The sequence below is a fragment of the Nocardia sp. BMG111209 genome (assembly GCF_000381925.1).
Classification (GTDB): Bacteria; Actinomycetota; Actinomycetes; order Mycobacteriales; family Mycobacteriaceae; genus Nocardia.
Genome location: NZ_KB907308.1, coordinates 1,542,533 through 1,657,875, shown reverse-complemented (window position 1 = coordinate 1,657,875; position 115,343 = coordinate 1,542,533). Strand labels below are relative to the sequence as shown.

Genomic DNA, 115,343 nt, shown 5'->3' with positions numbered 1-115,343 from the left:
GCGCTGGACACGGGTAGGTCCTGGGCCCGCAGTCGTCCGGCGACCTTCGTCAGCCAGCGTGCGATCGGTCGATCCGTCTCGGTGAACAGGTGGTGATACCAGCCCGGCGAGGTGATGCCGGCCCCGTAGCCGGAGGCGTCGGCCAGCCGCGAATGCGACCAGGGCACCCAGGTCAGCGTGGCCTTCGTCTTCGGCAGTCCCTTCAGCAGCCGGGCATCCGCGACCGCCGGGCCGAGTTTCCCGGCCAGTGCCGGGGCGTGCCACGCTCCGCACACCACCGCCAGCCGCCGGGCCCCGCCCTTGAGCGCCTGCCGCATCACCTGACGCATGTACGCCTCACGCCGCAGGGTGTGCAGGTCGATCCGGGAACCGTTGTCGTGCACCGGCTCCCGCGCAGCGTCCGCCGCCTCGGACCGCTGATCGCCCGGATTCGGATCGAGGGGCGTGTCCGCCGGGGCGTGTGGTGGCAGTGGATCGGCCGGGATCGCGGTCGGGCCGAGCATGGCCTCGGGGACGGGTTCACGCAGGGCCGTCATCGCTTCGGTGAGGGCGTCGAAGATGTCCGCGTCCGCGGTGGATTCGATGACGGCGTCCCACCAGCGTTCCGGATCGTCGTAGCCGGCGGCGGCCGCCAGTTCGGCGAGCGGGTCCGTGCGGTCGCCGGGCCCGGCGTCGGCGGCGAGGACCATGGTGGCGGGCAGATCGCAGAAGCCCACGGCGACACCGTTGTCGACGGCGTAGCGCAGCGCCTGCCATTCGGGGGAGAAGACGGCGAACGGCCAGAAGGCGGCGTGGGCCGGGGTGTCGGGCGCATAGGCCAGCAGTGCGACCGGCGGTGCCATCCCGTCGGCGGCCACATAGCCGATGAGCGGGTCGGCGTCCGCCGGACCCTCGATGAGGATGGCGTCGGGCCGGAAGCGTTCCAGCGCCAAGCGCACGGAACGCGCCGAACCGGGGCCGTGGTGCCGGATGCCGAAAACCCTCGTCTCGGGTGGGTCCTCGGCCGGTGGGCAGGGGTCGGCGTCATTCATTCGTGTACCTCGCGGCAGGCGCGGTAGAAATCGGACCAGCCCTCGCGCTCGCGGACGACGGCCTCCAGATATTCGGTCCACACGACCGCGTCCGCGACCGGATCCTTGATCACCGCGCCCAGGACCGCGCCCGCCACATCGGCGGCCCGCAGCACGCCGTCGCCGAAATGCGCGGAGAGAGCGAGGCCGCTGGTGAGCACCGAGATCGCCTCCGCGGTCGACAGCGTGGCCGACGGCGATTTGAGTTTGGTGCGGCCGTCGGCGGTGATGCCGGAGCGCAGTTCCCGGAACACCCGCACCACGCGCCGGACCTCCTCGGCGGCCGCCGGTACCGCGGGCAGTTCCAGTGCGGCGCCGAGCTGTTCGACGCGCCGGGTCACGATCGCCACCTCCTCGTCCTCGGTGGCGGGCAGCGGCAGCACGACCGTGTTGAACCGCCGCCGCAGCGCCGACGACAGTTCGTTCACCCCGCGGTCGCGGTCGTTGGCGGTGGCGATCACGTTGAACCCCTTGGCCGCCTGCACCTCGGTGCCGAGTTCGGGTACCGGGAGGGTCTTCTCGGACAGCACCGTGATCAGCGCGTCCTGCACATCGGAGGGGATGCGGGTGAGCTCCTCGATCCGCGCGATGGAACCCAGGCGCATCGCCGTCATGACCGGCGACGGGACCAGCGCGCCGGTACTGGGCCCCTCGGCCAGCAGCCGCGCATAGTTCCAGCCGTAACGGATCGCCTCCTCGGCGGTGCCGGAGGTGCCCTGCACCAGCAGCGTCGAGGCGCCGCAGACGGCGGCCGAAAGATGTTCCGAGACCCAGGTTTTCGCCGTACCCGGCACACCGAGCAACAACAGGGCGCGGTCGGTGGCGAGGGTGGCCACCGCCACCTCCAGCAATCGGCGCGGGCCCACGTACTTGGGGCTGACGGTCGTGCCGTCGGACAGCACCCCGCCGAGGAGATAGGTCACCACCGCCCAGGGCGACAGCCGCCACGACGGCGGGCGGGGCCGGTCGTCGACCGCGGCCAGTGCGCGCAGTTCCTCGGCGAAGGCCTGTTCGGCGTGCGGGCGCAGCAGGTCGCCGGAAGTGGTTTCGGTCGTCGTCATCGCAGCTCCTCGAGCATGGTCTTGCGTAGGGTCAGGTCGCCGGCGAGGTGTTCGAAGGCGCGCTCCCACTGCGGATCTCCGCAGCGGCGAGCCGCGACCAGTACGGTGTCGGCCGTATCGGTCGGGAAATTCACCGCGGCCGCGTGGAACAGGCTGCGGTAGGAGACGGGGGACAGGCCGGGTGCGCCGGGCCGCGCCGTGGCCAGGTGGGCGCGATCCAGCAGCAGCCGGATCACATGGTCGGCGAGCGGCACCGGCCACGGTCGCGGCATCGCGGGAACCAGGAGTTCCAGTTCGGCCAGCCAGCTGCTGTCCAGTGCGCGCAGGCGTCGCAGCCGATCGTCGGCGGGCAGGAGCGCGAACAACTCCCGGCGCACCTCCACGGTGGGACCGAGCGTCGGCGCCTTGCCGAACAGGTCGAACAGGGCGGTGGCCCAGGCCGTGTCCTGCTGGGCCAGGGCCGCCTCGGCCAGTCCGGCGAACCAAGGCGCGAGCATGCCGTCGTCGAGTTCGACCTCACCCGCGGTGGCCGGGGTCACCGACAGTGACCGCCAATACCGCAACGGGGTCGCGGCGACGAGGCGGTGCAAGCGTTCGGCGCGGGCGTCGGGCAGGCCGCCGAGACGGTAGCCGGCGCCGCTCGGCCGGGCCGCGAGCCCGTCGCGCCGCGCGCCGGCATCCGGTTCCGGCGGTATGCGCACCGAGAGTTGCCCGTAGGATAACGGCAGCCACTGCGCCGCCCGTAACTCCATGCGCCGGCCGAAGGCCGAATCGGGCAGGCGGGCAAGCAGTTCCGCCGCCACGAGCCGCACCTCCGCGCGCGTATCGTCCAGGGCGGACTCGAGCAGTGGTTCGTCGGCGAGGGTGAGCCCGTCGGACAGTACGGCGAGCAACTCCGCACGCACCGGACCCGGTTCGCGCCGCCACGAATCGGCCAGCGTCTCCCGGGCACGTTCCGGATCGCGGGCGCGCAGCGTGCTCAGCCAGACGCGCCGCTCGGCGGCCCGGCCGTGCGACCAGACGTCGGCGCCCTCCGGTGTGGTCCGGACGAGGGTGCGCCAGGCCGGATTCTGCCGGGCCAGCCACGTGCCGCGGGTGCCCGCGAGCCGTAACAGCGTCTCCCGTAACTCCGTCCGGGTGCGTGCCTGGTCCAGAACCAGGCCGGCCAGTGCGTCCGGGGCCCGGAACGCCGGGCGCTCGGCCGCCTCGAACCATTCGGGCAGGAACGGGGAGTTGCTCGTGAGCAGTTCGGCCAGCCGGGCGGCGGCCGCCTGCGGTAGCACCAGGCGCTCGTCGTCGGTGGCCGGTTCGGGCGCGGGGACGGATTCCGGCAGGATCGCGCCCCGGGCGAAGAGATCGTGCACGACCGCGATGTCGAGCAGGACCGCGGCCGGATCGCCGGAGAAACGCGCTGCCGCCGCCGCGACAGGCGCCGGCAGTTCCGCCGTCCGGACCCCGCGGCGGGCGGTGCCCAGCAGTGCCGTCGACATCGGATCGGCCGAGGTGTCGCCCGGCGCCCCGGACACCGGATCGGCGGTGATGCCGACGATGTCGCCGGCGGTGAACACCGAGATCGGCACCAGCCCGTCGGCGGTCCACTCACCGATCACCGCCACCGGATGACCGCCGGACACCCCCAGCAGCGACCAGGGCGCCTCGGCGAACCGCGCGAGCCGCAGCGCGTGGCCGTCGGATTCGCGGACGTACCAGTCGTTTTCGGTCACCACCGGCACCACCTCCGGCAGCAGCACCGGCCATCCGCGCAGCCACGGATCGGCGCCGAGCGCGGCGGCGTGCTCGCGTAGCGCCGTGGCGATCCCGGCCGCACGGGCCGCCGGCACGGTGGTGAACGGCTCGGCGACCTCGTGCCGGGCGCCCCAGACGGCACGCAGGGGTGCGGCGGCCGGATGGAAGTGCAGGTCGGCGTCGAGCATCGTGCCGGGCAGCGGCATATCGGGCGGAAAGGCAGGACTGCCGAAGCTGTGGTCGACGATCGTCGCCCAGCGGCCGGATTCCCGGCCGCGCAACCAGACTCGCCGCGTGTACAGGCGATCCTCCTCGGATTGCCGTTGTCCCAGCACCATCCAGCGATCGCGCACCGGCGGCTGCGCCCGCACGGTCTCGGCGACGGCCGGATAGCCGACATGGGTGCGCACGCTCGCGGCGAGTGCGGGCGTCAGTTCGTCCAGCCGCCGGTGCGCGGTGGCCAGCAGATGCAGGCGGCCGAATTCGCGCAACAGCACCACCGGCCAGTCGGGCCGGACGACGACGATGTGCGGTAGTTGCCGCAGCGCCGCCGCGACCCCGGGCGCCTGCGCGTCGACCATCCGCGCGGCCATGGTCTCGAAGGCCCGGAACGAACGGTCGGACTGGGCCAGCCCGGTGCGGATCTGATCGCACAGCCACACGTCCAGATCCGCGAGCCCCGCGGCGACCCGGGCCCGGCGCTGTTCGACCGTGGCCTGCTTGGGTGTCCGATCCACGGCCGCAACGGGTTTCGCGGCGCGCGTGGCCCGCGCGGCCAGCCACTCGGCGGCGAAGTCGGCGGGCGCGCCGGCCTCGGGCACGATGCCGTCGGACCAGGCCAGCAGCAAGGCGAGGGCATGCTTGCAGGGGAATTTCCGGCTCGGGCAGGAGCAGCGGTAGGCCGGTCCGTCCAGATCCACGATCGTGCGATACGGCGTCGATCCGCTACCTCCGCACAGGCCCCACAGCGCCGCCCCGTGCCGACCGGTGCCGCTCCATCGGCCGCGGAGCTTGCGGGCGGCGGTGAGGGAGGCGGCGTCCGGCGCCAGGGCGGCGATCCGATCCGCGGTCCAGCTCATGGTGTCCACTCCGGTGGCAGTTGTGGTCATCGTCGCTCCCCCTCCGCTCGCTTGCCCGGATTTGTATCGGAAGCCACCGACAAGAATCCGGCACCGCCCGATCCGGTGACTCCGCAGGGTGCGCGCGATATCGATTGCTGATCAATTGCCATGGCGCGGTGCGGGTTTGGTGGCGTCAAGAACCCTTGCCGCATGAGAAGGCATCTGGCATTCTGTTCTGTTCGGTTCAACCCGGGCCACCCACTTCGGGTGCATTCGTTGGAACTGCCCCGGCCGGGACGACCGAGGGGTGGACATCGGGTCGGAACGGACGTTCTCGATGGCCATAGCGTCCCGCCGGGCCGGTTCTTCGGACGACGCGGAACCGGCGCCGATCGGGTACCGTTCCCGCACAGCCTCCTTCGGCGAACGAAGGAGTTCGCGGACGGCCGGTGGGGAAATCGGCTCGGAGGCGTGACGACATGCCGGGCGTGCTCACATGCGCGGCAGAGGGCATGCACGGCAGAGGGAGTGGCCAGGTGGGGGATGCCCCCGACGATCCCGGGCGGGCTGCGCCGCGCCTGTTCGATCTGGTTTCGCGCCGCTTGGCGGCGGACGCGTCGGTCACCGACGATGTCGCCGGTACGGTGCTCGACGCACTCGGCGTCTCGCCGGATCGAACGGGTTCGGTCCAGGAGTGCACGGGAATCTTTCTGCGCGCCATCCGGGTTCGCGGTTTCCGCGGAATCGGGCCGGAGGCGGTGCTGCGATTACCGCCCGGACCGGGACTCACACTTGTGGTGGGGCGCAACGGATCCGGTAAGTCCAGTTTCGCCGAGGCCGCCGAACTCGTACTGACCGGCCACAATCGGCGCTGGTCGGGCCGGTCGTCGGTGTGGCGGGAGGGCTGGCGGAATCTGCACGACGGGGACGAGTCCCGCATCGATCTGGAGCTGACCGCCTCGAGCCCGACCGGCATGTTCACCGTCACCCGGGCGTGGCCCGGCGGCGTCGATCTGGCCGAGGGCCGATGGACCGTGCAGCGCAACGGATCCGCGCCCGCCGAGTTCGCCGCCGGGGACTGGGCGCGGGCCCTCGAGCTGTACCGTCCGTTCCTGTCCTACAGCGAACTCGGCGCCCTGGTCGACGGCCGTCCCAGTGACCTGTTCGACGCGCTGCACCGGCTGCTCGGACTCGACGATCTGACCGCCGCGCAGGAACGGACCCGGACGCGGCGGCTGGAGCTGGAACGGGCCGCGCGGCAGTGCAAGGACCAGCGTCAGGTCCTGCTGGCGGACCTGGAGGCCGTGGCGGACGAGCGCGCCGTGCGGGTTGCCGGATTATTGCGCGACGCCCAGCCGGACCTGTCGGAGCTCGGCCGCGAGCTGGCCGGCGCCCGGCACGATCCGGCGGGTGCGGCCGCGCTGCAGGCGATCCTGCGGCTGCGGCTGCCCGAGGCGGCCGAGGTCGACGCGGCCGCCACTGTCCTGGACGACGGTCTCGCGGCGCTGGCCACGCACAGCACCGGCGATACCGAGGCCGAACTGCGCGTACTGGACCTCCTGCGACGCGCCCGGGTACATGCCCACGCCGGCGGTGAGGTCTCGTGCCCGCTGTGCGGACAGGGCACGCTCGATCAGCGGTGGCAGCACGAGGCCGACGCGCAGATCGCTCGCCTCACCGAGCGGGCGGCCGCGCTCACCGCCGCGCACGACGCATTGGACGCGGCTCTTCGCCGGGTGCGGGCCCTGGTCCAACCGGTTCCGGCCGAGCTGGACCCCTCGACGCTGGACGGCAGTGGGGTGGACACCGGCCCGGCCCGCTGGACCTGGTCGGTCTGGGCCGCCGCGGTCGGCGAGGCCTGCCCGGCGGATACGCCGTGCGCCGGCACCCCACGCGGCGACCGCCTGCGCGGTGCGCACGCCGACGCGGCGCGCTGCCTGGCCGCGCTGCAACGTTCGGCCCGCAAGGAACTCGACCGCCTGGACGCGGCCTGGACCCCGCTGGTGCCGCGGATCGCGGCCTGGGCGCAGGATGCGGCGGGCGCCGCGGCCGCGGAGCCGGAACTGCGGACGGTCAAGCGCGCGGAGGAGTGGCTGAAATCCGCCGCGGCGGGCCTGCGTGACGAGCGGATGGCGCCGCTGGCCGACCACGCCCGGCGGATCTGGCGCGGCCTGCGCCAGCAGAGCAACGTCGACCTCGGGGTGGTCCGGCTGCAGGGCACCGCGGGGGCGACCCGCAAGGTGCTGCTGGACGTCACCGTGGACGACACCGGCGCCAGCGCGCTCGGCGTGATGAGCCAGGGCGAACTGCACGCCCTGGGGCTGGCGCTGTTCCTGCCGCGGGCCACGGTGCCGGAGAGCCCGTTCGGTTTCGTGGTCATCGATGATCCCGTGCAGGCGATGGATCCGGCGAAGGTGGACGGCCTGGCCCAGGTGCTGGCCGCGGTCGCCCGCAGCGGCCGGCAGGTGGTGGTGTTCACCCACGACGAGCGGCTGGCCGAGGCGGTGCGCCGATTACGTTTGGGGGCAACGGTTCTCGACGTGCAGCGGCGCGAACGGTCGGTGGTCGAGGTGCGGGTGGGCCAGGATCCGGTGCGCCGATATCTCGACGACGCGAACGCGCTGCTGCGAACCCGCCAACTGCCGAAGGCGATCGCCACGGAACTGGTCGTCACCTGCTGCCGCTCGGCCGTCGAGGCGGCCGCGCTGGCCCGCGCGCGAGCGCAGCTGCTGGCCGACGGTGTCGACCATCGGGAGGTACAGCGCCGCGTCGACGCGGCCCGCACCACCCGGGAGAAGGTGTCGCTGGCGGTGTTCGGCGAACCGAATCTGGTCGACGATCTCAACGATCTGCTGGACCACGACGCGCCCTGGGCGAAATCGGTGCTCGGAGACGTCGCGGCCGGCGCGCACATCCGCATCGGCCGCAGCGGTAACGAATTGCTCTCCGGCACCAGGAAATTGATCGCATGGCTGAGCAGGTGACCCCGACCGTGCCGGAACGGCTCGCCGCTGCCGACGACCTGCTGCGCGGCGCGGTGACCGATGCCGGTGGGCTGTGGTCGCGGGCCACGGTGTGGATTCTGCGCATCACCCTGGAACAGGCCATCGACCAGTTGTGGCTGCGGGTGGCGCCGCCGCTCGCGCGCTGCAGTATGCGCGCGCAGCTGCTGGCCCTGGACGTCTACACCGGTGCGGAGGTCGCGGCCCGCATCTCGGCGCTGTGGGCGGTGTTGTCGCGGGCCGGCCATCACCACGACTACGAACTCGCGCCCACGGTCGACGAATTGCGTGGCTGGTACGAGGACACGGTCCGCCTGGTCGATCTGCTCGAGACCGTCCGATCCGCGGTCGGCTGACAGCCCTCCCGCAATCCGTGCGCAAATCGACTGTAATGTCCGATATTTCGGCTCTTCGACCTCGAAATATGATGTCAAGACTGCGAATTCGATGATGTCGGTCCTGTGCGGCCGGTACCGTCCGACATGCTGCGAAGTTGCGGCATCTGTGCGTCGAACTCGATCGGGCATCGCGCCTGGATGAAGGAGGGCATCGTGGATTTCCTCAGCACGCTCGACCTGCTCAACACCGGGTCCGCCATGGCGGCCAACGGCACCACCGCCATGGTGAATGTCATGACGCTCCTGCGGATGTTCAGCGGGGCCTGACCTTCCGGTGGTACCCGCGTGGCCGGGTGGCATCCGCATGGCGCCGCTGCCGCCCGGCTCCGGATAATCGAGCCATGACCCGCGCCGCGAACGGTTCGCCCCCGCTCGACACCGACCCCTGTCCGTGCCGCAGCGGCGACGGATTCGGTGCGTGCTGCGGGCCGCGCCTGTCCGGCGACACCCCCGCGCCCACGGCCGAGACCCTGATGCGGTCGCGGTACACCGCGTTCGCGGTCGGCGATACCGGTTACCTGCTGCGCTCGTGGCATCCGCGCACTCGTCCCCGCACGCTGGATCTGGATCCGGAGCAGCGCTGGCTGCTGCTGGAGGTGCTGCGCACCGAGCGCGGCGGTCCGTTCGACGACTCCGGCGTGGTGGAGTTCCGTGCGCACTTCCGGGCGGCCGGGACCAGGGGATCGCTGCACGAATCCAGCCGGTTCACCCGGGTCGGCGGACGCTGGGTGTACGTGGACGGCGACATCGCCGACGATCGGCGCTGATCCGGATCTCCGATCGGGAGAGCACGGACCCGCGGCCCGGCCGTAGGGTTCCGGTATGGCGCGAGTGGCGATCGAATACTGCACCCAGTGCCGCTGGCTGTTGCGGGCCGGCTGGATGGCGCAGGAACTGCTCAACACCTTCGGTACCGACCTGACCGAGGTCGCGCTGGTGCCCGGCAGCGGCGGTGTGTTCCGAATCACCGTGGACGACGAACAGATCTGGGAGCGCAAGTCCGACGGTGGCTTTCCGGATATCGCGGTTTTGAAGCAGCGAGTCCGGGACAGGGTCGCCCCGGATCGCGATCTGGGCCACATCGACCGGCCCTGATCGGCCGGAGCGCCGCTACGCTCACCCGCGGCGGGCCGATGTGCCGGTACGTTGCGGAGTCGGGAGAAAATGTGATTCGTGTCACATATAGGACCGGGGTCCGCACCTCGGCACGGGGTTCGTGATCGGCTCGAGCGACGGTTGTGACCGCCGATCGGGCCGGGGGACTTGATCACCGACGTACTCTCGATAGACAGAAGTTTTACGGCGGTCGACGGATCCGTGACCGGCGGTGGTGCTGCCGGTACGGATCTGACCGGGCGTCGCATCGGGTGAGGAGGTGCGCGGTGAGCACGCAGTTCTTCGAGGCGGCGCCGGAGGCGGACCGGGACGGTTCGGATCCGATCGTACGAACCACCGCGGGAGCGGTGCGGGGTTTGCGGGACGGTGCCGTCGACATCTGGCGCAGCATCCCCTACGCTGCCGCACCCACCGGTGAGCTGCGTTTCCGCCCGCCGCGACCACCACAACGGTGGGACGACGTGCGCGATTGCACGGAATTCGGTGCGATCGCCCCCCAGACCATGGGCAACACCGTCCCCATCGACCCCGCGCTGCACATGGGCGAGGACTGTCTCTGGGTGAACGTCTGGGCGCCCGCCGCCGACCGGCGGCAACAGCTGGGCCCTCGCCCGGTGATGGTGTGGCTGCACGGCGGCGCCTACTGCCTCGGTACCGCGGCGCAGGCCATCTACGACGGTCACAAACTGGTCGAGACCGGCGACGTGATCGTGGTCGGCGTGAACTACCGCATCGGCGCGCTGGGCTTCCTCGACCTCACCTCGCTCGGCCCGGATTTCGTGCCCAACCTCGGCCTGCACGATCAGATCGCGGCGCTGCACTGGGTGCAGGAGAACATCGCCGCGTTCGGCGGCGATCCGGACAACGTGACCATCTTCGGCGAATCCTCCGGGGCCGGATGTGTCACCGCACTGCTGACCTCGCCGCCGGCCGCGGGGCTGTTCCACCGGGCCATCGCGCAGAGCCCGCCGGCGACGACCGTCTTCGGCCCGGCGCACGGCGCCGTGGTGGCGCAGCGGTTCCTGGACCTCATGGAACTGCCCGCCGCCCGCGCCGCGGAACTGTGGGAATGTCCGATCGAACGGATCGTGGCGGCGGCCGGGATCCTGCTCGACGAGGTGCCGATGCAATCGCCGGGACGATTGGCCGCCGCACCCGTCGTCGACGGCGATCTGCTGCCCACCTATCCCACCGACGTCTTCCAGCTGGGCCGGTCGCACCGGGTGCCGTTGATCATCGGCACCAACCGCGACGAGGCCTCGCTGTTCCGGTTGTTCCGGTCGCCCATCATGCCGGTCACCCCCGATGCGGTGAACGCGATGCTGGCCGCCATCGCGAAGGACCACCCGACCCTGTCCGCGCATCGCATCGCCGAGATCACCTCCGCCTATCCGGATCTGGCGAAATCGCGTGGCGCACTGGCGATGTCGACCGATGCCGCGTTCCGGATGCCCGCCCACTGGGTCGCCGACGCACACTCGCGGCACAGCCGCACCTGGATGTACCGCTTCGACCAGGCGACGCCGATGCTGAAGGCGGCCCGGGTCGGTGCCGGACATGCCACCGAATTGCCTTATGTCTTCGGTAATTTCGGTTCGTTCAACCATGATCCGACCTTCTGGCTCGGCGGCCGCAAGGCCGCGATGGAGGTATCGGGACGGCTGATGCGCCGCTGGGTGGCCTTCGCCGAACACGGTGTGCCCGCGGCCCTGGACGGCTCGAAACATTGGCCGCCGTACCGCGAATCCACCCGGACCACCCTGCTGATCGACGGTATCGATCGCATCGTCGACGACCCCGACCACGACCTGCACACGGCCTGGGGCGATCAGGTCGTCGGATTCAGCTAGGCGGTCGCGCCCTGTTCGGCGCGGCGGCCCAGTGCCACCGGTAGCCGGCTGTACCCGTGCAGGGTGAACAGCGGCCGGCGCTCCGGCGGACCGGACAAGCGCAGATCCGGGAAGCGCTCGAACAGGGCCCGCAGCGCATGGGTGGCCTCCATCCGGGCCAGGCTCGCGCCGACGCAGGCGTGGATGCCGGTGGAGAAGGTCAGATGCTCCTTGGCATTCGCGCGGCCGACATCGAAACGCTCCGGATCGGGGAACACTGCCGGATCCCGGTTCGCGCCGGCCAGGGAGATCACGACGGTGGCCCCGCGCCGCAGCCGCACCCCGTCGATCTCCACGCCGTCGGCGACGACCACCCGGGCCGTCGACTGTACCGGCGCGTCGATGCGCAGCACCTCCTCGACGGCATTCGGCCACAGCTCGGGTTCCGCGCGCAGCCGCGCCAATTGATCCGGGTGCGAGAGCAATTGGACGATTCCGTTGCCGATCAGATTGACCGTGGTCTCGAAGCCGGCGCCCATGAGCAGGCTCGCGGTCGCCTTCAACTCCCGATCGTCCAGTTCACCGGCGGCGACCAGGCTGGACAGCATGTCCTCGCCCGGCTCGCGGCGCAACCGGGCCAGATGTTCGTCGGCATAGCGGTCCATCTCGCCGATGGCCCCGATCGCATCGCGCCACACCGGCCACGAGAGGCCGATGTCCAGCAGCGGTGTCATCCGGTCGCCCCAGCCGAGGAACTGCTCGCGCGCTTCCTCGGGGAAACCGAGCATCCGGGAGATGATCGCGATCGGCACCTGAGCGGCGAAGCCGGCCACCAGATCCGTGTCGCGTCCGGCCGGGAGGGCCGCCAGCAATTCCTCGGTGATCGACTCGACCCGATCCTGGAGCCGCGCGATCGCCCGCGGGGTGAAGGCCGAGGCCACCGGCCGTCGCATCCGGCTGTGTTCCGGCGGATCGATCACCAGCATGGAGGGCGGCTCCATCGGATTCGGCGGCAGCGGGGCCCGCCGGGCGATGCGCACCAATGGTCGCGGGATGTCGAAACCCTCGGCGGCCCGCGTGCCGAACCTGTTGTCGCGCAGGATCGTTCGGCACAACTCGTGATCGGCGGTCACCCAGGCCAGTGCGGACCGCGCCATGCGGCCCTGCGCCCGCAGTGATTCGATCCTGGGATAGGGATCCTCCAGTGCCGACGCATCCGTCGTCAGCTGGGCGAGAGTGTCGCCTCGGCGCGCGGACACGCGCAATGCGAATCGAGGCAGACCTTGCGCGGCGAACCACCGCATCCAGTAATACGGCCCCATCGCCGCCCCCGTTCCTCGTCGATTTCGACTCCCACCCTAGGCATCCGGACGACCCCGCAAAACAGTCCCGGGAAGGACCGCGACCCCTACCCGGGTAGGACGCGCGTCATCGTGACGCGCTCGGCGGCCCGCCGCCGCTCGCGCTGATCCGGATCGGCGTTCACGACCTGGACCAGCGACGATCCCGCGGACCACACCGCGAGCAGGCCGTCGATCAACTCCCCCGGCGTCCCCCACGACCCCTCGGACAACACCCGGTCGTCGGCGGTGAACCCCTGGCGGGCCGCCGAGGCGCGAGCCCGGTCCAGCACCTCGGTGACCGGGAGCCCGGCCAGGGCCACCCCGGCGCCGCCGGGATGGAAGCGGTCGCCGTGGGTGCGGACCGCGGTCGCGAAATCGGTCAGTCCCACGGGCAGATCGTGCACGGGCGCGCCCATCGGATCCAGCGACAGCACCGCCACCTCCGCGACCTCGGCCACCTCCGCGACCCGATCCCGGGGCACCAGGGCCAGTTCGGCGTCCTCGTCCGGCGCCAGCACCACTTCCACGCCGGCCCACCAGCAACCCAGCAGCGCCGCCGCGGTCTGCCAGTGCGCCGGCAACAGCACCGCGACCCGGGACCCGGCCGTGAGCCCGAACTCGTCCCGGATCAGGTTGGCGGTCTTGGCCGCCCAGTTCGCCAGGGTCAGCGCGGACAGTTCGATGCGGGCGCCGGTGGCGTCGTCGTAATAGGTGATGCGCGGCCCGGACGGGTCGCGGGCCAGGATCGGGTCCAGCAGCGCCTCGGTGACGGTCTGGGTCAGTTCACGCATTTGGGTCCGTTCTGGCCGGCATCGATGGGTGGTGCGGGCGGCACCGGGACCGCCGTGCCCACTGCCCCGGACAGGTCGAACAGGCTACCCGCGGGCGAGCCCGGACCAGAGTAGTCGGCCGTCAGCACCACGGTGACCGTGCCCTCGGGCAGCCCCGCGTCCGCCACCACCGGCAGATTTCCGAGCGCCTTGGCCACCGCCGCGGCCCGGCGGTCGCCGGTGTTACCGGCCAGCACCCGGCTGCCCGGGACGCCGCCGGCGATCCAGTTGTCCACGGTTCCGGTGCGATACCCCTTGGTGGCCAGTGCCTGTGCCACCTGATTGGCCAGGCCGCCGACCCCGCCGGCGTTGTACACGTCGACGGTGACCGTGGACGGGTCCACCGCAGCCGGATCGGCGGTCCGGGGGTTCACCGTCGCCGCCACGTACGACCGCACGGTGGCCGGATCCACTCGCACCACCGATTCGCCGTCGAGCGTGGTGCCGTTGATGTCCCGCACCGGAATCGTCTCGAACTTCACCTGCCCGGCCGACAGATCCTCGAGCTGGTTCAGGAATTGCAGCGCGTCCCAGTTGTCGTCGAGGACGACGGTGCGGCCGACCGCGTCGCCGAGTTCCTGCAGCCGTTTCGGATTGGCGAGGATGCGCGCGCTGAGCACCTGATGGACCAGTGAGGCCATGAACACCTGCTGGCGCACGATCCGGTCCAGATCGCCGCGCGGCAGCCGGTGCCGTTGCCGCACGAAACCGAGCGCGTCAGCGCCGTCGAGCCGCTGGACGCCGGCGGCGAAGTCCGCCCCGGACATCGGTTCGTACACCGCGTTGTTCAGGCAGACGTCGACCCCGCCGACCGCGTCGGTGAGCAGCACGAAGCCCAGCAGCCCGACCTCCGCGTAGTGGTCGACGGTGATCCCGGTGAGGTCGGCGACCGCGCGGATCAGCGCCCGCCGCCCGGCCTGATTGGCCTGCCGCTCCGCCTCGGCCTCCGGTACGCCCTGCCCGATCAGCTTGTCCATGGCGGCCGCCTTGGAGACGCCGTACGCCGAATTGATCTTGCCCATCCCCATGCCGGGGATGTCGACGTAGGAATCGCGGGGGATCGAGATCGCGGTGGCCGAACGACCGTCGTTGGGTACGCGGATCAGCACGATGGTATCGGTGTTGGTGGCTCCGTCCTCGTCGCCGGCGTGCAGCATCGCCCGCTCGTCGGCCGTGAGCGGGGTGCCGCGGGCGTCGGTGCGGCTGTCGATACCGACCATGAGGATGTCGATCGCGCCGTCGGCGCCGCCACCGAGCCCGAGATTGCCGATCCGGGTGATGCCGGCGATCAGATTGCCGGTGTCGTGCCAGGCCAGACCGGTGATCGCGAAAACCAGGACGGCCACCGCGGTGGCCACGATCCGGCCGGACCGGGAGGGCGAATGCGGGCGCGGCGGGCGCGGACCGGGACCGCGCAGGCCGGGCCGTGGCGGCACCGGCAGTTCACCCGGGGTCGACGCGGTGTCGCCGCTCGGCGTCAGCACCGGTGCGCTTCCGTTCCGCGGCATCGGTTCTCGCTGTGCGGCACCGTCTGGTGTCCCCTTTCCGGCCGTGGGTGCCGGGCTCGGCCCCAACCTCGACCCTCGAAAACTGGCGAACTCATGGAATTCCGGTCTTCCGGCGAACCGCGCGTGGGGTAGGGCTACCCGCGCCCGGACGAGGCTAACCAACGCGGCCGCGCGTGGCCTTCCACCGCGCCGTGCCAGACTTGCGCGCGTGACCTCCGCACCCGTGCCCGCCGGTGACCTCGACGGCTCCGGGCTCCCGCGCCTGCTCGTGACCGGCGGCAACGGTCAACTGGGCCGGGCGATCCGGGCCGTGGCCGGTGCGGCGCCGGCGACCGCGGTGGTGTCGCTGGGCCACGCGGATCTCGACATCACCGACGAGGCGGCGGTGAGTTCGGTGGTGCGGCCCGGTGACATCGTGCTCAATGCCGCCGCGTACACCGCCGTCGACGCGGCCGAATCGGATGTCGCCGCGGCCTTCGCGGGCAACGAGACCGGGCCGGCGGTGCTGGCGGCGGTCTGCGCCGGCACCGGCGCCCGGCTGATCCACCTCTCCACCGATTACGTCTTCGCCGCGCCCGCACAGCCGCGGCCGTTCGAACCCGGCGATCCGACCGGGCCGGAGTCGGTGTACGGCCGCTCGAAGCTGGCCGGTGAACGGGCCGTGCGGAAGCTGGCGCCGGATGCGCACATCGTCCGGACGGCATGGGTGTACACCGGCGACCGCGGCGATTTCGTCGCGACGATGCGGCGGCTGGAGCGTGAGCGCGACACCGTCGACGTGGTCGACGATCAGATCGGCTCGCCCACCTACGCGGTCGACCTGGCCGCGGGGCTGCTGGAACTGGCCGGGCGGATCGGCCGCGGCGATGGCACGCTGCCGCCGGTACTGCACCTCACCAACGCCGGCCGGGCGAGCTGGTTCGAGCTGGCGCGGGCCGTCTTCGCCGCGGTCGGCGCGGATGTGGACCGGGTGCGTCCGTGCAGTACGGCGGCCTTCCCCCGTCCGGCCCGGCGTCCGGCCTATTCGGTGTTGTCCGATCGGGTATGGATCGAGGCGGGTCTGACACCCCTGCGGCATTGGCGGACCGCGCTGACCGCCGCACTTGCCGGGATCCGGTGATCCGGCCCGTCGATTCGGGCAGGTGGCGGCTACCACCATCACAATTCGGTGACAGCCGGTAGGCTCCATCGGCGTGAGCGAAACTGTCGGACGGCCCGCCGTGGTCGTGGTCACCGTGACCTATTCCCCCGGTGAGCACCTCGAGCATTTCATCAGCACGCTGGCCACGGCCGCGAGCGAGAAGCCGCAGGTGATCCTGGCGGACAACGGATCCACCGACGGGACTCCGGAGCTGGCCGCCGAATCCAACGAGCATGTCCGGCTGTTACGCACCGGTGGCAACATCGGATACGGCGGCGCGATCAATCGCGCGGTGGCCGAGATCGATCCCGAGGTCGAATTCGTCGTCCTCGCCAACCCGGACATCCGCTGGGGCGCCGACGCCATCGATGAACTGCTGGCCGCCGCGGAGCGCTGGCCGCGGGCCGGTGCGCTGGGACCGCTGGTCCGCGAGCCCGACGGCAGTGTCTACCCGTCCGCCCGCTCGGTCCCGAATCTGCTCGACGGCGCCGGGCACGCCATCCTCGGCACGGTGTGGCCGTCGAACCCCTGGACCCGTCGGTACCGCCAGGAGAACGAGGAGATCTCCGAGCGCTCGGTCGGCTGGCTGTCCGGGTCGTGCCTGCTGGTGCGCCGCGCCGCGTTCGACGCCATCGACGGCTTCGACTCCCGGTACTTCATGTACATGGAGGATGTCGATTTCGGCGATCGGATGGGCAAGGCGGGCTGGCACAATGTGTATGTGCCGTCGGCCGAGGTCACGCACGCCAAGGGACATGCCGCGGGGCGTCACCCGGAAATCATGCTCCCCGCGCACCACGCGTCGGCGTACCGTTTCCAGGCCGATCGGCATCCGCACTGGTGGCAGGCGCCGCTACGGCTGGCCCTGCGGCTCGGACTTGCCATTCGCTGCAGGCTTGCGGTTCGATCGGCGCTGCGCGAGCGCGACCGCGCGGCGTAGCGACAGCGCGACGACATCTTCGGTCCCGCCGCCGGCGGGACCGAACCTGAACAGGGGAGAGTAATGGCTGACGACCCGCTGGTGGTGGGCAATTCCACCGACGCGGTCATTCTGGTGGGCGGCCAGGGCACCCGGCTGCGCCCGCTGACGATGTCGGCGCCGAAGCCGATGTTGCCGGTGGCCGGCCTGCCCTTCCTGCAGCACCTGCTGACCCGGATCGCGGAGGCGGGCATCACCCACGTGGTGCTCGCGACCTCGTTCAAGGCCGAGGTGTTCGAGCAGTATTTCGGCGACGGCGCCGAGCTGGGCCTGGAACTCGAGTACGTCACGGAGAACGAACCGCTGGGCACCGGCGGCGGTATCCGCAACGTTCTGCCGAAACTGCGTGGCGACACGATCATGGTGTTCAACGGCGACGTGCTCGGCGGGACCGATCTGGGCGCGGTGCTCGACACCCATGCCTCCAGCCGCGCCGACGTGACACTGCATCTGGTGCGGGTCAGTGATCCGCGGGCGTTCGGTTGCGTGCCGACCGACGAATCCGGCCGGGTCACCGAATTCCTGGAGAAGACCGAGGATCCGCCGACCGATCAGATCAACGCCGGCTGCTACGTCTTCCGGCGCGAATACATCGAGAAGATCCCCAGCGGCCGGGCGGTATCGGTCGAGCGCGAGGTGTTTCCGGTCCTGCTGGCCGAGGGCGCGCACGTCCAGGGCCATGTCGACAACTCCTATTGGCGGGACATGGGCACTCCGGAGGACTTCATCCGCGGTTCCGCGGATGTGGTGCGCGGGATCGCCCCGTCGCCGGCGCTGCCGGGCCAGCGCGGTGAATCGCTGGTGCATTCCGGCGCCGGGGTGGCGCCGGGCGCCTTGCTGATCGGCGGCACGGTCGTCGGCCGCGGTGCCGAGGTCGGCGCGGGCGCTCGGCTCGACGGTGCGGTGCTGTTCGACGGCGCGCGGGTCGAGGCCGGGGCGACCGTGGAACGGTCGATCATCGGCTTCGGCGCCCGGATCGGGCCCCGGGCGCTGATCCGGGATGCGGTCATCGGCGACGGCGCCAACGTCGGCGCGCGCTGCGAACTGCTCAACGGCGCTCGGCTGTGGCCCGGTGTCGACCTCCCCGACGGCGGGTTGCGTTTCTCGACCGACGTGTAGCCCTGCGGGCGGCTACGCTCGCTTGCATATCTAGCACCGCTAGTATGGAGGCGTGACCCCGCAGACACGCAAGGAGCGCGAACGCGCCGATCGGCGTCAGCGCATCATCGACACCGCTCGCGAGCTGGCCGAATCCGACGGCTGGGAGACGGTTACCGTCCGTCGCCTGGCCGATCGGATCGAGTACAGCCAGCCCGTGCTGTACAGCCACTTCGCGGGTAAGCGCGCGATCGTGTCGGCGGTCGCGGAGCAGGGCATCGCCGCCCTGTCCGAGGCGATGCGCGCGGCCCGGACGGCGGCGCCGACCCCCGGGGCCGCCATGGAGCTGGTCGCGCGGGCCTATCTCGATTTCGCGACCGCGAATCCGGCCCTGTACGACGCGATGTTCCTCATGGACACCGATCTGACCTTCGGCCTCGATGCGCCGAAAGCATTGCGGGACGCGTTCGCCGAGCTGGAGGCGTTGTTCCGGCCGTTGGTGGCGGAATCCGAACTGGGCGCGTACGCGGAGGTCTACTGGAGCGCGTTGCACGGTCTGGCGGCGCTGGACCGCGGCGGCCGGCTGCGCCCGGAACTGAAGGAACAACGCCTGGCGATCCTGATGCGCTGGGGCGGCCGCGCGCCGGAAGAAGGTGCGTGAGCGGGCACGGTGTGCGCGATTCCGCCCGCTGAGCGCGTCACCATTGCGACACGCGAGACGCCCGCGACCCGGGCGTACGGTGGTCGTCATGGTGGACGCGGTGGTGGTGGGAGCCGGGCCGAACGGGCTTGCCGCAGCGGTGGTTCTGGCCCGTGCGGGCCTCGCGGTGGAGGTCTACGAGGCCGGTGACAGTGTCGGTGGCGGGTGCCGCACGGCCGAGCTGACCCTGCCCGGTTACCGCCACGATGTCTGCGCGGGCGCGCATCCGATGGCGGTGGCCTCGCCGTTCTTCCGGATGTTCGATCTGCCCGCGCACGGGGTGGATCTGCTGGTCCCCGAGGCGTCCTACGCGCATCCGCTGGACGGGGGAGTGGCCGGGGTGGCGTGGCGCGATCTGGCTCGCACCGCGGCCGGGCTCGGCCGTGACGGTGCGGCGTGGCGGCGGCTGTTCGGGCCGCTGGCATCGCATTGGCCGGAGCTGGTGGATCTGGCGATGTCGGATCTGCGGCATCCGCCACTGGATCCGATCATCGGGGTGCGGTTCGGCCGCCGGCTGCTGGAACAGTCCTCACCGTTGTGGGATCTGCGTTTTCGCGAGGACATCGCGCCCGCGCTGTTCACCGGGGTTTCGGCGCACGCGATCATCCCGCCGCGGGCGTTCGCGGCGGCCGGCGTGGCGCTGCTGCTCGGATCGCTCGCCCATGCCGGGGGCTGGCCGGTGCCGCGCGGCGGCAGTCAGGCGATCGTCGACGCGCTGGCGGCCGAGGTGGTCCGGCTCGGCGGTGTTGTGCACACCGGCCACCGGGTGGACTCGCTCGACGAATTCCGTTCCGTGCGAACGGTTCTGCTCGATATCGCCCCGGCGGAACTCCTGCGGATCGCCGGTGACCGGCTGCCCGCGCGATATGCCGCCGCGCTACGACGGTTCCGCTACGGCAGCGCCGCCTGCAAGGTCGACTTCGCGCTCTCGGGCCCCGTCCCGTGGCGGGCCGAGGGCTGCGACCGAGCCGGGACACTGCACCTCGTCGGGACCCGCGCCGAGGCGGTCGCCGTCGAAAAGACCGTCGCGGCAGGCGAACACGCCGAACGCCCGTATGTGCTCGCGATCCAGCCCGGTGTGGTGGATCCGACCCGCGCGCCCGCCGGCGGCCACACGCTGTACACCTACGCCCATGTGCCCAACGGTTCGGACCGCGACGTCACCTCGGAGGTGATCGCACAGGTCGAACGATTCGCTCCCGGTTTCCGGGATCTGATCGTCGCCTCGCATGCCCGCACCGCCGCCGCGATGCCGGCCTACAACGCCAACTACGTCGGCGGCGACATCTCGGCCGGCGCGATGACCTTCCGCCAGACCGTATTTCGCCCCGCGGCACGCTGGAACCCGTACGCGACCGGCCTACCCGGCACCTATCTCTGCTCCTCGGCCACCCCACCCGGCCCGGGAGTGCACGGCATGTGCGGCCTGCACGCCGCCACCGCCGCCCTCCGTGAGCGTTTCGGCACCCGACCCGAATTCCCGACCGCCGAGGAGGTCGTCCCCCACTGACCGGCACACGGTGCCGGACAGCCGATCACGGATCCCCTGCCGCCGAGCGATGATCCCACCGCCCGCGCTGTGGACCCGTCAGCCGGCGGTGCGGGCGCCGGGCTGGGTGCGGTAGAGGTCGGGTTCGAGGTACATGAGGTCGACGCTGGGGACGGCGGCGCGGACGCGGGCTTCGGCGTCGTCGATCGCGGCGGCGATGTCGGTGATCTCGAGCCCCGGCACGATCGCCACCTTGGCGGCGACCATGAGTTCGTTCGGGCCCAGATATTCGGTGCGCACGTGGATCACGCGGTCGATCCGGGTGCCGTCCACGAGGTTGTCGACGATGCGGCGATAGTCCTCGCCGGTGGCGCCCTCACCGATGAGCAGACTCTTCATCTCGATGATCAGCAGGACCGCGATGGCCCCCAGCAGCAGCCCGATGCCGAGGGTGCCGATACCGTCCCAGACCGCGTTGTCGGTGGCCATGGTCAGGCCGATGGCGATCAGCGCGATCACCAGGCCGATCAGCGCGCCGGCGTCCTCCAGCAGGACCACCGGCAGTTCCGGATTGCGCGTGGTACGGATGAAGCGCCACCAGCTGCGGTTGCCGCGCAACGGTATCGATTCGCGGATCGCGGTCGCGAAACTGAAGCCCTCCAGCACCACGGCCACCGCCAGGATCACGATCGCGACGATCGGCGAGGAGAGGTCCTCCGGATGCGTGACCTTGTGGATGCCCTCGTAGATGGCGTACATCGAACCCAGGCTGAACAGCACCAGCGCGACCACGAAGGAATAGAAATACCGGTTGCGCCCGTGCCCGAACTGGTGCAGCTTCGTCGGCTCCTGCTCGGCGCGGTTCTGCCCGACCAGCAGCAGCGCCTCGTTGCCGGTATCGGCCAGCGAATGCACCGATTCCGCGAGCATCGACCCCGAGCCGGTGATGAGCGCACCGGCGAACTTCGCCACCGCGATCCCGGCGTTCGCGCCGAGCGCGGCCAGGATCGCGGTCTTACTACCGTCCGCCGACATGCGGGTCCTTCCTCGAGCGGTTCCACCGCTCATCCTGATCGATCTTCGGCCCGGCCGCCGGGAACGATATCCCGCCCGGCCGTGCGCGGGGCGTCGAGTACATCGCGGCCCGCTACCTCAGAGCTCGCCCACGCAGGCGCAGAACAATTGGGCCGGGCCGGTGGCCGCGGCGGCGCGCACGACGGTGTCGCTCGCGGAGATCCAGGCGGCGGTGCCGGCGCCGATGCGCAGTTCGTCCGCCCCCTGCAGCAGCCGCACGTCGCCCGAGGTGCACAGCAGAATGCCGGGACCGCTGCGGGGGATCGGCACGGGAGCGGCGCCGGCCGCCAATTCGAAACGGCGCAGCGCGAATTCGGGCGCGGGCGTGCGATAGCGGAACGAGCACGAGCCGTCCGGCGTGTGGTCGACCGATTCCGGCTCCACGATCGGCAGTTCGTTCGGCTCGAAGTCCAGCACCCGGAGCAGTTCCGGCACGTCCACGTGCTTCGGCGTCAGCCCGCCGCGCAGCACGTTGTCGGAGTTGGCCATGATCTCGACCCCGATGCCGCGCAGGTAGGCGTGCAGATTGCCGGCCGACAGGAACAGGCCCTGGCCGGGCTGCAGGGTGATCCGATTCAGCAGCACCGAGGCCAGCACCCCGGCGTCGCCGGGATAGGCCTCGGCCAGTTCCAGCGTGGTGCGGGCCTCGGCGCCGAATTGCTTGGCGCCGGAGCGCGGATCGGTCTTCTCCGACAGATAGTGCACGCACCCGTCGAGGACCTTCGGCAGCAGCGCGGCCAGCGCCGCCTGCGGCAGCGCGATCCAGGTCGTGAACAGCGTCCGCAGGCCGGCCGAATCCGGTTGGGCGGCAAGCAGATTCGCATACGGTTCGAGCTCGCGGACTCCCAGTGCGCGCAGCAGCTCGACGGTCCGCTCCGGCGGCCGGAAGCCCGCCAGGGCCTCGAAACGCTCCAGCGCCACCACGAGTTCCGGTTTGTGGTTCTCGTCGCGGTAGTTGCGCATCGGCGATTCCAGCGACACCCGGGCCAGATTCTCGCGCTCGAAACCGGCCTTCGCCTGCTTCGCACTGGGATGCGCCTGCAGCGACAGCGGCTCCTCGGCCGCCAGGATCTTCAGCAGGAACGGTAGCCGCCCGCCGAAAGTCGGTGCCACCGAACCCAATTCGTGCTCGGGATCGGCGCGCACGAACTCCAGCAGCGACTGCCGGTGCCCGTCGACACAGATGTGCGCGGGATCGGCCGGGTGAGCGCCGAACCAGAGTTCGGCCTCGGGATGCGCCGAGGGAACGGGCCGACCGCACAGCTGAGCGAGTGCGGTGCGTGAACCCCAGGCGTAGGTACGCAGCGCACCGGCGAGTTCGTGCACTAGTAATGGCCCCCGTCGTAGTGGGCCGGGCGCTCGGTCGAGACCGCCGGCCGGCCGAGCAGATGCAGGTAGACCGCTGCCATTTCCAGCCGCAGCACCAGCAGTGCCAGATGTTCCAGCTCGTGACCGGGTCCGGGCGGGACCGCGGCCGGTCCGGACCGGGGCGCCTCGGGCTCGACGTACACCAGATCGGCGTCGACCAGGCCGCCGCCGGAATCGAAGACCGCCAGCCGCCGGCGCACCGCGATCTCGTCCGTCTCGGCGCTCACGGCGAACACCCGCACCTGCTGCACCGGCGCCGGGCCGTCCAGCTGCTCGTCGTGGAACAGGGGATCGAAGCCGGGGGCGGCGGCCCCACCGGCCGCCTCGGCGAGCCGGGCGTGCCCGGCCACCACGGTGGCCAGATCGGCGGCCGCGACGATCTGCCCGGCCGCCTGCAACAGCACCTCGGCGCCGTGTTCCGCGACCGCGGTGGCGGCCGGGGTGTCACCGGCGAGTACGAGGCGATGCTCCTGCATGCGCGCGGCCAGTGTCTTCGACGGATTGTGGAAGACCTCGTGCTGCGGCCCGTCGCGCAGCGCCTCGGCGTCGAGTGCGTCCGACAGCGCCTCCAGATCGGGCAGCAGCGGCGCGCTGCGCAGCGGGTCGACGGCGGCCAGCACCGCGATCCCGACCGCGAGGTAGCGCAGCAGCCGGTTCTGGTCGAGGACGGGCACCCGCGGCGGCAGCATCGCGGCCCGGCCGGCCGCGGCGGCCCGCATCGGCCCCTCGTCGGGCGCCGCGACGACCACCTCGGCGCCCCGCCGCAGTGCGCGATCGACCGCCTCGACGAGCCGGGGGTCACCGGCGTCGTCGCCCGCGACCAGCACCGCGTCCAGCGGTCCGATCCACGGCGGAATCGAGGTGACGGGCAGGATCGGCAGTCCGGCGCGGTCGCCCAGGCAGGCGACCAGCAGCGCGGCGGCCCGGGCGGCGCGCCCGGACCCGGAGACGATCACGAGGCTGCGCGGGCGCAGATCCTGCAGCCGGGCGAGCGCGTGCTCGCCGACCGCCGCCGCCGTGGCGCGCACCTGCGCGCCGGCGGAGGCCGCGGAACGCAACATCCCCCCGGAGTCGGCGGCCTCCAGTGAGGCGACGTCATCGAGGTCGAGTACCGGTGTCCCTGCGATCATCGGGCGTTGCCACCTCCCCTCAATCGGGTCACCAGGCCGGGGGAACTCGCTCTCCCGGGTGAATTCGGGCTCTGTGATTCCACTATTCCAGTCAGCCGCGGACGATGCTCAGGATCTCGGTTACGAGTGCGTCTACTTCCTCCGGAGATCGGGCTTCGACGTTGAGACGCAGCAACGGTTCGGTATTGGAGGCTCGCAGATTGAACCAGGCGTCGTCGGGCAGTTGCACGGTGACCCCGTCCAACCGGTCCACCGAGGTCGCGCGGCCCTCGAACGCGGCCAGTACCGCCCGGGTGCGATCGGCGGCGTCGTCGACCGTGGAGTTGATCTCACCCGACGCGGCGTACCGGGAGTAGGCCGAGGCCAGTTCGGACATCGGCCCGTTGCCGCCGCCGAGCGCGGCCAGCACGTGCAGGGCCGCGAGCATGCCGGAATCGGCTCCCCAGAAATCGCGGAAGTAGTAGTGGGCGGAGTGCTCGCCGCCGAAGATGGCGCCGGTGGCGGCCATCTGCTGCTTGATGAAGGAGTGCCCGACCCGGGTGCGCACCGGATTGCCGCCCAGTTCGGTCACCAGCTCCGGCACGGCCTTGGACGTGATCAGATTGTGGATGACGGTGGCGCCCGGCTCCTTGGCCAGCTCGCGCTCGGCCACCAGGGCCGTGACCGCCGACGGCGAGACCGGCTCGCCGCGCTCGTCGACCACGAAACAGCGGTCCGCGTCGCCGTCGAAGGCCACGCCCAGGTCGGCGCCGGTCTCGCGGACGAATTTCTGCAGGTCCACCAGATTCTTCGGATCCAGCGGATTGGCCTCGTGGTTCGGGAACGTCCCGTCCAGCTCGAAGTACAGCGGGTCGATGGTCAGCTGCGGTACCGCCCCGAGCACCGCCGGGACCGTGTAGCCGCCCATTCCGTTACCCGCGTCGACCGCGACGCGCAGCGGGCGGATGCCGCTCAGGTCGACCAGTTTGCGCAGGAAGTTCGCGTACGCGTCGAGCAGATGCTCCTCGGTCGCGCTGCCCGCCGCGCCGTCGAACGCGGGCACCCCGTCGATCAGTTCCTGCGTGATGGTGGCCAGCCCGGTGTCCTGACCGACCGGCAGCGCATTGGCCCGGCACAGCTTGATGCCGTTGTACCGGGCGGGATTGTGACTGGCGGTGAACATCGCGCCCGGACAGCCGAGATGGCCGGAGGCGAAGTACAACTCGTCGGTGGACGCCAGCCCGATGTGCACGACGTCGAGCCCCTGCGCGCGCACGCCCGCGGCGAAGGCCGCCGCCAGCACCGGTGACGATTCCCGCATGTCGTGCCCGATCACGACCCGGGTCGCGCCCTCGCCGCGCATCAACCGCGCGAACGAAGCCCCCACGTCCCGAACGAATTCCGCATCGATCTGCGCTCCGACCACACCCCGGACGTCGTATGCCTTGACAACTGCTTTCACGGAATCGGCAGATCGGGCGACTGTCATGCCCCCACCCTAGTAGGCGTCCCCGCGCCCGGCCCAACCGAGCTGACGACCTCGGGCTACGCCACCAGCGAACAACGTGCTGCGTTGTGGCACAGCAATCCCTGGCCGTTGCCACAGCGAATACCAGGTCGAATCGCGCGACGAATGCCCGAGCGCGGGACAGCGCCGGCGAGGAATGTGATCGCTCAGTTCGGCGGATCGGGCAGCACGCGTAGGTGGCCGCGTCTGCCGGTGCGGCCCGTGCGGGAGGCGCGCTGCGCGGGCGGGGGGCCCTCGGCGTAGCGGCGCGGATCGGGTTCGGCTGTGCGCCTGCGCATCCCGGCCTCGCGGACCGCCTCGGCCAGCGCGGTCAGATCGTCGTCGTCCGGGGAACTCGAGGAGAATCCGCCCTCGTGCCGGACCAGCTCCCATCCCTTCGGGGCCGTGATCCGGGAGGCGTGGGTCTCACACAGATCCCAGGAATGTGGTTCGGCGACGGTGGCCAGTGGTCCGACGACTGCCGTCGAATCGGAGTACACATAGGTGAGCGTCGCGACGGCCGGGTTCTTGCAGCCTGGACGGCAGCAACGACGCATGGGGATCACGCCAAGGAGACTAACCCCGCCCACGGCTGCGCGCGTGGCAGACACGCGAACAGTGCCCGGTTTCCTCGGGTCACTCGCCGCCGTCGATGACGTCCGGATCGACGCCGAGGTAGGTGGCGATCTGCTGGACGAGTACCTCGCGCAGCAGATCGACGAGATCGTCGGGATCGCTGGCCCGCAGCTCCAGCGGCTTGCGGAACAGGACGACCCGGGCCCGGGTGGCGACGCCGTGCCGATCGACCCCGGCAGGTACCAGCCGCGACAGCGGCACCGGTCCGTCGGCCACCACCTCCTCCGGCCAGGTGACCGAATCGGGTTGCAGCGGACGGATTTTCGGAACGTCGTCCACGGCGATGTCCAGCTTGGTGAGACGGTCGTGCCAGCGCCCGTCCAGGGGGGCGAACGCCTCCAGCACCAACCGATCGAACTGTTGCCCGCGGGTACGCCACGCCGGTACGGTCGGCGGCAGCATGGGTCCCCGGACCCCACGCCCGCGGCGGATCACCGATCGCGCCGTCGGCGGCCGCCGCTTCCGTGAACGAGTCATGACTCGAATCTAGTCAACGAGCGCCCCGCCGTGCCCAGTGCCACGGCGGGGCGGGAGTTACGCGCTGCTCAGATGATGCCGCGCTTCAGGCGGCGGCGTTCCCGCTCCGACAATCCACCCCAGATGCCGAACCGCTCGTCGTGCGCGAGCGCGTATTCGAGGCACTCGTCGCGTACCTCGCAACCCATGCAGATCCGCTTCGCCTCGCGGGTCGAGCCGCCCTTCTCCGGGAAGAACGCCTCGGGATCGGTCTGGGCGCACAGTGCGCGCTCCTGCCACTGCTCCTCGATGGTGTCGAACATGGCATCGAAGTTGGTGACGACCAGGCTCAGCTTGGGGGGCTCGGGCTTGCGCTGAGTGCGCGCCCACTGCCCGCCCTGTACCCACATGCCGGGCTGTATCGAATCGCGGTCGAGATGTTCCGGCCGCTCCGCGAGATGCTCCGGGGCGTCGTCGTTCTCCGAACCCGCCCCCGCGGTCACCGCGAGGTCGTCCTCCCGCTCGTAATTCCGGCTGTCGGCGCAGACAGGTGCTGCGCCTGTTGTGGAATCGGTTCGCGATATACCGCCCGGATACCCCGACGGGGCCAGCTCCTCGGCCATCGCTCCGCCTCCTCACTGTTCGTTAGCGCAGAATGATTTATCCGTCGGACCTCATCTGCCCACCGACGGCCCAACCCCGCGATGTTGTCCCGCGGGCTTCCCCGAGCCGGCCACTCCGATTCGAACGCAGGTTCGAAAGCTGGTCTGCGCCTAGCCGTCTCGCGCAGCCCCGGAATGACATGACTGTGATTAGACACGCCGGACGCGGCGATGGTCAAGCTGCCGACACAATTCCGTTACTATCCGCCGTCGCCTTCGCCTCGGTACGGTAACAGGAATCAGCAAATGACCGGCAAATATGCTCGGAAGCGTGACCCGCGTGTCACCGCATAGGCTGTGCGGCTGTGACACGAGAACAAGCGGACCCGAGGCCCGGAGACCGGCTCGCCGACGGTAAAGCCCGGATTGCCGTGCTGGTCGGCGGAGTGGGTGGCGCGCGGTTCCTGCAGGGTGTGCGAGCCCTGCTGCCGGACGCGGACGTCACCGCCGTCGTGAACGTCGGCGACGACGTCTGGATGCACGGGCTGCGCATCTGCCCCGACCTGGACACCTGCATGTACACCCTCGGTGGCGGCATCGATACGGAACGCGGCTGGGGCCGGGTGGGGGAGACCTGGCACGCCAAGGAGGAACTGGCGAATTACCGGGCCCAGCCGGATTGGTTCGGTCTCGGTGATCGCGATATCGCGACCCATCTCGTGCGCAGTGAAATGTTGCGTGCGGGCTACCCGCTCTCGGCGGTCACGGAGGCGCTGTGCAACCGCTGGCAGCCCGGTGTGAAACTGCTTCCGGCAACCGACGACAGATGCGAAACGCATGTTGTCATCAGTGACCCCGGCAACCCTGGCGAACGTAGCGCGATTCATTTCCAGGAGTGGTGGGTACGCTATCGCGCCAACGTCGAGACCCATGGATTCGTCACAATCGGGGCGGATCAGGCAAAGCCTGCCCCAGGTGTGACGGAAATCATAGATCAGGCGGACGCGATCCTGCTGGCTCCGTCGAACCCGGTCGTGAGCATCGGCGCGATCCTCGCGGTGCCGGGTATCCGGGGCGCGCTGCGCACCACCCGGGCCAAGGTGGTCGGGCTGTCGCCGGTGATCGGTGGCAAGCCGCTGCGCGGCATGGCCGACGAATGCCTGTCGGTCATCGGGGTGGAGACCTCCGCGGAGGCCATCGGGCGGCACTACGGCGCCCGATCGGACACCGGTATTCTCGACGGCTGGCTGGTGCATTCCACCGATGCCGCCGAGGTTCCCGGCGTGGAGGTGCGTAGCGTACCGCTGTTGATGACCGACCCCGACGCCACCGCCGAGATGGCGCGGGAGGCACTGGATATCGCGGGAGTGAAGGCGTGAACGGTCAGGGGCCGGTGGCGGAGCGTCGCCACACGGGCTCCCGGGCACGCCGGAAAGGTGCAGCGTGAGCGAACTGGTTCTGCCCGAGAGCGGTGATCACGCGCCCGGTGGGGAGTTGCGCATCCTCCCGGTGACCGGATTGCCGGAGTTCCGGCCCGGCGACGACCTCGCCGCACAACTCGCGGCGAAGGCGCCCTGGCTGGCCGACGGCGACATCCTCGTGGTGACCAGCAAGATCGTCGCCAAGGTCGAGGGCCGCATCGTCGCGGCGCCGGACGATCCGGACGAGCGCGACGCGCTGCGCCGCGAACTGGTCCGCACCGAGGCGGTGCGGGTGCTGGCCCAGAAGGGCCGGACCCTGATCACCGAGAACAAGATCGGCATCGTGCAGGCCGCCTCCGGGGTCGACGGCTCCAATGTCGAACGGGGCGAACTGGTTCTGCTGCCCACCGATCCCGACGCCAGTGCCGTGGCGCTGCGGTCCGCGCTGGCCGAACTGCTCGGCGTCGACGTCGCGGTCGTGGTCACCGACACCATGGGCCGGGCCTGGCGCAACGGGCAGACCGATGCCGCCATCGGCGCCGCCGGCCTGCGGGTCCTGCACGACTACGCCGGCGCGGTCGACGGCCAGGGCAACGAATTGCACGTCACCCAGGTCGCCGTCGCCGACGAACTCGCCGCCGCGGCCGATCTGGCGAAGGGCAAGCTGGGCGGTGTGCCGGTGGCGGTGGTCCGCGGCCTCACCCCGTACGACGACGGTTCCCGCGCGGCGGATCTGCTGCGCGGCGGCGACGACGATCTGTTCTGGCTCGGCACCGCCGAGGCGCTCGATCGCGGCCGGCGCGAGGCGCTGCTGCTGCGCCGCTCGGTGCGGCAGTTCGCCGACACCCCGGTCGAACCCGAACTGATCCGCGCCGCCGTCGCGGACGCGCTCACCGCCCCGGCCCCGCACCACACCCGGCCGGTCCGGTTCGTCTGGGTCCGTGACCCGGCGCTGCGCACCCGGCTGCTGGAGTCCATGGCCGACGCCTGGCGGACCGATCTGACCGGCGACGGCCGCACCCCGGACAGTGTGGAACGCCGGGTCGCCCGGGGCCGCATCCTGTTCGACGCGCCCGAGGTGGTCATCCCGTTCTGCGTTCCCGACGGCGCTCACGACTATCCGGACGAGCGCCGCCGGGCCGCGGAATCGACGATGTTCACCGTCGCGGTCGGCGCGGCCGTACAGGGCCTGCTGGTCGCGCTCGCCACCCGGGGCGTCGGCAGTTGCTGGATCGGCTCGACCATCTTCGCCGCGGACACCACCCGTGCGGTCCTGGGCCTGGAGCCGGAGTGGAATCCGCTGGGCGCCATCGCGATCGGCTACCCGGCCGAGGAGCTTGTGCCCCGCGCGCCGCGTGAGCCGGGTCCGGGACTGGTCGAACTGTGAAGCGCGGCAACATCTTCCGGGACGGAGCACGGTGACCGCCGAATCGCTGCACGCCTCGGCCCGTGATCTGATCGAAAGCTGGTGTCCCGCAGCCGGTCCGGAGCGTTCACTGCGGGAGGCGCTGCTCGCCTTCCTGGGTTCCGCACCGCGCGGCTGTCTGCGCGAGCACGCTCCCGGGCATATCACCGCCTCGGCGGTGGTCTTCTCGCACGACGAGCGCGAGGTGCTGCTGACCCTGCATCCCCGGGTCGGCCGCTGGATCCAATTGGGCGGGCACTGTGAGGAATCCGATGATTCCGTCGCGGCCGCCGCGCTGCGGGAGGCCACCGAGGAGTCCGGTATCGACGGTCTGTCGCTCGGGTCCGGGTTGTACGGGGCCCAGGCGCACCCGATCACCTGTTCGCTGGGCGTGCCGACCCGGCATCTGGATCTGTTGTTCAAGGTGGTGGCCCCCGAAGGCGCTGTCCCCGTGCGCAGTTCGGAATCCCTCGATCTGCGCTGGTGGCCCGTCGGCGCGCTGCCCGACGGTGCCGACGTGTTGTTGCGCTGAACAGTGGGATGCGCCGGCGGGCTCCTGTGAGGGGACTCCGAGCCCGCCGGCGCGCTGTTCCCGGCCCGGGAACGGACGGATCAGGCCGGGACCAGATCCTCGGCGGCCGGTTCCGGTTCGGCCGGTTCGGTGTGGGTATCGACCATCGTGGCCTCGTCGAACGGGATCTCGCGGGCCAGCACCGCCCGCACCCGTTCGGCATCGATGGTCCGGGTCCAGGTGCCGACCAGGACGGTGGCGACGGCATTGCCCGCGAAATTGGTGAGCGCGCGCGCCTCGGACATGAACCGGTCGATACCGACGATCACGCCGACCCCGCCGAGCAGATCCGGCCGATGGCTCTGCAGGCCGCCGGCCAGGGTGGCGAGGCCTGCACCGGTGACACCCGCGGCGCCCTTCGACGCGATCACCATGAACGCCAGCAGGCCGACCTGTTCGCCGATCGCCATCGGCTTACCCATCGCGTCGGCGATGAACAGTGACGCCATGGTCAGGTAGATCGCGGTGCCGTCGAGGTTGAACGAATAGCCGGTCGGTACGACGATGCCGACGGTGGTGCGTTCGACGCCGAGGTGCTCCATCTTCGCGATCAGCCGCGGCAGGGCCGATTCCGACGACGACGTGGAGAAGATCAGCAGGAACTCCCGGGCCAGATAGCGGACCAGCCGGAAGATCGACACCCGCGCGACCACCCGGGCCAGCACACCCAGCACGCCGAAGACGAAGAGGACGCAGGTGAGATAGAACGCGACCATCAACAGCGCCAACTGTTTCACCGCGTCGAGCCCGGTCGTGGCGACCACGTTCGCCATCGCGCCGAAGGCGCCGATCGGGGCCAGCCACAGGATCATGGTCAGGATCCGGAACACCAGCCGCTGCAACAGGCCGATCGCCCGCAGCGCCGGCTCGCCGGCCCGGCCCAGTGCCTGGATGGCGAAACCGAACAGCAGCGCCACGAACAGGGTCTGCAGCACGCTGCCCGCGGTGAGCGAGGAGAACAGCGAGGTCGGGATGATGCTCTCGACGAACTGCCAGGTCCCGCCGGCGCCCTCGGCCTGCTTGGCATATTTGGCGGCATCCTTCGCGTGCGCGGCGATGTTCAGGCCGCTGCCGGGGTGCAGCAGATTGCCCACGCCCAGGCCGATCGCCAGCGCCACCGTCGACATGATCAGGAAGTAGCCGATCGCCAGGCCGCCGACCTTGCCGACCCGGGACGCCGCCCGGACCGAGCCGATACCCAGGATGATCGTGCAGAAGATGACCGGCGAGATCATCATCTTGATCAGATTGACGAAGATGGTGCCGAGGTCGGCGACCGATTTCCCGAAACCGGGCGCCAGCCAGCCGGTCAGGATGCCGGCCACCACGGCCACGATGACGGCCAGGTACAGCCAATGGGTGCGGTCACGGCGTTGCGGCCGGGGCGCTGTCATGCTCATATCGGGTCACTGCCTTCGGTACTGCGATGTCTGCAGGTTGTGATCCTCATCGCTACGGTGACCCGGGTCACTGTTTCGTACATTTCGTTCACCGGGGAGGTCGGATGGCGTGGCGAATTCGGCCGGGACGCCGGCCCGATCGGCCCATGACGCTGGCGGGGCAAGTCTTCGCGGTCCAGGCGGTGCTGCTGGTCGTGCTGATCGTGGTGGGACTGGCGCTGGCCGTGCTGGAGGTGCGCCACGAACAGGACGCCGCGACCCGGGACCGGGTGACCGGTATCGCGGTCGCGGTGGCCCAGGCGCCCTCGACGGTCGCCGCGGTCGGCAGTCCGGATCCGACGGCCCTGCTGCAGCCGGAGACCGAGCGGATCCGGTTGCGCACCGGCGTCGATTTCATCGTCGTGATGGCGCCGGATCGCACCCGCTACACGCACACCGAGGTCGACCGCATCGGAAAACCGTTCACCGGCACCATCGATCGCGCGCTGGCCGGGGAGACCTTCACCGAGACCTATTCCGGCACCCTCGGCCCGTCGATCCGCGCGGTGACCCCGGTGTACGACGGGGATCGCATCGTGGCCCTGGTGTCCGCGGGGCTGACCCGGGCCCGCATCGGTGATCAGGTGTGGCGCCAGGTGCCGCTGTTCCTGGTGGTGGCCGGCGCCGGACTGCTGCTGGCCCTGCTGAGCGCGGCGTTGCTGCGGCGCCGGTTGCTGCGGCAGACCCAGGGGCTGGCCCCCGCCCAGTTGCGCACCCTGTACGAACATCACGACGCGGTCCTGCACTCGGTGCACGAGGGCCTGGTGGTCTTCGACGCCGGTCACGACGAGGCGGCCGTGGTCAACGACGAGGCGCGACGCCTGCTCGAACTGCCCGAGGGACCGGTGCGCCGGGTCGATCTGCCGATCTCGTTGCGACGCTCGGATCGCGCGGTGGTGCGCGACGAGATGCACGTCACCACCGAACGAGTGCTGGTGGTGAACCAGGACGTGGTGCAGTGGTCCGGACGTCCGCTCGGTACGGTGCTCACCGTCCGCGATCACACCGAATTACGGGACATGATGGGCGAATTGGACTCGATGCGCGGCCTGGCCGACTCGCTGCGCGCGCAGGCCCACGAGTCGGCCAACCGGCTGCACACCGTGATCACCCTCGTCGAGCTCGGAAGTTACCGGGAGGCAGTCGAATTCGCGACCGCCGAACTGCGGCTGTCACAGGCGCTGATCGACCGGCTCACCGGTGCCGTGCGGGAACCCGCCCTGGTGGCGTTGCTGCTCGGCAAGGTGGACCAGGCGCTGGAGCGCGGCGTGGAACTGACCGTCGGCACGGATACCGCGCTGAACTCGGCGGCGCCGCTCACCGCGCCCGAAATCGTCACGCTCGTCGGCAATCTCGTCGACAACGCGCTGGACGCGGTGGACCGCACCGCGGACGGCTGGGTGGAGGTGACCGTCCGGCACGAGGCCGGCGATCTGCTGATCCGGGTGGCCGACAGCGGGGCGGGCATGTCGGAGGAGGCGTTCGCCCGCGCGATGGAGCGGGGATATTCGACCAAGACCGATCATCAGGGGCTCGGGCTCGCGCTGGTCCGCCGCCTGGTGGCCCGGTACGACGGCGTGCTGCGCGCCGAGCGGGCGCCGGAATCGGCTGTGGTGGTTCGGATTCCGCGCACATCGGAGGATTCGGCATGAGCGGGTCGCGAACCGGCACGCCGGCCGCCGGATCCGGTGCTACCGAATTGCGGGTGCTGATCGTCGAGGACGAGACCCGCATCGCCGCCGCGCACGCCTCGTACGTGGACCGGGTGGCCGGATTCCGGCCGGTGGCGGTCGCGCACACCGGCCGCGACGCGTTGCGCGCCGCCGCGGCGGCCGCCGCCGAGGGTGCCCCGATCGATCTGGTGCTGATGGATCTGGGCCTGCCGGACATCCCGGGCCTGGAGGTCACCGCGGCCCTCGCGCGGCTGCGGCCGCGGCCGGACGTCATCGCGATCACCTCCGCGCGCGACCTCGAGATGGTGCGGGCGGCCGTCGCGCACGGCGTGGCGCTGTATCTGCTGAAACCGTTCACGTTCGCGGCGTTCCGGGAGAAGCTGGATCGCTATCTGGAGTTCCGCGCGGCGCTGCCGGTCGGCGAGACGGCGGCCACCCAGCAGGACATCGACCGCGCGTTGAGCGCGCTGCGCACCACGGACCTGCGGGCCGGGGCGCCGAAGGGTATCGCGCCGCAGACGCTCGACGAGATCGCCCGGGCGGTCCGCGACAGCGCGGCGGGCCTGTCGGCCGGCGAAGCGGGTGCGGCCGTAGGCGTCTCACGGGTCACGGCGTGGCGGTATCTGGAGCGGCTGGCCGCGGACGGTGCGGTGCAGCGGCGCACCGACTACGGGCGAACCGGGCGACCGCAGGTCCGGTATGTCCACCGGCGGTGAGAGGCGCGCGAAATCCGGTCGACCGTCTATAACAATTCGGCCAAGCCCGCGAGGGATGCCGGGCGTCGGCTGTGCGATGTCACCAACCGGCAGGTATAGCGCGACTCGCGGTACCACGGTGCGAAGGCGGTGCTTCCGGGCGTTTGCCTACTGTGCGCTGACTGTGCGGCGCTGTAGCAAACGTCTGTTTTTCGGCGTCGAAAAAGACCAACCGGTGTGTACCAGATACAACTTTCGGACGGATCCGACTGGCGTCCCGGGCGCTGGGTCTGTACATATCTACTGGCGACGATTCAGAGATTTCTTAATGTGGAGTTAGCGTGCAAACGGTAGGCAAACAGTCGGGCTCGGTGGATCCCAAGCGGTACCTCTGGCTGCTCGGACTGCTGGTGCCCGCTTGCGCGCTGCTGCCCTCGCAGCTGGTCTATTGGACGCAGTGCAAGGTCTTCTGGTGGATCGGCCCGATCATCATCCTCGTCGCCATCCCGTTGCTGGACTGGGTCGCCGGTGAGGACGGCAGCAATCCGCGCGACGAGGACTACGCGCGACTGTCCGGCGACCGGTACTACCGCTGGTGTACCTACATGTTCCTGCCGATGCAGCTGATCGGCCTGCTCATCGCGGCGGATATGTGGGCCGGTGACGATCTGAGCGTGCTGGACAAGCTGGGCCTGGCGACCACGATCGGGCTGGTCGGCGGCATCGCCATCAACGCCGCGCACGAACTCGGCCACCGGGTGGAGTCGGCGGAGCGGTGGCTGTCGAAGATCGTGCTGGCGCAGTCGGCGTACGGCCATTTCTACGTCGAGCACAACCGCGGGCATCACGCCCGCGTCGCCACTCCCGAGGATCCGGCCAGCGCGCGGCTGGGCGAATCGTTGTGGGAGTTCCTGCCGCGTACCGTCGCGGGCGGCTATCGATCGGCGGTGCATCTGGAGCGGGAACGCTTGCAGCGCAAGGGCCGTCGCTTCTGGAGCGTGCAGAACAACCTGTTCCAGGCCTGGGCGATGACGCTGGTGTTGTTCGGCGCGCTGCTCGGTCTCTTCGGGCTCGAGATCCTGCCGTATCTGTTGCTGCAGGCGGTGATCGGCGCGTGGCTGCTGGAGACGGTGAACTACATCGAGCACTACGGCCTGTTGCGCGGTAAGCGGCCCAACGGAACCTGGGCGCGCTGCGCGCCGACCGACAGCTGGAACAGTGACCGGCTGGTCACCAACATCTTCCTGTTCCATCTGCAACGGCACAGCGACCATCACGCGAATCCGGGCCGCCGCTACCAGACACTGCGCAGCACGGCGGAGTCACCGCAGCTGCCGGCCGGGTATGCGACCATGATCCTGCTGGCCATCGTGCCGGCGATCTGGCGCCGGGTCATGGATCCCCGAGTACTGGCGCATTACGACGGCGACATCTCCCGTGCGAATATCGCGCCCCGCAAGCGGACCCGCATCATCGCGGCACACGGCGGCGAGGACGGTCTCACCGCGGCAGCCTGAACCCGGCCGAAATCCGATGGGCCCCCATGCGTACCGTGTACGCATCGGGGCGACTAGTCTCTCCGGTATACACGCCGACCAGGAGAGGCAGATGACGACCGCAGTGAGCAGCAAGATGACTGCCGACCACCGCAATGGGATCGATTTCAAGGTGGCGGACCTGTCCTTGGCCGAGTTCGGCCGCAAGGAGATTCGGCTCGCCGAGCACGAGATGCCCGGCCTGATGGCGTTGCGGCGGGAGAACGCGGAGGTGCGCCCGCTACAGGGCGCGCGGGTCTCCGGCTCGCTGCACATGACCGTCCAGACGGCCGTGCTGATCGAGACCCTGGTCGAGTTGGGCGCGGAGGTCCGCTGGGCCTCCTGCAACATCTTCTCCACCCAGGACCACGCCGCCGCGGCAGTGGTGGTGGGCCCGCACGGCACTATCGAGGAGCCCCAGGGCGTGCCGATCTTCGCCTGGAAGGGCGAGACGCTCGAGGAGTACTGGTGGGCCTGTGAGCAGGCGCTGACCTGGCCGGGTGAGCCCGCCAACATGATCCTCGACGACGGTGGCGACGCGACCATGCTGGTGCTGCGCGGCGCGCAGTTCGAGCAGGCCGGCGTGATCCCGCCGGACGACGAGACCCACTCCACCGAGTACAAGGTGTTCCTGAACCTGCTGCGCGAGCGGTTCGAGACCGACAAGAACAAGTGGAGCGAACTGGCGAAGTCGGTGCGCGGCGTCACCGAGGAGACCACCACCGGTGTGCTGCGGCTGTACCAGTACGCGGCCGCGGGTGAGCTGACCTTCCCGGCGATCAACGTCAACGACTCGGTCACCAAGAGCAAGTTCGACAACAAGTACGGCACCCGGCACTCGCTGATCGACGGCATCAACCGCGGCACCGATGTGCTCATCGGCGGCAAGAAGGTGCTGGTCTGCGGCTACGGCGACGTGGGCAAGGGCTGCGCGGAGTCGATGGCCGGTCAGGGCGCCCGGGTGCAGGTCACCGAGATCGACCCGATCAACGCGCTGCAGGCGCTGATGGACGGCTTCGACGTGGTCACCGTCGATCAGGCCATCGGCGACGCGGACATCGTGATCACCGCGACCGGCAACAAGGACATCATCACCCTCGACAACATGAAGGCGATGAAGGATCAGGCGATCCTGGGCAATATCGGCCACTTCGACAACGAGATCGATATGGCCGGCCTGGAGCGCTCCGGCGCCTCGCGGCTGAACATCAAGCCGCAGGTGGATCTCTGGACGTTCGACAAGTCGGGCAAGTCCATCCTGGTGCTGTCCGAGGGCCGCCTGCTGAACCTCGGCAACGCCACCGGCCACCCGTCGTTCGTGATGTCCAACAGCTTCTCCAACCAGGTGATCGCGCAGATCGAGCTGTGGACCAAGCCCGACGAGTACGACAACGAGGTCTACCGCCTGCCGAAGGCGCTGGACGAGAAGGTCGCCCGCATCCACGTGGAGGCCCTCGGCGGCACCCTCACCAAGCTGTCCAAGGATCAGGCCGAGTACATCGGCGTGGACGTGGAGGGCCCGTACAAGCCGGAGCACTACCGCTACTGAGACGTGCGGATCGTTGTCCCGCCGGGTCTTCCGGCCCGGCGGGCGGCGCTCGGCGGGTTCCGGCGGTGCCTCGAAAACCTGTCGGGGGTGAGCGGTAGCCTGCTCGACATGGGTGCGTTGGTGGCGGTGGAAGGGCTCGACGGCGCGGGTAAGCGCACGCTGATCGAATCCGTGCTCGGTGAGCTCCGGTCCCGGGGGCGGCGGGTGGCCACACTGGCCTTCCCGCGCTACGGGCGGTCGGTGCACGCCGATCTGGCGGCCGAGGCGTTGCGCGGGCAGCACGGCGATGTGGCGGCCTCGGTGAATGCCATGGCGTTGCTGTTCGCCCTCGACCGGGCCGAGGCACGGGACGAATTGTCGAAACTGCTGGCGGACAACGACATCGTGCTACTGGACCGCTACGTGGCCTCGAACGCGGCCTACAACGCGGCCCGGACCGGTCAATCCGCCGACGGTGAAATCGCTTCCTGGGTCGCGGAATTGGAATTCGGCCGGTTCGAGCTGCCGGTGCCGGATCTGCAAGTGCTGCTGGACGTTCCGGTCGAACTGGCCGCCGAGCGGGCCCGCCGCCGCGGCGAACTCGACCGCGAGCGAGCGCTCGACGCCTACGAACGCGACGAAGCCCTGCAGCAACGCACCGCCGCGGTTTATCGTGTGCTGGCCGAATCGAACTGGCACGGTCCGTGGCTGGTGCACGGAGCCCATGACGATCCGGCAACATTGACCGCGCGCCTCTCGGAAATAGTTGCCCGATAGGGTTGGATGTGCGTCGGTACCGTACCAGTGTTGGCGGGATTGCCCGTTCCGAGCCGGAGAGATGACAACATAGTAGTTATGAAGCCGAAGATTCTGGTCGTCGACGACGATATGGCGCTCGCGGAGATGCTCACGATCGTCTTGCGCGGCGAGGGTTTCGACCCGCACGTGGTCGGCGACGGCACGCAGGCACTCAGCGCGGTCCGGGAGATTCGCCCGGATCTGGTGTTGCTGGACCTCATGCTGCCGGGCATGAACGGTATCGATGTATGCCGGGTGTTGCGCGCCGATTCGGGCGTGCCGATCGTGATGCTCACGGCCAAGACGGACACGGTGGATGTCGTGCTCGGCCTGGAGTCCGGGGCCGACGACTACATCGTCAAGCCGTTCAAGCCCAAGGAGCTGGTGGCCCGGGTCCGCGCGCGGTTGCGCCGGACCGAGGAGGAGCCGGCGGAGCTGTTGTCCATCGCGGACATCGTCATCGATGTGCCCGCACACAAGGTCACTCGCGCCGGTCAGCAGATCTCGCTGACCCCGCTGGAGTTCGATCTGCTGGTGGCGCTGGCCCGTAAGCCGCGTCAGGTCTTCACCCGTGAGGTGTTGCTGGAGCAGGTCTGGGGTTACCGGCACGCCGCCGACACCCGACTGGTCAATGTCCATGTTCAGCGGCTGCGCGCCAAGGTCGAGAAGGATCCGGAGAACCCCGAGATCGTGCTGACGGTCCGAGGTGTCGGTTACAAGGCCGGACCGCCGTGATCGCTGCACCCAGAAACCGCCTCGAGCGGTTACTGGCGGCAGCGGTGGCCTGGTTCAAGTCCGTGGGCGAGTCCCTGGGCCACGTTTGGCGACGTTCGCTGCAATTGCGCGTCGTCGTCTCCACGCTCACCCTGTCACTGATCGTCATCGTGATTCTGGGCGTGGTTCTGACCAGCCAGATCACCGATCGGCTGCTGGACGCGAAGATCAACGCGGCCGTCGAGGAGATGGGCCGTGCCCGCAGCACGGTGGAGACCCAGCTCAACGGCGTGCACGATTCGAGCACCCAGCAGTCGCGGCTGGACGATGCCCTGCGCGCGCTGTCCTCGGGCTCCAGCCCGCAGGCCGGTAGCGCCGCGGCCGGCAGTTTCGATGCCGCGCTGCTCATGACCAACGACAACGGGCAGGAGATCACCGCCGGCCCGACCCAGGAGATCCCGGCGGAGTTACGCCGGTTCGTCCAGCAGAACCAGGTCAGCTACCAGTTCGCGACGGTATCCGACGCGGAGGGCTATCACGGGCCGGTGCTGCTCATCGGCAGTCCGAGCTCGCAGGTCTCCACGCTCGAGGTCTACCTGATCTTCCCGCTGACCAACGAGGAACGCAGCCTCTCGCTGATGCACGGCACCATGCTGGTCGGCGGTGTCGTGCTGCTGGTGCTGCTCGCCGCGATCACCGCGCTGGTCACCCGGCAGGTGGTGCTGCCGATCCGGTCCGCGGCCCGGATCGCGACCCGCTTCGCCGACGGCCGCCTCAAGGAACGCATGGTGGTCCGCGGCGAGGACGACATGGCCAGATTGGCGATGTCGTTCAACGAGATGGCCGAAAGCCTGTCGACGCAGATCACCCAGCTGGAGGAGTTCGGCAATCTGCAGCGCCGCTTCACCTCCGACGTCAGCCACGAACTGCGCACCCCGCTGACCACGGTCCGGATGGCCGCCGATCTGATCCACGGCTCCAGCGACGACCTGGACCCGGCCCTGGCGCGCAGCGCCGAGTTGCTCGTCACCGAGCTGGACCGGTTCGAGGGCCTGCTCAACGATCTGCTGGAGATCAGCCGCCACGACGCCGGTGTCGCCGAACTCCAGGTCGAATCGCTGGACGTGCGCATGTGCGGCCGGGCGGCGCTGTCGATGGTGCGGCATCTGGCCAAGGAGTCCGGCGTGGAACTCGTGGTCGACCTGCCGGAGGAACCGGTGGTCGCCGAGGTGGATCCGCGCCGCGTGGAACGCGTGCTGCGCAACCTGCTGGCCAATGCGATCGACCACAGCGAGGGCAAACCGGTGCTGATCCGCATGCGCGGGGACGCCGACGCCAACGCGGTGGGGATCGTGGTGCGGGATCAGGGTATCGGGTTGCGGCCCGGTGAGGAGAAGTTGGTGTTCAACCGGTTCTGGCGGTCGGATCCGTCGCGAATGCGGCGGTCCGGCGGTACCGGCCTGGGCCTGTCGATCAGTGTCGAGGACGCGCATCTGCACGAGGGCAAACTGGAGGCGTGGGGTGAACCCGGCGTCGGCGCCAGCTTCCGGCTGACCCTGCCGATGGTGCGGGGCCGCAAACTGGGCAGCAGTCCGCTGCCGCTGGAACCGCCGCGTCGCCGGCAGCAGCTGGAAGCGCCGCTCCCGGAGAGCCCCGCGTCGACCGAAAACCCTGCCGCACAAGAGGATTCGACCGCCATCGGAGATCCGGGCGCGGCGCCGCCGGTGCACCGACTGCCGGCCGATATCGATCCGTCCCACGGCCACCCCGACATGATCGACGACGGCCTGCTCGGCGAGATCGCCGCCGACGAGGCCGCCGAGAGCTCGAACTCCAACGGCTCGTCCCCGGATCGGGGGCCGGCATCGGGCACGAGCAACCGCACGGCCGGGGGTGACCGAACAGGTACCTCGGAGCGCACCGACACCGGGGACGCCTCATGAGAGTGCGGTCACGCGATATCCGCCTGAGAATCGGGGTGATCCTGTCCGCCCTGCTGGTGTTCGCGGGGTGCGCCAACCTACCGGATTCGTCGGCCCCGCAAGCCCTCGGCACGCTCGACAAGGAACCGACCTCCGCCGGGCCACCGACGCCGGTGGCCGGCCGCGAGCCGGACTCGCTGTTACGAGATTTCCTGCAGGCCACCGCGGATCCCACGAATCATCACCAGACCGCTCGCCAATATCTGACTCCCGAAGCCGCCGCGTCCTGGGACGACACCGCCGGCACGGTGATCATCGAGAAGCAGCCGGACACCCTGCGCGAATCCGGCACGATGGATACCACCACCTATCACGTGCGCGCCCACAAACTGGGCGATCTCGACGCGGACGGCTCGTTCCGCGCGGCCACCACCTCCGTCGAATACCGCTTCGACATGACCAAGGTCGGCGGCGAGTGGCGCATCGACGAACTGCCCGCGGGCGTGGTCATCGAGGACGCCGCCTTCACCAAATCCTATCGGCGCTATCCGCTGTTCTTCCCGAACACCGCCGGGACCGCGGTGGTGCCGGATCTGCGCTGGATCGCGTTGCGCAAGGATCAACTCGCGCCCCGGCTGCTGTCGATGCTGCAGGACGGCCCGGAGCAGACGCTCGCCCCGGCCGTGCGCGACATGCTCTCCGCCGCGGTCACCGTGCACGGCCCGATCACCAAACCCAACGGCGATCCGGAGGGTGCGGGTGTGAGTCCCGGCGGCGTGCAGATCGACTTCACCGGCGCCTCCGCGCTGGATCAGCACAGCCGGGAACTGCTGGCCGGTCAGGTCGTGCTCACCCTCTACGGCGCCGAGATCTTCGGCCCCTACTACCTGACCGGCGACGGCAAGCCGCTCGACGACCGGTTCGCCGCGAGCGGCTGGACCCAGAACGACGTGAGCTATCTGAACCCGTCGGTGGTGCACAACAAGATCGGGCTGCACGCGGTGCGCGACGGGTCGCTGGTCCGGGTGGAAACGGGTAAGCCCGAGGTGGTCCCGACCCCCGGATATTTCGGCTCGGCGCACAATCTCCAGTCGGTGGCGCTGTCGCAGGACGGGCAGCTGGTCGCGGCGATCGCCGACAACGGCCATCCGGCGCCCGAACCCTCGCGCACGCTGATCATCGGCTCCTACGACGGCAACGCCATCTTCTCGCTGGCGCAGGGCACCAGTTTCACCCGGCCGTCCTGGACCGCCGACGGCAGTGCCGCCTGGACCGTCGTGGACGGCGACCGGGTGATCCGGGCCGTGCACGACCACGCCACCGGCAACGTGTCGCCACAGGAGGTGGACATCTCCGCGCTGCTGTCGGTGCCGGTGTCGGTCTCCGATCCGGCGCCGCGGCTGCCGATCACCGAACTGCGGATCTCCCGCTCCGGCGCCCGGGTCGCGCTGATCGCCGGCGGCAAGGTGTTCGTGGCGACGGTGGCGCAGCAGGGCGACGGGCAGTACGCGCTGACCTCCCCACTGCCCGTGGCGGCGACCCTGAGCACCTCGGCGGTCTCGCTGGACTGGATCACCGAGGACAGCATCGTGGTGGTCCGCGAGGGCAACGTGGACCCGGTCGAGCGCGTCGACATCGACGGCTTCCAGCCCAATCCGGAGACCAGCCAGAACCTCACCTCCCCGCTGCGAGTGGTCAGCGCCTCGCCGGACGGTCAGTACATCGCCGACGCGCGCGCGGTCATGCAGTTGCAGGCCGCGGAACCGAACAGCGAACGCTTCTGGCGCGAGGTCCCGGGTCTGGGCCCCACCGCCACCCCGGTACTGCCCGGCTGAGCGCGCTCGATCGGTGGCCGCTGCCGAGGCTCCGAGCACGGCAGCAACGGTCCGACCGGCGAATCACCGCGGTGGGCACGGGCCGGTCCGGGCAACCATGTCGCCGACTGCCGACTGCCGACTGCCGACCGCCGGGTGCCGGGTGCCGGGTGCCGGGTGCGGACTGCTGAGTGTCGGGTGTTGTGCGCCAGCTGCCAGTTGCCGCCTGCGGGGTGTCAGCTGTCGGTGTCGACTGCCGGGTGTGGGGTGCGGAAATGGTTGCGGTAGGGGCATTTTCGGGGCAAGGGGTGCGGGAGTGGTTGTGGGGGGCCGTTCTGTCGGGGGTGGTCCCGATAATCGGCGGATGCGGACATTGTTGGATCTGATCCTCCCGCAGGATTGTGCCGGTTGCGGGCGGCTCGGGGTGGGCTGGTGTGCGGAGTGTGCGGAAAGTCTTGGGGGGCAGCCGGTCCGGGTGTGGCCGCGGACGGATCCGGGGGTGCCGTGCTGGGCGCTGGGCCGGTACGCGGGTCCGCGGCGGCGCGCGGTGGTCGCGGTGAAGGAGCACCATCGGCGGGATCTGGTCGCGCCGCTGGGCCGGGAACTGGCCCGGGGTCTGGCCGGGCTGCGGACCCCGCGGCGGCCGTTGGTGCTGGTGCCGGCGCCCGTCCGGCGGGCCGCGGTACGGCGGCGCGGTGGTGATCCGGTCGGCCGGGTGGCGCGGGTCGCGGCGAGTTTGCTCACGGATTGCGAGGTGGCCTCCGTACTGCGGGCCGATCGGGGTGTGCGGGATTCGGTGGGCCTCGGCCCGATGCAGCGCCGGCGCAATCTAGCAGGCCGGATCACCACGCCGGCCGGTTCGCTGCCGGAGGCCCTGCGGCACCCGGATGCCGAGGTGGTGCTGGTGGACGATGTCCTCACCACCGGGGCCACCGCATCCGAGTCCATACGCGCCCTGGAACGTGTCGCAGTGCACGTCCGTGCCGTCCTGGTGACCTCCGCCGCGTGATCGGGAGAAATTTGCGTGAACACTGGCGGATCGGTCGCTGGGGGCCTAGCGTGGGGTCCTAGAGCGAACCCGAACCCAGAGTTTGGAGGTGGCGCCTCGTACGACCTTCGTGCCGAGTTCCCCGAGCGAGACGAGTGGGACCGGATCTGCGATACCGGGCGGCAGCCGGCGTCATCACGATGGATCTCCCTCGCAATCATCGCAATCGGCCGATCCGGCACGGATGATTCCCGCCGCACGAGATCAGACAGTGCGGCCAGATCCGGGAGGTACGCGTGACGACTTCACGTCCTTCATTGAAAGAAGCAGACCCTTCGGTTCGTATCGACGCGATGGATTCCACCGCGTTCGACGGCGCGGGGCATCCGACAGCCGAACCGCCTCGCACACCACGCGCGGACGTCGTGGTGAAGGGCCGCAACGTCGAGGTTCCGGACCATTATCGAGTCCATGTCGCGGACAAGCTCGCGCGACTCGAACGCTTCGACTCGTCGATCTATCTGTTCGACGTCGAACTCTTCCATGAACGCAATCGCCGCCAGCGCAAGAGCTGCCAGCGGGTGGAGATCACCGCGCGTGGCCGGGGCCCGGTCGCCCGGGCCGAGGCCTGCGCCGACAGTTTCTACGCGGCCCTCGAACTGGCCGCCCAGAAGCTGGAGAGCCGATTGCGCCGCACCAAGGACCGCAGGCGAGTGCACTACGGGGAGAAGACGCCCGTCTCGGTCGCCGAGGCCACGGCCGATCTGATCGACGACACGATCGCCGTCCACCCCCAGGGATCGTCATATTCCGCTGAGCCCGGGTCGATCGACTCGCTCGCGGAGGACAGCGCCGGGCCCGGGCATATCGTCCGGACCAAGGTGCATCCGGCGAGTCCGATGTCCGTCGACGACGCCCTCTATCAGATGGAGCTCGTCGGGCACGACTTCTTCCTCTTCCAGGACAAGGAAACCGACCGACCGTCGGTGGTCTATCGTCGTCACGCGTTCGACTACGGATTGATCCGGCTCGCGTAGAAGGCCGGCCGGGGCCCGGTGGTCGAACCGGGCCCCGCACTTCGTCAGTGCCGGTAGTTCTCCCAGTGCACCGCATCCGCCAGGTCGCGCCGATCGCGCCAGCCGAATCGTTCCAGATCCGGCACCTGCTGGAATTCGTCCACCGGGCCCACACACAACCACGCGACCGGGCGCACACCCGGCGGCAGCGCGATCAGCTCGGTGAGGAAGGGGGTGTCGTAGAAGCTGACCCAGCCCACGCCCACGCCCTCGGCGGTGGCGGCGAGCCAGAGGTTCTGAATCGCGAGAATGGTCGAGTACAGGCCGGTTTCGGGCACGGTGGCCCGGCCCAGGATGTGCTGTCCGCCGCGCCCGTCGTCGTGGGTGACCACGATGCCGGTGCCGCTCTCGGTGATGCCCTCGATCTTGATCGGCTCGAAGGTGCTCGCCCGCTCCGGCGGCAGCGAGTCCCGGAATTCGAGGCGTTTGGCCGCGACGTGAGTTGCGAACTGCCGCAACGTGTCCGGCTTGCGCACGACGACGAAGTCCCAGGGCTGCGAATTACCGACGCTGGGTGCGCGATGCGCGGCGTCGAGGATTCGCAGCAGTGTGACATCGTCCACGACCTCGCCGGTGTACTCGGCGCGCACATCGCGCCGACGGCGAATCACCTCGTAGAATTCCGAACCTTCAGCAGACACGGCTACCAGTGAAGCAGAATGACGTTCCCGCTTGTCGGATAGGTGAGAATCCGCCGCCGATCACGGCGGAACCACCGGTCAGCCCACGCTCGCGGCGACCGGGACCCGGGCGTCGCTGCTGCGCCGGCGACGCTCCCGCAATGCGGTGCGCAGCCCACGCCGGCGTCCGGTGGCCGGGTCGACGATCGACAGGCCGCCGAAGGCGCGCTCCGACTTGGTCTCCGGGGCGTCGTCGGTGCCGCGGCGCAGGTACTTGTTCGGCAGCGACAGCTTCATGATGGTCCGCCACGCCTTGGCGTACTGCACCGGCAGCGAGCCGGTGGTGTACGGCAGGTCGTACTTCTCGCACAGTGCCCGCACCCGCACCGCGATATCGCGGTACCGGTTGCTCGGCAGATCCGGGAAGATGTGGTGCTCGATCTGATGGGACAGATTGCCGGTCATGAAATGCATGAGCCAGCCGCCGGAGATGTTGGCGCTGCCCAGCATCTGCCGCAGATACCACTCGCCGCGGGACTCGTTGTCGCAGTCGAACTTCGTGAACTTCTCGGCGCCGTCCGGGAAGTGGCCGCAGAAGATCACCGCGTTGGTCCACAGGTTGCGCACGATGTTGGCCGCGATGTTGGCGGTGAGGGTGGACAGGAAGAACGGGCCGGTCAGCAACGGGAACACCAGGTAATCCTTGGTGACCTGCCGGCCGATCTTCTTCAGGACCAGGGTGCGATCGCGTTCGAACTGCTTGCGCTCCGGGCTGTCCTTCGCCCATTTCTTCTTCGCGATCTTGCCCAGTTCCAGATGCTGGATGGCGACGCCGTATTCGAAGAAGGTCTGCAGCAACAGGTTGTACAGCGGCTGGCCCAGATAGAAGGGGGACCAGCGCTGGTCGCGGGTGACGCGTAGCAGGCCGTAGCCGATGTCGTCGTCCATGCCCAGCACGTTGGTGTACTTGTGGTGCAGGTAGTTGTGGGTGATCTTCCAGTGCTCGGACGGGCCGGCGTTGTCCCATTCCCAGTTGGCGGAATGGACTTCCGGATCGTTCATCCAGTCCCACTGGCCGTGCATCACATTGTGGCCGATCTCCATGTTCTCGATGATCTTGGCCGTACCCAGCAGGGCCACCCCGGCCAGCCAGGCCGGCGGGAAGATACTCGCGAACAGGACCGCGCGGCCGGAGATCTCCAGCCCGCGCTGCACACGGATCACGTTGCGGATGTAGGTGGCGTCCTTCTCGCCCCGGGAGGATTCGATCTCGCGGCGGATCGCATCGAGCTCCGCGCCGATCGCTTCCACATCCTCCGGGGTGAGGTGGGCGTATTCCTTGACATCCGATATCGCCATGCGGGTTACCTTACCGTAGGTTACGGCGGCGTAGGTTGTCCCCGGAACGATTCACAGCTGTGGCGTATACCGCATTGTGATCGTGACCGAAGTGTGCCTAACCGTTGCCACCCGCGTACCGGAAAATTGCCGAGCCGAGCGCTATGCTCCGCTGCCCGCTCCGCGCCCGGCGCAGGCGCCGCGTCATTTTCTCGCGTCGCGCCTTTTCCTGCAGCGCCAGTCCGGCCTCGCGCAAGGCCTCTTTCTCCTGCCTGGCCTTCTCCTGCAGGGCCTGTTTGGCCTCGCGCAGCGCCGCTTTCTCCTGGCGGGCCTTCTCCCGCAGCGCGATCCGGGCCTCGGTCATGGCCGAGCGCAGGCCGCGGCGTCGTCCGGTCACCGGATCGATGCCCGGCCAATGCTGCTCCGCCCAGGATTCGGTGCGCTCCGACAGCGTGGGCAGCGTCAGCCCGGCGAACTTGCGCTCCGAGGAGGTCTCGGGTGCGTCGTCGGCGGTGCGGCGCAGGAAGCGGTCGGGCAGCGCCAGCTTGTGGATGGTGCGGAAGGCGAGCAGATACTGCTTGCCCAATGAGCCGGTGGTGTACGGCAGGTCGTACTTGTCGCACAGCTCCCGCACCCGGACCGACACCTCGGCGTAGCGGTTGCTCGGCAGATCCGGGAACAGGTGATGTTCGATCTGGTAGCAGAGGTTGCCGCTCATGAACGCCATCGGCGCGCCCGCACGGAAATTGGCGCTGCCCAGCATCTGCCGCAGATACCACTCGCCGTGGGACTCGTCCGCGAACTGCTCCTCGGTGAATTTCTCGGCGCCGTCGGGGAAATGGCCGCAGAAGATCACCGCGTACGCCCACAGGTTCCGGATCAGGTTCGCGGTCAGGTTGGCCTTCAGCGTCTGTTTCCAGGCCGGTCCGGTCAGGGCCGGATGGATGACGAAATCCTTCGCCACCTGACGGCCGGCCTTGCGGAGGAATTGTTTGTTCGGCTCCGAAAGCAGATTCGAGCGCGGTACCTCGGCCTGTTGTTTCTCGATCTTGAGATCGTGCAGCGCGATACCCCATTCGAACAGCGCCGCCAGGACCAGATTCGCCGCCGGCTGGGCGAGATTGATCGGCTTCCACTGTTCGTCGCGGGTCATCCGGAGAATGCCGAAGCCCACGTCGTCGTCCATGCCCACGATGTTGGTGTAGGTGTGGTGCGAGTAGTTGTGCGCGCGCTTCCACTGCCCGGAGGTGCCGGTCATATCCCACTCCCAGGTGGTGGAGTGGATCTCGGGATCGTTCATCCAATCCCATTGCCCGTGGCTGATGTTGTGCCCGAGCTCCATGTTCTCGATGATCTTCGCCACCGACAGCATGGCCGTGCCGGCCACCCATGCCCAGCGCTTCCGTCCGGCGAAAAGGGTTGCGCGCCCGGCTGTTTCGAGCATCCGCTGTGCGCGGATGGTACGCCGGATGTAGCGCGCGTCGCGCTCGCCCAGGGACTGCTCCACGGAACGGCGCAGCGCATCGAGTTCGTTCCCGAGCGCCTCGATATCCGACGCCGTCAAATGGGCGTACGCCTTGATGTCGGTGATCGCCACCGGCCGGTCCTTCCGTGCGAAGGTGAGAGCGGATCCCGTCGGGCCCGCCTCGAGAGTAACGGTTCTCGGTGAATGGATACCTATACGTCCAGGGTGCAATCACCGGCGGCCACGGATATACACGTCTGCACCTTCTCGCCGGTGGTGTGCTCGGCGCCGTTGCGCAGGTCACGCACGTGACCGTCGGTGATCGTCACCACACAGGTCTGGCAGATGCCCATGCGGCAGCCGAACGGCATCTGCACGCCGACGCTCTCCCCGGCCTGCAGCAGGCTGGTGGCGCCGTCGACGGTGGTGCTGCGGCCGGTGCGGGTGAAGGTCACGGTGCCGCCCTCGCCGACCGACGAGCGTGGGATCTCGAACCGCTCCACATGCAGATGATCGGCCAGACCGGCTGCGGCCCAATGGTTCTCGATGTCGTTGAGCATCGGCAACGGGCCGCAGGCCCAGGTCTGCCGCTCCCGCCAGTCCGGGAACAGCGTGTCGAGGCTGTCCAGGGCGAATTTGCCGTTCTCGCCGGTGAGATGCACATGCGAGGTGAAATCCGGGTGCCGGTCGTGCATCGCCTGCAGTTCGGCGCGGAACATGACATCGTCCGCGGTCCGGGCGGAGTGCACGTGGATCACGTCGGACATGTTCGCCCGCCGATCCATCGTGCGCAGCATCGCCATGACCGGGGTGATCCCGCTGCCCGCGGTGAGGAACAGCGCCCTCGCCGGCGGCGGCTCGGGCAGCACGAAACCGCCCTGCGGCGCGGCCAGGCGCACGATCGTGCCCACCGGCACGCCGCTGACCAGGTGGCTGGACAGGAAACCCTCGGGCATCGCCTTCACCGCGATGGAGATGCGCCGCTTACCGCGATTGTCCGGATCGGTCCAGTTCGGCGGGCAGGTCAGCGAATACGACCGCCAGTGCCAGCGGCCGTCGATCAGCACCCCGATACCGATGTACTGACCGGGGGTGAAGGTGAAATCGAAGCCCCAGCCCGGTTTGATCACCAGCGTGACCGCGTCGGCGGTCTCCCGGCGCACCTCGACGATCCGGCCGCGCAGTTCGCGGGCCGACCACAGCGGGTTGACCAGGTGCAGATAGTCGTCGGGCAGCAGCGGTGTGGTGATCCGGGCAGCCGCGCCGCGCAGCGCGTTCAGCCGGGTACGACCGGCCGTCTTCGCCTCGGCGACCGGGGCTTCCAGCCATTCCCGGAGACCGTGTACCGATTTCAGGACCATTCTGCTGCTGCTCATTTCCTCTGGAGGCGATGTGCCCGACGGGCGACTTCCAAAACCAGGTTACGGGAACGTAGGTTACCGCGCGGCGGGAGCTGGATCACGTGGCCGCCACCGGGAGAATCGCCGTCGCGGACGGCCGCCGGCTCAGAGCAGTTCGAGCAGGAACGGCAGTTCCTGGGTGGCGTACCAGGCCAGTTGGTGATCCTCGGCGTCGCCGAGGATGAACTCGGCGTCCTCGCTGCCCAGATCGGCGGCATCGATCACGGTGACCGCCTTGGCCACTTCGGGTTCGGCCTCGGCGAGGTCGACGTGCACGGAGGCGATCCGGTCGTAGCCGATCGCGGCGGACAGCCGCACGACGCCCGCGTCCAGATCGGGCCGGGAGATCGCGCCGGTGACATCGGCGGCGATCACCGCGCGGCGGTAGACCGGTGCGTGGAAGTGGCCCTCGCCGTCCCCGCCGGGCCCGGCGTCGGCGACCGTCGCATCCTCGAGTTCCTGGGCGAGCAGGCGCAGCGACGCGCGGGCCGCCTCGCTCATCGCGACCTCGGCCAGCTCCTCGTCGTCGCCGTAGGCGTACGCCTCCCGCAGCGCGGGCGTGACCGCGAACGCGGTGTCGTTGATCGCGCGGATCTCCCGCGCGGCCACCAGCTCGCGCAGCATCGCGACGGTCGCGGGCACGTACACCCGCAGTGTGCCGCCGTTGGACCGCTTGTCCTCACTGGGCGCAGGCACCGAGCATCTCCTCCATGGATTCGTGCATCGCCGCGGACAGTACTCCGATATCGGCCATGGCATCACGATCGGCATTGAGTCCGTAGAACACCTGACCGTCGTAGGCGGTGACGCCGATATTCGACGCCTGATTGCGCAGCAGCGGCGACACCGGATACATCTCCAGCATGCGCGCGCCGCCGAGATACATGGGCTGGGCCGGGCCCGGCGCGTTCGTGATCACCAGATTGAACGTGTGGTCGGCGAACGTACTGGCCGAGCGGACGCTGAGCGCGTGCAGGCTGGCGGGGGCGAAATTCGGCAGTTGGACCAGCTTCCGGCGTGTCGTCTCGAGCCGGCGGCGGGTGCCCGCGGCGGTGGCGTGCCGGATGTGCGACAGCCGCATCACCGGATTCGGTTCGCCGACCGGCAGGTCGACCAGGATGGATTCGGCCGGTCGCGGCCGCTCGCACAGCGCCGCGGGGACGACCGCCCGCAGCACCTCCGATTCGACCAGCACCCGGCCGCGGGCCTGCAGGAAGATCCGCAGCGCGCCGGTCACCACCGCCAGGATGGCGTCGTCGAGGGAGCAGCCGGCATTGCGGCCGATCGCGCGGTAGTCGTCCAGGTCGGTACGCACCACGTCGAAGCGCCGGTGCTGAGACGTCGGCGTGTTGAACGGACTGCCGGGTACGGCGCCGCCGCCGCGCACCGCCGAGACCATCTTCTCCACCGCCCGGCCCGCGGCGCCGACCAGCGGTGACGCGTCCGAACCGGCCTGCCACAGCAGTTCCAGCGCGCTACTGGGCTGACCGGCGAGTTCGACCAGCGACGCGGCCAGTAGTTGCGCCTCACCGGGTTCCCGGGCCGCCGCCCAGCTGTCGTCGGCGAGCGCGCGCGGCGCCGGGCCGCTGTCGAACAGGACCTGCCCGATCTCGACCGCGCCCCGGCCGTCGACCAGCGCCGAATGGGTTTTGGTGAGCACCGCGCGGCGGCCGCCGGACAGGCCCTCGATCAGATACATCTCCCACAGCGGCCGGGTGTGGTCCAGCGGCCGCGAGGTCAGCCGCGCGACCAGCTCGAACAGCCGATCGTCGGCGCCGGGACCGGACAGCGACACGCGGCGCAGATGGAAGCCCAGGTCGAAGCGGACGTCGTCCACCCAGACGGGCCGGCCCAGCGCGAACGGGACCTCCCGGACCCGATGGCGGTAGCGGGGAACCAGCGGCAGCCGGGCGGCGACCAGGTCGGTCAGGCCGCCGTAGTCCAGCGGTGAGCCCGCCGGGTCGTCGGGGTCGCCCACGATCGCCAGCGACCCGACGTGCATCGGGTTGTGACTCGATTCGAGCCGATAGCACGCCGCGTCCTGCGGCGTCAGCCTCGTGATCACCGTGCCGGGCTCCTTCGTGCCGGATACCGCTGTCCATTGTGGTGCCTCACGAAGCCTCCGTCCGCCGACCTCCGGGGAAGTTGTGGCATTTCGTGATCGAGTGGCAAGCTGGGCCCGTTCGTCGCAAGGGGAGTCGACACCGAGGGGGTGGTGGATGTCCGATCGGCAGACGTCCCGCGCGCTGTTGCCCGCACCGGCCTTCGAACCGCCCTTGGAGAGATCCGAATCCGGCGTGCCCGAATCTTCCCGTGTCTCCGATATCTCCCGCGTTTTCCCGCCGTTCGGCGTGTCTCCGGCGCGGCAGTGCCCCACCCGGGCCGACTTGCGAGCCGCCCCGGCGGTATCGACCGGCCGGACTCCGGCGAGTGCCGAGGTCGATGTGGATGCGGTGCGGCGATTCGCCGAGCGGGCCGTGCGGATCGTGCTGGAGACCGTGGACGGCCGTCGACCGGTCGCGCAGCTGGTGCCGCTGGCGGATCCGACCGTGGTCGCGGCGGTGACGACGGTGGTACGCACCGGTGCGGCCGAGCGGCGGCTCGGCCCGGCGGTGCCGGTGACGCTCGAGGTCGCGGTGATCGGCCCGCGGGCCGCCGAGGTGTTCGGCAGTTACGAGCGCGGCGGCCGGCGGTTCGCACTCGCTGCGCGGATTCTGCGCGGACGCCGGGGGTGGCGGCTGGCGGTTTTGCGACTACGGTGAGATCCGGTGCGGGCCATCGGCCCGGCACCCGCGGCGACCGATCGGATGCCCGGCGGGCGGAATCGGGCCCCGGTGGCGGGTTCCGCGCCCGCGGCGGTGTGTCCGGCGCCTGCGGCGGTGCGCGCTCGGCGCCTACGATGGAAGCCGCACTACCATGAACGTTGCTGCTGGGAGTAGCACCGAAGAGACGACAACCGACCAGAGGACTGACGAGACCCGTGCCTGCGCTGACACTGACGAGGTTGCTACGTTTTGGTGAGGGTCGCACCGTCAAGCGGCTCGCGCATCTGGCCGACGAGGTCATCGCCCTGGACGACGAGTACGCCGCGCTCAGCGACGCGGCGCTGCGGGCGAAGACCGACGAGCTCCGGGAGCGCTACGCCGACGGCGAATCCCTGGACGAGTTACTGCTCGACGCCTTCGCCACCGCGCGCGAGGCGTCCTGGCGCGTACTCAACCAGAAGCACTACAAGGTGCAGATCATGGGCGGCGCCGCTCTGCACATCGGCAACATCGCCGAGATGAAGACCGGTGAGGGCAAGACCCTCACCTGTGTACTCCCGGCCTACCTCAACGCGATCTCCGGCGACGGCGTACACGTCGTCACCGTCAACGACTATCTGGCCAAGCGCGACGCGGAGTGGATGGGCCGCGTGCACCGCTTCCTCGGCCTGAGTGTCGGCGTGATCCTCGGCGGCATGAATCCGGCCGAGCGCCGGCAGGCCTACGCCTCCGACATCACCTACGGCACCAACAACGAGTTCGGCTTCGACTACCTGCGCGACAACATGACCCACTCGCTGGACGATCTGGTGCAGCGCGGGCACAACTTCGCCGTGGTCGACGAGGTCGACTCCATCCTCATCGACGAGGCCCGTACCCCGCTGATCATCTCCGGCCCGGCCGACGCCTCCAGCAAGTGGTACGCCGAATTCGCCCGCATCGCACCGCTTCTCAAGAAGGACGTCCACTACGAGGTGGACATCAAGAAGCGCACGATCGGCGTGCACGAGGCGGGCGTGGAGTTCGTCGAGGATCAGCTCGGCATCGAGAACCTGTACGAGGCGGCCAATTCGCCGCTGGTCAGCTATCTGAACAACTCCATCAAGGCCAAGGAGCTGTACACCCGCGACAAGGATTACATCGTCCGCAACGGCGAGGTGATCATCGTCGACGAGTTCACCGGCCGAATCCTGGTGGGCCGCCGCTACAACGAGGGCATGCACCAGGCCATCGAGGCCAAGGAGGGGGTGGAGATCCAGCCGGAGAACCAGACGCTGGCCACCATCACCCTGCAGAACTACTTCCGCCTCTACGACAAGTTGTCCGGTATGACCGGTACCGCCGAGACGGAAGCGGCCGAGCTGCACCAGATCTACAGCCTCGGCGTGGTGCCGATCCCCACCAACAAGTCGATGGTCCGCAAGGATCAGGCCGATCTGATCTACAAGACCGAAGAGGCGAAGTACCAGGCCGTCGCCGACGACATCGCCGAGCGCAACGAGAACGGCCAGCCGGTGCTGGTCGGTACCACCTCGGTCGAGCGGTCGGAATATCTGTCGAAGTTGCTGACCCGCCGTGGAATTCAGCACAACGTGCTGAACGCGAAGTTCCACGAGCAGGAGGCCCAGATCATCGCCGAGGCCGGTCGGCCGGGTGCGGTGACCGTCGCCACCAATATGGCCGGTCGTGGTACCGACATCGTGCTCGGGGGCAATCCGGACATCATCGCCGACCTCCTGCTGCGCAAGCAGGGCCTGGATCCGGTCGAGACGCCGGACGAGTACGAGGCGCACTGGTTGCCGGCCCTGGAACGGGTCAAGGAACAGGCCGACGCCGACGCCGAGGCCGTGCGCGAGGCCGGCGGCCTGTACGTGCTGGGCACCGAGCGGCACGAGTCCCGCCGTATCGACAACCAGCTGCGCGGCCGCTCCGGCCGGCAGGGCGACCCGGGTGAGTCCCGGTTCTACCTGTCGCTGGGCGACGAGTTGATGCGCCGCTTCAACGGCGCCGCGCTGGAGTCGATCATGACCCGGCTCGCCCTGCCCGACGAGGTGCCGATCGAGGCGAAGATGGTGTCGCGCGCGATCAAGAGTGCGCAGACCCAGGTCGAGCAGCAGAACTTCGAGATCCGCAAGAACGTGCTCAAGTACGACGAGGTGATGAACCAGCAGCGCACCGTGATCTACGCGGAGCGCCAGCGCATCCTGGCCGGCGAGGATATGGAGGGCCAGGTCCAGAACATGATCTCGGACGTGGTCTCCGCCTACGTCGAGGGCGCCACCGCCGAGGGCTATGTGGAGGACTGGGATCTGGACAAGCTGTGGGGTGCGCTGAAGACGCTGTACCCGGTCAGCCTGAACCACAAGGATCTCACCGGCGAGAACGAGTTCGGCGAATTCGACGACCTGTCCCGCGAGGAACTCCAGGACGCGATCCTCGACGACGCGCACGAGGCGTACGAGCGTCGCGAGAAGGAGATCGACGGGCTGGCCGGCTCCGGCAGCATGCGCAACCTGGAACGCCAGGTGCTGCTGACGGTGCTGGACCGCAAGTGGCGTGAGCACCTCTACGAGATGGACTACCTCAAGGAGGGCATCGGCCTGCGGGCCATGGCGCAGCGCGATCCGCTGGTCGAGTACCAGCGCGAGGGCTTCGACATGTTCCAGGGCCTGCTCGACGGGTTGAAGGAGGAGTCGGTCGGCTTCCTGTTCAACCTGCAGGTCGAGGTGCAGCAGGCGCCGCCGCAGCCCGCGGGCCTGCCGGTCGATCCGGGCCTGCGCTCGCCGGTCGGCGCCGGCGTGGGTGGCGGACGGCCCGCCCTGCCCAGCGACGACGAGATGCCCACCCCGCCCGACGGCACCGCGATCCCGGCGGCCCTGCGGGCCCGCGGCATCGATGCCCCGACCGTCGGCGGCCTGCGCTACTCGGGCCCGGACGAGGGCGGGCACGCCGCGGTGCACAGCGACGCCGAGGAGTACGGTGCGCCGCATCAGGCGGACGACGGCCGGACCCGCCGCGAGCGCCGGGAGGCCGCCCGCACCGAGGGCAAGCCCGACCGCGCGCCGAAGTCCAAGCGGCGCAGGTAGTTTCACGCAAGAGTGGGCCCGCCTCGGAATGCGGCGGGCCCACTGCGTTGCGGGAGTCGAGCGACGCGAAATCTACTGCGCGGGGCGGGGCGGGGCCGGGATCTCGGCGCGGCGCTCGAAGGCCTGACCGACGAGTTCCTCCACCGCGCGGGTGACGATCATCCGGGTGATGGCGAGATCGGTTTCCAGCTTGGTGCGGTCGCGCGGGGTGCGCTCGGACCGCTCGTAGGCGTGGCCGGCCAGATGGTAGAACAGCTCGGTGGCGTGATCGTCGGCGATGCGCTCACAGTCCGCCCGCAGCCGCTCGACCAGTTCGAATGCGGCCACCACCGGCACTCCGGCGTCGACCAGGCGGGTCGCGAGGTCGCCACAGCGCGGATTGTTCAACCGGTAGGCGTCCAGCGGATCGTCGCTGCCCGCGAGGGCCTCCTGCAGATAGCCGGGCAGTTCCGGCGCGGACTGCGCGAGATGGTCCGGCGGGGGAGCGGTGGGGGGTTGATCTGCCACACCGAGCACATCGGCGAGGCCGTCGCCGCGGTCCCACGCCTCCAGCAACTCGCGAATGCCGTTGAGCTTCATGCCCCGGCTGAGCAACCGGCTGATGGTGTGCAGCCGCTCGAGGTGGTCGGGGCTGTAGTAGCCGATCCGGCCACGGACGTCGGGGGAGGGCAGCAGGCCCCGCTCGTGGTAAACACGGACACTGCGCACGGTGGTATCGGCCGCCCGCGCCAGTTCGTCGATCGTGTATTCCGCCACCTGAACGCACCCCCCATCTGTCGAGTGCTGCGTAGTGTTGCCGCAGGAAATGAGCCGCAGGGAAACGACTCGTTAAATGACGATACGTAGCGCGGAAAGGGTTTGTCAACGTACCGTTACATAACGGTAGAAGTGGTTGCCGCAATGCGCGAGGTGGTCTACCGTTCGATTCACCGGCGTAGAGCGCTGGTATTACCGGGGACTGTGGAGCAGCCCTGACGACGCCTGACTTTCGGGACGCGCTGTTTGTCGTGCGTGTTCCCCTCGGCACCGGAGACGGCTATGACCACCACTCGGTATCTTGTACCGGCGATCCAGACGCGTCCATCGCGCGCATCTGCGCCCCTCACCCATGCTCCCGCCTCGCGTCCCGCGCAGTCGAAGCAGCAACCCGCCTGTGCCGGCAGTCCCAATACCTGGGATCTGGACGCCGGTACCCCCGATTCCTGGCGGACCGCCGTCCAGACCTGCGGCAGCTGCCCGCTTCTTGCGGAGTGCGGCCGGCAGGCGCAGGCCCTGATCGCGCGGGGTGACGGTCCCCGCGCGGTGATCTGGGCCGGCGTGGCCTACGACAACGCGGGCAAGGTGGTCGAGAATCTCGACTGCCACCGGACCAATTCCGTCGACAACCGCCGCCCGCTGCGTATCATCCGGCACGGGGTGCGGCCCCAGGCCGTCGAGCCGGCCCCGGCGACGCCGCGCCGGCACCTCGTACTCGGTCGCCCGCTGCGCCCCACCGGCACCGGTGCGTACTGACCGGGCCGCAGCCGAAGTGAAGGACTGTGTGACGGTGGGTATTTCATGACCATGCTGGCTCTGGAGATCGGCGCGGCCGGATTCGCGGTCAGCCGGCTCGACGACGATGTGGACGACGACGACGTCCTGCGTGCTCCGGCCCCCAATCGCGGCGCCTGGAAACAGTGCCGGGAGATGCTGCTCGCGGCGGCCGCCGGTCAGGAGGTGACCTCGGTCGGCATCGGTTCCAGCGGCCCGATCGATATGTCCGCCGGGGTCATCGCGCCCAGCGATATCCCCGAGTGGCAGGCGGGTTTCGCCATCGTCGACGAGACGCGGAAGCTGTTCCCGGCGGCGGAGGTCCGGCTGGGTATCGACGGGGTCTGTATCTCGCTGGCGGAGCGCAATTTCGGTGCGGTCGGTCAGACGATGGACGCGCTGTCGATCTCGGTGTCGCACCACGTCACCGGCGGTGTCTCCGTCGGCGGGTTCGCGGTGGTGGGTCGTACCGGCAACGCGGGCAGCATCGGCCACGTACTGGTGCCGGGCTTCGACGATCCGTGCGATTGCGGCAGCCGGGGCTGTGTGGACGCGGTCGCGGGCGGCGTGGCCGCGATCCGCTGGTCGCGTGGACGAGGTTGGAGCGGAACGACTCCGGCCGAACTCGTGGAGGCGGCGGGCGCCGGTGACGAGACCGCACTCGCGGCGCTGGTCCGGGCCGGAACCGCGCTCGGCCGGGCCATCTCCTCGGTGGCCGCCCTGATGGACCTGGATCTGGTGGTCGTGGGTGGCCTGCTGGCGCAACAGGGTTCGGCGCTGTGGCAGCCGATGCAGGAGGCGGTGGCAACGCATGCTCGCGCCAGTTATCTGCACGGGTTGCGCGTGGTGCCCTCTCCGCTGGGTGAATTCGGCGTGCTGGCCGGCGCCGGTGTGCTGGCGGTGACCGCCGTCCAGGACTGACCGATACGGTGCAGAAGGCCCGGACCGCGTTGCGGCCCGGGCCTTCTGCTGTTCGGCGGCTCGAAACCTTATCGGCAGGTTAAGGAACGATGGTCCGTCTTGCGGATGCCCCGCGGCCGTGCAAGGTAGAGGAATGGTCCGGTCCTTCCCACTATTGAATGAACCGCTATCTAACGGTACATTAGACACGTTAGCTGAGGACTCCGAGGTCGAGACCCGGAGCGGGCGGATGCGGACGAGAGCAATGCGAAATGGCGCAGTGATCCCATGGGTGACGGTGGAGACCTTGACGCCGGACGCCATGACGGTCGCGTCCGTCGGGGACATCCCCCGCGAATTCTCCGGTGTCCAGCGGGTTCTGCAACGACTGCTCGCCAAGACCCCGGCGCTGTACGACGGTCTCACCACCGCGGGTATCGGCGAGGCGTTGCAGTCCGCGCTCGCTCGGGCGACCGAACTGGATCTGCGAGTGTCCACCGGGGCCGGACCGCATCTGTTGCGGTTGCGACCGGTGTTCGGTCCGACCGGAGCGGTGCACGCGCTGCGAATGTGGCTGGGCCCGGTGGGCGTTCGCATTCCGGAACCCGAGGCGGTGGTGGGTGCGATCTGGGACTTGCCCACGCAGACCATCCAATTACCCAGCGGCATAACCAGAATGCCGGGAATCGCGGTCGAGGAATATGCGCCGCGCATGTCCGTCGCCGAATTCTTCTATCGCACGGTGGGTTTCGATCGGCACGCCGAGGTGCTCGATCTGCTCTACGACCACAAACCCGGTGACAAACTGCAGTTCGAGGTGAATCTGCTCGCCGGAACAGGGCGGCCGGGCCGCTGGCGGATCAGTATGCGCGGGCGCGACGACGACCGTGCGCAGGGCGCGTGGTGGCTGATCGAGGACGTCACCTCGCCGACCACGCCGGTGCAGTGGCCGACTCTGGAACGGGTCGCGCTGCGCGAGGCGCACCGCCGCGCGGGCAACCATCTCGCGGTACTCCAGCTGGAGCACGCCAGCATCTCGCACTGGCTCACCGATCCGGCGCCGTGGATCCGCTGGGACTACCTGTTCCGGCCGGTCGACGTCTTCCATCCGGAGGATCGGGGCCGGCTGATCGAACTGGGCAGCCGGCTGCGGGGCGGCGAAACCGCCGAGATCACCGTGCGCACACTGAATTACGCCGGCGACCACACCCCCACCTCGCTGCTGCTGTACCCGTATCCGGGCTACTCGAGCCGGCCGCTGACCATCGCCGAGATGGTCCGCGACGGCGACACCCCGGCCGTGACGCTGCCGCAGCGGCCCGCCCCCGATCCGGACCGGACCCCGGTCGGCTACGACGAACAGCTGTGGCACTGGCTCGCGGGCCGGATGAGGCGCAGCCCCGCCTACTGATACGCCCCAGCGTCGGGGAACCCCCAGCAATGGGAACAGTAAATCGAATAGCGAAATGAATATCGCTCTACCATTTCGGGAGTGCTGACAGTGGCTGGCAGAACTGCGGATTCCGGCGAGGAATTACTTCGCCGAATGGCCGCACGCCGCCGCCGGGACAATATTGTCGTCGGCGTGCTCGCGGTGCTCGCACTACTGGGTGGCGGGCACGCGATTCTCTCCTTCTTCTCGCCGCCGCCGCCGGGTCCGTCCGACGATTCGACGACCCGAATTATCGCGCACGAGCAGCTGGCCCAGTCGTTCGCCCGGGATTTCGTGGTGACGTATCTGAGCGCCACGTCCGGGCAGCAGGACAAGCTCGCCGAGTACGTCAGTACGGGGCAACAGGTCACGCTGCCGTCGATCGGCCGGCAGATCACCGACGGCCAGGTCGTCTACGCCGCGCGGATGTCCGCGAGCGAGGCCCTGGACGTCTGGACGGTGACCGTGTCGGTGCGAGTGACCAGAAGCGCTATGGCTGCCGCGGTCACGGGGGGCGACAAGCAGTACTACCGGGTCGCCGTGTCGGTGGCCGACGGCCGGCTGCGCGCGCTGTCGCTGCCCGCGGCGGTCGGTGCGCCGATCCGCGGTGACGACCTCATGCAGGGTTACAGCACCACCTGCTCGCCCGATACTCCGCTGACCCAGGTCGCGGCGGGCTTCCTCGCCGCCTACGCCGCCGGTTCGGGCGATGTGGCCCGGTACGTGACGCCGGACTCCGGGATCAGCGCCCTGCACCCGTCGCCGTACTCGGCCATGGACGTCGCGACGGTGATGTCCGACGACTCCGGTTGCGGCGCGAGTGCGACGACCGCGCACGTGCTGGCCTCGGTGAACCCGAAGGCCGACGGCGGCGTCGCGCCGTCGCTGGCGTATCCGCTGACCATGGTCCGCAGCGGCGGGCAGTGGCAGGTGCAGGCGATGGATTCCGTTCCCTACCTGCGTAATCCGATGACCGTGGTCACCGGGCAACAAGCCGGACGCGACGCCGCCGCGGCGTCGAGCGCCGCCAAACCGTCGGCCAGCGCGGTACAGGTGCCGCCTGCCACCCAGAACTGACCGGACCCGAAAGGACCCTCCGCATGGGCACCAACCTCGCTACCCTCCTGTACAACGTTCTGATCGCCTTCCGGTGGATCGGGCTGATCATCCTGACCATCGCCAGCATGGCGATCCTGATCTCGGAGTCGGCCAAGGCGAAGCTCTCGCCGGGTAAGGTGCTGGCCGTCGCCGGCTCGGCGATCGTTGCGGCCGTGGTGTTCTGGGTGCTGCCCTCGCTCGTGAACTACGCCCGCGTCGACGCGACCACGTTGGTTCCGGGCCAGCCGATCGGCGGGTACCGATGAGCCAAGTGATCAAGGTTTTCACACCGATCAAACGGGTGCCGACCATGATCGGCAAGGCCCAGAACGGCCAGAAGCTGCCCTTCGGCCCCTACACGCTGCCGCAGGTCGGCGCCGCGGTGGTGCTGTTGCTGCTGACCGCGGTGTGCTCCATGACTTTTCCGCTCAATCCGGCGCTCACCTTCATCGCCGGGCTGATCCTGACCGTGCTGACGGTGTTCGCACTGGGCCTGGTGCCGTACACGGGCGTGCGGCTGAGCTCCCGGGTGTTCTGGGTGGGCCGGTTGATCGTGCGCCGCCGGCCGGTCTCGGCCTCCGGCATGCCGATCGATGCCGAGGACTCCTCGCGCACGACGCTGTTCGTCGAGGAGACCGTGGTGGTGATCCTGCCCGACGGCCGGGTGCGGGAGCGCCCAGCGGTCGACGCCCGCCCCAACGGGCTGTTGCTGGAATCGATCGCCGCCCGTCCGGCGGCGCTGAGCGGAGGGCCCGGCTGATGGCGTTCGACCGGGATCTGCAGCCGACCGCCGCGATTCGCGGCAATCTCCAGTTCACCCATTCCGGGCTGGTGACGGCGAACTTCTTCATCAATCCGCTGGGGTACGGGTTGCGCAAGGCGAGCGACAAGTACGACGTGAAGATGGCGCACCACTCGTTGGTCAACAATCTGCCGAACGGTTCGCTGCTGCTGGGTATCCAGGCCCGGCTGAACACCCTCGACGTGCTCAGCAAGATGGTCGAGGGGGTGGATCTCGACGAGTGTGAGGACTACGCCGACGAGGTGGTCTCCTCGTTCGAGCGGGTGCGGTCGATCGTGCCGCAGACCCGGATCTACCTGCTGTCGATCCCGGTCGGCGCCGCGAGCGCCACCGGTATGTCCACCCTGTCGCGGGTCTGGCGCGGCAGCACCACCACCATCGACGCGACCGCGCTGTCCAGGGCCGAACTCGACGCGTACCAGGACAAGGCCGAGGAGATCCTGTCCCGGATCGGCGGCGATTTCGAACCCACGCCGGTACCCGCGGCGCTGTTCCAGTGGCTGTGGGAGCACTATCTGTCCCGCGGCGCGGCCGGTGATCCGATCGCGCCCACCCGCGCGGGAACCCTGGACGACGCGACCGCGGCGGTGTTCCGATCCGCCGCCCTCGACGAGGGTGCGCAGGCCGACGGCAACCACCGGCTGCGGCCGTCGTTCGTGCCCGTGGTCAAGGTGGTGCAGCCGGACTTGGAGTTCATGCCCTCCTACCAGGCGATGCTCACGCCGCATTCGTTCCCGTACGCCGGCATGACCTTTCCGGGCGGCAGCGAATTCCTGAACGTGCTCGAGGGACTCGGCAACGTCACGGTCGACTGGGGTATCCGGGTGTCCACCCGGTCGGCCGACCAGGTGCTCAAGCACAACGAGACCAGCCTGCGCCGGCTCGGCGAGCAGATGGATCAGCGTGATCAGGAGGTCTCGTTCGCGCAGAACACGCTGATGTCCAAGGCCCAGATGCTCGGTGAGTACAACCAGCATTTCGAGGTCAACGGCGCGGAGTCGGAGGTCTCCTTCACCACCGTCGTCGCCGTCGGCGGGGCGAGCCGCGACGTCACCATGGACGCGGTGAACACGCTGAAGCGGCGCTACAAGCGTTTCCAGATCGATCTGACCGCACCTGTCGGCGCGCAGGTCGACCTGTGGTCGATGCTGATTCCGGGCAGCCAGCCCCGGCGCGCCTTCGACGATTACGCGCATATCGTGCCGTCGGATATGTGGGCGGGTTTCGTACCGTTCATCACCAGTCAGATCGGTGACGATTCCGGCCCGGTGATCGGTGTCAATCTGATGTCCGGGAATTTCGAGCCGATCCATTTCGGGATCATGGAGGCGGCGCTGCACGACCTGTCCGCGTCGTTCGCGGTCACCGGTGAACTCGGTTCCGGCAAATCGTATTTCCTGAAATTGATCGCGGTGCTCGTGCACGATATGGGCGGGCAGTTCCTGGCGATCGATCGCAGTCAGGTCGGTGAATGGGAGCACTTCGCCACCTCGATCGACGACGCGGTGATCATCGACCTGGCCAATCCCACCGTGTCGCTGGATCCGCTGCGGCTGTTCGATCCGCGCATCGCGGGCGAACGTACGCTGGATTCGCTGCTGCCGCTGCTGGATCTGTCGCCGACCTCCGGGGCGGGCGCGGCCGCCTCGAATCTGCTTACTCCGCGCGGTGTCGCGGAGCATCGGATCCACAGCCTGCTGGACATGTTCCACGCGGTACGGCGACTGGCGGAGGATCCGCAGTACGGCGTGGAATTCGCCGATCTGGCGGCCCGGATGGGCACGGTCGTGGACCGGGTGCCGGTGCTGTTCGATCCGAAACTGCCGACCCTGAGCCTGAACGCCGCCGCGACGGTGGTCCGCAGCCACAATCTCGCGCTGCCGACCGCCGAGGAACTGACCACACCGCATCTGTACGCCCGGCTGCCGCTGACCAAGCGGCTGGGCACCGCGCTGTACGAACTGGTCGGCGTCGCGGCGCGGGAGGCGTTTCTCACCGACAACGGGCGGTTCGGGCTGCTGGTCGGCGACGAGGCGCACCATTTCACCCAGACCCAGGTGGGTTCCGCGGTCACCTCCGATTTCAGCCGTGACGGCCGAAAGCATCTCGCCGCAATCGGTTTGGCCTCGCACGATCCGGCCGCGGACTTCCAGGGCGCGGCGCACAACCTGATTCCCAACCGTTTCGTGTTCCGGCAGCGCGACGAGACGCTGGCGCGCAACTGCCTGGAATGGCTGGGTGTGGATCTGAACGAGGCGCCGTTCCTTTTGCAGGTGCTGCGGGAGGAGACCTCGCCGCCGATCGGTCCGGGCCGTCAGGTACCGGAGGAGCGGCGCGGCGAGATGTTCATGCGGGACGCGCTCAATCGCATCGGGCGCGGAAAAGTGCTGGGGCCGGCGCGGGCCGACCGGGCCGCCGCGATCACGAGTACCCCCGGGGCGATGCGGGCGCTGGATCGACGGGCATGAGGCATGGTCACGACAGGTAGTTTCGATCGCCGGTTCTCCGGTTCCCGCGCTTGGGATTTCGAGTACTGGCGCTTGCCCGCGGTCGTACGGCGATGTCGCGGTTGGCTTTACGCGACACGCCGACGGCGGTGGACGTTCCGGGTGGTGGCGGCCTTCCTGCTGTTGCTCGTCGTGCCGGCGATCCTGGGCGCCGTCGCGACGGCCCAGACCACCACGTCGACGACCGATACGTCGACGACCTCCTCGATCAACAACGCGCTCAGCTGGATGGCGGTGCAGGATTCGTCCGGGGTGCCGCTGTCGAACTACGCGTTCGCCACCAACGACGGCAGCCTGCTGCATCCGTTCACCACGGTGCTGGCCGCGGTGATCAGCCTCGAATTCGCGGGCTGGCTGATCATCGTGACGACCGGGATCTGGATCGTCGGCTACGCCCTGAGTTTCAAGTGGCTGGACCTGTTCGCCGCGCCGATGCACGGCGTGGCGCAATCGCTCACCAGTCAGATCGCCCTGCCGATCGTGCTCGTCACGGCCGCGACGCTCGGTGCGTTCTTCGTGGCGTGGTTCTGGATTCGCGGGTACTACGCGAAATCGGTGATGCAGGTGGTCACCATGATCATGGTGGCGGTGCTGGGCCCGCTGTTCCTGGCCGAACCGCTGGCCGATGTGCTGTCCTCGGACGGCACGCTGGCGCAGGGCCGCAATCTCGGCATCCAGGTCGCCGCCGGTCTCAACGGCACCAGCACCACCGATCCCAGTCGGCTCGTCGTCGTCATGCAACAGCAGATGGCCGACAATTTCGCTCGTAAACCGTTGCAGGTCTGGAATTTCGGGCACGTCGTCGACGACTCGGTGGCGTGCCGCGCCGCCTGGAGTTCGGCCATGGCGGCCGCCAACGGCGACCAGGTTCGTAGCGGGATGAAGAACTGCGGTGACGGCGCGGCCTACAGCTCCGCCAACAGTCCCAGCGTCGGGCAGATCGGCGCCGGGTTGTTGCTGTTGCTGGCGGGGACGCTGCTGTTGTTGTTCGCCGTCGTGTTGTCGACCAAGATCATCTGGTCGGCGTTGGACGCGGTTTATCACGGAATACTCGTCATATTCGGTTTCGCCGCGGCGGGATTCATCTACGGTGCGCCGCAGACATTTCTGGTGCGCAATGTCGTCCACTCGCTTTTCGCCGGCGCGAAGATGGCGGCCCAGGTCATATTCCTCGGCGTCTACCTGTTGTTCCTGGGAGATCTGTTCCAGGAGGCGCAGGGCCAGGTGATGGCGGTCTTCGTGATCGGTGCGATCGTCGAGATCATCGCCATCCTGCAGCTCAAAAAGCTGACCCAGAGCCTGGAGAAGGGCAACGATTTCGTCGCGAACCGCTTCGCCCTGGCGATCCAGAACGGTATGGCGCGCCCCGGAGCGGGCGGCTCGAGCGGGTCGCAGGCCGCGATAGGCATGGGGCAACTCGGTGCGAGCCGCGGAATGCACCTGGGCATGCTCGCGACCCTCGGCGCGTTCAGCACCGTCAGCAATTCTCCGGCCACGGCATGGTTCATGGGCCGGACACGTAATCCGCTGACACCGTTCGCTCGTAGGGAGAAAAGAGCCGCGCTGGCGCAGTGGGGTGTCTGGGGCAGCGACAACTTCGGCGGCCCGAACGGCATGTACGTGCAGTCGTATCTCAATCGCAAGCTGTTCGCGGATGCCGCCCTGGAGGGTGCGCGAGCCTACGGCGGAGTCGACACGATGCGAGGGGCCGCGGCCGCGCTCCAGCACGCGTCGGACATCGGAGCGACGCAGGGCGATTTCCTGGGTGCGTTGATGGGAGCCGGCTTCAGCAACGTCTCGGTCATGCGGCACGTCGTCAACGAGTGGGGGACGGTGACCCGCATCGCCGACGGCTTCAAACTCGGTGACGAACGGCTCGCACGAGTGGCCGCGGCCACCGAGCGGAGCGACAACATCGTGCGCCGTTATCTGAACGGTGATGCCTCCGCCGAGGATGTCGCGGCCTCGATGTCCGTACTCCAGTCGGCCGCTTACACCTTCAGAACGGCAAATCCGGGCGGCATCGACGGTGTGACACACGACGAGCTGAGCTGGATCAACGATTACCTCGCCGATCCCACCCAGAAGAAGATGACCGATCTGACGAACCTGATCGGTGGTAGCGGCACCGGGCTCGTGCTCGGCGGGACCACCATCCCGGTGGATGCCATCGGCGCCCGCCGCATCGGCGCGTTCCTGTCGAACGAGCACGCGAAACGGATCCTCGAGAAGACCGACGAACTGGTCGCGACTCCCTGGAACCTGCAACTCCTCCGCGAACTGCGCAACGAGGGCGTGAAGGCTCAGCTCAGCGACAGCTTCGATCCGGATCTGTGGAAGCGGTTGCCGCCCTCGCGATTGGGACCGAACATCATGACGGACCCGGCATCGATCGCCAGAATGCAACCGGTCAGCAGGTTGATGCAATAGCGGAGAACAGTGCTGTGAACAGGTACGGGCATGCCGCCCGGTCGCCGGAGCGCACGGGAGGGTTGGATGATCAAACGCTTGGTCTTGTTCGCATTGGTGCCGGCCTGGTTGTGGGTCGCGATCCTGGTGATCGGGGCATTCGGGGGAGTTTTCGTCTCCCTGGCGGTGATCACCGCCAGCGTCGTCGGTTCGAGCGCCTCCGACTTCCACTATCAATGTGACAGCGCGGTGGGGCCGGACCCGTCGGATACCGAGACGAGTGCGGTCACCACGGCGGCGTCGCCGACCACACGGGCGGATTCCCTGTCGGGCACCGAGATTCCGACCACCAACCCCTACGCGGAACTGACCTTCGACGCCGGGGAGACCGGGGTGTCGGACTGGCAGCGGGCCTGTGCCTCGGCGATGCGTGCCGCGCCCTATCAGTTGCCGGCCCTGTTCACCGTCAACAGCGGATACTCGGCGCAGTGCGCCCGGCAACTGGCCATGGCGATGCTGAATCCTCCGTACGGCTCGAACTCCGCCTCCGGCACGAATCCACAGTTCACCGACCCGGCACTGGTGGCCGCCGGTGTGGTGTACCAGGCGTCGGCGGTGGCGAGTACCGGGCGATGTGACCCGGTGACCTCGGGCAGCGTGCGGAGTACGGCCACCGCGGGAAGCACCGGGAACGCCTACGGCTCGGTATCGGGCACCGCGTGCCCGCGCGCCGACCCCTCCGCACCCACGCTGTTGCCGAATACCATTGCCGCGCAAAGTCTTTGCGGGCAGCGGGTGGACTCCTCGGCGGTGTCCGCGGGCGATCTGGTCTATTGGGGATACCAGAACTACACCCCGACCAAGGTGGGAATCGTCGTGGACAAGGGACAGGTCATCGCGTACGACCCGTCCTCGGGCCGGTTGACCGAGCAGTCGATGCCGTCGGATCGCGACGTCCGGGTCAAGCGGGTGCTCGGAGGATCCTGATGGAGCCCGCTCACAACGAAGTGGATCCTGGTACGAATTCTCCTGCCGGGTCCCCGATCACGGCCGCTCCGGCGACACCCTGGACGGTGCGGACGGATCGCGGCCGGGCCGCGCATCCCTGGCAGTCCGGCAGGGATGTGGGCGACGCGGCCGGTGGCAGCCCGGTGCCGGCCACGAGCGGACCGGACGGCGTGGACGAGCGTCGAGGCGACAGTCCCCCGGCGGCCGCGGGATCCGGGGAGGACGTGGAGACGACCGGATCGGACAGCGCCGACGTCGGCGATCCGTTCGTCGCCACGGATCCGGCCCGGGGCGAGTCCACCGACCCGGCCGGGAATTCGCCTGCCTCCGTGGTGTCGGCGACGAGCGAGACCGGTGGGCCGGGCAGTTGGACAGCGAACGGGCGGCCGGTGACCACTGCCGCCGCGGACACGACCGCCGGTACCGGAACCGGCACGGCGTCTGCCGCGAGTCCGACCGCTGTCACCGCATCGGCCGGGCATCCCGCCGGGTCCACCGGCACCGGCCCGATCAGCACGGTGGGTGCGGCCACGTCGGGCGTCGGCGGCACCGGGGCCCATCCCGCGGCTGTTGCTTCCGGTGCCGCGCCGTATTCGACCGTGCCGGTATCCGGCCGGACCGCGCCGTTCGGCTCCACGTCGAACGACCGGCCCGCGCATTCGGATTCGACCGGGCAGCAGCCCGGGACGGCACCGAACGCCGACATGCTGAACATGCTGCCGGCGCTCCTGTCGGCGATGTCCGGGCTGGGCAGCGGCAAGGGTGCCGGCAGCGGGAGCGGAACGAGTCCGCAGGCGCAGCAGGCCCGGCAGGCGTTGCAGGATCTGGCCGACAGCCACGGTACCGGCGACACCACCTCGCCCGGGACCGGCGGCACTACGGCGCCGCGGACCGGTGGTACCGGTTCGGGCGGCGGCACCGGGTCGTCCGGTTCGGCTTCCGCCGCGCTGAACGCCAAGCAGATCTATCAGCGCACCGCATCCACGGCGTTCGGAAACCTGGACAACAAGCTGGTGTCCTACGTGAACGAACTGGGCGGCGTCACGTCGGGTAATCGCGCCAACATGGACCGGCTGCTGAGCGAGGTGAACACGGCGCTGAGCCAGATCGGCCCGGACGCCACGACCGTCGCCGGGCAGTACCGGGTGCACGCGCTGCTCGCCACCGCCCTGCACGACGCTCAGGTCATCGCCGGTGACACCGGCTCGTCCGCCGCGGGCACCGCCGCGGCCATCAACGAACTGACGCGCCAATACGTGTACAACGTCTCCGGCCAGGACTACCGGGCGAACTTCCACGGCAGCCGGGGCCACGGCACGTTCACCGCGAGTTCGACGGCGAGTTCGGCCGCGCAGCAAGCTATTTCGACCGCCGAGAGCGAATTGGGCAAGCCGTATGTCTACGGAGCGGAAGGCCCGAATTCCTTCGACTGTTCCGGTCTCGTGCAGTACGCGGCCGCCTCCGCCGGCGTCTCGATCCCCCGTACCGCCAGCCAGCAGTACCAGCAGTTGCCGAAGGTGAATCCCGCCGACATCCGGCCCGGCGATCTGATCTTTCCGGCGGCCGAATTCAACAACGGCAGTCCCGGCCACGTGATGATGTACATCGGCAACGGGCAGTGCATCGAAGCGCCGCACACCGGCGACGTCGTCAAGATCATCGGCCTGCCGCGCAGTTACGCGGCCAGCCGCTGGAGTTGAGCGCGGCGATCAGTATCCGACGTAGTGGCCGCCGTGGTGCATGTTCACGATGCCCGGGACGTTGTCCAGCGACCCGTAGCGGTGGATGGCGTACCGGACGCCCGCGATGATGTTGTCCACCGGATTCCATACGTTGGTGTGCCCGGGGAGCGCATATGCGTTGAACGTCGGATCTATGGTCTGCATAAGGCCTTTCGACGGATGGCCGGCTGCCGCGTTGCTGTCCCAGTTGTTGATCGCGTTGGGATTGCCCGCCGACTCGTGATCGATGATCGCCGCGATCGCCGCCGGATCCATCAGTTGCGGGTCGATCCCGCTGGCCCGCAGGATCTGCATCGCGTCGCCGATCCACTGGCCTACCCGGCCGGAGGGCCGGGCCAGTGGCGGCCCGCCGGAACCGCGTGGGGCGGAGGCATAACCGGTGCGCGCGCGGTTCGCCGCGCTCAGGTAGCGGTCGGCCAGTGCCGACACCTTGTCCGCTGTGACCGCGGCGGCCGACTCGCCCTGTCCGAGTGTGGAGTTCGCGCGCTGCAAGGCATCGGCCAGGGCCGAGGCGAGCAATTGTCTTCCGGCCGAGGTGTTCTCGATCGGTCCGACCGCGGTGACCGCCGCGTCGACATCGGCGACGATCGCGGCCATCACGGCCCGGCCGCGTGCGGTGTCGTCGGTCGAGCCCCGGAGCAGCTGTGCGAGTTCGGCGTTCAATTGCTCCATCGCGGTGGCGCTCCCGGACCGGGCCGTGGCGGCGGTGGCATATCCGCCACCGATGTTGCCGTCCCACAACATCGGCACCGTCGGAGCGTCGGTCGGCAGATTCGGTGGTGCGTAGGGCTGTCCGGTGTTCGCGGTCGGCTGCCCGTCGCCGAACTGCGCGGAGATGGCGGACAGTGCCATCATGGTCGCTCCGAGCATGCCGGCGCTGCCGGCCGGCGCCGTCGCCCCGGAGTCCGAGCCCAGCGTGGTGGGGGTCGGGGAAGGGCCGTTCGGTGTCGGCTTCGGCGCCTGCTGGGCCCGGCCGGGGTGGGCGTCGGGTGCGGGTACCGCGGCCGCGGGCCGGGGTGGCCGTGGATTACCGCGGCGGGACCGCGCCGGTCGCCGCTGGGTCGTGGTCGCCGCGCTGGGCGGCGAATCGGCCTGCCGCTCCAGGTGTTCCGAGGTGTCCTGGGGCTGGGTCATCGGCGACGCTGTGTTGCCGCGAAGGTGTGGTGGGCGACGCAGCCGGATCGGAGCGGCACGGGTACCTCCCTTCTGTCACGCCGGCGGCCCGATCGGGTATGTGGCGATCGGTAACCGGTGTCCATCATCGCTGCCCGCGGTACGCGACCGCCGTTCCCAGGTATGGGAATCCAACAGAATGAACACCAGGAGTGGGTCGCCATCGAGCGGATGAGTACAACTGTTCGCCGCCGATCGACGCCCACCGGCACTCGGCTGGAAGGTGGACTCTGCTGTGAAAACGCTCGGAGCCGCTTCGTCGCGGCAGGAAGTCGTGACACATCCGGGAGTGTCGTTCGCGATCGTTCGGTCAGGCGTCGGCTCCGGCCGGACGGAAGGGGCGCAGTCGAAATGAGTTGGTGGAAGCACGCTCTCGGCACGACGATCAGTATCGCGGCCCCGATCGTCGGCAATATGATTCTGCCCGGCGCGGGCGGTTTCATCGGCGCCGCGGCGGGTAGCGTCGCGGACGATTGGATCAACGGTAATCTGCACGGTTTCGGAGATGTCGCCGAGTCCGCCGCCATGGGCGCCGGGGCGCAGTGGATCGGCGGTAAGGTCGGAGCCAAGCTGCTCGGGAAATTCGCCCCGAAGATAACCGGAGCCGTCGATGACTCGCTGCTGGGTACCTCCAAGTCCGCGAAAGGTCTGCTGTGGCAGAACTTCAAGTGGAACAAGGGGCTGCTCGGCGATGTCCGGAACGGCGCCGACGTGGATCAATTCGTCAAGATGAGGTATGCCGGCAAGACGTTCGGCGGCGGTGTGTTGGACGGTCTCTACAGCGGTGCCAAGTGGGCCGCCGGATCCAATTTTGTGCCGGGTATGGGTGGTGGGGGCGACGGTGGTTCGAATGCGGTAGGGCTGGGCCAGATTCCGACTCAGCCGTTGACTTATGTGTCTGCCTGAGGGTGAGCGATGCCGGATCTCCAGCAACTGTTGATTCCCAGCCCCGACGGCATCCAACAGGCACTGAAAGACCAGAATGTACCGCAGGAAAATTGGCACCTGTATGCATTGCCGCAGAGTATCGTCGGCATGTTCCAGTCGTTGTACGACAATATAGGTGATCTCTACTACGGGCTCGGCAAGGATGACAAGAAGCTTCCCACTCTGGATTCCTTGACCCCCTTCGATCCGAGTTTGTCGGATCTGTCGGGTACCGCGCAGCTGCAAATGAACTACAGCGCGATCGTGGCGAGCCTGCAGCAGACGGCCATCGACTTGAACGCGAATGACAAGACAGTACTCGACACCGTGAAGATTTACGGAGACGCGGCCACCGATCTGCAGACCGCCCTGAACAAGTTCATCCTCGATCTGACGGCGCAGGCGTCGAACCCCCCGCCGAAGGTCAACCAGCCCGAACTGGAGTATGTCACCGGCTATCTGGCCGATGCCCGGGACACTTACACCAAGGATTTGGCATCCATCCACAAGGCGGCGCAGGACTCGGCCGACGCCCTGAACAAGACCAAACCCGGCGACGACCCGACCAAGCCGGGCAGCAGCACCTCGACCAGCCAGAGCGCATCCTCGCCCTACAATCCGCCCGCCGCGAGCCAGACGGGCAGCACCTCGGGCGCGACCTCGACATCGACCTCGGCCGGTGACGGCTACACCCCCATCTCCACCGGCGCGGGCACCTCCTCCGGGTCGACGTCGGCCTACGACCCGTACGGCAGTGCCGGAAGCACGGGTAGTACCGGCAGCACCGGCGGTCTCGGTAACACCGGGACCGGTACGGGTACCGGCACGGACGGCACCGGTAACGGCTACAACGCCGGTAACGCCACCCCGGCCAGCGCCGACACCGGCGGGGCGGATCTCAGCTCGCTGATGAGCATGTTGCCGATGCTGATGTCGATGATGCAGAACCGGGGGCTGACCGACCCGAGCCAGAACACGGACCCGTACGGCCGTGACCCCTATGGCGATCGGTACGGCCAGTACCCGCCGTATGCGCAGGCCCAGCCCGCGCAGCAGGCGCCCGCCCAGTCGGCGCCCGCGCAATCCGCTCCCGCGCAACAAGGGCCCACCAGCGGCGCCACGTCGAATCAACCGGCGGGCAACGCCCCCGGAACCCGCACTCCGGACGCGGACGGCACCGTCACCTACACATTCCCCGACGGTCAGACCCAGAAGGTCTCGCTCACCGTCGCCAAGGCCCTGGACGTGGCGTTCGGTAATCAGAAGAGCACCGACGCCCAGGCCGCGTACGCGGGCACGTCCGCGAAGTGGGCCGACAAGAAGACGATCGGCGCCTCGGTCGATCCGTATCAGTTGATGACAGGCGACGTGGCCACGTGGGAGAACGCGACCGCGATCGTTCGAGTGATGGGTTCCGGGACGGACGGTACGCTGGATGTGATCGTCGACGGGCAGCTGAAGCCGTTCGCCCCCGACATGTCGGGAGCGGCAGGCGAATTCGGGGCATTCACCGGATTCCAGCATCCCAACGGGATCGAGGTCACCAACGCCACCGATACCGGATCCGGTGGCGCGGCCGCGGTTCCCGGCGATCCGTCCGGTGGCGCCGCGGCGGCCGCGGTGCCGGCGGTCGCGCCGGCCTGACCGACGTGATCGCCGGAGGCCGGACCGGGAGAGGAGGTTTGTCGTGCCGGAGCTGAACGTGGATCCGCAGGAGCTGCTGGGCTTGGCGTCGACGCTCGCGGGGACCGCCCACACCACCGGACAATCGCTGCCCGCGGGATGGGTGCAGCACGCGGGCGCCGATCCGGTGTCGGCGGCGGCGGTGCCGTTCCTCAACGGGCAGACCGAGTCGATCTTCAACGGAACCCTGGACACGCTCAACGGGATTCATCGGACCGCGTACAAGATCGGTACGTCGGCCGCCGATTACACGGCCGCGGATGCCGAGGGCGGACAGCGGATCGCCGACGCCGGTGGCGGTCCGATCGCGGTCAATCCGGTGTCGGCGCAGTTGCCACACGACTTCCGGCTGGCGCCGCCGGGCGGCCCGAGCAGCGGCGCGGTCGATCCGATGACCTTCGCCCAGCAGTTGCACACCGGGCCCGGAATCGGGCCGGCCACCGCCTTCGCCGGGTCGATCCGCGACTATCTGAGCACCACGCACGCCGGCACCATCGGGCAGTTGGACGGTGCGGCGAACACTCTCCAGAACTGGTCGACGGGCGGGCCGCTCGCCGCCACCGAGGTGTCGCAGCATCGGAACACGCTGGACCGGTACGGTTCCCACCTGTCCGGGCTGGCGGACAACATCGACTCCTACACCGATGCCTTCAGTACGGCCAAGAGCAGGCATCCGACCCCGCAGGAGATCGCCGCCGCGCGTAAGGAACTGCTCGCGGCGATGAAGGGTAAGGACAAGGCGCGGCTGGCGACGGCGCTGGCGAAATATCAAGAGGTGATGGCGCAGTCACAGCAGGCGTTCACCGATTACACCTCGACGGTCGGCAGCAAGCTGGGCTCCGGTACCGGGACGGGCACCGGCTCCACCTCGACGTCGGGCACCGGAACCGGTACCGGCGGTACGAGTTCCGGCGGCAGCTCCAGCGACGCCAGCAGTCTCATGCAGATGTTGTCGAGCCTGATGGGCTCGATGGGCCAGGGCGCCAACGGTCTCACCGGCCAGAACGCCCAGAATGCCGATGCCCTGGGCGAATCCGGGCTCGACGGCTACGGGTATCCCAGCATTCCCGGCTCGCTGGACGGCGGTGGCGGTGGCGGTGGCGGTTCGGGCGGCGGTGGCAACGGCCTCGACACCGTGAACGTCGGCGCGATGCCGATGGTGGCGAGTACGGCCGGTCTCAACACCCAGGTCGCGTCGACGGCCGCGCGTGCCGCGGTGTCGGAACCGGTATCGGCGGCGACGGCCGCGACGGCCCGGGCCGGCACCGCGGCGGGCGGCGGCATGCCCTACATGCCGATGATGCCGATGGGCGGGATGGGCGGTGCGGGCGGCGGCAGCGGCAATGATCGCAACCGAGTGGTCGCCTGGCATCCGGATCGGCTGATGTACGTCGACGACACCCCGTACACCGAGCAGGTGATCGGCGAGAAACCGACGATTGCGCCGACCGCGACGCCGCCGACCACACCCGGCATCGGAAATCAGACCCACTCCGGAGGAAGCGCGTGAACGATATGCATCCCGACGTGCAGGCGGCGCTGGACGCCGCGCGGGAACTGCGGCACCGGATCGCCGATCTGCGCGAGCGCATCGACGGTATCCGGGCCCGGCGGCCGTCGCCCGGTGGCACGGTGGTTCCCGAGGTCGATGCCATGGGCAGACTGACCAGCCTCTACCTGGCGCCCGGCACGACCACGAAATTCACCGGCGCGGAACTGGTCACCGAGATCATGACCGCGATCCGGGAGAGCACCGTCGACGCCGGTCTGCAGTACCGGACCCTGATGGACAACGAGACGTGGAACGCGCCCGAGGCGAGCGTTCCCGCACAGCACTCATGACCGCGCCGAGCGAGGTCACCGTCGCCGACACCATCCGGTGGCTGCACGACGAGGGGCTGGTCCGGCTCATCGGCGTCGGCGAGCGGTCGTCCGCGCCGGTCGCCGCCTACACCGTGGCGGTCGCCACCGGTGAGGTCTCGGCCTATCCCTCGGGCGGTATCGGCGCGGCGGTGCAGTCCTTCCCGGCCGACGATCTGCCGTACCCGAACGGAACGTCGCGCCGGCTGGTGGTCGTCGGTGTCACCGCGCAGGAGACGGTGCTGGTGGTCGACTTGTCGGTGGCGTACACGCTCGCCATCAACGCCTCGCGTCCGGAGCCGGTCGCCCGCGCCTGGCTGATGCAACTGTTGCTGAATCCGGACAACACCGTCTCCACCAACAGTGGGGGACTGGCGGTCTCGGCCGGCGAGCGGTGCCGCCAGACCTTCATCCCCGGGGGCAGCGCGACCCTGTTCACGGTGGACGACCGCCGGCCCCCGGCCACCACCGTGACCCTCAACCCGGTCGCGGAAAGTCCCGACCGCCTCGAGGTCGAGAGCGACGGCTCCGGCGAACTGTACATCGGCAGCCGGTTCTGGCAGTTGCGGCTGGTGCTCACCGTGGACGACGGTGGCTGGGCACTGCTGACCGAACAGCTGGAATCGGCTGCGGAATCGGCCTGAGCGACAAGGAGTTTCACGTGACCGGGAGCTACGACTTCGACGATCTCGACGAGCGGGGCGCCGAGCCCGACTGGCGGAACCTGATCTACGAGGTGTTCAATCCGGAGAACAGCGTGGGGGTGGCGTGCAATCGCGACGGTGAGATCGTCGGCATGCACATCACCGACGACGCCTGCGACAACGGCGAGACGTGGCTGTCCGCCGAGATCCTCCGGACAGCCCGTCTGGCACATCTGAAGTCGCGCGTCGGGCTGCGAGCCGAGATGGAGCACAACGGCACTCGCCCCTACACCATCGACTCGTTCGACCTGCCCACCGAAGCCGCGTACCGGGCCATGGAACTGGCCGAATTCGGTTCCGCCGGATCCTGATTCGATCCGCACCTCCACAGACGGGACAGTAGGCATGGTCGACAAACTGGACATCGACGAAGCGACCGAGGTGGTCCTGGGCGCCGTGAAGTTCACCGGCTCCGCGACGACGTATACGGGACAGGTGTCGGACACGGTCGACGGCCTGACGGTGCCCGCGCGGGCGGATTCACCGCTGGATCGGGATCTGGTCGGCAAATTGGACTGGATCGTCTCCGCTTTCGGCGATTCGGTCACCACCGACGACGGCCGCAGCGACACCATCCTCCTGGACGCGGTCAAGGCGGTGGACGCGCTGGCGGGCACCGACATCCTCGGCGGCCTCATGGTGGCCGGCACCGAACCGGTGTGACCGCCGAATGGCCCCGCACGACAGCCCGTACTGGAACGAGATCGTCCGCGGCAACTGGCCGGAGATCGGTCCCGGCACCTGGAGCGGGCTGGAGACGGCGACCCGCACCACCGCCGACAACCTGGATCTGCACGACGTCGGCGCGGCCCGGCGGAATTTCGACGATCGGGTGCGGTTCAGCCGGAGCCTGCAACCGATCAAGGACGGAATGCGGACGCAGCAGGGCAATCTCGGCGTCTACTCGCAGGCGCTGACCGCCGCGGCCGACACCTTCGGCGACATGTCGTCGCTGGTCTACCGGACCCGGCATCGGATTCTCGACATCGTCGACGCCGCGGATGCCCGGATCCGCAAGGCGCAGTCCATCGGTCACGACGACGACCGGACCGAGGAGCAGCGCCGCACGGCGGTCGGCGGCATCATCGGCCGCGCCGCGGCCGAGGTCGACGATGTCATCGCGGCGGCGCGCACATCGGTGAGTCCACAGGGAATGCCCGGGCTGTCGCTGATCGCGGATCTGCTCGGGGTGCCGGGCCCGTGGACGCTGGGCAGCGGACCGGGTGTCGGGCCGGGCACCGGCCCGGGCGGCTCCAGACGTCCGCACGTGCCGGGGCAACAGAATCCGCTGCACAACCTCTTCGCCGATCCCCGGTTGCGGCAGCCGGGGCCGCTGCCGGTGGGTTCCGGGCCCAGGGCATTGGCGGATCTGCTGTTGCACCTGCTCGATCCCGACGCGGAGCCGTTGAACCGGATGGCGATGGATCCGGCCTACCCGGATCAGGGGGCGCCGAGCTACGACGGCACGAACCCCGCCTACGACGCGGGGCCGGTATCCGGGTACGACCGCCCCGGCTATGACGGTTCCGGCGACAACCGTTCCGATGACGACGGGTATACGCCCGGCGTGACGGAGCCGACGGCTTCGTCCGGATATGCCGGGCCCGTGCCCGGCCGGTACACCGCGGGGAACGACTACGAAGCCGGCGCGGGCCCGGGCGGCGGCTATGCCGATCCGGGCTGGTCCGGCGGCCCCGTCGAGCCGACGGAAGTGCCTGCGGAGCAATATGATCCGGGCCGGTACGAGCCGGGCGCCCCGGGCGGGCAGATCGCGGCGGAGGCCGGCGGCTACCAGACCGGCGGTGAGCCGCCGGCCGGCCACACCGGTGAACCCGCCGAACTCGGTGTGCCGGAGGGAGTTTCCGGTGGCGAGGAGCTGTCGCCCCTGGACCTGGCCGCGGGTATCGCGGCCGCCGGGCCGGCCGTGACGATGGGCCATCCAGCGGTGTTCGCACCACCGTCCGATCTGCCGGCCGCGGCGGCCGTCGCGGCGCCCGGTGCCGCGGCGGCCGTCGCGGCCGGAAGCGCCGCTGCCGCAGCGCATCCGGGATCGGACCCGCGCACCGCGCAGAGCGCCGGCCCCAAGATCACCGCGCCCGGTGCGGTCGGGTCGCCCGGACATCCCGGTCCGGTGCCGGTCGCCGGCGCCCCGGGCAAGGCGACGCCGGCGGCGAAGGACATCACCGGGCACGGCGCCCGTTCCGACGAGGACCGGGACGGGGCGGACGGGGTCCGTGCGGCCGTCGGCGCCGCGATGATCGCGGCCGCCACCCCGGCCTTCCTGCTCGGTGAGCGGGTGAACGGCGATTTCGTGCTGGCCCGCACACTGCTGTCGGGAATCCTTGCTGCCGTTGCCGATTCGGCGATGGGACCGGATTGGGCGGCGGCGGTGCTGCGGCATCCGGGTGGGGTGTCGGCCTTCGTCACCTCCACCGAAGGGCGAGGATGGCTGCCGACCGGGCTGTACCTGCCTCGCGAGGTGTCCACCCCGTGGCTGTGGGAGGTCTCGGTCGGATCCGGATGGGAGGGCGTCGCCGATCCGGCCCGGATCCTCGCCGAATTCACCGTGGCCTGGGGCGCCCGCTCCGGCGCCCGGCTCGCGGCGCTGGTCTCGTCACAGCCGATCGACCCGAGGCTGCGCGCCGGATTCGCCGAGGTGCCGATGGAGGGTGAGGTGGGCCCCGGCACGGAGATGAATCTGGCCGAACCCGGTCCGGGCCTGGTGGATCGGCTGGGCCTGGTCGCCGCGCAGCCACTGCTGGACCGGGTCGAGAACCTCCCCGCCGAAGCGATCGCGCGCCGCTGCCGCGAATTCGCGCGCGACGGTCACAGCCGGGTGGGGCGCACCGGTCAGGTGCCGGTGGCCGCGCTCGACGTGCCCGGCATCCGGCAGCGGATTCTCGACGGGTTGCGTCGAGGCCGCCCGGTGCCGGAGGAGCACTGGGAGCAGTTGCGCGACGCGGATGCCCTGCTGGCCGCCACGACGCTCACCCACCGGCTGGATGTGTCGCGAATTCCGTTGGGAGAGCTACGATCCGAGCAGGACAGCCGCGTCGTCGCCGAACTCGCGGCGCTGCGCGCCCTGACCTTCCAGCGCCGCTGCAACGAGCTGATGTTGTTCCTCGCCGAGGACCCGAGTCGGCAGGTGCTCCGCGACGTGGTCTACGCGCACGGACAGCTCACCGAGCACCCCGCTCTGTCCGGAACGGCAACGCCCACAATGGATCCAGCTGCACAGCGGGCCGCGATCAGCACCCGACGGTACTGACGCCCGCCCGGCGCTCCGCCGGGGCCGAGCCCGCTCCGCGACAGCGGGCGAGGCTCCGGTGGAAGGTTTCGGCCCGATCAGGCCGGCGCCGAGGTGGCGCCGACCGGCAAGCGCGCCGGATCGGCGGGCGCGCAGTCCAGCCGAGAGGCGGCCGCGGAGCCCGTCGATGTGCAGGAGCGGATCGGGACAGAACGCTTGTACGAGAAGGGGTTCCGTGGCGGGCTCGGTGAACGGCCGTGCCTCGTCGGGGGAGTCGACGCGGACCACGTCCCGGCTGGAGGCGCCGAGCCGCGGTTTCACGATGACCGGCCGGCCGTGGGTCTCGCCGAACGCCGGAATCGCGGCGGTGTCCGGGGCGTTCGCACCGGGAGGGGCCGGAATGCCTGCGGCGGCGACGCACTCGCCCATGATCAGCTTGTCCCGGAATCGCTCCAGCGTGCCGCGGCCGTGCGGGCGCCGGCGTTCCGGGCCGCGCCGGACTCCTCGGTGGTGACCGAATTCGCGCGTGAGCACGGTTATCCGCTGATCGTCAAGCCGCGGCTGGGTGCGGGCAGTGCCGGCATCGTCCGGCTCGACGGCCCGGCGGATCACGCGAAACTTCCGGACCTGGCCGCCGAATCGCATCTGGGACCGAACTCGGTGCCTGGAGCGCTTCGGCCTATCGGGGCGCCTGTATCGAATTCGCTAACGGCGGTGAAAGTCTCGGCTATATCGAGATCGACGAAGAGCCATTGCTGGAAGCTCTGAAAGAGTTCGCCTCTTCCGTTCTCATAGCGCTCAGCAATAACGTGGCGACAGTCTTCCATCTGGAACTGTTCCTCAGTGAGGAACACGGTATCCCACAACCGCAGTTCCTCGAGGTGGCCGCCCGCTTCGCCGGTGGTGAGACCACACACCTGTGGCGTGAGGTGCACGGCCACGATCTCGTCGGCTCGGCCGTCGACATCAACCTGGGGCGGCGCCCCGCGGCCGAGCCGCTGACCGACGGCTGGGTGGTCGGTGAGTTGCTCATCCACCCGCCGGTGACACCGCCGTGCACCGTGGTCGGGACCCGCCTCGACGTGCCGGCGGAGTTCGCGCCGTACCACCGGCTCGGTCCCGGCGCCGGGTACGGAGATCACCGAGACGTTCGGATACGTCGACATCGGTGCGGCCTTCCGTTTCCGGGGCCGCTCCACCGCGGCGGTCGCGGAGGCGGTGCGTCGCACGGTGGCCGGATTCCGGATGGACCCGAGGCGACGGCGGAGCTCCCGCCGGGTCCCCTACCTACTTCCGACATCCGAAACTCTCTCGCGCACAAAGGATCCCACGTGTCGACTGTCGCCCGCACAGATGTGCAACTCTCCGACGACGATCTGGACGCGGCCCTGCGCGCCGATGTCCGCACCGGACTGACAGCGAGTCGGAAATCGCTGCCCTCCAAGTGGTTCTACGACGCGCGCGGCAGCAAGCTGTTCGACGCCATCACCGAGCTGCCGGAGTACCACCCGACCCGCACCGAGCGAGCCCTGCTGCGCGCCGGTACATGCGATCCTGGACCCGGGCGAGCAGCTGTTGCTCGGTGTCGGCCTGGCCGTCGACCCGGCGGTCATGGTGCCCGCCTACGACGACGCCGCCGGGGTCACCGCGGAGTTCAACCGCAACGTGTTACGCGTGATGAACGAACGGCTCGGCGCCGACTTCGTCCTGGATCGGTTCCGGCACATCGCGTTGTGGGACAGCGAGAACGAGTGGATCGAGATGCGGCTCGAGGCGATCGAGGAGCATACGGTCGTCCTCCGCGAGCTCGGACTTGCGGTTCCGTTCGCCGCGGGTGAGCAGATACGCACCGAGATCTCGGCCAAATTCCGGCTGGACGCGTTCCGGGCCGAACTGGACGAGGCCGGTTTCCGGACAGAGCGCAGCTGGACCGATCCCGACGACCGGTTCGCACTGGTGCTCGGCAGCACGCGGTGATCGAGGCCGTCGAGGCCACCACCGCCGGTGCCGACGTCACGGTGCCGTTGCCACGCCTGCCCATGCCGGTCCGGTTGCGATCCGCCACCGGGTTGCGGGTGGTGGCAGCCACCGTGCTCGGCTGGTCGGCCGCCGGGCTGGATGCCGGACTGACCCCGGTCGCGGTGCCGCACATCGGCGCCGCGCTGCACACCGATGTCGCCGGGATGCAATGGGTGATCGGCGCCTACACCGTGGCGCTGGCGGCACTGTTGCTGCCCGGCGGCTCACTCGGGGACCGATTCGGCCGCAAACGCATATTCGTCTGGGGCGCGGTGGGTTTCGCGGTCGCTTCGCTGCTGTGCGCGCTGGCCCCGAATCTGGACACGCTGATCGCCGCGCGGGTGGCGCAGGGCGCCGCGGCGGCGCTGGTGACGCCGGGCAGTCTGGCCGTACTCTCGGCTGCCATCGATCCACGCGACCTGAACACGGCGATCGGGGTGTGGACCGGGGCGACCGGGATCGTCACCGCCGCCGGGCCGGTGCTCGGTGGCCGGCTGCTGGAGGTCCTCGGCTGGCGGACGGTGTTCCTGCTCGAACTGCCGCCGGCGTTGCTCGCGGCGGGCACGGCATTGTTGCCGATGCCCGAATCCCGAATCGTCGGAGCCGATCGCGTGGATGTGCCCGGGGCGTCGTTGCTCGTCGCGGGGCTGGCGATTCCGACCTACGGACTGATCGCGGGACGTCCGGTCCTGTTGCTGCCCGGGGCGGTGCTGCTCGCGATGTTCGTGGCGCGGCAGGTACGCGGCAGATATCCACTGATACCCCGCACGCTGTTCCGCGGCCGGGTCTTCGGCATGCTGACCGTGGTCACCGTGCTGGCCTACGGGGCGCTGGGCGGTATCCAATTCCTGCTCGGCTGGCAATTGCAGACGGTCGCAGGGTATTCCGCGCTCGCCGCCGGTGCGGCCACGGCCCCGATCGCGGCACTCGCCCCGGCCCTGTCGGGCTGGGCGCAGCGATCCGCGCATCGGCACGGCCCGTCCGCGCCCATGGCGGCCGGGCTGGTGGTGGCCGCCGGCGGCGCGATGCTGCTCACCGGAATAGGCAGCAGCACTTCGTATTGCGGTGGTGTGCTGCCCGGGGCGCTGGCCGTCGGCGCGGGATTCGCGCTGTTCGTCGCGCCGTTGACCTCGGCGCTGTTCACCTCGATCCGGGGCCCGGAGGTCGGCGCCGCGTCCGGGGTGAACACCGCCGCGGCCCGCGCCGCGAGCCTGCTCGCCGTGGCCGGCCTGCCCGCACTGGTGGGAATCTCCGGTCGGTCCGGATTCGACGCGGTCGGCGCCGGATTCGCCTCGGCCTTGTGGATCTGTGCCGGTGCGCTGCTGGCCGCGGCCGCACTGGCCGCGACCGTGCCGCGGCGCGGCCGGCGCTGAGCCCGCGATTACGGCCGATCCTCGCCCGTCCGGCCGAGCCAGTCCCGGATCGAGCGCAGGCTCGGCGCTTCCGGTGCGAAATCCGTCAGATCGGGCAAGGATTCCAACCCGGAGGCAGCCTCGGCGGTGAGCGCGGCCACGCGCTCGGCGGCCAGCCGCGCGGCCTCGCGCGCCGCCTCGGTGATCGATCGGCCCAACTGTTCCGGCGTGGCGCGCGTCGCCGCCGCGGTCAATCGCACCTCGGCCACCACACCGCTGCCGTCGACGACCACCTCCGCCAGCTGATCCGCCGAGATCGCCTGTAGCCGAAGGCTTTCCACCTGCCGGTAGGCCTGCGCCAGCTTGTCGCGCTGCTCTTCGAAATCGTCCGTCATCCGGTCGACCTGATTACGCAGTCCGTTGTTGGCCGAACGCAATCCCTCACGTTCCCAGCGGTCCATACGAACAACTCCTTGCGCGTGCGAGATTCGGGCATCGACTCGGCTCGGTCGGCGCACCGGAAAATGGTCCCGTGGTCGTGGTCCACACCGGATCGGGTGCGTGAACTCGCGCCGGCGATTGTGCCGGATCAGCTGATCGTAGTGCGGCCGGCCGCACTCGTGTTCCCGTATCAGGAGCGGCGCCGCGGTCCGAATTCGTTCCCCACGATTGGGAAGGCTCGACAATGAGTCGAGTCGGGGTGGCCGAAGGGAGTTGATCGCACATGCCTGACCGCTTGGATATCGACCCTGAGGTACTGCGGCATCTGGCGAACCAGCACGATCGCGCGGCGGCGGACACCCGGGAGTGGGCCAAACCCCCGCGTGCGTGGCTGGACGGATTCCAGGACAGTTACGGGAAGATCGCCGATCCGGTCCGGCATGCGCTCGAGAGTTACTACACCGCCCGGCAGCACGCCGGTGAGGCGATGGCGGGCGATCACGACAAGACCGCGAAGGCGCTGCGGGACGCCGCGCACGCCTACGAATTGGCCGACCAGCACGGCGCCAAATCGATCGGCGGCGCCGCGAACCCGTTCGGCGACCACATCCCGACCGACCCGAGCCACTCGCAGCCCGACACCTCGCCGATCGGCCACGACGGGGGACCGGTCGGTGCTCCCCCCGGCGGACCCGGCGGTGGACCCGGTGGTGGCCCCGCCGGCGGACCGGCCGGTGGTCCTCCCGGCGGTGGACCCGGTGGCGGTCCCGGGGGCGGACCCGGTGGCGAGTCGCCCGCCGGTCCCGGTGGTGAGTCGCCGAGCCTGCCGGGCCAGGGCGCCCAGGCGCCGTTCCTCAACGATCGGCCACCGGTGTCCGGGCCGGACAGCGTGGGCGGGACCGGCGGTCCCGGCGTGATGGCCGGTGTCGGCGACGACGGCCGCGGTGGGCCCTCCGGTCCGCCGTCGGGCCCGACGGCGGGCGCGCAGGCGCAGACCGACGGCACGGGCGACGGTGCCGGTGTCGGCGCGCCGATGCCGATGATGAGCCCGTTCGCGGCGGCGGTCGCCGCCGCGGCGAACCGGGACCGCGAGCCGGATTATGTCGTGAACGCGGACGCGAGCAGCGATCTCGTCCTGGCCCGCACCCTGCTGGGTGCGGTGCTCGCGGCGGTCGATTCGCCGGTCGGGATGAACTGGGCGGTTTCGGTGATGCGCGGTCCGGCCGGGGCCGGCGTGTTCATCACGTCCAACGAGGGCCGCGGCTGGTTGCCGGCCGGGCTGTTCCTGCCCCGCGAGGTGTCCAGCCCGTGGATGTGGGACGAACTGCTCGCGGCCGACGGCGGGTCGCCGTGGGAGGGTGTGGCCGATCCGGCCCGGGTGCTGGTGGAGTTCGGGTTGTCGTGGGGACCGAAGGCCGGGGCGAAGCTTTCGGCGCTGGTGTCCTCCCTGCCGATCGACTCCGGTCTGCGCATGCAGATGAACGATGTGCCGATGCAGGGCATGGTCGGTCCGATGTACGACGTCGACCTGCGTCATCCGACCCCGGACACCGTCGACCGGCTGGGCCTGTTCGGCTCGGCCGCGGCCTTGGAAAGGGTTGCGACGGTTCCGGATTCGGCAGTCCGCGCGCGATGCCTGACCCTGGCCACCGAGGCGCACGCGCAGGTGGGCCGTTCGACGGCCACCCCGCCGGAGGCCGTCGAGGCCCGCGCGGTACGCGGCCGCATCCTGGCGATGGTGCAGGCCGGGCAGCCGGTGCAGCGGATGCTCTGGGATCAGTTGCGCGACGCCGACGATCTGCTGGCCGCGTCCATGCTGTCCCGCCGCGTCGACGTCGGCCGGGTGGACCTGGGCGGGCTGCGCATCGACGACGAGGGAGCCGTGCTGCGCACCATGGTCTTCGAGCGGCGCTGCAACGAATTGGCCTTGCTGCTGGCGGGCGGCGGCGAGTCGCGGCAGACGCTGCGCGACGCGCTCTACGTGTACGACCAGATCACGGCGCACCCGCAGTTCGTGGCGGCCCCGGCCGCGGTGGCCGCGCCCGAGGAGCGGGTCGCGGTGCAGACGGTGTCGGGTACGGTGGCCGCTCCGGTCACCGACGGACCGGCGGCCGGTGCGATCCCGCCGCGGACCGGAGTCAGTGCGCCGCAGGCGGATACGCCGCCGAGTGTGGCTACGGACAGGTTCTGATGGGCGGCCTTCCGGAACCCAAATATCCTGCGGATTCGCTGGGCAACACAGAGACACTGCCGCCCGGCAAATATCTCACCGTGGGCAGTGGCGACGACGAGTACAGACTGATCTCCGAGCCCGGCGGATCGGTTATGTTGTGGAGCCCCAAGTACGGCGAAGTGAAGACCTGGGAACCGCATTACCACGATTCGCTGCCGGATAATCTCACGCTGGGTGGAGTGGAGGTCGGTTACGACGGAAACCTCTACCTGGTGAATTCGGACGGCTCGATCCTCGCCGATTACGGCAAGACCGATCCGGCCGCGATCAAATACGGGTTTCTCAACAACTCCCAGGTGAAGCTCACCCTCAACCCCGACGGATCCGTCTCGTCCGACGCGGCCGGCGGTACGAAGGTGAACCTGTTCTCGCCGACCGACCTGGGACCGTATTACCTGTATCACCCGCAGGGCGGATCGGACACGTTGTTCGCACTGCTGGACGTGGCTCAGAAGGTATTCCAGTCCCTGACGGATCCGCTTCAGGCCGGACATCCCTCCGACGTGCCCGATGTTTCCAAGCTGTTGACTCCGTCGACGGATCCGAAGTCGGACAGTTTGGAGATCAAGGGTACGTCCAGCATGGGCACCTACTACACGATCAATCTCGACAAGGCGAAAGAGATCGCGTCCGGCCTGCAGTACGGCGACCACTATGTCGGCGTCAAGATGAAAGACCTTCCGGCGGTGGCCAAGACCGCGCTGACGAAGATCAACGGCTACTACGACTCGCTGAACACGGATCTGAAGACGGCGGAGAAAACCATCATCCGGAGGATAACGACCGCCGGTGATACGAACGACATGAACCAGATTCATGCCGCTCAAGCCGCCAGCCGGGCGGAGAACGGCCTCGTCGAGAAGATCAACACACAGCTCGGGAACGCGAGTGATCGAGTCGCCGAGGCGAACAAGGCGATGGAGGAAGCCGCACACGATATCGGCGACAAGAACCCGACCTACGATCAGGGCGTCAAGGACGGCTACAAGAAGGGATTCGAGGCCGGGCAGGCGTCGAACAGCACCTCGTCGTCCACCAGCGGTTCGACCTCGGGGTCCGGTTCCTCGAGCGGTTCGACCTCGGCCTCCGGTTCCACCAGCGGTTCGACCTCGGCCTCCGGTTCCACCAGCGGTTCGACCTCGGGCAGCGGTACCACCGGCGGTGGCGGCACGGACGGCGGCTCCGGTACCGGTACCGACACCGGTTCCACCGGAACGGCTTCCAGCGGCGTCGACGCCACCGGCGCCTCGACGGGTTCCGCCTCCGGCGGCGGCATGGACAGCAGCATGCTGATGCTGTTGATGATGCCGCTGATGATCCTGCCTTCGATCGTGCAGATGATCCTCCAGCAGATGCAGCAGGAGGATCAGCGCAAGGAGAAGGAGAAGGAGCGCCGGGAACGCGAGCAGGGCGTCGACGGTCAGGGCCAGCCGTACGGCGACGGCCAGGGCCAGATGGTGGTGGGACCGGACGGCACGCCGCAGGTGGTGCCCGCCACCACCGATCCGAATGCGGCAGTGCCCGTTCCGGTTTCCGCCGACGGATCCGCGCCGCCGACCGTGGCCGGCGCGAAATCCGATGTGAGCATGAAACTTCCGGACGGGTCCACGCAGCAGGTGTCGTCCGTGGTGGCCGGTGCCGTGAATCACGAACTCAACAATCCCAACGGCAGCGACGCCCGCGCCGCCTACGAGGGCACGCCGGGCCAGGCGACGCCCGGAAGTCCGTGGAACCAGATCGACAGTTCGCACCTGCACACCGGCGACGTGGTGCAGTGGGACAACCGTAGTGCGGTCGTGGTCGTCGACAACGGCTCGTTGCAGATGGTCGCGAACGGGCATCTGGTGCCGCTGGATCCGCAGAATCCGCCGGACGGTGGTCAGGGCGGGTACGGCGATTTCCGCGGTTTCTATCATCCCAGCGGCGCGGACGTGCAGCCGTCCACCACCGCGCAGCCGCCGGCGGCCGGAAGTCCGGGGCAGCAGCCGCAGAACGCGCAGCCGAGCCCGGCCGCTCCCGGCGTGCAACAGGTCACCGCGCCGTCGGGCCGGGGTGCCGCGGTCGCGACCGGTTCGACCTAGCGGGACCGATTCGATCGCGCCGCAACGGTACCCGGGTGCCCGCACCGCAATTGTCGCGCCACGTTCCCCGGCCGGGGCCGGATCCCGGAGCCGGGTCGAATTCCCGATCCGGCGCCGGGAGGGATCAGATCCCCGAGTCGGCTTCGGCCGGATACTGTCCGGCGTCGACATAGTCCTGATCGCCGGCCCCGGTCGACGCCGGGATGGGGACGGTCTGCGGCGGCCGGGCCTGCCGCCGGGGATTGCCCGAATCATCGGGCGCCGGAACGGTTCCGGTCGGCGGAGCGCCGCCCGGCGGTGGTGGGGCGGCGCCGGTACGGCCGGAGTCGCCGGAAGGCGTTGTCGTACTGGGATTCTGCGCCGCCGGCGGGGGCGGCGGTCCGGGCGGCGCTGTGACGCTTCCGGATTCCGAGTCCGACACGGTGCCCTCGGCGGAAGCGTCGGCGGACTGTTCCGACGCCGGTGCGCCCGGCCCGGGTGGCCCGCCGGCGCCCGGGCCCGCGGTCTGCTCGTCGTGTTGCTTCTGCTCTTCCTGCGCGTCCTGCTGCCGTTTCATGAGTTCCATCCCGACGGGCGCGAGTTCCATCGCGCCCATCGGAATCATCATCAGCAGGGGAAGCAGCGAGGACAACCCGCCGCCGGACGAATCGGAGGCGGCGGCGCCGGTCGCCGAACCGCTGCCGGAAGAACTGCCGCTTCCGGTGCCCTGGCCGGAAGATCCACTGTCGGAGGAACTTCCGTCGGACGATGTGCCCGAGGAGCCGCCGTCCGAGGAACTGCTGCCGGAACCCGCCATCGCCGCGTTCTGTTCCGCGACCGCGGTGACCTTTTCGTACACGGCGTCCACCGCCCGGCCGATCTCGGTCATCAGGGTCGATTCCTGAGCGTGGGTGAGCTTCGCCTTCCCGACTCCGGTCAACAACGTGTTCAATTCGGAGATCACGGATTCGATGGCGGACAGCGAGGTGTCCTTGTCGGCGGACATCACGATGGCCGCCTGCAGCACGGTGTCGTCGTAGGTCAGCAGGGCGCTCTGGCGGGACCGGACCGCCGCGAGCACCGCCTTGTAGGCCTTGGTGGTCTCGCCCTGCTCCAGGTCGTTGTACTGGACGGTGGTGAGCAGATCGTCGACCTGAGGCGGGGCGACAGTGGTGCCGCGGCCCAGCAGATCGACGGCGGTCTGAATGGCGGATTCCGCCATCGAAATGAGGCTCTTCAGCGCCGTGGAACCACCGGGAGGCCGGACGAGTGTCACCGTTGCGTAGTGCTGGCCCACTCCGGTCGCCGTCGTCATCCGTGTTTCACCGCCTCCCTGTCGACCTCCCTCATTGTGTAGTCTTCCCGAACTTGGGAAGCGGTCCGAATCGACTGGCCACGATGCTGTTCGGTGGACCCGCCCCAGGATTGGGAACGGTACGAAAGCAGCCAGGCGTCACAATGAGATCTTCCGCAGGGACAATTCGAGTGGGGCCGCGAGAACGGGAGGTCGAATGGCGCCGGCACTGGCCGATGATCTGAACGGTGTGCTGCAGTCGCTGGTCGATCTCTACGGGCAGGCTCAGCCCAGTTCGGTCGAAGCACTTGCAATGAATACGATCCCGGGAGATTTGACCGCGCATTCCGGCCGGTCGGTCAACGGATACACCGATACTCGGGGCGTGCAGTCCACGGCCGCCGACGGACACGGGCAGAAGGACGTGATCGTGGCGAAGGCCGTCGGCGCGGCCGCCGACGGTACCGTCACGGGCCGGGGCCGACTGACGGATCAGATCGCCGACTTCCGTACCCGGGCACGGGCGATCACCTCGCTCGGCGACACTCCCTTCGCCGGAGCCGCCCTGCTCGACGCCGCGCAGCACACGATCGGCCGCGCCGCCGACCAGGTGAACGCGGATGTGGCGGCCGCGCGCAAACACGCGTCGCAGATCATGCCACCGGCCGCGACACCGGCGCGGGTACACACCGTCGCGGCCACCCGGCCCCGGCGATCCCGCTCCAGACGGCGCAATCTGCCCTCCGACGGCACCGCGGGCGGCTCGGCCGTGCGGGCCGCCAACGCCGCGGTCGGTACGCCGTACGTCTGGGGCGGCGGCGGAGCCCGGGGGCCCAGCGGCGGCGGCTTCGACTGCTCCGGGCTCACCCAGTACGCGGTGGCGCAGGCCTCCGGCGGTCACGTCGTGCTGCCGCGTACCACCTACGAACAGATCTACAGTGGTGTGCGGATACCGGCCTCGGACGTCCGGCCGGGGGATCTCGTGTTCCCGGCGAGTTCGTTCAGCGCGCGCGGGCCCGAGCACGTGCAACTCGCCGCCGGTAACGGCATGGTGATCGAGGCGCCGCACTCCGGTGCGAACGTGCGGTGGTCCCGGATGCCGGGCAACGCCGTGGTCGTACGGGTCCTCTGATCCGGAGTCCGTCGTGCCCATCGAAATTCCGCACGATGTCGCCCTGTTCCTCAATTACATGGGCGTCCCGTATCCGGATATCAACGAGGACGAGGTGCGGAGACTCGGCCGGGAGGTCGAGAATTTCGCGACCAACATTTCGAATACCCATTCGCAGGCGACCGGCGCCATCAAGGATATGAACTCGGTCTACTCGGGATATTCGTACGAGCAGATGCTCGCGGCATGGGGCCGGATGAGCGCGGGCCACATGCGCGATCTGGATACGGCGTGCAAGGCGGTGGGCCGGGCACTGGATATCGCCGCGGAGGTCATCACGGTCGCGAAGGTCGCCGTGCTGGCCGAACTGACGGCGCTGGCCGCCTCGTATTTCGGGGCACTGTCGGCCACCGTCGCGACCGGGGGATTGTCCGCGGCGGCCATGATGGCGATCCGGGACGCCGCCGAGCGGATCCTCTCGGCCCTCGAGCAGTACCTGGTGGCCTACCTCATCATGGAGGTGGTCGAGAAGGCCATCGAACCGCTCGAGCACGTCGTCGAAGAGATGGTCGGCGGGGCGCTGCACCACGCCGTCGAGGATCTGCTGGGTGTGCCGCCGCCGAGCAGTTCGTCGACGATGCCCCTGCACATCGAGCCGGACGAGGTACTGCGCTACGCCGCGCTGCTGGACAAGTACGCCGACGACATGGTGAAGCACGCGAACGATTTCGCGAACACCGTCGGCGGGATGAATTTCAGCACGCCGACCACCGGCCCCGATACGCCGGCGGATCCGGTCACCGGCTCGGGGCAACCGTCGTCGCCGGTACCGGCGCAACCCGCCGGGGCCACGCCGGCCGCGGCCGGATCGGCTGTGCCGCAGGGCTCTTCGACGAGCCCACCGGCCGATCCACATCCGGCGCCGGGTGCGAACGGCGCCGCTGCCCACGGCGCCGTTGCCCCGGGCGGCGCTGCCGCCCCGGCCGATTCCGCCGCTGCGGCAACGCATTCGTCGCCGGCGCATGCTCCGGGCGATTCTGCACGGCACGGCGCGGCGACGGCCGATCACAGCGTCGGTGCGCCGGGCGCGGCTGCCGCCGCGGCGACGCATTCCCCGGCCGCACCGCATCCGGCGGACGCCGGATCCTCGATTCCGGATTCCACCGGCGCGCGTCACTCGGCCGCGCCGGTGGACCCGGGCGCCACCGGCCGGTGGACGGATGCGAGAGTCGCGCCCGAGCCGGCCACGTCTTCGCTCGGGCCGAGTGCGGAAGCTGCCGCACCACACCATGTTCCGTCGACCGGCGGGGAGTCGGTCGTCTCGTCGGCCGGGGACCACGAGCCGGCGGCGGCGGGCGCCGGCCCCGATTCCGCCGACGTGGCGCCGGACGCCGACTCCGATACCGCCGCACCCGCGGGGCAGCAACCGGGCGGCGGGAGCCCCGGCGGTGGCGGGCGCGGCGGACGCGTCAGCCCGTGGCGAGGGCCCGGCCGCCCCCGGCCCGCTCCGGCTCCCGGGGCCGCACCCGTACCCGTACCCGTCGCGGGAGCCGAACCGGCGCCCGCGAGTGCCGCCGCCGATCGGCGCCGCTCCGGCACGCCGTGGTCGAAACCCCTTCGCGCCGAGCCGGTTCCGGCTGCGGACGGCAGTGAGCAGGTCTTCGCCCCCGAATCGGCCGATCGGGCACCGGATTCCGGGCCGGCCGCCGACGGCCTGCCCGCGGCGGGCGATATCGGCTCCGCACCGGCGGACGGTGCCGACGACGCGAACCCCACTGCGTCGCAATCGTCGCCGGCGTCGGCCGGACCGCATCCGATCGTCTCGGCCCCGACCGACGCCGAGCGGGTCCGGCGACCGCCGGCCCGCTGGACCCGTAGCCGCGACACCATTCCGGGTCCGATAAATGTCCCGTCATCCAACGGGCCGACAATTGACGAACCGAAGTAACGTATTCGCAGGAAATATCCGGTCCGGTCTCCGAACGGGACTTCCCAGCCGGGGGAACACTCGCCAACGATCACAGGGCCAGAGTGTCTATCGTTCGAGCAGGCGCGAGGTGGAAGGAATCCGAGTTGTCAGCGGCCGAGGACGCGTTCTATACGGGTGTGCAGTGTCTCGGGTTGGTGGCCGGCGGTGTGCGGAACGAACAGCATGCGCTGGCCGCGTTCCGGGCGGCGACCAATCTGGATCCCGACATGTGTGATGCGTGGCTCGGCCGCGCCATGGCCGGTGAGGTCAATTCCGAAGTGGTGTACGGCGCTTATCGTTCCGTGCACAATCTCTATCGCGATCAGCAGCGGGCCGGCCTGGTGGACCGGACCCTGTGGTGCCAGGTCGAGATCGGCATGTACGGACTGCGGGTGGCGATGGCCGACCGCGACCAGATCGCCGTGGCACAGGCCTGCCAGTACGCCGAGGGCGGCGAATGGGAGGAGGCCGTCGCGATCCTCGATCAGGTGCCGCACGACGATGTCTCCGATTTCGTCCGGATGACCCTGTACTTCCGCACCAAGCGCTGGAACGACGTGCTCGAGGCCCGCCTCGCCAAGCCGATCATCGAGGACGGCCTGCTCGACATCGCCGCCGAACTCATGGCCGCGCGCTCGCTGGCGCATCTGGGCCGATTCGGCGAGGCCCTGCCGCGTGCCCAGCGGATCGTCGAGGACAGCGCCTCGGGCAATCTCTCCTACATCTGGGCCGACGCGCACTTCCTGCTCGGAATGGTGTTGCGGCACACCGGCGATCACGAGGCCGCCGAACGAATCCTCAAGGGGCTGCAAGGTTCCGCGCTGTGGCCGCAGCGCGAGGAGTGGCAGAACGCGGTCAAGGACAAGACCTACAAACTCGAGGTCGCCACCGCGGAGGTCATCGCCTCCCGCACCAACCGGTGGGATCCGCGCTCGGGCGACGACCCGGGCGAGGTGGCCGCCACCGCCGCCCGCACCGAGCGCGAGGCGCTGCTGGCCGAGGCCTCGGAGCTGCTGTCGTCCCAGATCGGCATGGCGTCGGTCAAGGAGCAGGTGGATCGGCTGAAGTCCGGCGTGCTGATGGACCAGGTCCGGGCCAAGCGCGGCCTCGCCGTGGATTCCCGCTCGCACCACCTGATCTTCTCCGGTCCGCCCGGCACCGGTAAGACCACCATCGCCCGCGTGATCGCGAAGATCTTCGCCGGCCTCGGCGTCGTCGAGAACGCGGAGGTGGTCGAGGCGTCCCGCAACGACATGGTGGGCACCCATCTCGGCCACACCGCGCCGAAGACCAACGCGCTCATCGACTCCGCGCTCGGTGGCGTGCTGTTCATCGATGAGGCGTACACCCTGGTGCAGGAGGGACTGTCCGGTGGTGACGCCTTCGGCAAGGAGGCCGTCGACACCCTGCTGGCCCGGATGGAGAACGACCGCGACAAACTCGTGGTGATCATCGCCGGTTACGAGGACCAGATCGACCGCTTCCTGACCTCCAACGACGGTCTGGCCTCGCGCTTCACCAAGCGGGTACGGTTCTCCAGCTATGATCCCGGTGAGCTGGTGCAGATCGCGGAATTCATTGCGAGGAAGAAGGATTCGATCCTCGCCTACGATTCCCGCGAGGTGCTGCGCGCGCACTGCGATCGGCTGTGTGGTCAGATGCGCAACGGCCGCAAGATGATCGACCTGGTGGGCAACGGCCGGTTCGTCCGTAACGTCGTAGAATCGGCGGAGTCCGAACGGGACTACCGTTTCACCCGCGACAACGTCGATGTGCTGTCGCTCACCGACGAGGAGCTGATGACCATCTCCGAATCCGACATCACCGCGGCGCTCGACAGCCTCAGCCGCAGCGCCGGCGTGGCCTGACACCGGGTATCGCCGTGGCACGTTTCCGGGTGGTGACCAGGCACCAGATCTCCGGATGGCGATTCCTGTTGCGCCGCATCGAACATGCGCTGGTCCGGCGCGACGCGTCGATGCTCGACGATCCGCAGCGGGGGCGGTCCACGGCACTGTCGGTCGGTATCGCGCTGGCCTGCCTGGTGATCGCGGGCGCGGCCGTGCTGGGTTTCTTCAAGCCCGCCAAGATGGTGGGTTCGTCGAAGATCGTGTCCGAGAAGGACACCGGGGCACTGTATGTGCATCTGGGCAACCGGTTGTACCCGGCGCTGAACCTCACCTCGGCCCGGCTGATCGTCGGCAGCGCGGACACCCCGGTGCCGGTGTCCCACGACGAAATCGCGAAATACCCGCGCGGTCCGCTGGTCGGTATCCCCGGCGCACCCAACAGCATCGTCGACAACGGCGCCCGTGATTCGACCTGGACCGTGTGCGACACCTCGCAGACCGGCGCCGCGGCGCCGGTCGATCCGCGAACCGGGCTGCCCACGGTGGCTCGGGCGGCGATGCGCACCACGGTGATCGGCGGCACGCTGTCCGTCGACGGGGGCGACCTCATCCGCCCGCTGGCCGAGGGCGAGGCCCGGTTGCTGCGCGACGACGCCACGACCTGGCTGGTCTACAACGATGCCGAGAAGGGCGCGGTGCGGGCCGCGGTCAGTACCAGCGACACCGCCGTGATGCTGGCGCTGGGCATCGACTCGACCGTCCAGGTGCCCGCCGCCGCCAAGGGCCTGATCGGGGCGATCCCAGAGGTACCGCCGATCCGGGTGCCCGAGATCCCCGGCGCCGGCAGCACCGTCACGCTCAATTCCGGGCTCACCGTGACCGTCGGTGCGGTGCTGACCGGTAACACTCCGGACCGGGGTGCGTCGTACTACGTGGTCTCACAGTCGGGCGTCGTGCAGATCGGGCCGGTGCTGGCCGCGATGATCCGCAACGCGAACGCCCGTGGCACGGTGGCGAGTCAATCGGTCGGCCCGGACGTGATCGCGACCAATCTCCGCCCCGGCGGCTGGCCCGGCACGGAGAGCTATCCCACCCGGGCGCTACGGGTCGTCGACCCGGCACGTTTCCTGGTGACGTGCTACGAGTGGTCGCGTACGCCCACGGCGCAGAACGCGTCCACCACTCTGCTGGTCGGTCGGCAGCTGCCACTGCCGGCCGACCAGCAGAATCGGACCGTCGACCTGGTCACCGCGCAGCTGTCGCACGGCGCCACCGCCGACGCGGCATATCTGGCGGGCGGCGCCGGCCGATTCGTCCAGGCCACCGGTGCCGATCCGTCCTCGGCGCGGCGCGAGTCGATGTTCTGGATCTCGGATACCGGGGTACGTTACGGCGTCGACGTGCAACCCGGGCAGACCGGCCAGGATCCGACGGTGACCGCGCTCGCGTTGCGGAACCCGGTTCCCGCGCCGTGGAGCATCGTGTCGTTGTTCGCGGTCGGGCCCACGCTGTCCCAGCGCGACGCCCGGATCGCGCACGACGGTATCGCGCCCGATCGTACGGTGATCGGTTTCGGCGGTACCCAGTGAGATCGGTTGGTAGCAGGTGACCAGTACCCGTCGCTTCGTCCGTCCGGCCCGGATGGTCCGGGGCCCGAAGGCGCCGGCCGTCACGGAGTTGCGCTTGCAGCCGCCCACCGAACTGCCGAAACCCGTTCCGCCGTCGCGGGTCAAGATGATCATGCCGGTGGTCATGATGGCCGGCATGGGCGGCATGATGGTGATCATGATCCGCTCCAGCGGCGGATTCTCCCCGACCACCTTGATGTTCCCGATGATGATGGTCGTGTCGATGTTCGGCATGATCGGTGGATCCTTCGGTGGCGGTAACAATTCCGCGAGCCTGAACGAGGACCGCAAGGACTATCTGCGCAGCCTCGCCGAGAACCGGAAACAGGTGCGCGACGCCGAAACCGAACTCTTCGACTACCTCCGCTACACCCATCCCGGGCCGGCCGAACTGCCCCGACTGGTGGGCGGCAAGCGGATGTGGGAGGTACAGGTCGCCGCACCGCAATTCCTGCGGGTGCGCATCGGCCGGGGCCGCATCGCCAACCAGGTCCGGGTGATCGTGCCGGAAGCCGCGCCGACCTCGGATCTGGATCCGGTGGGCGTGGTCGAGCTCACCCGCTTCGCCAAGGCGTACTCCACCGTCGGCGGTATGCCGGTTGCCATCAATCTGCTGTCCACCCCGCAGGTCGGCTTCGACGGTGATCCGGACGCGGTGGCCGGGCTGGTCCGGGCGATGATCGCCGAGGTGGTGGTGCTGCACGGCCCGGACCAGGTCGCGGTGGCCGCGGTGCTGTCGGAACCCGATGCGCCGCAATGGTCCTGGTTGAAATGGTTGCCACACACCCAGCACGCCAGCGACACCGACGGCATCGGCTCGGCGCGCATGGTGTACCGCAACGTCGCCGAATTGCGCGCCAAGGTGCTCGCCGGGCTGAACCGCGGCCCGTTCTCCGCCAACAGTGAACCGAGTCTGGAACGCAAGCACTTCCTGCTGATCGTCGACATCACCGGCACTGCCGCCGATCGTGATATCTCGGGCATCGACGGCTGTACCTGGCTGCGCCTCGGGCACACCGAACAGGCACTGCCGCGCGCGCTGAAATTCGAGGTGGGCGCGGATCATTCATTGCAGGAGACCACCAGCCGCGGCATCCGGCGGATCGGCGTCGCCGACACCATGTCGGTGGCCGGGGTGACGGCGCTGTCACGTGGCATCTCGCCCTATCGGCTGTCCACGGTCGTGGAGGCGGTGGTCGCCGAGCAATCCAGCGTGGGCAACTCGTGGGAGGAACTGGTCCATCTGGCGGACCCGGGCGCGATCCGGGTGGATCAGCAGTGGCCTGCCCGCCGCGACGCCGACCGCTCCCGGTTGAACATCCCCTTCGGCTACGACCCGGCCGGCCAGGTGGTCTATCTGGACATCAAGGAATCCGCCGAGGAGGGCATGGGCCCGCACGGTATGTGCATCGGCGCCACCGGCTCCGGCAAATCGGAATTCCTTCGGACACTTGTCCTCTCGGCGGTGGCGACGCACCCGCCGGACGTGCTCAACCTCCTGCTCGTCGACTTCAAGGGCGGCGCGACCTTCCTCGGCTTCGACCGGTTGTCGCACGTCACCGCGGTCGTCACCAACATGGAGGAGGAGGCCGATCTCGTCACCCGAATGGAGGACGTGATCAACGGCGAGATGGGCCGGCGGCAACGCATTCTGCGCGATGCCGGCAACTTCGCCAGTGTCGCCGACTACGAGCGGGCCCGGGAGCAGGGCGCCAACCTGGCCCCGATGCCGACGCTGCTGATCATCCTGGACGAGTTCGCCGAACTGCTGGAGCAGCACCCGAATTTCTCGAAGCTGTTCGTCGCCATCGGCCGCCTCGGTCGCTCGCTCCGCATCCACCTGCTGCTGGCCTCGCAGAAGGTGCCGGCCAACCGGATGGGTGAACTCGAAGCTCACCTGTCGTACCGGATCGCGTTGCGTACCAACCAGACCAGCGACTCTCGCGACGCCATCGGCACCGCCGACGCGTACCACCTGCCGAAGAAGCCGGGCGCGGGATACCTGCGGGTGGGCGCGGGCGATTTGCAGCGGTTCCAGGCCGCCTATGTCGGCTCGAATTACATCGCGCCCGCGCAGACGACCGTGGCGGACGCGCGCCGGGCGCGCCGGGCCGGCGGTGGTTACCAGCCACCGCAGCTGTTCACCGCGGCGCATACCTCCGATGTCCGGCCGACGGTGATCGAGCCCGAGGTCGTCACTCCGGATGCCCTGGAGGTACCGGACAGCGAGGCCGTGACCGTCATGGAGACGGTGCTGCAGCAACTGGCCGGGCACGGCCGTCCCGCACATCAGATGTGGTTGCCGCCGTTGAGTGTTCCGGCCACCCTGGATCGGCTGGTGCAGACCGCCCAGCCGGGCCGTCTGCGGGTGCCCTGGGCGATCATCGATATGCCGCGGCAGCAACGCCAGGACGTCTGGTCGGTGGATCTGTCCGGCGCGGGCGGCCACGTGGCCCTGGTCGGCGGCCCGCAGTCCGGCAAATCGACGGCGTTGCAAGCACTGATGATGGCGGCGGCGCTGACGCACACCCCGGAGCAGATCCAGTTCTACTGCCTGGACTTCTCCGGCGGCCTGTCCGGCATCCGCAACCTGCCGCACGTGGGATCGGTGGCCTCGTCGCGTGACGGCGATCGGATCCGGCGTACCTTCGCGCTGATCAACAACCTGATCGCGCACCGGCAGGCGCTGTTCACCGAACTCGGGATCGATAGCATCCGCGAGTTCCGGCGGCGTCGCGGCGCACCGCGTGAGTCCGCCGAGCTGACCGCCCGGGGCGATGTGCACGGCGACGTCTTCCTCATCGTCGACGGCTGGGACATCGGATTCGCGGTCACCGGACCGTATTTCGACGAATATCTGCCGATGATGGAAGCCATCGCCCTGCAGGGCTTGAACTACGGCATCCACCTGGTGGTCAGCAGCTCGCGCTGGGCGGCGATCCGGCCGGCCATCAAGGATCTGCTGCAGACCCGGCTGGAGCTGCGGCTCGGTGATCTGACGGACACCGTCTTCACCACGCATCGTCCGGTCGTCGCCTCCATTCCGGCGAACCGGCCGGGCCGCGGTATCTCGACCGACGGTCTGCACATGCTCACCGCGCTGCCGCGGACCGACGGTGTGGGCGAATCGGATTCGCTGGGCGCGGGTACGGCGGCCGCCGTCGCGCAGCTCGGCCGCACCTACGGGGATCGGCGGGCGCCGGAGGTCAAGCTGCTGCCGGCGCAGGTCACCCTCGAGCAGATCCTCGCCGGTCGGCCGGGCCCCGTCACACCGGCCCAGCGGCTGGTCCTGCCGTTCGGCATGCGCGAGTCGGATCTCAGTCCCGCCGCCATCGACTTCGGCGTCTCGACGCATTTCATCGTGGTGGGCTCGTCCGGTTCGGGGAAGTCGACCGTGCTGGCGGGGCTGCTGGAGTCGATCCGGCGGCAGTTCACCCCGGAGCAGGCCAGAGTGCTGCTGATCGATTACCGGCGGCAGCACATGGACGCGCTGCCCCCCGAGATGTCGATCGGATACCTCACCAGCGAACGGGACCTCACCGACGGGCTGCCCCCGTTCGCCGCGAAGATGCGGACCCGCCGGCCGCCCGACGGCGTGACCTCCCGGCAGTTGCGGGATCGCTCCTGGTGGTCCGGGCCGGAGATCTTCGTGGTGATCGACGACTACCACATGGTGGCGCAGCGCGGCATGCTGAATCCGCTCGATCCCATCAAGGACATCATCGTCGACGGCCGCGACACCGGCCTGCACATCATCGCGGCCCGCAGCATCGCACAGGCCGACGGCGCCCTGTACGACAACGTGCTCGGGCAGATGAAGAACCTCAACTCGTCCGGCTTCGTCATGGACGGCTCGAAACTCGACGGCATCCTGATCTCGGACGTGAAGGCGACGAAACAGCCGGTGGGCCGGGGCATCCTGGTCGAGCCGCTGCTCTCCCGGAAGGATCTGGTCCAGGCGGCCTGGATACCGGAGGCGCCGCAGTGACGTGGCTACCGGAACCAGCACAGTGATCCCAGGACAACCTATGTCTCTTTCCCAAAGTTGGGAATGACTTAACGTTTCCCGTGTACCACCCTTCGAGTTCCCACCAGTCGCGAGGAGACATCCCATGGCTCTCGAAGTAATCCCGGAAGACTTCCCCGCCCTCTCGGCGACGCTGTCGACGATCCACACCGATCTGATGGGTGCGCTGGAAGGTACCTCGGTCGCGGCGAATCCGACCGCGGCGGCGTCGGACCTGGTGAGCCAGGCGGCGGCGAAGGCGTTCGCCGTCTACCATGCTCACTTCTATGCCCAGGCGGCGCCGGGCTTCACGAACATCCTGCACGGTTCCCAGGTTCTCGTCCCGATCGCGGGCGACTACACCGGCAGCGACGAGTCCGGCGGCGGCTACGTCACCGGGGCGGCCGCGGGGATCGTGTCGATCTAGCCGGTCTCCGTTCGGAGATTCGGTGTGATTCGTCGGAAGTGACACAGCCATGCCAATCGACCCTCTGATCGGGCCGGGGGAGACGCTCGCCAACCAGTTGCACTCGGGCATCGGGTCCGGTCCGATGGTGGACACGTCCACCGCGTACTCGACGCTGGCCGAGGCGCTGAGCAACGGCGCCGCCAACTCCGACGGCACGATGGACGGGATGCAGAACATCTGGAAGGGTCCGTCCGCGACCCGGGCCGAGACCGCGTTCCGCAACCACGCGACCTGGGTGCGCCAGCAGGCGCTGAACTCGTACACCGCGGCGAATCAGGCGGCGATGGCGGCCGAGTCGTTCAACGTCACACTGATGCTCACACCGCCCCCGGCGGCATTCTCCGGAGTGCGCACGCTCATCACCGGGCTGGCGGCCAATCCGACGCCCCTCACCACGCCGGTGCTCATATCGGCCGTCGGCGCGCTGGGCGCGCTGAACGCGCAGGCGGTCTCGGCCTACAGCGGGTACGCGGCGTCGATCGCCGATATCGTGGGCGGGCTGCCCGAGATCCCGCAACCCGCTCCGTCGATCGTCAACACGACGTCCGGTCCCGGGCCCGGGCCCGGTGGTCCCGGTCCCTCGGGTTCGGGCCCCGGTCCCAGTGGTCCCGGTTCGTCGCCGGGGAACACCGATCCGGGCGGTTCCACCGATCCCAAGGGCTCCACCGATCCGGGCAGTACGAACAATCCGGGAACCGATCCCACCCAATCGAATCCGGATCCGACGCAGACCGGCACCCAGCAGCCCGGCGACACCGGCGGCAACCCCACCGGTACCGACCCACAGCAGCCCGCCGACGTCCAGGACTCGTTGCCGGACAACGGCCTGGGTGGGCCGGACGGCGGGCTCCCGCTCGAGCGGGGCGATCTTTCGGACTCCTCGTACTCGGGCGACATGTCCGAGCTCGGGACCGGCATGGGCGCGTACGCCGCGTACAGCATGTCCGGCGGCGGCCTGGGCTCGATGGCCGGGTCCGCCACCGGATTTCGGATGCCGTCGAATTGGGGCCGGATGACCAGCGGCCGGGCCTTCGGCGCCGGAACCGGTCTCGCCGAACCCGAGCCGGCGTTGCAGCGCCGCGGCGTCACCGCGCCCCAGGCGCAGAAGCGGCGCAAGCGCGAGGAAGAGAAGCAGCGCAAGGCCGTCAAGGTGTCCGGGAAGGTATTCGTACCCGGCGAACTCGACGAGGTGCCGGAGCTGGAGCAGCCGCCCGCGATCGGTGTGCTCGAGTACGACCTCGATCCGCTGTGGGACGAATCCTCGGAGGATGACGCCGATCTGATCGGGGTCCTGGATCACGACGACGAATGGTCGTCGGACGATGAACGTTCTCGGTGAAGTAGTACCGAGGCCGAGGAAATGACCGTTTAGAAAGGAACTTCACATGGCCACCGCCAGTATGATGATCGCCGATCCGGCCAAGCTGCACACCGGCGCTCAGGACACCTCGATCTGCCTGGGCGAGCTGGAGACCTACCTGCGGACCCTGGCCGCCTCGCAGAGCGGGTTGCAGTCCGCCGTGCAGAGCCCGGCGACCGGTGCGGCCATCCAGCGGTCGCTCTCCGACGCGGGTACCGCCGGCACCAAGCTCGCCAACACCCTGAACGACATCGTCAACGCGCTGCGGACGGCGGGCGTGAAGATCGATGACCAGGACCTCCAGGGCGCGGCGAAGGTCTACGAGCACGCCGGTGGGGACGGGAAGGTCGACACCAACTTCTGACCGGATCACCCCCGGCCGGTACGAGTCTCGAAATTTATCACTGAAAAGGATTGACACATCATGAAATTCGACTTCAACGAAGTTGACATCCATACGACCACCATGAACCAGCTCGTCTCCAGCATGGAGACGAACGCGCACCAGATCGAGGCCATCCGGAACGAACTGATGCAGGAGTTCGCGGGTGCCGGTGCGACCGGCTACGAGGACATCATGGCCCGGCTCAAGCGGGACAACGACTCGTACATCACGACGCTGGCCAACCTGAAGACCTCGATCCAGAGCGTCGGCGGTACCCAGGGTCTGGTGCATTCGACCGACACCGCCAACGGCAACATGTTCCTGGCGATCTGAGAGTTTCACGATCGTGCAGTCTCAGCCCGCTCCGTCGACGTCGGATCGGCGCGGCCGGACTGCCCCCGCCGAGCCGGATTCCGGCGAGGATGTGGACAACGATCCGGTTGCGATCGAGTTGAACGTCGATGCCGCCCTGTTACTGCAGGACATGGCTGGCATCGGCGGCTACCCGGCAGTGTTGACGATACTGTCGAACCATTTTCTGCTCGAGGATCCGGACCGGGTGCGCACTGCCGTCGCCGAGCGGCTCACCGAGGTGGGCGTTCTCGTCGACGGTCGTGTGCATCCGGTGGTCGAGCACTGGTTGCACTGCCTGGACCGGCCGGACGTCGAACTGTGCGCACTCGTCGTGGATCCGGATCCCGCCCCGGATCAGGGGCTTCGGGCATTGCTGCAGATGTCGCTGGTGCGGGCCGGTGACACCCATGTGCTCGCGCTCCGCTGCGCGGACGAGATCGTCATCCAGCAGGTCTTCGAATCGCGGGACCGCCTCGAGACCATCACGGCTGCCCTCGCCACGGCGCTCGGTCCCTGGCCCGCAGTGCAATTCGAGCCGATGCGGGTGACCGATCGGCTACTGGCCGAGGTGCCGCCCGAACGGGAGGAGCGGCATCGAGCGCTGGTGGAGCTCGGTGCGGTGGCGCATACTGCGAGCGTGCTCACCAGAGCGTTCGACCGATTGGTGCGAAAAGCGGAAGTGGTGATGATCGAACATCGTGATGGTGGCACGATGGAACCATCGGTGGCCATGAACGTGATGGACACCGAATCCGGCCGGATCGTCGTGACGCCCAGCGTCGCGCTCGACGGCGAGCGCTGGTCGACCTACGTGCCGGGTGATGGCACCGCGTTGCACGCGGGCCTGGTGGCATTGGTCGAGCTGCTGCCCGGACGGAGTTGGTTCGGTACCAGCAGGTCCGACTGAGCCGGAGGCTCGACGCCTGGGGTGCTGCGCTTTTCGAGAGGATTGAGGGATATGAACCGAGCGCCGGGCACGAACGGCAACTCGGTCCGGAGCGTCCGGACCCGGGGTGGGTACGACGCGTTCTTCGGTGACGACGGTTCGGCGGACCAGAGCGCCGACGGTTCGGCGAATCACAGTGTCGCGGAACCACCCCCGCCGGGGACGAGTCCGCCACCAGGCTCTTCGTCCCCCGCAATCGGCGACCCGGAATCCGGGTCGCCACAGTCGTCTTTCCCACCGGCCGCCACCGGCGAGCCGCGGCCCGGAGCCGGGACCGTTGCGGTGCAGCGAGAGTCGGAGCCGGCCACTCCCACGCCACCGGCACCCGCCCGATCGTCGAACACCACCGCCACCTGGCGGCGAGCCCGGCAGGCCGCCGCGGCGCCGTCGGCGGACGGACCGGTCGTATCCGGTGCCGCCGCGGGTGCTTCCACGACCGAGGCCGGGGAATCCGTTGCACCCCAGCAGAATTCCGAACCCGCGGCCACCGGGCCGAAGTCGCCGGGCCCGGATGCCGCCGCATACGGTGTGATCGAATCGCGCACCCCCGCCGCGGCTCCCGCCGAATCGCGTCCCACGTCGTCCTCCTCGGCCGGATCGCGCGCGGTGCAGCGCACCGGTCCGCAGACCGCCGTGACCCCGCCGCAATCGGGTGCGTCCCAATCGGAACGCCCCGACGCCGCGGCCACGACCCCCGACGAACTCCGCGCCGCGGCGCTGCGCGCGGCGGCCGCGCGAGCCGCCGCCGCCCAAGCCGCCGCCCGCGCCGCGCAATCCGGTGCGGCCGAACCGTCCGCCGATTCCGCGCGCCCCGCCGGTGCCCCGAATCGAACCGGTCACGCCGCCGCGACCGCGGGCGGCGCCGCCGGGCAATCCGGCCGGCCGGATCCGGCCGCCGCGCCCAGCGGGACCGGGCAGGTGGGCCGGCCCGCCGGAACGGATCGGCAGGCCGGGACGGGTGCGTCGCCGGGGCCCGCGCCGCAGCCGAATTCGCCGGACGCGGCGCATTCCGGGGCGGGGCCGAACCCGTCGGCCTCGCCGCCCGCCGCCGACGCGGCCACGGGTCGGATCGCGCGATTCGCCCCGGGCGCGCAGTCGACCGCCGCGCACCGGCCCGGTCCCGGCAACCACGGCATCGAGGGCGTCGGCGCCGCAGCGGAATACGCGCAGCGCGGTGCGGAATATGCCGCGCCACAATCCGATTCCGCTCAGGCAGCGCCACAGGGCTACCCCACCGGCTATCCCGCCACACCCACGGCCGGCCCCTGGGCGGGGGCCGCGTCCGGCGGGTACTCCGGGCAGTACGCCGCCCCGGGGCAGTACGCCGCCGCGCAGTATGCCGCCGCCCAGTACGCCGCCGCGCAGCAGGCTGCGGCCGCCGAAGCGGCTGCCGCGCAAACTGTTTCGCAGACAGTGGAGTTCCGGCACGCCGAGGCCGCGCGCCCGGCGCCCTGGCAGCAGGCCGCGACCACCCAGGCCGACCCGGCGGTTCGCGGCGTCGAGCGCTATCAGCAGGCCGCGGAGAACGCCCCCTTCATCGAGGTGCTGCCGGCCGCGCTGACGTCCGCGGATCTGCTGGCCGACATCTCGGCCGCCAACCGCGCCAAGCTGAAGTCCGCCACCGGTGTGCGCGGCGCGCTCAACAAGGTCGGCTTCAATCTCGGGCTGTCGCCGGCCGAGCAGCGCGTGGAGGATCGCCGCGCCCGGATCCGGAAGCAGTTGCTCACCACCTATCAGATCGCGGTGATCAGCGTGAAGGGTGGCGTCGGCCGCACCACTCTCGCCGCGGCCCTCGGTTCCACCTTCGCCGCGTTGCGGCCGGACCGGGTCGTGGCCATCGACGCCAATCCCGACTTCGGCGACCTCCCGTCGCGTACCACCCCGCACCCGTACGGCCTGTCGCTGCGTGATCTGGCCCAGGCGTCGAATCTGGACGCGTTCGCGACCGTGCAGTCGTTCATGTCGATCAATTCCGCGGATCTGGCCGTCGTCGCCTCGCCGTGGAACTCCGAGGCCGTGGAGGCTCTGTCCGGCGGCGAGTACATGGCCGCGATGGATGTGCTGCGGCGGCACTACAACTTGTTGATGGTGGACTGCGGCACCGGTGTGCTGGACTCCGTGACCACCTCGGTGCTGCGCACCAGCGATGCGGTGGTGGTGGTGACACCCGCCACCGTCGGTGGGGTGAAAGGCGCTGTGGCGACGTTGAACTGGTTGAACACGCACGGGCTGAGCCAGTTGATCGCCAAATCCGTGGTGGCGATCGTGCATCAGCAGCCGACCAAGCCCATCGTCGAGATCGAGGCGATCGAGAAGCTGTTCCAGACCGCGCAGCGCCCGACGGCGTTGATTCCCTACGATCCCCACCTGGCCGAGGGGGGCGAGATCGACCTCCGGCTGCTCGACAAAGACACATTGCTGGCGTTCGAAGAACTCGCGGCCGGGTTGTCCGATGGCTTCCCGAACTCGTATCGCAACGGCGCCGACCGAGGAGGATGGCGATGAGCACCGCCTTCGCGCCCACCGCCGCAGCCGCGACGGCGCCCGCACCGTCGGCGGAGGTGGCCAGGGCCCGCATCGCGATCATGGTCGCCACGTACCAGATCGACGTGGTGGTACCGACGAAATTCGCCATCGAGACCTTCATCGATGATCTGATCGTTGTGCTGGCCGGTGCGATCGACGACGAGAACGTCGATTTCACACCGCCGGTGGGGCAGTGGAGCCTGGCTCGTCCGGGCGAGGCCGCGATTCCGCGCTGGCGCAGCCTGGAGGATCACCAGATCGCCGACGGCGCCGTGCTGACGCTGTCGGTGGTGGAGTCGGCCGAGATCTTCACCCCGGTGGTCGAGGACATCACCGACGCGCTGGCGCTGATCAACGAACGCGAATTCGCCGAATTCGACGCCGAGACGGTGCAGACCGCCGGAATCTCGGTGCTCGGGGCCGCCTCGCTGACCGTGGCCGCGATGATGTGCTGGTCGTGGACCCGGACCGGATCCTGGGTGTGGTGCGGTCTCCCGACGCTGCTGCTGGGTCTGGTGTGCTGGATCACGGCGGTTCCGGTGCAGCGGCGGGAGAATTCGGCCCGGCTGGGTCTGGGACTGGCGTTGTCGGCATTGCCGTTGCTGTTTGCGGGCGCCGCGACGCTGGTGCCGCCCGCCTACGGCCGGCCCGGTCCGCTGGCACCCGCGAATCTGGCCGCCGGACTGGTGGTCGCGGCGGTGGCCGCGCTGACGATGTTGCGACTGGTGCGGATAGGCACCACGGTGCTGGTGGCCGTGGCGACCCTGGGCGTGATCCTCGCTGTCGCCGTCTCGCCCGCGGCCTATCTCGACGTCTCCGTCCGGCAGGTGGCCGCCGGGGTGGTCTTCGTGGCGCTGGTGCTGCTGACCGCGGCGCCGCGACTCGCGGTGGTAGCGGCCCGAATTCGGCCACCGGACCTGCCCGATCCCGGCGCGGAGGTGGCGCCCGCGACGCTGACCGACATCTTCGACGCGCAGACCGGCGTCGATCCGGCCGAGGACGACCAGGCCCTGCCGGCCGAGACCATCGAGAGCCGGGCGCGAACCGCGGTGACCACGTTGCGCGGCTTGATCATCGGGATGGCGACGGCGGTCTCGGCGGGCACGGTGATGGCCGCCGCGGCGAGCCCGGGCGGTATCCGGGAGATCGTGCTGGCCGGCGCGGTGGCCGGGGCACTCACCCTGCGGGCCCGCTGGCATCCGGATCGGGTGCAGGCCGTGGCGTTGATCGTCGGCGCCGCGATCGCCACGATCGGCACCGGATTCGTCCTGGTCGGCGCCTATCACACCCCCGCGGCCCGGTTGGCGGTGGCGTTCGTGGTGGCCGGACTCGCTGCCCTGGGATGCCTTGCCGCGGTGGGTCTTCCGGGCCGCAGACTGTCCCCGGTGACCCGTCGCGCCGTCGACCTCGTGGAATACACGCTGATCCTGGTGGTTCCGGCGCTGGCGTTCTGGATCATGGGCGTCTACACCGCCATGCGAGCCATCTGATGAGAACAGGTCACGGCCTGCGTGTGGCCGTGTGCACGGCGGCCGCGTGCGCGCTGGTCACGGTCGCGTCCGCACCCGCGCTCGCGGTGAATCCGCCGCAGGTGGTGGTGGGTGTCATCCCGCCGGACGGTGCGCCCGGTCCCGAACAGCCGACGAAGCAGGACAAGGGTTGCCTGGTCACCGGCGTGCTGCCGGACAGCGATCTGCAACAGGCCCCGCCGCCGGAACGGATGTTGAATCTCGCACAGGCCCGCGCCCTTTCCCGTGGGGCGGGCGTCACCGTCGCGGTGATCGACACCGGGGTCGGCCCGAATCCCCGGCTGCCCAATCTGGTCGGCGGTGGCGACTATGTCGCGGCCGGCGGCGACGGGCTGTCGGACTGCGATGCGCACGGCACGCTGGTGGCCGGGATCATCGGCGCCGGAACGGATCCCGCCGACGGGTTCAGCGGAGTGGCTCCGGACGCTCAGCTCATCTCCATCCGCTACCGGTCCGGCGCCTTCAGCCTCGAACAGTCGCCGGGTTCGGATCCGGCCCAGCAGCTTTCGATGGACATCCGGACCCTGGCCAGGGCAGTCACCCACGCGGCGAACCTCGGCGCCCAGGTGATCACGGTGTCGCTACCGGTCTGTGTGGGCGCCGCACAGCCGGTGGACCAGTCGGTGCTGTCCGCCGCCGTCGGTTACGCGAGCCGATTGCGCGGGGCGCTGATCGTCGCCGGCGCCGGCAACACGGGAAGCAGTGGCTGCGAACAGAATCCGGACATCGATCCGAGTCGTCCCACCGACCGGCGGAACTGGACGGGCGTGCAGACCCTCTCGGCGCCGGGCTGGTTCTATTCCGATGTGCTCACCGTCGGATTCACCACGGCAACCGGCTCCGCGGTGCCGGACACGCTGACCGGGCCGTGGGTTGCGGTCGCCGCGCCCGGCACCGGCATCGAATCGCTCGGCCCCGGCGGCGGTGGCCTGATCAACGCGGTCGGCGGCGGGGACAAACTGGTCCCGGTCGGCGGCGCGTCGTTCGCCGCCGCCTATGTCGCCGGCGTGGCGGCGCTGCTGCGCTCGCGCTACCCCAGCGAGAGCCCGACCGAGATCGTCGCGCGGCTGGAGGCCAGCGCGCACGCGCCGGCTCGGGGCGTCGACAACACCGTCGGCACGGGCGTCATCGATCCGGTGGCGGCGTTGAGCTATCGCACTCCGCCGCAGCCGCCCGCGGGCCTGAATCGCGGTGAGCTGCTGTCACTTCCGACGCCACCACGACCACCGGACCGGCGGCCGCTCGCGGTGTCCGCCGCGGTGGCGTTCGCGGCGCTGGTCTTGGGCCTGGGTGTGGGCCGGTGGCAGCGGAGGTGGGCGCGTTGAGTTCCGCGAGTCCGCGTGCCGGCGAGCGATTGCCGTTCACGGTGGTGGTGCTGGCCGGCAGCCTGCTGATCACGGCGATGTGGGGCCGGCCGTTGTGGTACATCGGGCCGGCCGTGGTGGGTGTGGCCGTGCTCCTGGTGACGGTTCCGATCGCCGGGCGCACGACCCTGCGCTGGCTGCTCGACCGGGCCGCATTCCGATTCGGCCTCCAGGCCCGCGCGGTCGCTCGCGCCGCGCCACCGCGACTGGTGGATGTCGAGGTCGCCGCCGGTACCTGCGGTATCGGTGCCGACGGCGATGTGCTCATCGCGATGATCCAGCTGGCGCCGGATCTGGATCTGCCCACGGTGATCGCCGAGGAGACCATCTACACCGAGGACACGGTGCCGGTGGATCTGTTGCTGCCGCTGCGCGAGCAGTACGGCATCGAGCTCGACATCGACATCGTCACCACCGGCCGGCGCGTCCGGCCGACCGGCAGCTACAGCATGCTGTACGACCAGCTGATCGGTGCGCAGCCGGTGATCGGGCACCGGCTGACCTGGCTGGTGGTGCGCCTGGATCAGGAGCGGAATCTGGCCGTCCTGTCCCGGCGCGGGCCGGTGGCGACCGTGGCGCCCAAGGCGCTGGCCACCGCGGCCGTCCGGATCGCGTCGCGATTGCGCGAGCACGGTATCGCCGCGCAGCAACTGCCCGCCGACGAACTGCGCGACGCGACGCGGCTGCTGCACGCCGGGATCGAACCCTCGGATCTGCGCGAGCGCTGGAACCGGCTGGAGCCGCCGGTCCCCAACCGGGTCGTGACGACCGGTGTCGTCGACTGGCACCGGCTCGGCGGCCTGGGGCTGGAGGACTGCTGGACCTGGAACCGGGGCTGGACCACCGTGGTCATCAGCCTGCCGGCCGGCGGCCCGGCGGAGGCGGCGCCGCGGGTGCTGGTGCGCTATGTCGGCCCGCCGCTGGACGAGCTGCCGGACTATCTGCGGCCACTGCGCGGGCAGCAGTCGCAGGCGTTGCGGGCCACGTTGCCGACCACCGTCTCGGTGCGGGACCTGCCGCGCGACGAGTCCGGGGCCGACATCATCCCGGACGACGTCCTGCCGGAACTGCTGATCCCGATCGGCCCGAACGGGCAGATCCTCGGCGCGATCAGCGGCCATCCGCGGCATACGCTGGCGCTGCCGCTGTACGACCCGTCCCGGTTCAACCCGCGCCGCCGCTCGATCGACGTGCACGCGGAGCTGGCCGTGGCACAACAGATCGTGTTGCGGGCGATGATCGTGGGCGCGGAGGTGGAGGTGCACTCCGCGCGGCCGCAACGATGGTGGCAGCTGGTGTCCGCGGTGGGGGATCCCAATGCCCTGCGCCTGGCCCCCGATCCCGCACAGGGCGGGAACTCGGACGGCTTCGAACCGCCGACGATCACCGTCTTCGATCAGATGACCCCGCGCACGTCGGGGGCACAGACCACGGTGACCATCAGCGATCCCGACACCCCGCCGCGGCGGGCGGCCGATCTGCTGATCACCCAGGTCGACCGGGCTGCCGTGGATGTGCGCATCCCGATGCGCACCGTGCGGGTGGATCTGATCGAACCACACGGCGAGACACGCTATTTCGACTCGGGCGCCGGGCCGGGTGCGGGACAGCCCACTGCCGAGGGCTTTCCGCCCGCACTGGGAAGTGCGCCGACCGTACCGCTCGCAGACCGCCCGCCGGCACGGGTGATGGGACAGTAATGTTGATCAATGTGGAATCGGAATTCTCGCAGCCGGAAGGCGCACTGGATGATTCGCCCGGTGTCCTCGAGAATCGCGGCGGCGCGGACGCACTCAGCCCTCGGCAGGCCGCTGCCGCCGTATTCTCCAGTCGCCTCTCGGAATTGATCGCCGAATCGGTGGTGTCCACCGAGGACGGCTCGACTCGATCGCTGACGTTGTATTCGCTGGCACAGCATCTGGAGCTGGCGTACCCGGATGTGCCTGTCTCGCAATCGGGTCTGTATCGGCTCATTCACGGGGAAGCGATACCGCGGCTCGATTTGATCATCGCACTGGCTCGGGTGTTCGACGTGCCGCCGGAGTATTTTGTGACTGCCGAGAAAAAGCGCTGACGCGTTTCCGGGCTGATCGACTTCCCGCTGCTGGGAATGTAATTCACCGTTTTGCGGCCCGCGCCGGATACGATCCGGAGTATGCCCGCCGACGCGTCGGGAGACGTTTTTCTCCGCCACCGGGACGTGGTCCTGGACGCGCTGTTGTCCGATCCCGCCCTGGGGCCCACGGGGGTGCCCGACCCGGTCTCCGGCCCGGGTTCCCGTCCGGCCTCCGGTGCGGTGGTCGCTCCCGGTTCGAGGCCCGCGGCGGTCCCGCCGGGAGGTTCCGGCGAGACCTCCGGTCCGCTGTTCGCCGCACCGGTGTCCGGCGAGCCGGTGATCGATCCGGACGCGGCGAACGCGCTGTTGTCGCCGCGCGCGCCGGACGGCCCGAAGGCGAGCGAGCGAATCCTGGCGTTGCTCAACGGAACCACGCCGGACAACGGCAGTTCGGCGATGAACCTCGGGACCGAGTTCTCGCAGCGTTACGGTGCGACGTCCCCGGCGGAGGCGGAGCCGGCGGATCCGCCGAAACCCGATCCGGCGGCGGCGAATCGGTCCACGGCGGCCCCCGGGACCGGACAGGTGCTCATCGCCCGACTCCGCCGGCCGAAGGTCGCCCTGATTCTCGTGGCGGTGGTGGCGGTGGCCTTCATCATCGCGCTCGTCACCACCTCCGGCGGCGGCTCGCAACCCTCCGGTCCGGTCTACATCGCCACTTCCGGTGCGGCACAGGCTCCGTCGTCGGCGGCGCCCGCGCCGACCTCCGTGGCCTCCTCGGCGCTCACGGCGAAGTCCGCCACGGCGCACTGCCCACCGGGCAGCACTCCCGGGATGGACGCGTTCGCGGGTCAGGGCAAGGCCTGGTCGTGTGTGCGGGCCTTCAAGGTCGACGGGCAGGTGCTGACCATCGACCTGGGCCGCACCTACCAGATCGACTCGATCGGGATCGTGCCGGGCTGGGACAGCGTCGGCACCGACGGTGTCGACCAGTGGACGAAATATCGTACGGCGAGCCGGGTTTCGTACAAGTTCAACGACGCGTCCAACACCGTGTACACCCAGCAGACGCTGGATCAGCGCGGTCTGGTGGTCACCAAGATGAGCTCGCCGCTGACCGCCTCCAAGGTGGTGCTGACCGTGCTGGAGTCGAAGGGTGACCCCACCGCCAACACCGTCGCCATCTCCTCGATCGTGATCACGGGACACTGATGATCGGCGAATTGATCTGCCAGTACTGCGCACATCGCAACGGGAGTGCCGAATCGCGGTGCGCGCATTGCGGTGCGCCGCTGGCCGCGACCCTCGTCCGCGAGGCCGCCACCGGGATCCGGGACGCGGCGGCCGTCGCCCGCGAGGCCGAGGACGTCCGCCGCATACCGCGCGAGGCCGGGGCCGCCGGGGCGAGCCGGTTGGCCCGCGAGGCCGGCATGCTGGCGCATTCACTGGCACCGCAGGAGAAGTCGGCCGACAAGGCGGATCCGGCGCCCGGCAACCGGCTCGAGGCGCTGATCGAGCGCCGGCTGGAGAACCTGGGCTGGCCCGCGGTCGCGGTCGTCCTGGCCGTGCTGCTGGTGGCGGCCCTGCTGCTGATCCGGGGCTGCTCGTCGCTGGATATGCCGGTGGTAGGCCAGGTTTCGGCGGCGGAGGCGTTACCCGCCGCACTGCACACGGCGGCCTCGTGCGCGGCGCTGCCCGGTGGTGGCGCCGGGGACCGGTGCACGATCCCGGCGACCAGTGCGCTGCTGGCCGGCGCGCTGACCGGCGGCCAGGAGCTGAGTTTCAGCCTGCAGGTGCAGCGTCCGGACCAGTTGTCCGCGACCGTCGCCGCCTGGCGCGCCGGTGGGGGCGTGGTGCTCGCCGACGGCACCGTCTTCGTCGGCATCGGCCCCTCGGCCACCGTCCGATATGCCGACGCCCGCACCGGGATCCGCATCGAGACCACGACGTTCAGCGGCCGTGCCGCGGCGCAGACCTTCCTGAACCGCACCGGTCTGGTGCAGTGATCCTGCCCACCGCGGCGCGATGATCCCGTATTCCCGCCAGTGATGCTGCCCACTTTTAATGCGCCGCTAAACAACGGTACGTTAGTCGTTGTAGCATTGGAACGCGAAGGTTCCGGCACTCGGGAAGGTGTGGATCGATGGTTGCAGGCACTGGGCACTCGACGACAGGGACCGTGTTCCGCGACGATCCCACCGATCTGGAGGCGGCCTACTTCCGCGGTATCCGGCCCGGGGCGGCGCCCGCGATCACCGGCCGCGCGGCCGAGATCTTCGCGGCGCACCGGGATCTGGCGCAACTGCGGGAGCCGGGCACGGCCGCGGTCCGGGTGTACGCGCCCGGCGACGGCAGTGGCCTCGACGCCGCGGTCCAGATCATCAACGACGATATGCCGCTGCTGGTCGACGCGGTGACGGCCACCCTGCGCCGGCGCGGCCTGGCCGTCGCCGACGTGGTGCACCCCGTCTTCGACGTGGCGCGCGCGGCGCGGGGCCGGCTGCGGGCGGTGGTGCTCGGCGACGAGCGGCGGCCCGCGGCGGCGAGCCGGTCCACCGGCACGCGCACCGTCCGGGAGTCCTGGATGCACGTCCAGCTGGGCGGCTGGCCGGCCGGTACGGTGGCCGCCGACCTGGAACGCGAGCTGGCCGGCGTCCTGGAGTCGGTCCGGGGTGTCGCCGACGACACCTCCGCGATGCTCGCGGCGTTCGGCTCGGTGGCCGATCGGCTCGATACCGCCGGTACCGCGGCGGGCGCCGAACTGCCCGAATCCGCGCGGCTGCTGCGCTGGCTGGCCGGCGGGCATTTCACCGTGCTCGGCTACGGCTACTACTGCCGTCCGGCGGACGCGACCGACGACACCGGCGCCTGGCAGGTGCCCGGTACCGGTCTCGGGGTGCTGCGCGATCCGGCGGCCGGCGTCGCGATCCCGGCGCTGGGTGAGCAACGCCCGGTGCTGCGGATGACCGCGGCGGGGGAGTCGGCGCTGCCCGTCTCGTCCGAGCTGTACGCGATCGGGGTCGCCGATCTCGAAACCAATGCCACGACAACGGATTCCGACGACCACGGCCGGGTGCGCGGCCGGCACGTGTTCATCGGCGCGCTGACCGTGACCGGACAGCACGAGGACATCCTCGACATCCCGGTCATCTCGCGCCGGGTGCGGCAGGTCATCGAGGCGGCCGGAGTCGACCTCGATTCGTTCTCCGGGCAGGCGATACTCGAACTGCTGCAGACCTTTCCGCGCAGCGAGCTGTTCGCCGCGGATGCGCGCCGGTTGTCCGACACCGTCACGGCGGTGATGAATCTCGGTCGCTCACGCGGGATCCGGCTGTTCCTGCGCCGGGACGCGCGCACCGGTGCGGTGTACTGCCTGGTGTATCTGCCGCGGGACCGGTACTCGACCGAGACCCGGCGGCGCATGCAGGACATCCTGCTCGCCGAATTCGACGGCGAGCAGGTCACCTACTCGGCCCGGGTCACCGATTCCGACCTGGCCGCACTGCTGTTCACGGTGCACCGGCTGCCCGGCGCCGGTCCGGCCGACGTCTCCGAGGCCCGCCGGGATCGGTTGCAGGGCGAGCTGTTCGGCGCCGTCACCACCTGGGTGGACCGCTTCGTCGACCGCGCCCGCCGCACCGCGTCCGGGGCGCTGTCCGCGTCGATGATGCGGCAGTACGCCGACGGTTTCCCGCTCGGCTATCAGCAGGAGCACGAGCCGGACCGGGGGCTGGCCGACGCCGTGCGGCTGCACCGGCTGGCCGTGGGCGAGATCGATACCGATCTGCACCGCCTGCCCGGTGATCCGGCCGACCGCCGGCGGTTCACGCTGTACGTGGCCGGCGCCGAGGTCTCGCTGAGCCGGGTGCTGCCGGTCCTGCACAGCCTCGGTGTGGAAGTGGTGGACGAGCGGCCGTACCGGATCGGCCAGCCCGACGGCATCCCGCGCTGGATCTACGATTTCGGCCTGCGGCTGCCCGCCGCGCCGGCTGCCGACGAGGCGGCCGAAAGCGATGTGCGACAGCTATTTTCGGCCGCGTTCCAGGCGATGTGGTTCGGCCGCACCGAGATCGACGGGCTCAACGAACTGGTGCTGTGCGCCGGGCTGTCCTGGGATCGGATCGCGATCCTGCGGGCCTACGTGAAATATCTGCGGCAGGCCGGATTCACCTACGCCGGTGCGACCGTCACCCGGGTGCTGCTCGCCCACGCGGCGGTGGCCCGCTCGTTCGCCGACCTGTTCGCCGCGCAGTTCGATCCGGACGCGGACCCGCAGCGGGCCGCCGAGTCGGCGCAAGCGCTGTCGGAACAGGTGGCCGCCGAGATCGACGCGGTGGTCGGCCTGGACGCCGACCGGATCCTGCGCGCGGTGCACGGCCTGATCGCCGCGACCCTGCGCACCAACTACTTCCGGCGCGACGCCGCCGGGAATCCGCCGGAATACCTGTCCTTCAAGTTCGATCCGCGGCAGATCGCCGAATTGCCGCGTCCGCGTCCGCAGTTCGAGATTTTCGTGTATTCGCCGCGGGTGGAGGGTGTGCATCTGCGGTTCGGTGCGGTGGCGCGTGGTGGGTTGCGGTGGTCGGATCGGTTGGAGGATTTCCGGACGGAGATTCTGGGTTTGGTGAAGGCGCAGGCGGTGAAGAATGCGGTGATCGTGCCGGTGGGTGCGAAGGGTGGTTTCGTGGTGAAGCAGCCCCCTGCGCCGACCGGTGATCCGGTCGCCGATCGGCAGGCACTACAGGCGGAGGGCATCGCCTGCTACCGCACCTTCATCTCCGGACTGCTCGACCTCACCGACAACATCGATCGCACGACGGGGCAGACAGTGCCGCCGCCGCGCGTGGTGCGCCGCGACGCCGACGACACCTATCTGGTGGTCGCGGCCGACAAGGGCACCGCGACGTTCTCGGATATCGCCAATGATGTTGCGGGACAGTACGGTTTCTGGCTCGGCGATGCCTTCGCGTCGGGCGGCTCGATCGGCTACGACCACAAGGCGATGGGGATCACCGCGCGTGGTGCGTGGGAGAGCGTGAAGCGGCATTTCGCCGAGTTGGGTGTCGACACCCAGTCCGCGGACTTCACGGTGGTGGGTGTGGGGGACATGTCCGGCGACGTGTTCGGCAACGGCATGCTGTTGTCCGAGCACATCCGCCTGGTGGCCGCGTTCGACCACCGGCATATCTTCGTGGATCCGGATCCGGTGGCGGAGAGTTCGTTCCGGGAGCGGCAGCGGATGTTCGAGTTGCCGCGGTCCTCGTGGGCGGACTACGACACGTCCCTGATCAGCGCGGGCGGCGGCGTCTGGCCGCGCACCGCCAAGTCGATCCCGGTGAGCCGCGAACTGCGGGCCGTCCTCGATCTGCCCGGCCACATCACCGAACTCGCACCGCCGGAACTGATCCGGGCCATTCTCCTGGCCCCGGCGGACCTGTTCTGGAACGGCGGCATCGGCACCTACATCAAGGCGAACGCCGAGACCAACGCCGACGTCGGCGACAAGTCCAACGACGCGGTCCGGGTGAACGCCGATCAACTGCGGGTCCGGGTCATCGGCGAGGGCGGCAACCTGGGGGTGACGCCCCTGGGCCGCATCGAGTTCTGCGCGCACGGCGGCAAGTGCAACACCGACGCCATCGACAACTCCGCCGGTGTCGACTGCTCCGACCACGAGGTCAACATCAAGATCCTGCTCGACGGCGCGGTGGCCGCCGACGAGCTGCCCGCGATCGAACGGACCGGCCTGCTGGCCTCGATGACCGACGAGGTCGCCGGACTCGTGTTGCGCGACAACATCTCCCAGAACCACCGGCTCGGCCTGTCCCGGGCCGGCGCGGTGGAACAGGCCCCGGTGTACCGCCGGGTGCTCAACGAACTGGAACAGCGCCACGGCCTGGACCGGCGGCTGGAGGCCCTGCCCGCCGACGCCGAGCTGGAGCGCCGCATCGCGGCCGGAACCGGGCTCACCTCACCGGAATTGAGCACGATCC

At 69.5% G+C, this 115,343-nt stretch carries 89 protein-coding genes and 1 pseudogene (2 of these 90 running past the window's edge); 65 read left to right on the top strand and 25 right to left on the bottom strand.

Annotation, left to right across the window (positions count from 1 at the left end; genetic code table 11):
• The 3 genes in view from G361_RS0130950 to G361_RS0130940 are tightly spaced (each overlapping or abutting the next) and all read right to left on the bottom strand, a layout consistent with a single transcriptional unit that may run on beyond the window.
• Window positions 1-1,031 carry the 5' end (the start) of a DUF5682 family protein gene (locus G361_RS0130950; RefSeq protein WP_019931019.1) on the bottom strand. The gene continues 1,333 nt to the left of window position 1, outside the view, so 1,031 of the gene's 2,364 nt are visible here — the first part of the coding sequence; it begins with the start codon at window positions 1,029-1,031; its stop codon lies beyond the left edge, outside the window.
• Complete coding sequence (locus G361_RS0130945) at window positions 1,028-2,131, bottom strand: AAA family ATPase (protein WP_019931018.1); 1,104 nt, start codon at window positions 2,129-2,131, stop codon at window positions 1,028-1,030. The genes G361_RS0130950 and G361_RS0130945 overlap by 4 nt, the downstream gene beginning before the upstream one ends.
• Window positions 2,128-4,986 carry an SWIM zinc finger family protein gene (locus G361_RS0130940; protein WP_231387138.1) on the bottom strand — a complete coding sequence of 953 codons (2,859 nt, stop codon included), beginning with the start codon at window positions 4,984-4,986 and terminating at the stop codon, window positions 2,128-2,130. The genes G361_RS0130945 and G361_RS0130940 overlap by 4 nt, the downstream gene beginning before the upstream one ends.
• A 488-nt stretch (window positions 4,987-5,474) precedes the next feature.
• Between G361_RS0130940 and G361_RS0130935 the strand changes: the two genes are divergently transcribed.
• The 5 genes from G361_RS0130935 to G361_RS0130910 all read left to right on the top strand — a co-directional run bounded on the left by G361_RS0130935 (window position 5,475) and on the right by G361_RS0130910 (window position 11,304).
• Window positions 5,475-7,922, top strand: coding sequence for an AAA family ATPase (locus G361_RS0130935; RefSeq protein ID WP_026343714.1), 2,448 nt, complete (start codon window positions 5,475-5,477; stop codon window positions 7,920-7,922).
• Window positions 7,907-8,296: a hypothetical protein gene (locus tag G361_RS0130930; RefSeq protein ID WP_019931015.1), complete on the top strand. Its 390-nt coding sequence runs from the start codon at window positions 7,907-7,909 to the stop codon at window positions 8,294-8,296. The genes G361_RS0130935 and G361_RS0130930 overlap by 16 nt, the downstream gene beginning before the upstream one ends.
• A gap of 383 nt (window positions 8,297-8,679) precedes the next feature.
• Window positions 8,680-9,105: a YchJ family protein gene (locus G361_RS0130920; protein WP_019931013.1), complete on the top strand. Its 426-nt coding sequence runs from the start codon at window positions 8,680-8,682 to the stop codon at window positions 9,103-9,105.
• Window positions 9,106-9,160: 55 nt separating this feature from the next.
• Window positions 9,161-9,433: a SelT/SelW/SelH family protein gene (locus tag G361_RS0130915; protein ID WP_026343713.1), complete on the top strand. Its 273-nt coding sequence runs from the start codon at window positions 9,161-9,163 to the stop codon at window positions 9,431-9,433.
• 287 nt (window positions 9,434-9,720) lie between these two features.
• Window positions 9,721-11,304, top strand: coding sequence for a carboxylesterase/lipase family protein (locus G361_RS0130910; protein WP_019931011.1), 1,584 nt, complete (start codon window positions 9,721-9,723; stop codon window positions 11,302-11,304).
• Here the strand turns inward: G361_RS0130910 and G361_RS0130905 are convergent.
• The 3 genes from G361_RS0130905 to G361_RS0130895 all read right to left on the bottom strand — a co-directional run bounded on the left by G361_RS0130905 (window position 11,301) and on the right by G361_RS0130895 (window position 14,940).
• Entirely contained in the window at window positions 11,301-12,605 is a 1,305-nt protein-coding gene (locus tag G361_RS0130905) for a cytochrome P450 (protein ID WP_019931010.1), read from the bottom strand. The genes G361_RS0130910 and G361_RS0130905 overlap by 4 nt on opposite strands.
• Window positions 12,606-12,691: 86 nt before the next feature.
• Window positions 12,692-13,417, bottom strand: coding sequence for a TIGR03089 family protein (locus G361_RS0130900; RefSeq protein WP_019931009.1), 726 nt, complete (start codon window positions 13,415-13,417; stop codon window positions 12,692-12,694).
• Window positions 13,405-14,940 (bottom strand): LCP family protein, encoded by a 1,536-nt coding sequence (locus tag G361_RS0130895; RefSeq protein WP_019931008.1) that lies wholly within the window; start codon window positions 14,938-14,940, stop codon window positions 13,405-13,407. Before G361_RS0130895 ends, G361_RS0130900 begins: the two co-directional genes overlap by 13 nt.
• Window positions 14,941-15,172: 232 nt before the next feature.
• On the opposite strand from G361_RS0130895, the gene rfbD reads away from it, so the two are divergent.
• From rfbD to G361_RS0130870, 5 genes are all read left to right on the top strand, one after another.
• Window positions 15,173-16,084: a dTDP-4-dehydrorhamnose reductase gene (rfbD, locus tag G361_RS0130890; protein ID WP_196814698.1), complete on the top strand. Its 912-nt coding sequence runs from the start codon at window positions 15,173-15,175 to the stop codon at window positions 16,082-16,084.
• Window positions 16,085-16,157: 73 nt separating this feature from the next.
• Window positions 16,158-17,045, top strand: a complete 888-nt coding sequence (locus tag G361_RS0130885; protein WP_052172888.1) for a glycosyltransferase family 2 protein — start codon at window positions 16,158-16,160, stop codon at window positions 17,043-17,045.
• Between the two features lie 63 nt (window positions 17,046-17,108).
• The gene (locus G361_RS0130880) at window positions 17,109-18,203 is read left to right on the top strand and encodes a sugar phosphate nucleotidyltransferase (RefSeq protein WP_019931005.1); all 1,095 of its coding nucleotides are present in this window, start codon (window positions 17,109-17,111) and stop codon (window positions 18,201-18,203) included.
• A gap of 52 nt (window positions 18,204-18,255) precedes the next feature.
• A complete protein-coding gene (locus G361_RS0130875) occupies window positions 18,256-18,843 on the top strand; it encodes a TetR/AcrR family transcriptional regulator (RefSeq protein WP_019931004.1) in 588 nt (195 codons plus the stop codon).
• Window positions 18,844-18,931: 88 nt separating this feature from the next.
• Window positions 18,932-20,392 (top strand): NAD(P)/FAD-dependent oxidoreductase, encoded by a 1,461-nt coding sequence (locus G361_RS0130870; RefSeq protein WP_019931003.1) that lies wholly within the window; start codon window positions 18,932-18,934, stop codon window positions 20,390-20,392.
• Window positions 20,393-20,470: 78 nt separating this feature from the next.
• Here the strand turns inward: G361_RS0130870 and G361_RS0130865 are convergent, their stop codons facing one another.
• The 7 genes from G361_RS0130865 to G361_RS0130835 all read right to left on the bottom strand — a co-directional run bounded on the left by G361_RS0130865 (window position 20,471) and on the right by G361_RS0130835 (window position 26,844).
• Entirely contained in the window at window positions 20,471-21,406 is a 936-nt protein-coding gene (locus G361_RS0130865; RefSeq protein ID WP_019931002.1) for a cation diffusion facilitator family transporter, read from the bottom strand.
• 117 nt (window positions 21,407-21,523) lie between these two features.
• Window positions 21,524-22,771: a mannose-6-phosphate isomerase, class I gene (gene manA, locus G361_RS0130860; RefSeq protein ID WP_019931001.1), complete on the bottom strand. Its 1,248-nt coding sequence runs from the start codon at window positions 22,769-22,771 to the stop codon at window positions 21,524-21,526.
• On the bottom strand, window positions 22,771-23,943 hold the full coding sequence (locus G361_RS45520; RefSeq protein ID WP_019931000.1) for a hypothetical protein: 1,173 nt from the start codon (window positions 23,941-23,943) through the stop codon (window positions 22,771-22,773). Before G361_RS45520 ends, manA begins: the two co-directional genes overlap by 1 nt.
• A gap of 91 nt (window positions 23,944-24,034) precedes the next feature.
• Entirely contained in the window at window positions 24,035-25,411 is a 1,377-nt protein-coding gene (locus G361_RS0130850; RefSeq protein WP_026343709.1) for a phosphomannomutase/phosphoglucomutase, read from the bottom strand.
• A 185-nt stretch (window positions 25,412-25,596) separates the two neighbouring features.
• On the bottom strand, window positions 25,597-25,986 hold the full coding sequence (locus G361_RS0130845; protein WP_081635646.1) for a DUF3499 domain-containing protein: 390 nt from the start codon (window positions 25,984-25,986) through the stop codon (window positions 25,597-25,599).
• A 79-nt stretch (window positions 25,987-26,065) separates the two neighbouring features.
• Window positions 26,066-26,542 carry a metallopeptidase family protein gene (locus G361_RS0130840; protein ID WP_196814661.1) on the bottom strand — a complete coding sequence of 159 codons (477 nt, stop codon included), beginning with the start codon at window positions 26,540-26,542 and terminating at the stop codon, window positions 26,066-26,068.
• 68 nt (window positions 26,543-26,610) lie between these two features.
• Window positions 26,611-26,844, bottom strand: coding sequence for a WhiB family transcriptional regulator (locus tag G361_RS0130835; RefSeq protein WP_026343708.1), 234 nt, complete (start codon window positions 26,842-26,844; stop codon window positions 26,611-26,613).
• Between the two features lie 644 nt (window positions 26,845-27,488).
• Here G361_RS0130835 and cofD point away from each other — a divergent pair.
• From cofD to G361_RS0130820, 3 genes are all read left to right on the top strand, one after another.
• The gene (gene cofD, locus G361_RS0130830) at window positions 27,489-28,502 is read left to right on the top strand and encodes a 2-phospho-L-lactate transferase (RefSeq protein WP_231387137.1); all 1,014 of its coding nucleotides are present in this window, start codon (window positions 27,489-27,491) and stop codon (window positions 28,500-28,502) included.
• A 64-nt stretch (window positions 28,503-28,566) separates the two neighbouring features.
• The gene (locus tag G361_RS0130825) at window positions 28,567-29,931 is read left to right on the top strand and encodes a coenzyme F420-0:L-glutamate ligase (protein ID WP_019930994.1); all 1,365 of its coding nucleotides are present in this window, start codon (window positions 28,567-28,569) and stop codon (window positions 29,929-29,931) included.
• A 31-nt stretch (window positions 29,932-29,962) separates the two neighbouring features.
• Entirely contained in the window at window positions 29,963-30,481 is a 519-nt protein-coding gene (locus tag G361_RS0130820; protein ID WP_019930993.1) for an NUDIX hydrolase, read from the top strand.
• Window positions 30,482-30,561: 80 nt separating this feature from the next.
• On the opposite strand, the gene G361_RS0130815 is transcribed toward G361_RS0130820, so the two are convergent.
• Window positions 30,562-31,920: a C4-dicarboxylate transporter DctA gene (locus G361_RS0130815; RefSeq protein WP_019930992.1), complete on the bottom strand. Its 1,359-nt coding sequence runs from the start codon at window positions 31,918-31,920 to the stop codon at window positions 30,562-30,564.
• A 146-nt stretch (window positions 31,921-32,066) separates the two neighbouring features.
• Here G361_RS0130815 and G361_RS0130805 point away from each other — a divergent pair, with 146 nt between their 5' ends.
• The 10 genes from G361_RS0130805 to hpf all read left to right on the top strand — a co-directional run bounded on the left by G361_RS0130805 (window position 32,067) and on the right by hpf (window position 44,663).
• Window positions 32,067-33,611: an ATP-binding protein gene (locus G361_RS0130805; RefSeq protein ID WP_019930990.1), complete on the top strand. Its 1,545-nt coding sequence runs from the start codon at window positions 32,067-32,069 to the stop codon at window positions 33,609-33,611.
• Window positions 33,608-34,348: a response regulator gene (locus G361_RS0130800; RefSeq protein ID WP_019930989.1), complete on the top strand. Its 741-nt coding sequence runs from the start codon at window positions 33,608-33,610 to the stop codon at window positions 34,346-34,348. Before G361_RS0130805 ends, G361_RS0130800 begins: the two co-directional genes overlap by 4 nt.
• 350 nt (window positions 34,349-34,698) lie before the next feature.
• The gene (locus tag G361_RS0130795; RefSeq protein ID WP_019930988.1) at window positions 34,699-35,844 is read left to right on the top strand and encodes an alkane 1-monooxygenase; all 1,146 of its coding nucleotides are present in this window, start codon (window positions 34,699-34,701) and stop codon (window positions 35,842-35,844) included.
• Window positions 35,845-35,935: 91 nt separating this feature from the next.
• Entirely contained in the window at window positions 35,936-37,411 is a 1,476-nt protein-coding gene (gene ahcY / locus G361_RS0130790; protein ID WP_019930987.1) for an adenosylhomocysteinase, read from the top strand.
• 108 nt (window positions 37,412-37,519) lie between these two features.
• A complete protein-coding gene (locus G361_RS0130785) occupies window positions 37,520-38,167 on the top strand; it encodes a dTMP kinase (RefSeq protein ID WP_019930986.1) in 648 nt (215 codons plus the stop codon).
• Between the two features lie 78 nt (window positions 38,168-38,245).
• Entirely contained in the window at window positions 38,246-38,923 is a 678-nt protein-coding gene (gene mtrA, locus G361_RS0130780) for an MtrAB system response regulator MtrA (protein ID WP_019930985.1), read from the top strand.
• A complete protein-coding gene (gene mtrB, locus G361_RS45515; RefSeq protein ID WP_304412518.1) occupies window positions 38,920-40,845 on the top strand; it encodes an MtrAB system histidine kinase MtrB in 1,926 nt (641 codons plus the stop codon). Before mtrA ends, mtrB begins: the two co-directional genes overlap by 4 nt.
• The gene (gene lpqB / locus G361_RS0130770) at window positions 40,842-42,659 is read left to right on the top strand and encodes an MtrAB system accessory lipoprotein LpqB (protein WP_052172887.1); all 1,818 of its coding nucleotides are present in this window, start codon (window positions 40,842-40,844) and stop codon (window positions 42,657-42,659) included. The genes mtrB and lpqB overlap by 4 nt, the downstream gene beginning before the upstream one ends.
• Window positions 42,660-43,002: 343 nt before the next feature.
• Window positions 43,003-43,647 carry a ComF family protein gene (locus G361_RS0130765; protein WP_026343704.1) on the top strand — a complete coding sequence of 215 codons (645 nt, stop codon included), beginning with the start codon at window positions 43,003-43,005 and terminating at the stop codon, window positions 43,645-43,647.
• A gap of 332 nt (window positions 43,648-43,979) precedes the next feature.
• Complete coding sequence (gene hpf / locus G361_RS0130760) at window positions 43,980-44,663, top strand: ribosome hibernation-promoting factor, HPF/YfiA family (RefSeq protein ID WP_019930981.1); 684 nt, start codon at window positions 43,980-43,982, stop codon at window positions 44,661-44,663.
• 44 nt (window positions 44,664-44,707) lie between these two features.
• Here the strand turns inward: hpf and bluB are convergent, their stop codons facing one another.
• The 6 genes from bluB to G361_RS0130730 all read right to left on the bottom strand — a co-directional run bounded on the left by bluB (window position 44,708) and on the right by G361_RS0130730 (window position 51,590).
• Window positions 44,708-45,343, bottom strand: coding sequence for a 5,6-dimethylbenzimidazole synthase (gene bluB, locus G361_RS0130755; RefSeq protein ID WP_026343703.1), 636 nt, complete (start codon window positions 45,341-45,343; stop codon window positions 44,708-44,710).
• A 78-nt stretch (window positions 45,344-45,421) separates the two neighbouring features.
• Window positions 45,422-46,681, bottom strand: coding sequence for an acyl-CoA desaturase (locus tag G361_RS0130750; RefSeq protein ID WP_019930979.1), 1,260 nt, complete (start codon window positions 46,679-46,681; stop codon window positions 45,422-45,424).
• A gap of 97 nt (window positions 46,682-46,778) precedes the next feature.
• On the bottom strand, window positions 46,779-48,257 hold the full coding sequence (locus G361_RS0130745; RefSeq protein ID WP_019930978.1) for a fatty acid desaturase: 1,479 nt from the start codon (window positions 48,255-48,257) through the stop codon (window positions 46,779-46,781).
• 80 nt (window positions 48,258-48,337) lie between these two features.
• Window positions 48,338-49,486 carry a 2Fe-2S iron-sulfur cluster-binding protein gene (locus tag G361_RS0130740; RefSeq protein WP_019930977.1) on the bottom strand — a complete coding sequence of 383 codons (1,149 nt, stop codon included), beginning with the start codon at window positions 49,484-49,486 and terminating at the stop codon, window positions 48,338-48,340.
• Between the two features lie 144 nt (window positions 49,487-49,630).
• Window positions 49,631-50,149, bottom strand: a complete 519-nt coding sequence (locus G361_RS0130735; protein WP_196814694.1) for a DUF6912 family protein — start codon at window positions 50,147-50,149, stop codon at window positions 49,631-49,633.
• Window positions 50,150-50,204: 55 nt separating this feature from the next.
• The gene (locus G361_RS0130730) at window positions 50,205-51,590 is read right to left on the bottom strand and encodes a wax ester/triacylglycerol synthase family O-acyltransferase (protein WP_019930975.1); all 1,386 of its coding nucleotides are present in this window, start codon (window positions 51,588-51,590) and stop codon (window positions 50,205-50,207) included.
• A 154-nt stretch (window positions 51,591-51,744) separates the two neighbouring features.
• Between G361_RS0130730 and G361_RS47435 the strand changes: the two genes are divergently transcribed.
• Both G361_RS47435 and secA read left to right on the top strand, forming a co-directional pair.
• Window positions 51,745-52,287, top strand: coding sequence for an Rv3235 family protein (locus G361_RS47435; protein ID WP_019930974.1), 543 nt, complete (start codon window positions 51,745-51,747; stop codon window positions 52,285-52,287).
• 218 nt (window positions 52,288-52,505) lie between these two features.
• Complete coding sequence (secA, locus tag G361_RS0130720; RefSeq protein ID WP_019930973.1) at window positions 52,506-55,376, top strand: preprotein translocase subunit SecA; 2,871 nt, start codon at window positions 52,506-52,508, stop codon at window positions 55,374-55,376.
• 72 nt (window positions 55,377-55,448) lie between these two features.
• On the opposite strand, the gene G361_RS45505 is transcribed toward secA, so the two are convergent.
• Window positions 55,449-56,132: a MerR family transcriptional regulator gene (locus G361_RS45505; protein WP_019930972.1), complete on the bottom strand. Its 684-nt coding sequence runs from the start codon at window positions 56,130-56,132 to the stop codon at window positions 55,449-55,451.
• 282 nt (window positions 56,133-56,414) lie between these two features.
• Here G361_RS45505 and G361_RS45500 point away from each other — a divergent pair, with 282 nt between their 5' ends.
• The 10 genes from G361_RS45500 (at window position 56,415) to G361_RS47430 (ending at window position 68,762) form a co-directional block, all read left to right on the top strand.
• Window positions 56,415-56,888: a hypothetical protein gene (locus G361_RS45500; RefSeq protein ID WP_019930971.1), complete on the top strand. Its 474-nt coding sequence runs from the start codon at window positions 56,415-56,417 to the stop codon at window positions 56,886-56,888.
• Window positions 56,889-56,933: 45 nt separating this feature from the next.
• The gene (locus G361_RS0130705) at window positions 56,934-57,827 is read left to right on the top strand and encodes an ROK family protein (protein WP_019930970.1); all 894 of its coding nucleotides are present in this window, start codon (window positions 56,934-56,936) and stop codon (window positions 57,825-57,827) included.
• A 271-nt stretch (window positions 57,828-58,098) separates the two neighbouring features.
• Window positions 58,099-59,217 (top strand): GAF domain-containing protein, encoded by a 1,119-nt coding sequence (locus G361_RS0130700; RefSeq protein ID WP_019930969.1) that lies wholly within the window; start codon window positions 58,099-58,101, stop codon window positions 59,215-59,217.
• 81 nt (window positions 59,218-59,298) lie between these two features.
• Window positions 59,299-60,315 carry a conjugal transfer protein gene (locus G361_RS0130695; RefSeq protein WP_231387135.1) on the top strand — a complete coding sequence of 339 codons (1,017 nt, stop codon included), beginning with the start codon at window positions 59,299-59,301 and terminating at the stop codon, window positions 60,313-60,315.
• A 23-nt stretch (window positions 60,316-60,338) separates the two neighbouring features.
• Window positions 60,339-60,602, top strand: coding sequence for a hypothetical protein (locus G361_RS0130690; protein ID WP_019930967.1), 264 nt, complete (start codon window positions 60,339-60,341; stop codon window positions 60,600-60,602).
• Window positions 60,599-61,096: a hypothetical protein gene (locus tag G361_RS0130685; RefSeq protein ID WP_036495612.1), complete on the top strand. Its 498-nt coding sequence runs from the start codon at window positions 60,599-60,601 to the stop codon at window positions 61,094-61,096. The genes G361_RS0130690 and G361_RS0130685 overlap by 4 nt, the downstream gene beginning before the upstream one ends.
• The gene (locus G361_RS0130680) at window positions 61,096-63,606 is read left to right on the top strand and encodes an ATP-binding protein (RefSeq protein ID WP_019930965.1); all 2,511 of its coding nucleotides are present in this window, start codon (window positions 61,096-61,098) and stop codon (window positions 63,604-63,606) included. Before G361_RS0130685 ends, G361_RS0130680 begins: the two co-directional genes overlap by 1 nt.
• 144 nt (window positions 63,607-63,750) lie before the next feature.
• On the top strand, window positions 63,751-66,075 hold the full coding sequence (locus G361_RS0130675; protein WP_155981865.1) for a hypothetical protein: 2,325 nt from the start codon (window positions 63,751-63,753) through the stop codon (window positions 66,073-66,075).
• A gap of 66 nt (window positions 66,076-66,141) precedes the next feature.
• Window positions 66,142-67,041: a hypothetical protein gene (locus tag G361_RS0130670; protein WP_019930964.1), complete on the top strand. Its 900-nt coding sequence runs from the start codon at window positions 66,142-66,144 to the stop codon at window positions 67,039-67,041.
• Window positions 67,042-67,127: 86 nt separating this feature from the next.
• Window positions 67,128-68,762 (top strand): NlpC/P60 family protein, encoded by a 1,635-nt coding sequence (locus G361_RS47430; RefSeq protein WP_155981864.1) that lies wholly within the window; start codon window positions 67,128-67,130, stop codon window positions 68,760-68,762.
• A 9-nt stretch (window positions 68,763-68,771) separates the two neighbouring features.
• Here G361_RS47430 and G361_RS0130655 read toward each other — a convergent pair whose 3' ends face one another.
• Window positions 68,772-69,938, bottom strand: coding sequence for a transglycosylase SLT domain-containing protein (locus G361_RS0130655; protein ID WP_019930961.1), 1,167 nt, complete (start codon window positions 69,936-69,938; stop codon window positions 68,772-68,774).
• Window positions 69,939-70,391: 453 nt separating this feature from the next.
• Here G361_RS0130655 and G361_RS0130650 point away from each other — a divergent pair, with 453 nt between their 5' ends.
• The 8 genes from G361_RS0130650 to G361_RS0130615 all read left to right on the top strand — a co-directional run bounded on the left by G361_RS0130650 (window position 70,392) and on the right by G361_RS0130615 (window position 78,419).
• Window positions 70,392-70,883: a hypothetical protein gene (locus tag G361_RS0130650; RefSeq protein WP_155981863.1), complete on the top strand. Its 492-nt coding sequence runs from the start codon at window positions 70,392-70,394 to the stop codon at window positions 70,881-70,883.
• Window positions 70,884-71,012: 129 nt separating this feature from the next.
• Entirely contained in the window at window positions 71,013-72,548 is a 1,536-nt protein-coding gene (locus G361_RS0130645; protein WP_155981862.1) for a hypothetical protein, read from the top strand.
• Between the two features lie 43 nt (window positions 72,549-72,591).
• The gene (locus G361_RS0130640; RefSeq protein WP_155981861.1) at window positions 72,592-74,097 is read left to right on the top strand and encodes a PPE domain-containing protein; all 1,506 of its coding nucleotides are present in this window, start codon (window positions 72,592-72,594) and stop codon (window positions 74,095-74,097) included.
• Window positions 74,098-74,102: 5 nt separating this feature from the next.
• Complete coding sequence (locus tag G361_RS0130635) at window positions 74,103-74,429, top strand: hypothetical protein (RefSeq protein WP_231387162.1); 327 nt, start codon at window positions 74,103-74,105, stop codon at window positions 74,427-74,429.
• Window positions 74,426-75,091: a hypothetical protein gene (locus G361_RS45490; RefSeq protein ID WP_019930956.1), complete on the top strand. Its 666-nt coding sequence runs from the start codon at window positions 74,426-74,428 to the stop codon at window positions 75,089-75,091. Before G361_RS0130635 ends, G361_RS45490 begins: the two co-directional genes overlap by 4 nt.
• A gap of 17 nt (window positions 75,092-75,108) precedes the next feature.
• Window positions 75,109-75,462, top strand: a complete 354-nt coding sequence (locus tag G361_RS0130625) for a hypothetical protein (protein WP_019930955.1) — start codon at window positions 75,109-75,111, stop codon at window positions 75,460-75,462.
• Between the two features lie 34 nt (window positions 75,463-75,496).
• Window positions 75,497-75,814, top strand: coding sequence for a hypothetical protein (locus tag G361_RS0130620; RefSeq protein WP_019930954.1), 318 nt, complete (start codon window positions 75,497-75,499; stop codon window positions 75,812-75,814).
• 7 nt (window positions 75,815-75,821) lie between these two features.
• Window positions 75,822-78,419 (top strand): hypothetical protein, encoded by a 2,598-nt coding sequence (locus tag G361_RS0130615; protein WP_019930953.1) that lies wholly within the window; start codon window positions 75,822-75,824, stop codon window positions 78,417-78,419.
• Window positions 78,420-79,006: 587 nt separating this feature from the next.
• On the opposite strand, the gene G361_RS49835 is transcribed toward G361_RS0130615, so the two are convergent.
• On the bottom strand, window positions 79,007-79,564 hold the full coding sequence (locus G361_RS49835; protein WP_155981860.1) for a hypothetical protein: 558 nt from the start codon (window positions 79,562-79,564) through the stop codon (window positions 79,007-79,009).
• Between the two features lie 165 nt (window positions 79,565-79,729).
• Here G361_RS49835 and G361_RS47855 point away from each other — a divergent pair.
• Both G361_RS47855 and G361_RS45480 read left to right on the top strand, forming a co-directional pair.
• Window positions 79,730-80,375 (top strand): annotated as a pseudogene (locus G361_RS47855) (L-histidine N(alpha)-methyltransferase).
• Window positions 80,372-81,790, top strand: a complete 1,419-nt coding sequence (locus tag G361_RS45480; protein ID WP_019930950.1) for an MFS transporter — start codon at window positions 80,372-80,374, stop codon at window positions 81,788-81,790. Before G361_RS47855 ends, G361_RS45480 begins: the two are co-directional and overlap by 4 nt.
• An 8-nt stretch (window positions 81,791-81,798) precedes the next feature.
• Here G361_RS45480 and G361_RS45475 read toward each other — a convergent pair whose 3' ends face one another.
• Window positions 81,799-82,230, bottom strand: a complete 432-nt coding sequence (locus G361_RS45475) for a YbaB/EbfC family nucleoid-associated protein (protein WP_019930949.1) — start codon at window positions 82,228-82,230, stop codon at window positions 81,799-81,801.
• A 263-nt stretch (window positions 82,231-82,493) separates the two neighbouring features.
• Here G361_RS45475 and G361_RS51655 point away from each other — a divergent pair, with 263 nt between their 5' ends.
• The gene (locus tag G361_RS51655; protein ID WP_081635645.1) at window positions 82,494-84,401 is read left to right on the top strand and encodes an ESX-1 secretion-associated protein; all 1,908 of its coding nucleotides are present in this window, start codon (window positions 82,494-82,496) and stop codon (window positions 84,399-84,401) included.
• A gap of 134 nt (window positions 84,402-84,535) precedes the next feature.
• Window positions 84,536-86,524: a hypothetical protein gene (locus G361_RS0130580; protein WP_155981859.1), complete on the top strand. Its 1,989-nt coding sequence runs from the start codon at window positions 84,536-84,538 to the stop codon at window positions 86,522-86,524.
• 124 nt (window positions 86,525-86,648) lie between these two features.
• Here the strand turns inward: G361_RS0130580 and G361_RS0130575 are convergent, their stop codons facing one another.
• Window positions 86,649-87,818: a hypothetical protein gene (locus G361_RS0130575; protein ID WP_026343697.1), complete on the bottom strand. Its 1,170-nt coding sequence runs from the start codon at window positions 87,816-87,818 to the stop codon at window positions 86,649-86,651.
• Window positions 87,819-88,014: 196 nt separating this feature from the next.
• Between G361_RS0130575 and G361_RS0130570 the strand changes: the two genes are divergently transcribed.
• The 18 genes from G361_RS0130570 to G361_RS0130470 form a co-directional block, all read left to right on the top strand.
• Complete coding sequence (locus tag G361_RS0130570) at window positions 88,015-88,929, top strand: C40 family peptidase (protein WP_019930947.1); 915 nt, start codon at window positions 88,015-88,017, stop codon at window positions 88,927-88,929.
• A 13-nt stretch (window positions 88,930-88,942) separates the two neighbouring features.
• Window positions 88,943-90,856 carry a hypothetical protein gene (locus G361_RS47415; RefSeq protein ID WP_019930946.1) on the top strand — a complete coding sequence of 638 codons (1,914 nt, stop codon included), beginning with the start codon at window positions 88,943-88,945 and terminating at the stop codon, window positions 90,854-90,856.
• 125 nt (window positions 90,857-90,981) lie between these two features.
• A complete protein-coding gene (eccA, locus tag G361_RS0130560) occupies window positions 90,982-92,745 on the top strand; it encodes a type VII secretion AAA-ATPase EccA (protein WP_019930945.1) in 1,764 nt (587 codons plus the stop codon).
• 32 nt (window positions 92,746-92,777) lie between these two features.
• Window positions 92,778-94,316, top strand: coding sequence for a type VII secretion protein EccB (eccB, locus tag G361_RS0130555; RefSeq protein WP_231387134.1), 1,539 nt, complete (start codon window positions 92,778-92,780; stop codon window positions 94,314-94,316).
• Between the two features lie 16 nt (window positions 94,317-94,332).
• The gene (gene eccCa / locus G361_RS0130550; RefSeq protein ID WP_019930943.1) at window positions 94,333-98,343 is read left to right on the top strand and encodes a type VII secretion protein EccCa; all 4,011 of its coding nucleotides are present in this window, start codon (window positions 94,333-94,335) and stop codon (window positions 98,341-98,343) included.
• Window positions 98,344-98,467: 124 nt separating this feature from the next.
• Window positions 98,468-98,788: a PE domain-containing protein gene (locus G361_RS0130545; protein WP_019930942.1), complete on the top strand. Its 321-nt coding sequence runs from the start codon at window positions 98,468-98,470 to the stop codon at window positions 98,786-98,788.
• A 49-nt stretch (window positions 98,789-98,837) separates the two neighbouring features.
• Window positions 98,838-100,169 (top strand): PPE domain-containing protein, encoded by a 1,332-nt coding sequence (locus G361_RS0130540; protein WP_020647649.1) that lies wholly within the window; start codon window positions 98,838-98,840, stop codon window positions 100,167-100,169.
• Between the two features lie 46 nt (window positions 100,170-100,215).
• Complete coding sequence (locus G361_RS0130535; RefSeq protein WP_019930941.1) at window positions 100,216-100,554, top strand: hypothetical protein; 339 nt, start codon at window positions 100,216-100,218, stop codon at window positions 100,552-100,554.
• 60 nt (window positions 100,555-100,614) lie between these two features.
• Window positions 100,615-100,908 carry a hypothetical protein gene (locus tag G361_RS0130530; RefSeq protein WP_019930940.1) on the top strand — a complete coding sequence of 98 codons (294 nt, stop codon included), beginning with the start codon at window positions 100,615-100,617 and terminating at the stop codon, window positions 100,906-100,908.
• Window positions 100,909-100,921: 13 nt separating this feature from the next.
• A complete protein-coding gene (locus G361_RS0130525) occupies window positions 100,922-101,836 on the top strand; it encodes an ESX secretion-associated protein EspG (protein WP_231387133.1) in 915 nt (304 codons plus the stop codon).
• A gap of 321 nt (window positions 101,837-102,157) precedes the next feature.
• Complete coding sequence (locus G361_RS48705; RefSeq protein ID WP_231387132.1) at window positions 102,158-104,380, top strand: AAA family ATPase; 2,223 nt, start codon at window positions 102,158-102,160, stop codon at window positions 104,378-104,380.
• Complete coding sequence (gene eccD / locus G361_RS0130500; protein WP_155981858.1) at window positions 104,377-105,891, top strand: type VII secretion integral membrane protein EccD; 1,515 nt, start codon at window positions 104,377-104,379, stop codon at window positions 105,889-105,891. The genes G361_RS48705 and eccD overlap by 4 nt, the downstream gene beginning before the upstream one ends.
• Window positions 105,891-107,255 (top strand): type VII secretion-associated serine protease mycosin, encoded by a 1,365-nt coding sequence (mycP, locus tag G361_RS0130495; RefSeq protein ID WP_036495608.1) that lies wholly within the window; start codon window positions 105,891-105,893, stop codon window positions 107,253-107,255. The genes eccD and mycP overlap by 1 nt, the downstream gene beginning before the upstream one ends.
• Entirely contained in the window at window positions 107,243-108,994 is a 1,752-nt protein-coding gene (gene eccE, locus G361_RS0130490) for a type VII secretion protein EccE (protein ID WP_019930935.1), read from the top strand. Before mycP ends, eccE begins: the two co-directional genes overlap by 13 nt.
• Before the next feature lie 11 nt (window positions 108,995-109,005).
• Entirely contained in the window at window positions 109,006-109,368 is a 363-nt protein-coding gene (locus G361_RS0130485; protein ID WP_231387130.1) for a helix-turn-helix domain-containing protein, read from the top strand.
• Between the two features lie 81 nt (window positions 109,369-109,449).
• Window positions 109,450-110,562: a hypothetical protein gene (locus tag G361_RS0130480; protein WP_019930933.1), complete on the top strand. Its 1,113-nt coding sequence runs from the start codon at window positions 109,450-109,452 to the stop codon at window positions 110,560-110,562.
• Window positions 110,562-111,356 carry a hypothetical protein gene (locus G361_RS0130475; protein ID WP_019930932.1) on the top strand — a complete coding sequence of 265 codons (795 nt, stop codon included), beginning with the start codon at window positions 110,562-110,564 and terminating at the stop codon, window positions 111,354-111,356. The genes G361_RS0130480 and G361_RS0130475 overlap by 1 nt, the downstream gene beginning before the upstream one ends.
• A gap of 137 nt (window positions 111,357-111,493) precedes the next feature.
• A protein-coding gene (locus G361_RS0130470; RefSeq protein ID WP_052172886.1) for an NAD-glutamate dehydrogenase crosses the window boundary here: on the top strand, window positions 111,494-115,343 show its 5' portion. Its footprint extends 992 nt past the window's final position; 3,850 of the gene's 4,842 nt are visible here — the first part of the coding sequence; its start codon is at window positions 111,494-111,496; the stop codon falls past the right edge of the window.

What these genes read in the sequence shown, in the direction of transcription:
- G361_RS0130945 (WP_019931018.1), bottom strand. Translation starts at nt 2,131, where the DNA reads ATGACGACGACCGAAACCACTTCCGGCGACCTGCTGCGCCCGCACGCC.
- G361_RS0130940 (WP_231387138.1), bottom strand. Translation starts at nt 4,986, where the DNA reads ATGACCACAACTGCCACCGGAGTGGACACCATGAGCTGGACCGCGGAT.
- G361_RS0130930 (WP_019931015.1), top strand. Translation starts at nt 7,907, where the DNA reads ATGGCTGAGCAGGTGACCCCGACCGTGCCGGAACGGCTCGCCGCTGCC.
- G361_RS0130920 (WP_019931013.1), top strand. Translation starts at nt 8,680, where the DNA reads ATGACCCGCGCCGCGAACGGTTCGCCCCCGCTCGACACCGACCCCTGT.
- G361_RS0130915 (WP_026343713.1), top strand. Translation starts at nt 9,161, where the DNA reads ATGGCGCGAGTGGCGATCGAATACTGCACCCAGTGCCGCTGGCTGTTG.
- G361_RS0130905 (WP_019931010.1), bottom strand. Translation starts at nt 12,605, where the DNA reads ATGGGGCCGTATTACTGGATGCGGTGGTTCGCCGCGCAAGGTCTGCCT.
- G361_RS0130900 (WP_019931009.1), bottom strand. Translation starts at nt 13,417, where the DNA reads ATGCGTGAACTGACCCAGACCGTCACCGAGGCGCTGCTGGACCCGATC.
- G361_RS0130880 (WP_019931005.1), top strand. Translation starts at nt 17,109, where the DNA reads ATGGCTGACGACCCGCTGGTGGTGGGCAATTCCACCGACGCGGTCATT.
- G361_RS0130870 (WP_019931003.1), top strand. Translation starts at nt 18,932, where the DNA reads ATGGTGGACGCGGTGGTGGTGGGAGCCGGGCCGAACGGGCTTGCCGCA.
- G361_RS0130865 (WP_019931002.1), bottom strand. Translation starts at nt 21,406, where the DNA reads ATGTCGGCGGACGGTAGTAAGACCGCGATCCTGGCCGCGCTCGGCGCG.
- G361_RS45520 (WP_019931000.1), bottom strand. Translation starts at nt 23,943, where the DNA reads ATGATCGCAGGGACACCGGTACTCGACCTCGATGACGTCGCCTCACTG.
- G361_RS0130850 (WP_026343709.1), bottom strand. Translation starts at nt 25,411, where the DNA reads ATGACAGTCGCCCGATCTGCCGATTCCGTGAAAGCAGTTGTCAAGGCA.
- G361_RS0130845 (WP_081635646.1), bottom strand. Translation starts at nt 25,986, where the DNA reads ATGCGTCGTTGCTGCCGTCCAGGCTGCAAGAACCCGGCCGTCGCGACG.
- G361_RS0130840 (WP_196814661.1), bottom strand. Translation starts at nt 26,542, where the DNA reads ATGACTCGTTCACGGAAGCGGCGGCCGCCGACGGCGCGATCGGTGATC.
- G361_RS0130835 (WP_026343708.1), bottom strand. Translation starts at nt 26,844, where the DNA reads ATGTTCGACACCATCGAGGAGCAGTGGCAGGAGCGCGCACTGTGCGCC.
- G361_RS0130815 (WP_019930992.1), bottom strand. Translation starts at nt 31,920, where the DNA reads ATGAGCATGACAGCGCCCCGGCCGCAACGCCGTGACCGCACCCATTGG.
- G361_RS0130805 (WP_019930990.1), top strand. Translation starts at nt 32,067, where the DNA reads ATGACGCTGGCGGGGCAAGTCTTCGCGGTCCAGGCGGTGCTGCTGGTC.
- G361_RS0130800 (WP_019930989.1), top strand. Translation starts at nt 33,608, where the DNA reads ATGAGCGGGTCGCGAACCGGCACGCCGGCCGCCGGATCCGGTGCTACC.
- ahcY (WP_019930987.1), top strand. Translation starts at nt 35,936, where the DNA reads ATGACGACCGCAGTGAGCAGCAAGATGACTGCCGACCACCGCAATGGG.
- G361_RS0130785 (WP_019930986.1), top strand. Translation starts at nt 37,520, where the DNA reads ATGGGTGCGTTGGTGGCGGTGGAAGGGCTCGACGGCGCGGGTAAGCGC.
- mtrA (WP_019930985.1), top strand. Translation starts at nt 38,246, where the DNA reads ATGAAGCCGAAGATTCTGGTCGTCGACGACGATATGGCGCTCGCGGAG.
- lpqB (WP_052172887.1), top strand. Translation starts at nt 40,842, where the DNA reads ATGAGAGTGCGGTCACGCGATATCCGCCTGAGAATCGGGGTGATCCTG.
- G361_RS0130765 (WP_026343704.1), top strand. Translation starts at nt 43,003, where the DNA reads ATGCGGACATTGTTGGATCTGATCCTCCCGCAGGATTGTGCCGGTTGC.
- hpf (WP_019930981.1), top strand. Translation starts at nt 43,980, where the DNA reads ATGGATTCCACCGCGTTCGACGGCGCGGGGCATCCGACAGCCGAACCG.
- G361_RS0130750 (WP_019930979.1), bottom strand. Translation starts at nt 46,681, where the DNA reads ATGGCGATATCGGATGTCAAGGAATACGCCCACCTCACCCCGGAGGAT.
- G361_RS0130740 (WP_019930977.1), bottom strand. Translation starts at nt 49,486, where the DNA reads ATGGTCCTGAAATCGGTACACGGTCTCCGGGAATGGCTGGAAGCCCCG.
- G361_RS0130735 (WP_196814694.1), bottom strand. Translation starts at nt 50,149, where the DNA reads ATGCTGCGCGAGCTGGTGGCCGCGCGGGAGATCCGCGCGATCAACGAC.
- G361_RS47435 (WP_019930974.1), top strand. Translation starts at nt 51,745, where the DNA reads ATGTCCGATCGGCAGACGTCCCGCGCGCTGTTGCCCGCACCGGCCTTC.
- G361_RS45500 (WP_019930971.1), top strand. Translation starts at nt 56,415, where the DNA reads ATGACCACCACTCGGTATCTTGTACCGGCGATCCAGACGCGTCCATCG.
- G361_RS0130705 (WP_019930970.1), top strand. Translation starts at nt 56,934, where the DNA reads ATGACCATGCTGGCTCTGGAGATCGGCGCGGCCGGATTCGCGGTCAGC.
- G361_RS0130690 (WP_019930967.1), top strand. Translation starts at nt 60,339, where the DNA reads ATGGGCACCAACCTCGCTACCCTCCTGTACAACGTTCTGATCGCCTTC.
- G361_RS0130685 (WP_036495612.1), top strand. Translation starts at nt 60,599, where the DNA reads ATGAGCCAAGTGATCAAGGTTTTCACACCGATCAAACGGGTGCCGACC.
- G361_RS0130680 (WP_019930965.1), top strand. Translation starts at nt 61,096, where the DNA reads ATGGCGTTCGACCGGGATCTGCAGCCGACCGCCGCGATTCGCGGCAAT.
- G361_RS0130670 (WP_019930964.1), top strand. Translation starts at nt 66,142, where the DNA reads ATGATCAAACGCTTGGTCTTGTTCGCATTGGTGCCGGCCTGGTTGTGG.
- G361_RS0130655 (WP_019930961.1), bottom strand. Translation starts at nt 69,938, where the DNA reads ATGACCCAGCCCCAGGACACCTCGGAACACCTGGAGCGGCAGGCCGAT.
- G361_RS0130650 (WP_155981863.1), top strand. Translation starts at nt 70,392, where the DNA reads ATGATTCTGCCCGGCGCGGGCGGTTTCATCGGCGCCGCGGCGGGTAGC.
- G361_RS0130645 (WP_155981862.1), top strand. Translation starts at nt 71,013, where the DNA reads ATGTTCCAGTCGTTGTACGACAATATAGGTGATCTCTACTACGGGCTC.
- G361_RS0130635 (WP_231387162.1), top strand. Translation starts at nt 74,103, where the DNA reads ATGCATCCCGACGTGCAGGCGGCGCTGGACGCCGCGCGGGAACTGCGG.
- G361_RS45490 (WP_019930956.1), top strand. Translation starts at nt 74,426, where the DNA reads ATGACCGCGCCGAGCGAGGTCACCGTCGCCGACACCATCCGGTGGCTG.
- G361_RS0130620 (WP_019930954.1), top strand. Translation starts at nt 75,497, where the DNA reads ATGGTCGACAAACTGGACATCGACGAAGCGACCGAGGTGGTCCTGGGC.
- G361_RS0130615 (WP_019930953.1), top strand. Translation starts at nt 75,822, where the DNA reads ATGGCCCCGCACGACAGCCCGTACTGGAACGAGATCGTCCGCGGCAAC.
- G361_RS49835 (WP_155981860.1), bottom strand. Translation starts at nt 79,564, where the DNA reads ATGTCGACGTATCCGAACGTCTCGGTGATCTCCGTACCCGGCGCCGGG.
- G361_RS45475 (WP_019930949.1), bottom strand. Translation starts at nt 82,230, where the DNA reads ATGGACCGCTGGGAACGTGAGGGATTGCGTTCGGCCAACAACGGACTG.
- G361_RS51655 (WP_081635645.1), top strand. Translation starts at nt 82,494, where the DNA reads ATGCCTGACCGCTTGGATATCGACCCTGAGGTACTGCGGCATCTGGCG.
- G361_RS0130580 (WP_155981859.1), top strand. Translation starts at nt 84,536, where the DNA reads ATGTTGTGGAGCCCCAAGTACGGCGAAGTGAAGACCTGGGAACCGCAT.
- G361_RS0130575 (WP_026343697.1), bottom strand. Translation starts at nt 87,818, where the DNA reads ATGACGACGGCGACCGGAGTGGGCCAGCACTACGCAACGGTGACACTC.
- G361_RS0130570 (WP_019930947.1), top strand. Translation starts at nt 88,015, where the DNA reads ATGGCGCCGGCACTGGCCGATGATCTGAACGGTGTGCTGCAGTCGCTG.
- G361_RS0130545 (WP_019930942.1), top strand. Translation starts at nt 98,468, where the DNA reads ATGGCTCTCGAAGTAATCCCGGAAGACTTCCCCGCCCTCTCGGCGACG.
- G361_RS0130540 (WP_020647649.1), top strand. Translation starts at nt 98,838, where the DNA reads ATGCCAATCGACCCTCTGATCGGGCCGGGGGAGACGCTCGCCAACCAG.
- G361_RS0130535 (WP_019930941.1), top strand. Translation starts at nt 100,216, where the DNA reads ATGGCCACCGCCAGTATGATGATCGCCGATCCGGCCAAGCTGCACACC.
- G361_RS0130530 (WP_019930940.1), top strand. Translation starts at nt 100,615, where the DNA reads ATGAAATTCGACTTCAACGAAGTTGACATCCATACGACCACCATGAAC.
- eccD (WP_155981858.1), top strand. Translation starts at nt 104,377, where the DNA reads ATGAGCACCGCCTTCGCGCCCACCGCCGCAGCCGCGACGGCGCCCGCA.
- mycP (WP_036495608.1), top strand. Translation starts at nt 105,891, where the DNA reads ATGAGAACAGGTCACGGCCTGCGTGTGGCCGTGTGCACGGCGGCCGCG.
- G361_RS0130480 (WP_019930933.1), top strand. Translation starts at nt 109,450, where the DNA reads ATGCCCGCCGACGCGTCGGGAGACGTTTTTCTCCGCCACCGGGACGTG.
- G361_RS0130475 (WP_019930932.1), top strand. Translation starts at nt 110,562, where the DNA reads ATGATCGGCGAATTGATCTGCCAGTACTGCGCACATCGCAACGGGAGT.